General features: G+C 50.1%; 90 protein-coding genes, 1 riboswitch and 1 other annotated feature (1 of these 92 running past the window's edge). Of the genes, 24 read left to right on the top strand and 66 right to left on the bottom strand.

What is annotated here, in order from left to right; all coding sequences use genetic code 11:
* Positions 1-73, bottom strand: the beginning of a protein-coding gene (gene groES, locus AC3Y23_RS19645; protein ID WP_175373947.1) for a co-chaperone GroES. 209 nt of this gene lie to the left of the window's left edge; only the first 73 of its 282 coding nucleotides appear in the window; its start codon is at positions 71-73; the stop codon falls past the left edge of the window.
* A 324-nt stretch (positions 74-397) separates the two neighbouring features.
* Entirely contained in the window at positions 398-1,288 is an 891-nt protein-coding gene (locus AC3Y23_RS19640) for a LysR family transcriptional regulator (protein ID WP_379202083.1), read from the bottom strand.
* Between the two features lie 192 nt (positions 1,289-1,480).
* Between AC3Y23_RS19640 and AC3Y23_RS19635 the strand changes: the two genes are divergently transcribed.
* The gene (locus AC3Y23_RS19635; protein WP_379202081.1) at positions 1,481-2,743 is read left to right on the top strand and encodes an MDR family MFS transporter; all 1,263 of its coding nucleotides are present in this window, start codon (positions 1,481-1,483) and stop codon (positions 2,741-2,743) included.
* Here AC3Y23_RS19635 and tatC read toward each other — a convergent pair.
* The 4 genes from tatC to AC3Y23_RS19615 all read right to left on the bottom strand — a co-directional run bounded on the left by tatC (position 2,724) and on the right by AC3Y23_RS19615 (position 5,258).
* The gene (gene tatC / locus AC3Y23_RS19630; protein WP_379202079.1) at positions 2,724-3,494 is read right to left on the bottom strand and encodes a twin-arginine translocase subunit TatC; all 771 of its coding nucleotides are present in this window, start codon (positions 3,492-3,494) and stop codon (positions 2,724-2,726) included. The two genes, AC3Y23_RS19635 and tatC, sit on opposite strands and share 20 nt — an antisense overlap.
* Positions 3,495-3,653: 159 nt before the next feature.
* A complete protein-coding gene (locus AC3Y23_RS19625; RefSeq protein ID WP_379202077.1) occupies positions 3,654-3,896 on the bottom strand; it encodes a twin-arginine translocase TatA/TatE family subunit in 243 nt (80 codons plus the stop codon).
* 139 nt (positions 3,897-4,035) lie between these two features.
* Positions 4,036-4,521 (bottom strand): MogA/MoaB family molybdenum cofactor biosynthesis protein, encoded by a 486-nt coding sequence (locus AC3Y23_RS19620; RefSeq protein ID WP_020429419.1) that lies wholly within the window; start codon positions 4,519-4,521, stop codon positions 4,036-4,038.
* A gap of 86 nt (positions 4,522-4,607) precedes the next feature.
* Positions 4,608-5,258 carry a 5-formyltetrahydrofolate cyclo-ligase gene (locus AC3Y23_RS19615; RefSeq protein ID WP_379202075.1) on the bottom strand — a complete coding sequence of 217 codons (651 nt, stop codon included), beginning with the start codon at positions 5,256-5,258 and terminating at the stop codon, positions 4,608-4,610.
* A 278-nt stretch (positions 5,259-5,536) separates the two neighbouring features.
* On the opposite strand from AC3Y23_RS19615, the gene AC3Y23_RS19610 reads away from it, so the two are divergent.
* Positions 5,537-7,495, top strand: a complete 1,959-nt coding sequence (locus AC3Y23_RS19610; protein WP_379202073.1) for an ABC-F family ATP-binding cassette domain-containing protein — start codon at positions 5,537-5,539, stop codon at positions 7,493-7,495.
* Positions 7,496-8,053: 558 nt separating this feature from the next.
* On the opposite strand, the gene AC3Y23_RS19605 is transcribed toward AC3Y23_RS19610, so the two are convergent.
* From AC3Y23_RS19605 to AC3Y23_RS19575, 7 genes are all read right to left on the bottom strand, one after another.
* A complete protein-coding gene (locus tag AC3Y23_RS19605; RefSeq protein ID WP_379202071.1) occupies positions 8,054-9,598 on the bottom strand; it encodes a 2-isopropylmalate synthase in 1,545 nt (514 codons plus the stop codon).
* Positions 9,599-10,712: 1,114 nt separating this feature from the next.
* Positions 10,713-11,001, bottom strand: a binding site (T-box leader).
* A 420-nt stretch (positions 11,002-11,421) separates the two neighbouring features.
* A complete protein-coding gene (gene tsaD, locus AC3Y23_RS19600) occupies positions 11,422-12,471 on the bottom strand; it encodes a tRNA (adenosine(37)-N6)-threonylcarbamoyltransferase complex transferase subunit TsaD (RefSeq protein WP_379202069.1) in 1,050 nt (349 codons plus the stop codon).
* Positions 12,468-12,992, bottom strand: a complete 525-nt coding sequence (rimI, locus tag AC3Y23_RS19595; RefSeq protein ID WP_379202067.1) for a ribosomal protein S18-alanine N-acetyltransferase — start codon at positions 12,990-12,992, stop codon at positions 12,468-12,470. Before rimI ends, tsaD begins: the two co-directional genes overlap by 4 nt.
* A complete protein-coding gene (gene tsaB, locus AC3Y23_RS19590) occupies positions 12,989-13,867 on the bottom strand; it encodes a tRNA (adenosine(37)-N6)-threonylcarbamoyltransferase complex dimerization subunit type 1 TsaB (protein ID WP_379202064.1) in 879 nt (292 codons plus the stop codon). Before tsaB ends, rimI begins: the two co-directional genes overlap by 4 nt.
* A complete protein-coding gene (gene tsaE / locus AC3Y23_RS19585; protein ID WP_379202062.1) occupies positions 13,857-14,354 on the bottom strand; it encodes a tRNA (adenosine(37)-N6)-threonylcarbamoyltransferase complex ATPase subunit type 1 TsaE in 498 nt (165 codons plus the stop codon). Before tsaE ends, tsaB begins: the two co-directional genes overlap by 11 nt.
* Positions 14,355-14,828: 474 nt before the next feature.
* Complete coding sequence (locus AC3Y23_RS19580; protein ID WP_379202060.1) at positions 14,829-15,011, bottom strand: H-type small acid-soluble spore protein; 183 nt, start codon at positions 15,009-15,011, stop codon at positions 14,829-14,831.
* Between the two features lie 38 nt (positions 15,012-15,049).
* Positions 15,050-15,259 (bottom strand): hypothetical protein, encoded by a 210-nt coding sequence (locus AC3Y23_RS19575; RefSeq protein WP_379202058.1) that lies wholly within the window; start codon positions 15,257-15,259, stop codon positions 15,050-15,052.
* Between the two features lie 184 nt (positions 15,260-15,443).
* Between AC3Y23_RS19575 and ku the strand changes: the two genes are divergently transcribed.
* From ku to AC3Y23_RS19555, 4 genes are all read left to right on the top strand, one after another.
* Positions 15,444-16,514 carry a non-homologous end joining protein Ku gene (ku, locus tag AC3Y23_RS19570; RefSeq protein WP_379202056.1) on the top strand — a complete coding sequence of 357 codons (1,071 nt, stop codon included), beginning with the start codon at positions 15,444-15,446 and terminating at the stop codon, positions 16,512-16,514.
* 11 nt (positions 16,515-16,525) lie between these two features.
* The gene (locus AC3Y23_RS19565; RefSeq protein ID WP_379202054.1) at positions 16,526-17,488 is read left to right on the top strand and encodes an ATP-dependent DNA ligase; all 963 of its coding nucleotides are present in this window, start codon (positions 16,526-16,528) and stop codon (positions 17,486-17,488) included.
* A 144-nt stretch (positions 17,489-17,632) separates the two neighbouring features.
* Positions 17,633-18,517, top strand: a complete 885-nt coding sequence (gene ligD / locus AC3Y23_RS19560; protein ID WP_379202052.1) for a non-homologous end-joining DNA ligase — start codon at positions 17,633-17,635, stop codon at positions 18,515-18,517.
* A 196-nt stretch (positions 18,518-18,713) separates the two neighbouring features.
* Positions 18,714-21,050 carry an S-layer homology domain-containing protein gene (locus AC3Y23_RS19555; protein WP_379202050.1) on the top strand — a complete coding sequence of 779 codons (2,337 nt, stop codon included), beginning with the start codon at positions 18,714-18,716 and terminating at the stop codon, positions 21,048-21,050.
* A gap of 202 nt (positions 21,051-21,252) precedes the next feature.
* Here AC3Y23_RS19555 and AC3Y23_RS19550 read toward each other — a convergent pair whose 3' ends face one another.
* Together AC3Y23_RS19550 and cls are read right to left on the bottom strand one after the other, a co-directional pair.
* Positions 21,253-22,200, bottom strand: coding sequence for a YitT family protein (locus tag AC3Y23_RS19550; protein WP_379202421.1), 948 nt, complete (start codon positions 22,198-22,200; stop codon positions 21,253-21,255).
* 117 nt (positions 22,201-22,317) lie between these two features.
* Entirely contained in the window at positions 22,318-23,748 is a 1,431-nt protein-coding gene (gene cls / locus AC3Y23_RS19545; protein WP_379202048.1) for a cardiolipin synthase, read from the bottom strand.
* A 205-nt stretch (positions 23,749-23,953) separates the two neighbouring features.
* Here cls and AC3Y23_RS19540 point away from each other — a divergent pair, with 205 nt between their 5' ends.
* Positions 23,954-25,255: a M23 family metallopeptidase gene (locus tag AC3Y23_RS19540; RefSeq protein WP_379202045.1), complete on the top strand. Its 1,302-nt coding sequence runs from the start codon at positions 23,954-23,956 to the stop codon at positions 25,253-25,255.
* 39 nt (positions 25,256-25,294) lie between these two features.
* Complete coding sequence (locus AC3Y23_RS19535) at positions 25,295-25,741, top strand: bactofilin family protein (protein ID WP_379202043.1); 447 nt, start codon at positions 25,295-25,297, stop codon at positions 25,739-25,741.
* Between the two features lie 10 nt (positions 25,742-25,751).
* On the opposite strand, the gene AC3Y23_RS19530 is transcribed toward AC3Y23_RS19535, so the two are convergent.
* The 5 genes from AC3Y23_RS19530 to AC3Y23_RS19510 all read right to left on the bottom strand — a co-directional run bounded on the left by AC3Y23_RS19530 (position 25,752) and on the right by AC3Y23_RS19510 (position 35,822).
* The gene (locus tag AC3Y23_RS19530) at positions 25,752-26,540 is read right to left on the bottom strand and encodes an ABC transporter permease (protein ID WP_379202041.1); all 789 of its coding nucleotides are present in this window, start codon (positions 26,538-26,540) and stop codon (positions 25,752-25,754) included.
* Positions 26,533-27,456, bottom strand: coding sequence for an ABC transporter ATP-binding protein (locus tag AC3Y23_RS19525; protein WP_379202039.1), 924 nt, complete (start codon positions 27,454-27,456; stop codon positions 26,533-26,535). The genes AC3Y23_RS19530 and AC3Y23_RS19525 overlap by 8 nt, the downstream gene beginning before the upstream one ends.
* A gap of 198 nt (positions 27,457-27,654) precedes the next feature.
* A complete protein-coding gene (gltB, locus tag AC3Y23_RS19520) occupies positions 27,655-32,250 on the bottom strand; it encodes a glutamate synthase large subunit (protein WP_379202037.1) in 4,596 nt (1,531 codons plus the stop codon).
* Positions 32,251-32,624: 374 nt separating this feature from the next.
* Positions 32,625-34,979 (bottom strand): YhgE/Pip family protein, encoded by a 2,355-nt coding sequence (locus tag AC3Y23_RS19515; protein ID WP_379202035.1) that lies wholly within the window; start codon positions 34,977-34,979, stop codon positions 32,625-32,627.
* A gap of 267 nt (positions 34,980-35,246) precedes the next feature.
* Entirely contained in the window at positions 35,247-35,822 is a 576-nt protein-coding gene (locus AC3Y23_RS19510; RefSeq protein WP_379202032.1) for a TetR/AcrR family transcriptional regulator, read from the bottom strand.
* A 272-nt stretch (positions 35,823-36,094) separates the two neighbouring features.
* Here AC3Y23_RS19510 and AC3Y23_RS19505 point away from each other — a divergent pair, with 272 nt between their 5' ends.
* Positions 36,095-37,282, top strand: coding sequence for an MGDG synthase family glycosyltransferase (locus AC3Y23_RS19505; RefSeq protein ID WP_379202030.1), 1,188 nt, complete (start codon positions 36,095-36,097; stop codon positions 37,280-37,282).
* Positions 37,283-37,401: 119 nt separating this feature from the next.
* Here the strand turns inward: AC3Y23_RS19505 and AC3Y23_RS19500 are convergent, their stop codons facing one another.
* From AC3Y23_RS19500 to thpR, 3 genes are all read right to left on the bottom strand, one after another.
* Positions 37,402-38,085, bottom strand: a complete 684-nt coding sequence (locus tag AC3Y23_RS19500; protein ID WP_379202028.1) for a metal-dependent hydrolase — start codon at positions 38,083-38,085, stop codon at positions 37,402-37,404.
* 74 nt (positions 38,086-38,159) lie between these two features.
* Positions 38,160-39,080: a cell wall hydrolase gene (locus AC3Y23_RS19495; protein WP_379202026.1), complete on the bottom strand. Its 921-nt coding sequence runs from the start codon at positions 39,078-39,080 to the stop codon at positions 38,160-38,162.
* 82 nt (positions 39,081-39,162) lie between these two features.
* On the bottom strand, positions 39,163-39,768 hold the full coding sequence (gene thpR, locus AC3Y23_RS19490; protein WP_379202024.1) for an RNA 2',3'-cyclic phosphodiesterase: 606 nt from the start codon (positions 39,766-39,768) through the stop codon (positions 39,163-39,165).
* An 81-nt stretch (positions 39,769-39,849) separates the two neighbouring features.
* Between thpR and AC3Y23_RS19485 the strand changes: the two genes are divergently transcribed.
* Complete coding sequence (locus AC3Y23_RS19485; RefSeq protein WP_379202022.1) at positions 39,850-40,806, top strand: D-2-hydroxyacid dehydrogenase; 957 nt, start codon at positions 39,850-39,852, stop codon at positions 40,804-40,806.
* Positions 40,807-41,100: 294 nt separating this feature from the next.
* Here the strand turns inward: AC3Y23_RS19485 and AC3Y23_RS19480 are convergent, their stop codons facing one another.
* The 3 genes from AC3Y23_RS19480 to AC3Y23_RS19470 form a co-directional block, all read right to left on the bottom strand.
* Positions 41,101-42,888, bottom strand: coding sequence for a methyl-accepting chemotaxis protein (locus AC3Y23_RS19480; protein ID WP_379202020.1), 1,788 nt, complete (start codon positions 42,886-42,888; stop codon positions 41,101-41,103).
* Positions 42,889-43,011: 123 nt separating this feature from the next.
* Complete coding sequence (locus AC3Y23_RS19475) at positions 43,012-43,974, bottom strand: MsnO8 family LLM class oxidoreductase (protein WP_379202017.1); 963 nt, start codon at positions 43,972-43,974, stop codon at positions 43,012-43,014.
* Positions 43,975-44,010: 36 nt separating this feature from the next.
* Positions 44,011-45,420, bottom strand: coding sequence for a deoxyguanosinetriphosphate triphosphohydrolase family protein (locus AC3Y23_RS19470; protein ID WP_379202015.1), 1,410 nt, complete (start codon positions 45,418-45,420; stop codon positions 44,011-44,013).
* A gap of 404 nt (positions 45,421-45,824) precedes the next feature.
* On the opposite strand from AC3Y23_RS19470, the gene AC3Y23_RS19465 reads away from it, so the two are divergent.
* The 5 genes from AC3Y23_RS19465 to AC3Y23_RS19445 all read left to right on the top strand — a co-directional run bounded on the left by AC3Y23_RS19465 (position 45,825) and on the right by AC3Y23_RS19445 (position 50,372).
* On the top strand, positions 45,825-46,124 hold the full coding sequence (locus AC3Y23_RS19465; protein ID WP_379202013.1) for a hypothetical protein: 300 nt from the start codon (positions 45,825-45,827) through the stop codon (positions 46,122-46,124).
* Between the two features lie 44 nt (positions 46,125-46,168).
* Complete coding sequence (locus AC3Y23_RS19460; protein ID WP_379202011.1) at positions 46,169-46,810, top strand: class F sortase; 642 nt, start codon at positions 46,169-46,171, stop codon at positions 46,808-46,810.
* Entirely contained in the window at positions 46,810-47,940 is a 1,131-nt protein-coding gene (locus tag AC3Y23_RS19455) for an amidase domain-containing protein (RefSeq protein WP_379202009.1), read from the top strand. The genes AC3Y23_RS19460 and AC3Y23_RS19455 overlap by 1 nt, the downstream gene beginning before the upstream one ends.
* A gap of 78 nt (positions 47,941-48,018) precedes the next feature.
* A complete protein-coding gene (locus tag AC3Y23_RS19450) occupies positions 48,019-49,506 on the top strand; it encodes an oligosaccharide flippase family protein (protein WP_379202007.1) in 1,488 nt (495 codons plus the stop codon).
* A 98-nt stretch (positions 49,507-49,604) separates the two neighbouring features.
* Positions 49,605-50,372, top strand: coding sequence for a polysaccharide deacetylase family protein (locus AC3Y23_RS19445; protein ID WP_379202005.1), 768 nt, complete (start codon positions 49,605-49,607; stop codon positions 50,370-50,372).
* 93 nt (positions 50,373-50,465) lie between these two features.
* On the opposite strand, the gene nikC is transcribed toward AC3Y23_RS19445, so the two are convergent.
* The 8 genes from nikC to AC3Y23_RS19405 all read right to left on the bottom strand — a co-directional run bounded on the left by nikC (position 50,466) and on the right by AC3Y23_RS19405 (position 59,202).
* Positions 50,466-51,362 (bottom strand): nickel transporter permease, encoded by an 897-nt coding sequence (gene nikC / locus AC3Y23_RS19440; protein WP_379202003.1) that lies wholly within the window; start codon positions 51,360-51,362, stop codon positions 50,466-50,468.
* A 10-nt stretch (positions 51,363-51,372) separates the two neighbouring features.
* Positions 51,373-52,377 (bottom strand): ABC transporter permease, encoded by a 1,005-nt coding sequence (locus AC3Y23_RS19435; protein ID WP_379202001.1) that lies wholly within the window; start codon positions 52,375-52,377, stop codon positions 51,373-51,375.
* Positions 52,378-52,446: 69 nt separating this feature from the next.
* Positions 52,447-54,114 (bottom strand): ABC transporter substrate-binding protein, encoded by a 1,668-nt coding sequence (locus AC3Y23_RS19430; protein ID WP_379201999.1) that lies wholly within the window; start codon positions 54,112-54,114, stop codon positions 52,447-52,449.
* 104 nt (positions 54,115-54,218) lie between these two features.
* Positions 54,219-55,211 (bottom strand): ABC transporter ATP-binding protein, encoded by a 993-nt coding sequence (locus AC3Y23_RS19425; protein ID WP_379201997.1) that lies wholly within the window; start codon positions 55,209-55,211, stop codon positions 54,219-54,221.
* Positions 55,208-56,197 carry an ABC transporter ATP-binding protein gene (locus tag AC3Y23_RS19420; protein ID WP_379201995.1) on the bottom strand — a complete coding sequence of 330 codons (990 nt, stop codon included), beginning with the start codon at positions 56,195-56,197 and terminating at the stop codon, positions 55,208-55,210. Before AC3Y23_RS19420 ends, AC3Y23_RS19425 begins: the two co-directional genes overlap by 4 nt.
* Before the next feature lie 254 nt (positions 56,198-56,451).
* Positions 56,452-57,417: a helix-turn-helix transcriptional regulator gene (locus AC3Y23_RS19415; protein WP_379201992.1), complete on the bottom strand. Its 966-nt coding sequence runs from the start codon at positions 57,415-57,417 to the stop codon at positions 56,452-56,454.
* Between the two features lie 219 nt (positions 57,418-57,636).
* Positions 57,637-58,329, bottom strand: a complete 693-nt coding sequence (locus AC3Y23_RS19410) for a hypothetical protein (RefSeq protein ID WP_379201990.1) — start codon at positions 58,327-58,329, stop codon at positions 57,637-57,639.
* Between the two features lie 189 nt (positions 58,330-58,518).
* The gene (locus AC3Y23_RS19405; protein ID WP_379201988.1) at positions 58,519-59,202 is read right to left on the bottom strand and encodes a M50 family metallopeptidase; all 684 of its coding nucleotides are present in this window, start codon (positions 59,200-59,202) and stop codon (positions 58,519-58,521) included.
* 199 nt (positions 59,203-59,401) lie between these two features.
* Between AC3Y23_RS19405 and AC3Y23_RS19400 the strand changes: the two genes are divergently transcribed.
* Positions 59,402-59,869, top strand: a complete 468-nt coding sequence (locus AC3Y23_RS19400; RefSeq protein ID WP_379201986.1) for a coiled-coil domain-containing protein — start codon at positions 59,402-59,404, stop codon at positions 59,867-59,869.
* Between the two features lie 52 nt (positions 59,870-59,921).
* A complete protein-coding gene (locus tag AC3Y23_RS19395; RefSeq protein WP_379202419.1) occupies positions 59,922-60,626 on the top strand; it encodes an AIM24 family protein in 705 nt (234 codons plus the stop codon).
* A 52-nt stretch (positions 60,627-60,678) separates the two neighbouring features.
* Here the strand turns inward: AC3Y23_RS19395 and AC3Y23_RS19390 are convergent, their stop codons facing one another.
* The 6 genes from AC3Y23_RS19390 to AC3Y23_RS19365 all read right to left on the bottom strand — a co-directional run bounded on the left by AC3Y23_RS19390 (position 60,679) and on the right by AC3Y23_RS19365 (position 71,064).
* Entirely contained in the window at positions 60,679-61,593 is a 915-nt protein-coding gene (locus AC3Y23_RS19390; RefSeq protein WP_379201984.1) for a methyl-accepting chemotaxis protein, read from the bottom strand.
* A 22-nt stretch (positions 61,594-61,615) separates the two neighbouring features.
* Entirely contained in the window at positions 61,616-64,102 is a 2,487-nt protein-coding gene (locus AC3Y23_RS19385) for an EAL domain-containing protein (RefSeq protein ID WP_379201981.1), read from the bottom strand.
* Positions 64,103-64,228: 126 nt separating this feature from the next.
* Positions 64,229-65,368 (bottom strand): response regulator, encoded by a 1,140-nt coding sequence (locus AC3Y23_RS19380; RefSeq protein WP_379201979.1) that lies wholly within the window; start codon positions 65,366-65,368, stop codon positions 64,229-64,231.
* A complete protein-coding gene (locus tag AC3Y23_RS19375) occupies positions 65,349-68,435 on the bottom strand; it encodes a histidine kinase (protein WP_379201977.1) in 3,087 nt (1,028 codons plus the stop codon). The genes AC3Y23_RS19380 and AC3Y23_RS19375 overlap by 20 nt, the downstream gene beginning before the upstream one ends.
* A 289-nt stretch (positions 68,436-68,724) precedes the next feature.
* Positions 68,725-69,180 (bottom strand): Dps family protein, encoded by a 456-nt coding sequence (locus tag AC3Y23_RS19370; RefSeq protein WP_379201975.1) that lies wholly within the window; start codon positions 69,178-69,180, stop codon positions 68,725-68,727.
* Positions 69,181-69,591: 411 nt separating this feature from the next.
* Positions 69,592-71,064 carry a potassium/proton antiporter gene (locus tag AC3Y23_RS19365; RefSeq protein WP_379202417.1) on the bottom strand — a complete coding sequence of 491 codons (1,473 nt, stop codon included), beginning with the start codon at positions 71,062-71,064 and terminating at the stop codon, positions 69,592-69,594.
* A gap of 197 nt (positions 71,065-71,261) precedes the next feature.
* Here AC3Y23_RS19365 and AC3Y23_RS19360 point away from each other — a divergent pair, with 197 nt between their 5' ends.
* The gene (locus AC3Y23_RS19360; RefSeq protein ID WP_379201973.1) at positions 71,262-72,467 is read left to right on the top strand and encodes a GNAT family N-acetyltransferase; all 1,206 of its coding nucleotides are present in this window, start codon (positions 71,262-71,264) and stop codon (positions 72,465-72,467) included.
* A 1,012-nt stretch (positions 72,468-73,479) separates the two neighbouring features.
* On the opposite strand, the gene AC3Y23_RS19355 is transcribed toward AC3Y23_RS19360, so the two are convergent.
* From AC3Y23_RS19355 to AC3Y23_RS19255, 21 genes are all read right to left on the bottom strand, one after another.
* A complete protein-coding gene (locus AC3Y23_RS19355; protein WP_379202415.1) occupies positions 73,480-76,026 on the bottom strand; it encodes a discoidin domain-containing protein in 2,547 nt (848 codons plus the stop codon).
* Between the two features lie 183 nt (positions 76,027-76,209).
* Complete coding sequence (locus tag AC3Y23_RS19350) at positions 76,210-77,697, bottom strand: glycosyl hydrolase (RefSeq protein ID WP_379201971.1); 1,488 nt, start codon at positions 77,695-77,697, stop codon at positions 76,210-76,212.
* 175 nt (positions 77,698-77,872) lie between these two features.
* Positions 77,873-79,492, bottom strand: coding sequence for a glycosyl hydrolase (locus AC3Y23_RS19345; RefSeq protein ID WP_379201969.1), 1,620 nt, complete (start codon positions 79,490-79,492; stop codon positions 77,873-77,875).
* 10 nt (positions 79,493-79,502) lie between these two features.
* Positions 79,503-79,583, bottom strand: a riboswitch (cyclic di-GMP riboswitch).
* A 167-nt stretch (positions 79,584-79,750) separates the two neighbouring features.
* Positions 79,751-81,124, bottom strand: coding sequence for a sugar phosphate nucleotidyltransferase (locus AC3Y23_RS19340; protein WP_379201967.1), 1,374 nt, complete (start codon positions 81,122-81,124; stop codon positions 79,751-79,753).
* Between the two features lie 1,076 nt (positions 81,125-82,200).
* The gene (locus AC3Y23_RS19335; RefSeq protein ID WP_379201965.1) at positions 82,201-83,541 is read right to left on the bottom strand and encodes a UDP-glucose dehydrogenase family protein; all 1,341 of its coding nucleotides are present in this window, start codon (positions 83,539-83,541) and stop codon (positions 82,201-82,203) included.
* Positions 83,542-83,545: 4 nt separating this feature from the next.
* A complete protein-coding gene (locus AC3Y23_RS19330) occupies positions 83,546-84,646 on the bottom strand; it encodes a glycosyltransferase (RefSeq protein ID WP_379201963.1) in 1,101 nt (366 codons plus the stop codon).
* A gap of 111 nt (positions 84,647-84,757) precedes the next feature.
* Positions 84,758-85,903, bottom strand: a complete 1,146-nt coding sequence (locus AC3Y23_RS19325; protein WP_379201961.1) for a glycosyltransferase family 4 protein — start codon at positions 85,901-85,903, stop codon at positions 84,758-84,760.
* Positions 85,897-87,090, bottom strand: coding sequence for a glycosyltransferase family 4 protein (locus tag AC3Y23_RS19320; protein ID WP_379201958.1), 1,194 nt, complete (start codon positions 87,088-87,090; stop codon positions 85,897-85,899). Before AC3Y23_RS19320 ends, AC3Y23_RS19325 begins: the two co-directional genes overlap by 7 nt.
* Entirely contained in the window at positions 87,077-87,979 is a 903-nt protein-coding gene (locus tag AC3Y23_RS19315; RefSeq protein ID WP_379201956.1) for a glycosyltransferase family 2 protein, read from the bottom strand. Before AC3Y23_RS19315 ends, AC3Y23_RS19320 begins: the two co-directional genes overlap by 14 nt.
* A gap of 39 nt (positions 87,980-88,018) precedes the next feature.
* Positions 88,019-89,407 carry a lipopolysaccharide biosynthesis protein gene (locus AC3Y23_RS19310; RefSeq protein WP_379201954.1) on the bottom strand — a complete coding sequence of 463 codons (1,389 nt, stop codon included), beginning with the start codon at positions 89,405-89,407 and terminating at the stop codon, positions 88,019-88,021.
* A complete protein-coding gene (locus tag AC3Y23_RS19305; RefSeq protein ID WP_379201952.1) occupies positions 89,370-90,866 on the bottom strand; it encodes an O-antigen ligase family protein in 1,497 nt (498 codons plus the stop codon). The genes AC3Y23_RS19310 and AC3Y23_RS19305 overlap by 38 nt, the downstream gene beginning before the upstream one ends.
* A complete protein-coding gene (locus tag AC3Y23_RS19300) occupies positions 90,863-91,642 on the bottom strand; it encodes a WecB/TagA/CpsF family glycosyltransferase (protein WP_379201950.1) in 780 nt (259 codons plus the stop codon). The genes AC3Y23_RS19305 and AC3Y23_RS19300 overlap by 4 nt, the downstream gene beginning before the upstream one ends.
* A gap of 28 nt (positions 91,643-91,670) precedes the next feature.
* The gene (locus AC3Y23_RS19295; RefSeq protein WP_379201948.1) at positions 91,671-92,984 is read right to left on the bottom strand and encodes an O-antigen ligase family protein; all 1,314 of its coding nucleotides are present in this window, start codon (positions 92,982-92,984) and stop codon (positions 91,671-91,673) included.
* A 10-nt stretch (positions 92,985-92,994) separates the two neighbouring features.
* Positions 92,995-93,930 carry a glycosyltransferase gene (locus AC3Y23_RS19290; RefSeq protein WP_379201946.1) on the bottom strand — a complete coding sequence of 312 codons (936 nt, stop codon included), beginning with the start codon at positions 93,928-93,930 and terminating at the stop codon, positions 92,995-92,997.
* A gap of 25 nt (positions 93,931-93,955) precedes the next feature.
* Positions 93,956-94,648: a sugar transferase gene (locus tag AC3Y23_RS19285; RefSeq protein WP_379202413.1), complete on the bottom strand. Its 693-nt coding sequence runs from the start codon at positions 94,646-94,648 to the stop codon at positions 93,956-93,958.
* 56 nt (positions 94,649-94,704) lie between these two features.
* Complete coding sequence (galU, locus tag AC3Y23_RS19280) at positions 94,705-95,595, bottom strand: UTP--glucose-1-phosphate uridylyltransferase GalU (RefSeq protein WP_379201943.1); 891 nt, start codon at positions 95,593-95,595, stop codon at positions 94,705-94,707.
* A 42-nt stretch (positions 95,596-95,637) separates the two neighbouring features.
* Complete coding sequence (locus AC3Y23_RS19275; protein WP_379201941.1) at positions 95,638-96,279, bottom strand: CpsD/CapB family tyrosine-protein kinase; 642 nt, start codon at positions 96,277-96,279, stop codon at positions 95,638-95,640.
* Positions 96,263-97,003 (bottom strand): YveK family protein, encoded by a 741-nt coding sequence (locus AC3Y23_RS19270; RefSeq protein WP_379201939.1) that lies wholly within the window; start codon positions 97,001-97,003, stop codon positions 96,263-96,265. The genes AC3Y23_RS19275 and AC3Y23_RS19270 overlap by 17 nt, the downstream gene beginning before the upstream one ends.
* A gap of 299 nt (positions 97,004-97,302) precedes the next feature.
* Positions 97,303-97,938 carry a response regulator gene (locus AC3Y23_RS19265; RefSeq protein ID WP_379201937.1) on the bottom strand — a complete coding sequence of 212 codons (636 nt, stop codon included), beginning with the start codon at positions 97,936-97,938 and terminating at the stop codon, positions 97,303-97,305.
* A gap of 23 nt (positions 97,939-97,961) precedes the next feature.
* Positions 97,962-99,608, bottom strand: coding sequence for a sensor histidine kinase (locus tag AC3Y23_RS19260; RefSeq protein ID WP_379201935.1), 1,647 nt, complete (start codon positions 99,606-99,608; stop codon positions 97,962-97,964).
* Positions 99,609-100,239: 631 nt separating this feature from the next.
* Positions 100,240-101,094: an AraC family transcriptional regulator gene (locus AC3Y23_RS19255; RefSeq protein ID WP_379201933.1), complete on the bottom strand. Its 855-nt coding sequence runs from the start codon at positions 101,092-101,094 to the stop codon at positions 100,240-100,242.
* A gap of 84 nt (positions 101,095-101,178) precedes the next feature.
* On the opposite strand from AC3Y23_RS19255, the gene AC3Y23_RS19250 reads away from it, so the two are divergent.
* On the top strand, positions 101,179-103,107 hold the full coding sequence (locus AC3Y23_RS19250) for a beta-N-acetylhexosaminidase (protein WP_379201931.1): 1,929 nt from the start codon (positions 101,179-101,181) through the stop codon (positions 103,105-103,107).
* Between the two features lie 371 nt (positions 103,108-103,478).
* Here AC3Y23_RS19250 and AC3Y23_RS19245 read toward each other — a convergent pair whose 3' ends face one another.
* Together AC3Y23_RS19245 and AC3Y23_RS19240 are read right to left on the bottom strand one after the other, a co-directional pair.
* Entirely contained in the window at positions 103,479-104,555 is a 1,077-nt protein-coding gene (locus AC3Y23_RS19245; protein WP_379201929.1) for a Gfo/Idh/MocA family protein, read from the bottom strand.
* On the bottom strand, positions 104,548-104,886 hold the full coding sequence (locus AC3Y23_RS19240) for a hypothetical protein (RefSeq protein WP_379201927.1): 339 nt from the start codon (positions 104,884-104,886) through the stop codon (positions 104,548-104,550). Before AC3Y23_RS19240 ends, AC3Y23_RS19245 begins: the two co-directional genes overlap by 8 nt.
* A 112-nt stretch (positions 104,887-104,998) precedes the next feature.
* On the opposite strand from AC3Y23_RS19240, the gene AC3Y23_RS19235 reads away from it, so the two are divergent.
* Together AC3Y23_RS19235 and AC3Y23_RS19230 are read left to right on the top strand one after the other, a co-directional pair.
* Positions 104,999-105,943, top strand: a complete 945-nt coding sequence (locus AC3Y23_RS19235) for a hypothetical protein (RefSeq protein ID WP_379201925.1) — start codon at positions 104,999-105,001, stop codon at positions 105,941-105,943.
* A gap of 71 nt (positions 105,944-106,014) precedes the next feature.
* Complete coding sequence (locus tag AC3Y23_RS19230; protein WP_379201922.1) at positions 106,015-106,254, top strand: NHLP leader peptide family RiPP precursor; 240 nt, start codon at positions 106,015-106,017, stop codon at positions 106,252-106,254.
* Positions 106,255-106,270: 16 nt separating this feature from the next.
* Here the strand turns inward: AC3Y23_RS19230 and AC3Y23_RS19225 are convergent, their stop codons facing one another.
* Together AC3Y23_RS19225 and AC3Y23_RS19220 are read right to left on the bottom strand one after the other, a co-directional pair.
* Complete coding sequence (locus tag AC3Y23_RS19225) at positions 106,271-108,187, bottom strand: ATP-binding protein (protein ID WP_379201920.1); 1,917 nt, start codon at positions 108,185-108,187, stop codon at positions 106,271-106,273.
* Between the two features lie 114 nt (positions 108,188-108,301).
* Complete coding sequence (locus tag AC3Y23_RS19220; RefSeq protein ID WP_379201918.1) at positions 108,302-110,203, bottom strand: ATP-binding protein; 1,902 nt, start codon at positions 110,201-110,203, stop codon at positions 108,302-108,304.
* Between the two features lie 258 nt (positions 110,204-110,461).
* Here AC3Y23_RS19220 and AC3Y23_RS19215 point away from each other — a divergent pair, with 258 nt between their 5' ends.
* Positions 110,462-111,076 carry a hypothetical protein gene (locus AC3Y23_RS19215; RefSeq protein WP_379201916.1) on the top strand — a complete coding sequence of 205 codons (615 nt, stop codon included), beginning with the start codon at positions 110,462-110,464 and terminating at the stop codon, positions 111,074-111,076.
* A gap of 95 nt (positions 111,077-111,171) precedes the next feature.
* Here the strand turns inward: AC3Y23_RS19215 and AC3Y23_RS19210 are convergent, their stop codons facing one another.
* Positions 111,172-112,395 carry an MFS transporter gene (locus AC3Y23_RS19210; protein ID WP_379201913.1) on the bottom strand — a complete coding sequence of 408 codons (1,224 nt, stop codon included), beginning with the start codon at positions 112,393-112,395 and terminating at the stop codon, positions 111,172-111,174.
* A 210-nt stretch (positions 112,396-112,605) separates the two neighbouring features.
* Here AC3Y23_RS19210 and AC3Y23_RS19205 point away from each other — a divergent pair, with 210 nt between their 5' ends.
* Positions 112,606-113,313 (top strand): peptidylprolyl isomerase, encoded by a 708-nt coding sequence (locus AC3Y23_RS19205; RefSeq protein ID WP_379202411.1) that lies wholly within the window; start codon positions 112,606-112,608, stop codon positions 113,311-113,313.
* 165 nt (positions 113,314-113,478) lie between these two features.
* Entirely contained in the window at positions 113,479-115,086 is a 1,608-nt protein-coding gene (locus AC3Y23_RS19200; RefSeq protein ID WP_379201911.1) for an S-layer homology domain-containing protein, read from the top strand.
* The last annotated feature ends 257 nt before the right edge of the window (positions 115,087-115,343 follow it).

The raw sequence follows: 115,343 nt of genomic DNA, 5'->3' as shown, positions 1-115,343 counted from the left end.
CGATTCCGAAAGAAGTAGTTTCCTCCTGCTCGCTCGGTTCTACCAATACGCGTTCACCTAAAGGTTTGATCATGAAAAATAGCCTCCTTTAAAATTATGTGATTGATCTTGAAAACAGAGATTAGGAATATCGCTACAGTCTAGAGACTGCGATATTTTGAAAAATATGAATCTGGCATAGAGAATGCTCGTCATTCCATATTTTTCAGCAGCATTAGCACTCGACACTCCGCAGTGCTAACAACAATTTTTATGATACTCAACTTGAGAGCGGATTTCAAGTCCTTTTACACAAATTCGTATTTTGTTTTCGGGAAAAAATGGTTTTATACGGTTGTCCGACACATACCCCTTTACATTCTATCCAGCCATCGGAAAAATATGCCTTCCCCCGCTCTCACCCACCCGTAACAGCATCTTGTCTGTGCTTTCGGATATAATCGAGGCTTAGTCGTATGAATTCGGCAGCCAGCGGCGGGATATCGAGGTCATTCTTGACCGCCATCACCACTTCCTGCATGAGTACAGGCGCAAAAGAAACAGCCGGTAGCTTGGCACCGAGTCTGGAAATATAGAACCGAGGCAGTATGGACAAGCCCAAGCCTTCTTGTACCATCGCCTGAATCGTATTGAAATCCTTCACTTCCATCACAACATTGAAGCCGGGATGACGAGATAGCAGCAGCTTGCGCAGATCCTCGTCCTTCGGCATAAGGAAGCATTGCTCTTTGATTTGCTCGAAATCCAGAAAGGGTTCCTGCCCTAACGGATGATTCTCCGGCAAAAGCACGACCATCTCATCACGGATCAGGGGCACACTATGCCACTGCGGGTCCGGGAACATCGTTATCCCAATATCAATAATGTCACTTGCGATCCATTCGTTGATCTCCTCGGATTCTCCCTCGAAAACCACAACCTCTGCGCCAGGAAAAGACTGCTTGAACGCCTCGGACAATTCTGGCACGAACCGGCAGGCAATATCCGGCGTAGCACCAATCCGCAGCGAACCGGCCTGCATTTGCGCGGCGAGAGCCGCTTCTTCCTTCATGACCTGGGTTGTATGCAAAATAAGACGGGCATGCTTCAACATCGCCTCCCCGTTCCCGGTCAGGACAATGCCTTGACGGCTGCGGTGAAACAGCAGAATGCCCAATTCTTTCTCAAGACTCTGAATCATCTGCGATACGGCGGATTGGGTAAAGCCAAGATCTTCGGCAGCCCGGGTGAAGCTCTTCGCTTCTGCTGCGGCCGCAAATACTTGCAACTGAAGTATGGTCATCTTCATCCCTGCCGGAAGCCGACAGAAGAATCCTCCCCTCTATAGTACATCTGAACATCATGCCCAAACCAGCCATTAGTAAAAACTAATATCAACATCATCAACCTTAATTTTACTAACAAAATAGCGGCATGTATACTCCAGTTGTGCAGATCAGGAAATGCACTAGCCGAGTGAAAGAAAGCGGGGAAACACCATATGTCAGCCAAAAAAATCAACCGATTATCATTCTTTCAGTCCTATGACGGAGCAGTTTGGCTTCAGTTCACAGGCACTATTCTCAGTTCATTAACAATGTTCATGATCCGGCCCTTTCTGGTCTTATACCTGCATGACCAAATGAACGGCTCTGTGCTGCTGCCGATCCTGATTGTCGGCCTACAGCCCGTATTTGGCATCTTCGTCGGAATCGGCGGCGGGAGCCTCAGTGACCGATACGGACGCAAGCCGGTCATGGTTGCTTCACTGCTGCTGCAGACTCTATCCTTCGCGGGCTACGCCCTGGCGGACGGAATTCTCTTGTTCGCAGCCGCCTCCATCCTGAATGGGATCGGCTCCGCCCTGTTCCAGCCAGCGGCCAGCGCCCAGATCTCCGACATTGTCCAGCCGGAAAAGCGGGCAGAGGTCTACGCGCTGCTGCACATGGCGCTAAATTTCGGCGCTGCCTTCGGTCCCGCTCTTGGACTCATGCTGTTCTCCTGGAACGTGCATATCGTCTTCTGGAGCGCCGCATTGCTGCTGGCCGCCTATTCAGGGCTACTCTGGCTTCGCCTGAAGGAATCGGCACCGTCCAGGCTGCGGGGAAGCGGACATTCGACTGGGCCAACCGTGCCTTGGCTGACAGCAGCCAAACAGCCAGAGAACCGGATGATCCTCTGGCTGACACTCTGCTATCTGCCTGTCGGCTTTCTGTATGCCCAGGTGGACTCTACATTACCTTTTCACCTGCAGACTCATTTCGATAACTATAAAGCCGTACTTGCTACGATGCTAACCTTCAACGGTGTGACGGTCATCCTGCTCCAGTTGTTGGTCGCCAAAGTGACGGCACGCTTCACCGCACGCCGTATGCTCAGCATCGCCTACCTGCTCTTCACTGCAGTCGCACTGGGCTACGGCTTCGCCCCCACACTTGTCCTGCTTCTGACCGCAGAGTTTATCTTCTCTGTCGGCGAGATGCTACATGGACCTCATGCACAGAAAGCCATCGCTGAGATGGCTCCAGCAGAACAGAGAGGTTATGCCTTCGCCATCTATGGCATGGGTCCTCAAGTCTCCAGGGCGCTTGGCCCACTGTTGGGCGGCATTATCCTGGATCTCTGGAACGGCACTGCCCTGTTCGTGCTGATTGGCCTGTTTACCCTGATCATGGGGAGGATTCAGTCAAGCTTGTTACGCGATGCTGCTGCTTCAGGGAAGAATCGCTCGACAAGCACTCCCGCTAATCCTCCTGTTGCTTAACATATCGCTCCTCCAGCTCCTTATCCGCAGCCAGTTGCTTACGGTAGACAAAGGCAGAGAGGAACACGCTGAATTCATACAGAATCAGCAGCGGAATCGCTACCAGAAAGTCAGAGATGAAATCCGGCGGAGTAATCACGATCCCGATAAAGACAAGGACGAAATACGCGTAACGCCGCAGTTTACGCAGGCGCAAAGGATTCAGAATTCTGATTTTCGTCAGGAACATCACTACCAGCGGTAGCTCAAACAGCAGTGCCATCGGTAAAACGAGGCTGAACATAAACTCGAAATATTGAGCAATACCATAGGTTTCTTCCAGTCCCATATCTCTTGTGATGGAGATCGTAAACGAAAGTGCCATTGGAAACACAATAAAATAAGCGAATAATACCCCAAGAATAAAAAGAATAAATACGTAAGGCACATAACGCAGTGCCGCTTTCCGCTCCACCTCACGCAGCCCTGGGCTGACGAATGCCCATAGCTGATAGATGATAAAAGGGACGGATATGGCCAGTGATACGGCCATGGCAATCTTCATGTACATCCCGATCCCATCCCAGAAGGAGAAGGCATGCAACACGAAGCCTTGTGCCAGATCGGAACGGATCAGATATTCGTAGATCGGCTTGCCGCAGAACAATCCGCCCACCAAACCCAGAACAAAAACAATTAGCACATAAATAATCCGTTTGCGCAATTCGGTGAGATGATCTACCAACGACATCTCATCACCCTTCACAGACATGACAGACACCACCCATGACACAAAATAACCCCACAAAGCATGGAGCTCGCTGCTCTGTCACCATACTTTGTGGGGTTTTCTGATACTAATTTACAAAAAGGGGGCGCTCTCCAAAGTCACAAGTCGACTTAAGAGAAAACCCCCGCCTTAATTGTTCTATTATTCCGGCAGACGTCTGTCCTGCGGAACATTGGTCGCTGCATTCTGCGGGGCTTCCGGCGCTTGCGCTTCGCTCTTCTTAGCCGGCTCAGAATCACCGACGATATCACGTGCACCTTCCTTGAACTCGCGGAAGGTTCGTCCAACTGCCCTACCCAGTTCGGGAAGCTTATTCGGACCAAAGAGCAACAGCGCCAGTATCACCAGCAAAATAATTCCCGGAGTACCAATTCCACTAAACATTGTTCATCCTCCTTGTCATTCTGTCCGTTCATGATATCGTTTACGTCGATTTAATAATACCATAACTTATATCACACATCCATCGATTTTCTTCGAGTGATAGGGTGATATGACAAGACAATGACCCGGAAAAACAACATTACTGGCGATACTGTCCAGTCACCATCAATAATGCCTCAGGAAGCTGGTCCATAATGGCCGCCAGATTCTCATGCACACCCTTCGGCGTACCCGGCAGATTCACAATCAGCGTACGCCCGCGTATGCCGCAAATGCCGCGGAACAGCATCACTGCGCGGTTCTTCTGCATAACCGTGCTACGCATCGCCTCCGAAAGTCCTGGTACCTCCCGCTCAATGACACGCCGTGTGGCTTCTGGCGTTACATCGCGGATGGCAAGATCCGTCCCCCCAGTGGTAAGCACCAGGTCCGCCTGAAAATAATCAGTCAATTCTATTAAAGCAGCAATAATCTCATCCTGCTCGTCAGGGACAATTCGATATTCAACAATCTCCCCTCCAAGCTCTTCCTCTACCAGCTCCCGGATCACCTGGGCGCTCGTGTCTTCCCGTTCGCCCCTGGCCCCTTTATCGCTGGCCGTCAGGATTGCTGTTTTCCACGCCATAGGTTCGCCCTCCCTCTCTTATATGCTATGTATCGTTATGCAGTGCAGCGCGCTTCTAGAGCTTCTGCACTTCTTGCTGTCAGGGGTTATCCCTTGAAAAATTCTCCACTATGGCAATCCAGCACGCCATGCTCCGTAATCAGCATGTCCATAACAGCATCATGATCATCCATCGGTACTTCTTCCACGATCTGCATGCCATAGGCTAGCCCGATCCACAACGGGGTGCTCATTCCTTTATAGAGATCGCCGGCCTCCCAGGATGAACGCAGACGGTCATAGTAACCCCGTCCATATCCGAGGCGTCCGCCCCGGGTATCAAATGCCAGTCCCGGTACGAATACTGCGGCCGGGAGTTTGCGGGAGACCATAGTCTCCGCATCTTCTCCGGCCGCTATCGGCTCCATGATACCATACGTACCGACGGACAGCTCCTCCCAGGAAGTGACCTGGTGCAGTGTCATGGTTCCGCTACTGGGAACAACCCGGGGCAACATTACCTCGCACCCTGCTTCCCAAGCGCGTGTAAGTAGCGGCCTGGTGTTCAGCTCTGAACGGAAGGATACATAGGCCATAATTGAAGACAGCGTCTCAGACTCGCCCCATGCCCAGGCATGGCGGCAGACCCTAGCGGACAGCTCACTGCGCTGCCCTGGGGACAGACTGTCCCGGGCGGTAGCCTGCTGCACCCGCAGCTCGCGCTTTCTTCGCGCGAGCTCTTCATGCAAGCCCGTCATAAGCTTCCGCCTCCCTCTTCTGTCCGTCGTTTCTCCTAGTTTGTAAGATTAGTTTACCACTCTTCTCCCCGGTTCGCCAAGATAGCCCGAAGACATGGTTTTGCGTACGGGCGTTCCCCGTGTCCCGGGCCCAGTTCGTGAAACGTTCGGGTCTTCTTTCCTTCTGACAGGCTCTCGCACCGGAAACGCTTTTCATGTAAACTAAGAGGAATACGTGATTATAGCGGCTGAGGCGACAGCGCCAAGGCGTAATATGCAAGGGTGGAGGTTTCATCATTATGCTTCTTCAAGCAACAGGAATTACGAAATTATATGGAATACAAAGCGTGCTGGACGGCATCAACCTTCAGGTTAACGAAAAAGAACGGGTGGGACTGGTCGGGGTCAACGGAGCCGGGAAGTCCACTTTTCTGCAAATTCTGGCGGGTGAACTTTCTTTTGACAGCGGGCAAATTCATAAATCCAAAGAAACGACAATTGGCTATCTGGCCCAGAATAGCGGACTGCAATCGGACAAGACCATAGAGGAAGAAATGCTGGCGGTCTTCGCTCCATTAATAGAAGCTGAATCTGAACTGCGGCGGCTGGAGGAACAGATCGCGGATCCTGCGCTCGCAGAGGACCCCAAACGGTACGAGGATCTGCTGGAACGTTATTCCCGTCTGTCCGACTGGTTCAAGGACCATGGCGGCTACGAGATGAATACCCGGATTCGCAGCGTTCTACACGGTATGGGTTTCGGCGACTTCGCACCGGATACTCGTATCTCCACCTTGAGCGGCGGGCAGAAGACTCGTCTTGCATTAGCCCGGATTCTGCTTCAGGCCCCGGACCTGCTGATGCTCGATGAGCCTACCAACCATCTGGACATCGAGACATTGACCTGGCTGGAGGATTATCTTCGTGGGTATTCGGGCGGCATTCTCGTGGTTTCCCATGACCGGTATTTCCTCGACCGGCTGGTGACCACGATTGTAGAGATTGAGCGGCACCAGTCCCGGCGGTACACGGGCAATTACAGCCGTTATGTAGATATCAAGGCCGCCGAATATGAAGCTAGGCTCAAGCAATATGAGAAACAACAAGGCGAGATCGCCAAGATGGAGGAGTTCGTACAACGCAACATCGTCCGGGCCTCCACAACCAAGCGGGCTCAGAGCCGACGCAAGGCGCTGGAGAAAATGGACCGAATCGACAAACCGCTAGGCGACCTGAAAAAGGCCAACTTCGCTTTTGAGCCAGACTTCATGTCAGGAAAAGAAGTTCTACAGGTGCGGGATGTGTCGGTTGCCTTCGGTGAAGATCAGCCGCCGCTATTCCGCAATGCCTCCTTTGAACTACGCCGGGGCGAGACCGCTGCGCTAATTGGACCGAACGGGATCGGCAAGTCGACGATGCTGCAATGCCTGATGGACACACGCGAGCCTTCGGCTGGAACGGTAAACTGGGGCACCAAAGTTAAAATCGGGTACTACGATCAGGAGCAGACACGCCTAAATCCGCGAAATACGGTACTGGAAGAGCTGTGGAGTGAATACCCGATGCTGGAGGAAGCCAGAATTCGTACAATCCTCGGCAACTTCCTATTTAGCGGTGAAGATGTCCTGAAGAAAGTCTCTGCACTGAGCGGTGGGGAAAAAGCGCGGGTAGCGCTCTCCAAGCTTATGCTGCGCGGCGCTAACATGCTCATCCTGGATGAGCCGACCAACCATCTGGATCTCGTCAGCCGGGAAGTGCTGGAGTCAGCCCTGATTGATTTTGAAGGCACACTGCTGTTCATTTCCCATGACCGTTATTTCCTCAATAAAATGGCAGAGCGTGTGCTCGAGCTGCACCCGGATGGCATTGACCCGTATCTCGGCAACTACGACGATTATATTGAGAAAAAGCGGGAGCTGGAGGATATCGCCCAGGAGGCCGCTGAACAGGCTGCGCTCAAGTCTGCCACCAAAAATATCGACAAAGAGCCACCTCCCGCCGAGAAAGGCACGGCCTCTTCCTTTGAAGCGGACAAACAGGCCAAGCGCGAGGAACGTAACCGCCAGCGGCGCATCGCTGATCTGGAAGAGAGCATCGCAACATTGGAAGAAGAGATTGCTGTCATAGAGAATGAGATGACCAAGCCGGAAGTTTACCAGGATTATATGGCACTTCAGCAGCATGAAGAAGAACTGAAGGACAAGAAGGAACGATTGAGTCAATTTTTTAGCGAATGGGAAATCCTTGCTGACGAATAATGTAAATCGACTTCAAAAATATATTTTAACAGTTCCCAATTTGTTCAAATATACTTATCCACAACTCTATCCCCAGTTTTCGTGCATAACTCTTTGTTAAAATCAGCCCTTCGGGGCTTTTTTTATGGATTAAATCGCCCTTTCTGTTGTCAAGGAAATATTATCCACTGAATTATACACATTATCCACAATTTCCACAGAATGTTCCCCCTCTTTCCAGCCTGATCAAATCCATTAAAAAAAGAGCTGGTATTGCTGATTTTACGCACTTTTTACACAATTCGGCCGGAATATGTGGATAACGTTGTCCACACCTTGACAAAGGGATTTCCCCTTAATATTTCCCGTGATTTTATGGCAAAAAAGAACCCGCTATCTCTCGATCAGACAGCGGGTCTAGTCAATATAAGACAGTTAAGTATGGGCGATACCCGCCCTTCAACCGAATCCTGAAGAACTATGGAGCTGAGAATCGCGGATAAAACGGCCCCCGGCGCGATCGTAAAGCCGATTTCTAGCGGCGATCTGCCGAACAGGTTGGCCAGCGCAAATCTTTAGCTATTCCGCTTCCACACTCCGTGCAGAGAGAAGCGCCGCGTTGCAGGCTGCAATGTAGGCCAATCCGGCGGCCATTACAATATCTTGGTGAATCGCCGTACCCCTGAATTTGACGCCGCCCCATTCCACCATCACAGCGGCCTCGGCCTGAGCATTCTCACCGCTGCCCAGCGAATGCAGCTCCAGCCCGGCAAAATCAATATCTTCCGCAATTCCCTGCCCGATTGCGGCAATAATTGCTCCGAGAGGGCCATCGCCGGTGCTGGTATGGGAGGTCTCACTGCCGCTTTGCAAGTGGCGCACGGTCACGGCGGCTACACGCCGCTCTGCGCTTCCAGCGAGCACCTGTACCTCGCCCAGTTCATAGACCTGAGCCTGCTGTCCAGTGGTGCTGCTCACCATCTGCAGAAGCTGTTCGTCGCTGACAACCTTTTGCCGGTCAGCAGTCTCTTTGAACGACTCGTACAGGGCATCCAGCTCCGCCGGTTCCAGTGTAATGCCGTATTTTGCAGCTCTGTCCTTCAGTGCATGACGTCCGGAGTGCTTGCCCAGGATAATCATACTGCGTGGAATACCAAGGCGTTCCGGGTCCATGATTTCATAGGTGCTGCGATCCTTCAGCAAGCCATCCTGGTGAATGCCTGACTCATGTTGAAATGCATTTCTACCGACGACCGGCTTATTGTAAGCAATGGGAAAATGCATTGCGCTGCTGATCAGTCGTGAAGACTCATACAGTTGATCCAGGGCAATCCCCGTCTCTGCACCCAGCACATCGCCACGGGTCTCCAGCGCCATCACCAGTTCCTCCAGTGCACAGTTGCCTGTTCGCTCACCGACACCGTTGACGGTCACCTCGATCTGTGTCGCGCCTCCCTCAATGGCCGCCAGACTGTTAGCCACAGCAAGCCCCAGATCATTATGACAGTGGGCACTGTAGATAACTTTATCTCCGCCTCTTGCCCCCAGCCGCACCCGCCGGAACATTTCGCCATATTCATGCGGCAGTGCATAGCCCACCGTATCCGGCAGGTTAATAATAGATGCGCCTTCTTCAATGACAGCCTCCACCATCTCAATCAGGTCATCAATGTTCGTTCGCGCGGCGTCCATCGCCGTGAACTCCACAACATCTGTGAATTGACGGGCGTATGCCGTCATCTCACGAGCTTTTGCCACCACCTCGGGTCTGCTCATCCGCAGCTGATGCTGCAAATGGATGTCCGAGGAGGAGATAAATAAGTGAATCCGCCGCCGCTCAGCATCACGGGTTGCTTTTACAGCGGCATCAATGTCACCTTTGACCGCACGAGCAAATCCGCAAATTTCCACGTTTCGAATCTTGCGCGAAATGGTCTCTACCGCGTTAAAATCACCAGGGCTGGACACAGGGAATCCCGGCTCCATCACATCTACACCCAGTTCGGCGAGCTTGTAAGCCAGCAGTATCTTTTGCTCTGGCGTCAGGCTTGCACCAGGCGCCTGCTCACCGTCACGCAGCGTAGTATCAAAAATCTGAATTCGTTTCTTGACTGGAATAATCATGGTAAATCCCTCCTGATTTATGTGTTTGATTCGGGTTTGTTTTGGGTTCGTTCTTGGGGTTCGTTCTTTGGTTCGTTCTTTGGTTCGTTCTTTGGTTCGTTCTTTGGCTCGTTCTTTGGTTCGTTCTTTGGTTCGTTCTTCGATTTGTTCTTTGGTTCGTTCTTTGGTTCGTTTTAGATTTGTCTTGGGTTGCTTCTTGTTCCCTCTGCTAACAGACACCAGAGACGTTATTTCCTCACCACCAAACGTTCCAGAAAATAACGGACACCAGAGACGCTATGAGCAGAAATTCTGTGTAAAATCAATGGTTTGGGAGAAAATAGCGCCCCCTGAGTCCGTTACATGTTCCAGAAGCGACTTGACGGGCAAATAACGACGATAGGGTCCGTTAGCCCCCATGCATGCGTGTCAACCTTCTGAAGCAGTGGTTTTGGCAAGCACTGATGATGATGTTGAGCCTAATTTATAAGGCTACTTCTCATCAACAATCGTAGAGAATGGCGTTTCTCAATAGCCTAAGATTATCCTGTTATTTCCACAAACTTAGCGTTTACAGCTAATTAGCAGGAGGATATCCTGTTAATTTTAGTGGTGTGGCTACGGCACTTACTCTGTACTTGCTCTGTACTTGCTCTGTACTTGCTCTGTACTTGCTCTGTACTTGCTCCACACTCTCTTTCGCCCTTCTGTACACCCTCTGCGCACTCCTCTGTATGCGCTCTTCACTTGCTCCACACTCTCTTTCGCCCTTCTGTGTACCCTCTGTGAGCTCTCTGTGTACCCACTAAACTTACTTTGCACTCGCTTCGTATCCAACTATGAAAGCCGCTTTGTGCAATGTGTATCCACTATAGTCTTACTTTGGACCTACTCTGCACTGCTGGTGTACCTACTGTTTACTCACTGTACATCCTTTGTGTGCCTTCGTTATGTTCATTGCACACAGCCGCATGTCGACTTGCGGCTATGCTATTCCCACCCACTGCTGCCGGCAGCTAGATGACAGTAGGAATTCCGCTGTTTACGCGGAACTCCTACTCTCTGTGCCCTGCGGACCTGGATGCAGCTACATGCCCCATCCGGTCCGTAGGAACGCAAAAACCCGCCGTCTCATATAAGAGACGGCGGGTTTCCCCTCCGCGGTACCACTCTTGTTGGCGCACAGTCGAACAGAATCATATCATCCGCTCGCTGAATTGCACCCAGCTCCTCTTCCCGGCAGAATGCTGATGTTCATCGTCATCCTGCGGGAAGGTCCGGTAACGGGGACGAACCGTAGCGGCCTACTGTTGTTCAGCCGCTCCGCTCCCGGGCGAGCTTCAAAGATTCTGGTGACTGCGTCGCACCTTACCGCAGCTCTCTGAACACCATCGTCTTTTACTACTCCCGTTCACAGCGTATATTTTTTAGAAAAAACCATACAAAAAAGCCTGCCATCTCATTCAAGAGACGACAGGCTGTTCACCTTCGCGGTACCACTCTTGTTGATACTCCTGATATCGGCTTATCTACACCGATACTGAAATATCCACTTAACAGCCAAACAAGCCAACTGGACATGATGTCCATCACTTTGCTTGACCACCCTCTCACGGAGGTTAACCGTAACGATGTACACAAGGACCCGGCGTGCACTGCCAGACAAGACCCATATTAGGGCATCCTTTGCTTCCACCGCTCCGCTCCCGGACGAGTTCAGGTCTCCTTCGACTGCGTTGCACCATCCCGCAGCTCTCTTAACCCGGAGTTTCCTTACTGCTTCCATTCATTGCGTTTGCGTCAATTTATAATTGAACTGATTATACCCAGACGACGAACTGAAGTCAATAGGCGGGAACGGACCATTTTTCCAGCGAAAATCCAGGGTCAGCCACCATATCGAGAGGAATGCCACCCTCATGCTTCCATTTTACATAGGCAGCCGCACCGATCATCGCCGCATTGTCAGTGCAATAAACCGGAGGAGGAACGATCAGCTCGATGCCTTCTTGCTCACAGCGGGCCGTCAGCGCTTCGCGCAAGCCCTTGTTCGCAGCCACACCGCCACAGAGCAGCAATTGTTTGGCACCGTTAGCCCGAACGGCCCGAACGGATTTTTCAACCAATACCTCTACAACCGACTCCTGAAAGCCCCGAGCAATTCCGGCCACATCCGGCGTCAGACCTTTCATCTTGCTCTGGTTGACTACATTCAGCACGGCAGATTTCAATCCGCTGAAGCTGAAATCATAAGAATCCGGCTCCAGCCACACTCTAGGCAGCGGCACGACTTCTTCGGCTTCCCGAGCCAAACGATCCACATGAGGACCTCCTGGATACGGGAACCCCAACGCACGCGCTACCTTATCATAGGCTTCACCCACCGCATCGTCGCGAGTACGGCCAATAATGTTAAAACGGCCTTCCTGCTCCATATGGACCAGCTCTGTATGTCCGCCAGAAACCACCAGTGTCATGCAGGGATACTGCAATTCAGCAACGAGGCGATTGGCATAGATATGCCCGGCGATATGATGTGTGCCGATCAACGGCTTGTTCCAGGCAAGCGCCAGACTTTTGGCAGCTACCACACCTACCAGAAGCGCCCCCACCAGACCCGGACCCTGCGTGACAGCAATGGCCGTCAAGTCCTCAGGTGTTACGTTTGCGGCCGACATCGCCTCTTCGATGACCAGCGTCATTACTTCCACATGCTTACGCGAAGCAACTTCAGGCACGACCCCGCCGAAGGCCCGGTGAGTCTCGATCTGGCTAGAGATGATGTTGGATAACACCTCACAGCCATCCTTAACGACAGCCACCGAAGTCTCGTCGCAGCTTGTCTCGATTGCTAATATAATCACAGGCTGAAGTGCACCCGTTTCAGTCTTCATTTATGGTCCACGCTTCCTTCCAAAATGCTTGGCTCCTCGTATGCCGGAAGTTCGGCCCACATAATGAGCGCATCTTCACGGTTATCGGAGTAATAACCTTTGCGGGTACCCGCCGAGCGGAAGCCTTTTTTGCGGTATAAATTTTGGGCAATTTCGTTGGTTACCCTGACCTCCAGCGTAATGGCCTGCATGCCCAAAAAAGCTGCCGTTCTCATCAGCTCGTCCAGCAGGCGCTCCCCCCATTTGCGGCCCCGGTAGGCCTCCAGCAAGGCAATGTTGGTCACATGGGCCTCATCCACGATCGCCCACATTCCAGCATAGCCGATAATATGACCAGCCAGCTCCATCACCATATATTTGGCAAAATGATTGTGTGTCAGCTCGTTCCGGAAGGCTTCCTCCGTCCACGGCATTGTGAAGGCTTCCCGTTCAATCACTAGAATATCGGGGATATCCTCCACCTTCATCAGGCGAAAAACAAGACCCTCTCCCTGCCCTCTTACTGACTCCGCTTCCGTCATCGTTTATTTATGCTCCCTTCTCTGCTTAACTGCAGATTGGCTTCCGCTTCCGAAAGCTGGGTATAGTTAGGTATAATGCTGTGCAGGTCATCACTGTCTCCTTGCTCCAGCCTTGCTTCGCCGAGCAGCCCGGCCCAGCGTCCCTCCAATTCATAAGGAACTGCTTCTAAGCGTGCAGATGCGGCCTCTTGCAGCGGCCGCAGTGAATCTTCGCTGGCATGCAGCGCCGTCTCACCGACAAACCAGAGCCTGCGCGGTTTGGTGCCTGAGGCGGCAGCTTGTTCCAGCCGCTCGCCGAGCCGCAGCACCCAGTCCGCCATCAGGCGGATGGCGTCCGGTTCCAGGCGCACCGGCGCACCGCTGTCAGCAGCTGCGAACAGCGCAGTATAGGCTTGCCCGCGGCGGGCATCCAGCAGCGGGATAATCCAGTCCGGGCCATAGGTACCGGCCCCGGACTCAGCCGGAACGCCGGCAACAGCATCGCTGGCGGCGTCATCCTGCCGGTTCGCCGCAGCCTCTCCGGCGAGACCGGCCTGCCAGCCGCCCCATGCCAAGGCATGCAGGCTGGATACACCGGCCACGGGCAATTTCCAAGCCCAGGCCAGTGTCTTGGCTGCAGTCACGGCAATACGTGTTCCGGTATAAGAACCCGGCCCAACGCCGACCGATATACCGGACAGGCTGGCAAAGTCCGTTCTCGATGCCTCCATTGCCTGCTGAATGATCGGAAGCAGGTGAACGGAATGATTCCGTTCGCCAGATGCATTGATCTCATGCAGCACAGCGCCTCCTTCTGTGACGGCAACCCCCAGTGTAGCCGTCGATGTATCAAGCGCCAAAAACCGCTTGCGCGGCTCTATATTTTCATTCGTCATTCTTCTTAACCCCGTTCTGTTCCAGAGTCCGGCACCATTCATCATAAGGCTCACCGGTCCCCGTTACCGTGATGATACGTTCGTTCGGGCCAACCGTCTCCATGCATATATGCAAATGTCGCGGAGGCATCAGCTCAGTGATGATACTACTCCACTCCACCAGGCAAACCCCTTGCCCGTAGAAATATTCATCCAGACCCAGCTCGTCTGCTTCCTGAACCGATATCCGGTATACATCCATGTGGTACAGTGGCAGACGACCCGCATACTCCTTGATAATTGTAAATGTAGGGCTGTTGACGATGCCCTCTACACCCAGATGACGGGCAAAGCGTTGGGAAAAAGCTGTCTTTCCTGCTCCCAGATCGCCGTCCAGTCCGATTACGGTACCAGGTACCGATGCAGCCGCCAGAGCAGCCGCAAGCCTCTCTGTATCCTCCAGGCTGTTGGAATGGTATTTGAGCACCGATTCGACATTATTGTCCAACTTCAATACCACCTTTGAATAAGTCCGTAATCGTCAGATTACACAAGAAATCTGTCGAAGTACAATACAATTAATTATATCGGTATGATTGTTTTACCGCAACAACGGTGTCATTTTTGAGATTCGCAAGTAGAAACGGTTTTGCCGTCCTTTGAGGGACGGTATCCGTTGCAGCGAGAAATATAAGGATAATTTATAGCGTAAAACATATAAATTCATATATTTACAAAAAGGCCCCTTGCCCACAAAATGAGCAACAGGCCTGCCGCAGATGATGCTGTTAAGACAGCATTATACTATTTTTTATTATCTCGTTCTTTACTACACAGTTCGTTACTACGCAGTTCGTTACTACGCAGTTCGTTACTACGCAGTTCTTTACACGTAGCTCATTACACGCAGTTCTGTACACACAGTTCTTTACACCTAACTTTATTACACCATTCTTTTGACGCTTTTCCTTGTATAGCCCGCTTAGCGCTTCTCTTCCAGCCGTTCCACGCCTACAGTATGTGTATTGGTCGGACGTGATCCCACCTGCACGGTAGCCATGCCGTTCTCGGCATCCACGTGCTCAATCCAGACCGGCTCACCGTCCAGCAGAACCGAGATCATTTCCTTGGAAGCATAAATATCCTGTGCCCGCCTTACATCCATGTTATATCCTCCTCACTTGTGGGAAAAATTAGATCGTATTATGTTTTATTCTTTTGCTTGATAACAGCCGGAACTTCGCCAATAGTCTGCTCTGCATCCAGCTTGTCTGCTTCCACACTCTCTTCATGCTCTGGCGTGCTCGTCGTGACGGCATTCCAATCAACTACCTCTGCAGGAATGTCCTGCTCACTCAAGGCGTCGCTCCACTCGTTCCACGATTTGTCCACCATTTCCCCTCCGCCGTTCACTTCATATCACCACGCTGATTGCTGAATTCCAATATCTTGCCTGGCCTTATTTTTTCCCATCGTTCTCAAAAAATGCATCCGGCTAGAAAAACGTATCCAGCCCAATACTAAGCCAAAGCAAATCCATGCCCTTATGCGCTTATAACACTAAAAGCAACAAGATAACCGTTCAGGAGGCGATATCATGCATACCGTTTGGAAAGGAGCCATCAGCTTCGGGCTTGTACACGTTCCGGTCAAAATGTTCTCCGCTACGGAGGACAAGGACATCTCGCTGCGTTACATCCATAAAGAATGCGGCAGCCCGCTATCGTATGTGCGCAAATGCCCAGTCTGCGACAAGGAAGTCGCCTGGGAAGAGATTGGCAAGGGTTACGAGTACGAGAAAGGCAAGTTTGTCACCTTCGATAAGGAAGAGCTGGACCAACTGAACGAAGAAAGCAGCAAGAATATTACGATCCTCGATTTCGTCGATTTGACGGAGATTGACCCCATTTATTTTCAAAAAACATACTATCTCTCCCCCGATCAGGCCGGAGGTAATGCCTACCGGCTATTGATGGAGGCCATGCGCCAGACGGGCAAAATCGGCATCGCCAAAATCTCCATCCGCTCCAAGAGCAGCCTGGCAGCTATCCGGGTGCTGGAGGAATGCATTGCCATTGAAACGATTTTCTACCCGGACGAGGTGCGTCCGGCTTCCCAGGTACCCAATCTGCCAGGTGCTGGCGCCGTGAACGACAAGGAACTGGAAATGGCCAAGCTGCTGATCTCTCAGCTGTCCACGCCGTTCGACCCGTCTAAATATACAGATGATTACCGCCAGCGGATGCTGGATCTCATCTCACATAAGATCGCGGGCGAGGAGTTCCATATCGCACCTACCAAGCAGGAGAGCAATGTGATCGACCTGATGGCCGCACTGCAGGCCAGCATCGAAGCCGTCCAGCATGTGCCGACAGATCCCGGACCTTCTATGTCCGGCGCCAAGAAATCAAAGGCTGCCGGTACGGGGAAAAGAAAAACGGCAAAGACCTCTGCGGCGGAACCTGCGGTCACGCCACTTGCAGGATCTGCAACACCTGTTGTGGCTTCCCCTATGGTTACGCCTCCGGCCGGTACCGTACCATCTGTAGGAACTTCTCCTGCCGTAGCACCTGCTACTGAAGGAGCTCCCAAGGTTGGCCCCATTCCGGTCATTGCACCGACTAAGACTAAGCGCCGCAGCGCCAAGTCCAAAGAAACGATTTCTTAGGGGACCGACTGATGAAGCTGAAGCCGGTGATTCCCTTCGAGCCCATACTAGCCAAACAGCTTCCACTGGGTGACCAATGGATCGCCCAGATCAAGTGGGATGGCGTTCGCATGCTGTCCTATTACGACGGAAGCAGCACCGAACTGGTTAACAGACGTGGTAACCGCCGCACGCTCCAGTATCCCGAGCTTGCGGATGCCACTGCTTATTGCAAAGCAAGCTCCGTCATTCTGGATGGCGAAATTATCGCCCTCAGCGGCGGCAAGCCTTCTTTTCACGAAGTTATGCGGCGGGATAGTCTGAGGACAGAAGGCACGATCCAATTTGTAAAGCAGCAGGTGCCGATCATGTATATGGTCTTTGACATCCTGTACTGCAATGGCTTATGGCTGCTCGACCAGCCGCTGCATAAGAGGCAGCAGCTTCTGACTGAAATGCTGCTGCCTTATCCTCATGTGCAGAGTGTTCCAAGTTATACCGATCCGGCAGAACTGTTCAATGCCGCTCAAAAGGGCGGGCTCGAAGGCATAGTCTGTAAGGACATCAACAGTACCTACGCCCTGAGTGGCAAGGACAAGCGCTGGCAGAAGCGCAAAATCATTCAGGATCTTGTTGCGGTTGCCGGAGGAGTCACCTTCCGTGACGGAATGGTCAACGCGCTGCTACTTGGTCTGTATGACGATGAAGGCGAGCTGCATTATATTGGCCATGCAGGTGCGGGCAAGTTGACCGTGCAGGATTGGCAGGAGCTTACCCGGTACGCACATGAAGCGCCAGCTCCAAGTATGCCTTTTGCTACGCTGCCCCAGCGGAGCAAAGCAGCCTTCTGGATCATGCCGCAGCTCTGCTTTAAGATCCACTTTCTGGAGTGGAATACATCTGGAACACTCCGCCAGCCTGTCATTCAGGCCCAGGTGGATATTCCACCACAGGACTGCCTGTTAAGTCAGCGGAGTGCAGCCGCGTTGACTTAAACAGAAAAAATAAGCGTTCTTCCGGAGCTGCCGGAAGGACGCTTTTCACATGATTATGGATTGATTATGATGAACCGTGCTGAAAATATGGCGGGATGTACACAATATTGCTAACGGGAGATAAAGCCTGAGGAGGAGTCCAGCATGCCCACTGCAGTCAAAGGTTCCATCACAATAGAGGGTCAAGAAATCGCCATCACGAATCCCGATAAGCCCCTATGGCCAGAAGTCGGCATTACGAAGAAAATGTATCTGCAAAAACTTGCCGCGCTCTCACCCTATCTGCTACGTTACTGCCGGGACCGGCTGCTGACTGTCATTCGCTATCCCCATGGGGTATCCGGTATGTCTTTTTATCAGAAAAATGCGCCCGAGCCACTTCCGGACTTCGTTCACACTTATAATCAGGACAACATCTCCTATATTACTTTACAGGGTTTGCCCGAACTGATCTGGCTAGGCAATCTTGCCGCGCTCGAATTTCATCCTTCCCTGCACTACGCCGGAAGCGTGCTACCCTGTGAATGGATGATTGATCTGGACCCTTCCCGCGAGGAGGAGCCTCGCATTATGGAAGCAGCCTCAATAGTAGGTAAGGTGCTGCAATCCCTTGGTCTCACCTCAGTTCCCAAAACTTCCGGAGCAACAGGCGTTCAAATTATCGTCCCGATTACCCCGGGTGTAACCTTTGACGACCTTCGAACGGTAGGCCATTTTGTCGGACGTTTTGTGACCGAGAAGCACCCGGAGCTGTTCACCTTGGAACGGCTGAAGAAGCACCGCGGGGATAAAATTTACTTTGACTATCTTCAACATTACGGCGGCAAAACTCTTGCGGCCCCTTACACCCCCCGAGCTCGCCCGCTCGCAACCGTCTCGACACCTCTTACCTGGGAAGAAGTTGAACGAGACGTCTCGATTACCGATTATCATCTGCTTAATATCGAGGAACGGCTGCGCCAAATGGGCGACCTGATTGCCAGCGTCCCCCCACAGCCGATAGAAGCGATTGTGCAGCAGCTTTCCTAAAAAGAACAGCATCCAGTGAAGTCCTTCTTATAAGGAGGGCTTCTTTTTGTCGTGCCATTATTATTTCAGCAATAGCTCTCCTATCAGCCACTGTCCAGAATCGGTTCAGTATCAAAATGTACAATCAGTTGTGCAGATAATGTCGATGTTTTGAGAGATATGTCATATGCAATATTTCCAAGGGGGAAAGTAGTCTATGGGCAAGAAACAATCGTTAAAAAAGAAATCTGTAACTATATTATCTACCACGGTGCTGCTTGGTACTTTAGTACCTCACGCATTCGCCTCGTCATCGTATACGGACATCTCTAACTCTTACGCCAAAGATGCGATATTGGAACTAACGAACAAAGGGATTATCAATGAAACTGGGGATGGCAAATTCAATCCGACCGGGATCATCTCCAGACAAGACTTTGCGATCATTCTGGCTAAGACACTGAATCTTGATTTAACTTCTCCGCCAGCGTTAGCTACGTTTAGCGATGTCCCAAGTAATTCCTACGCCTTTAATGCCGTGGAGGCAGCTGTGAAGGCAGGACTCGTGAAAGGACTGGGCGGAGGAAACTTTGGAGCAGCGAATACGCTGACTCGTGAACAAATGGCTGTTATTTTTATGAATGCATTAGCTGTTGATATCACCGGAAAAGGCCAGAATCTAACCTTCAGCGACGCCTCCTCCATCTCAGATTGGGCCAAAGATTCTGTCGCCGCTGCCTTGGAATTGAACTTAATGAGAGGTAATTCTGACGGCTCCTTCGGACCGAAGAAAAGTGCGCTTCGTCAGGAAGTTGCTCTGGTTGCTTCTAAATTCCTCGGCGAAAAATCAAAACAAGATATAGAGAACCCAAGTCAGCCAGCCACACCGGAACCTGTACAAGGGGTCGTTATTCCACAATCCACACCAATTGCAGGGGGCTCTAACCTGACACCAACACCTGAGCCAACACCGACGCCGGTACCATCGTCGACACCAACTCCGACGCCAGAACCATCATCGACACCAACTCCGACTCCGGTACCATCATCGACACCAACTCCGACTCCGGAGCCATCTTCGACACCAATACCGACACCGGTACCAACACCGGAACCAACACCAACACCGGTTTACGAGACATCATCTGCGTTTGCACTTAGTAAAAGAATTTACAATAGTAACTTCACGGAACAGCCAAAGACATTTACCGTTAGCGACGGTGTAAATACAGCAACGATCACAGCGGATCAAAACTATGAGGACATGAGAGATTTTGTGCGCGCCTTAAATACGGCTTTGACCGAAGGTCATGTGAACGCCAAGGCAGCGGTCGTTGATTTATTTAGCTTTAAAATTGTCTCAGATGTGACGGGACCGAATGCTGTTCTTTACATTGGGGGAGAAGATGCATCCCATGCATTTAACAAAGCGGAGTATCGCGGATCAAATCTATCTGGCGTAAACGAAGCTCCAACCATTCAGGATTTACAGATTATTTCACGAGATGAGCCTACTGTGGGAGATCAACTCCTTGCTGATTTTGACTATATTGACGCAGAGAACGATGAGGTTGATTCCTTGAATTATCAATGGTATCGTTCTGAATCCCTGGAGGCTTCCGACAAGACAGCCATCTCTGGAGCCACTAATCAATATTATCGATTGACTGACGAAGATCTTGGAAGCTACATTACACTTAAGGTTACACCAATAGCCAAAACAGGAACCAAAACAGGAACCACCGCTACCAAAACACTGAATCAGATTATCAAATCAAATGTGCCAACAGTCGATATCACAAAATTTGAAGTTATTGACAATTACAATAGTGAACAGGATCAAATCAGAGGCTTGGCTGGCGCGGTTAGTGAACCGGACACTGTAGTAAAGGCTTATCGCTGGGAGGATCTTAACGAGAACGGCATCGTGGATGAAGAAGACCGCTTGGGAAGTCCGATTAATCTTGGCTTAAGTCAGTCGGACGGATCACTCCCTGCTGCCAATATCGGCGATCTGGATGCAGGGGTATATAGCTATATCCTTACCTCCACGAATGATAACGACAACGAGTCTCCGCGCGATGCGGAACATGCGTTTACGTTCACTCTGCAAAAAGGAGTTCGTCCGGCTGTACCAACATTGCCTGCAATTAATTATGGTTTCAATATTGGAACGGATTTCATACACTCCAAGTTATATCAAACCGGATCTCTTCAATCCGTAATACGCCTTGACTATTTTACGGGGGAAACTTTTTCGAATGGAATCTTGGAAGTTACAATGGAAGGACTGACGTTCACCACTAATGACTATATAGCTGTAGGCGGGTGGAGGAATATAACAGCGGAGGAAATAAGCAATGGGGGGCATACCCTGACTATTAAGAACATATCAGGCTTTAAGCAGGACGTCGCCTTCGAGCTGTATAATAAACGAATTCCGGCTGTAGGGGATTACCTTATTCGCTTTAGAGCAGATGCCGATGGCATCGGAACCCAGAAGTCCTTTTCCGAAGAACAACAAATTACATTGAAATCGGTACAACCGCTATAACAACATTTTAACAATGCAAAAAGCGCAAGCCCCAGGATGCGGTATCCTTTCAGCTTGCGCTTTTTTGTATGCCTTTAATAAAAAATGCAGAAGGTATTCTATATAAGAATACGGCACATAAAGAGGGTTCTGCCGTATTTATTGACCGATCGTTCGTAAATATACCTTCTTTCAGTGAGTTAAAGCCCGTACTCGAGCTTTGCTAGTGGATGGATTTTTTCTTGAAGCGTCCACCCTTGACATCATGGATATTACCAATCGCAACAAATGCGTCAGAATCCCAATCCTCTACAATAGCCTTCAGCTTAGCTTCTTCCAGACGAGTAATGACCACAAAGATAACCTTCTTGTTCTCGCCGGAGAATCCGCCTTCTCCATCCAGATACGTAACACCGCGCCCAAGGCGCTCTGTCAGCGCTTCTCCGATATCCCGGAATTTCTCGCTGATAATCCATACCGACTTCGACTGATCCAGACCTTCAAGTGTAATATCAATCAATTTGAATGCTATATAATAGGCAATAAGTGAGAACATTGCATTATTCCAGCCGAACACAAAGCCTGCACCCGATAGAATAAACAGGTTAAAGAACATTACAACTTCGCCTACAGAAAACGGTAGTCTCTTGGCAACCAGAATCGCCACAATTTCCGTACCATCTAGCGATCCGCCATAACGGACAACCAGCCCGACGCCAACCCCTAGAATGATACCGCCAAATACGGCAGCCAGCAGTGGATCGGAGGTAAACGGCTTAACCGGATGCAGCAACTGAGTTCCAATGGACATCAGAACTACCGCAAATAAAGTGGATAAAGCGAACGTTTTACCGATTTGCTTATAGCCGATCAACAGGAATGGAAGGTTAAGCAGCGTCAACAGAATACCGAGGGGAATATCAAAAATATGCGACAGCATGATCGAGATCCCTGTAATACCACCGTCAATCATCTGATTCGGTACAAGGAATATCTCCAGTGCAACCGACATCATCGCTGCTCCTATAGCCAGCATAACAACTCGTTGTGCAAGCTTCGCCGTTTTGATCGCTCCGGACTTTTGCGTTTTGCCTTCTTTCGTCAACAGTTCGTGACTCACATTCATAGAACTCCCCCTACAATTACAGTATAATTTTGAAACATAAGATATGAGGTTCATGGCTTACATTTCTGTTTTGTACACTTTATTATATCATAAATAAACGTTTCATAATGAATGGTTCATGTAAAAAACGTTCAAGAATTTTGTTGTTTGTCACTTTTCCTGTCATAGGAGCGGTGATAACAGCTGACAAATGCCCTCGCCCAGCTTGACAAATCTGCTTCTCTCTCTAAATTGCTCTGGATTTATAAACTCACTGTGCTTCAAATCCCGCTGAAATCCATCCGCCACCGCTGAGATAGCTTTAAGGTCTAGCAGCAATGCTGTCAGCTCAAAATTAGAGTAAAAGCTACGCATATCAAGGTTTGCGCTGCCCACGGCCGCGAGCAAATCGTCGGCCACCATGATTTTGGCATGCATGAATCCTTTGGTATAGCGGTAGAATTTCACACCTGCATCCTGCAAATTCTCCAGATAAGACAAGGATGCATAATAGACGACCCAGTTGTCTGGCTTCGCTGGGATAACTATCCTGACATCAACCCCTTTGAGCACTGCATTCTTCAACGCCCGGCAAATCGCGGGATCAGGAATGAAGTACGGCGAGGAGATCCAGATTCGACTCTTCGCAGCGCACAGGGCTCCAAAATACATCTCTTGTGACGCATCCATCTGCCCATCCGGCCCGCTTGGCACAATTTTCACCGACTCCTTTCCCACGCAAGAATGAGCAGGGAATAGACGGGGGTGACTTACCCCTTCTCCGGAGGCCAGCTTCCAGTCCTTTAGGAAGACGTATTGTATAAAATAAACGGCGTCTCCCTCCAGACGCAGTTGTGTGTCGCGCCAATAGCCTATTTTGGGATTACGGCCGAGATACTCGTCCCCCACATTCATCCCACCAGTAAAACCCACTAGTCCATCTACGATCAAAAGTTTACGGTGGTTCCGATAATTGAAGCGTCCTTCCAGCAGCGAAAGCAGTGGCGGCAAAAAGAAATGCACCTCGACACCGGCTCTACGCAGCGTCCGGATATATCTGCGGCTCAGGGCATGACTGCCCATCCCATCGCACAGCAGGCGTACCTTAACCCCTTGCCGGGCTTTACGAATCATTACATCCTGGAATCGATCCCCGATCTCATCATCACGAAAGATATAGAATTCCAGATGAATATGCTCACGGGCGCCTTCCATTGCTTCCAGCATAGAGTTGTATGCCTCCTCTGTACTGGAGAGCAGCCTGGTGGTATTACAGCCGGTAATTGGACTTTTCGACAGCCCAGCCAGCAGGGACAGCAGCTCTCTTTGCTGAGCGAACTGCGGATTTCCGCACTCCTCCAGCTTGTTGACCACACGACTTTTGCCAGAGACATGAGCGTGAATTTCAGGCTGACGGGTAATGCACTTTTGGCTCACTGAGCATTTTCTCCGGAAATCACGACCTAATGCATAATAGAAAAGCAGCCCCAGCGGGGGACAGCAGAAAGTAAGGAACATCCAGGCTACCGCCCGCTGCGGGCGCCTAAATTCAAGCAGCAGAATTACAGCCAGCTGAACAATAAAGAGAACTAGAATTATGGCAAGCACCTTCATACAGCCGACTCCCCCTCAGTAATCAGAGCGCAGCCATCGTGGCCCAAGGCTCTTCTCTTCTTTTTTTCAACAAACCATTGTCATGTTCCCGAAAGATATCGAATACATAGAGTAATAGGACAAATCGGATAGAACTGCGGAACGATCCACTGCCTGCCCGCAGCAATACAGGAGCGGCTGCCTAAAGCCGCAGGAAGGAGACGCTATGAAAAGCCAGCCAGATCGTAGCGGCATCACACTGCTCGTTGTCCGGGATGCTGGGCGTCCGGTCCGACAGCTGCAGCTATCCAGGCCGATGGCGTTGGCCCTGCCGGCTGCAGCCGCTCTATCTATCTCCAGTCTGGTCACCTCCATGCATTTTCATGCATCGAAGACCATTGCTGAACTGGAAGCAGAAGCTGCTGCGCTATCTTTGACCAATCTTCGTATGGAAATGCAGGTCGCGGACAAGGACCAGACATTGCTCCACCTGCGCAGTCAGGTCACGGATTTGTCGGAGGAGGCCGAGAATATCAGGGACCGGTTGAAGAATGTAAGTGAGCTTGAGAAGCAACTGCAATCCCTTTTGAACAAAGAGAAAACAACACCAACTGGCGCAACGCCCGCTACGACCTCGGGAAGTCGTTCCGGAACGGATAAGGAAAACTCTGCTGCTTCCACGCTGAAATCTTCCTCTACTGCGGGCCAGAAAGGTTCTGTCTCAGCTGCAATTGCTCCCACCTCCGCATCTGCATCCAAAACGACTGCCAGTACAGTCAGTACGGCAGCTACCAGTAGTCAAGAGGATTCATCCACTACTAAGGCATCCTCGGTAATTTTCGTACCGGAGCCTGCTGCATCGCCCGCTTCCCCCGCTATCCGCTTCCGGATCGGAGCCATGAGGGGCATCATTGGTGATACCGTAACTCCACAGGTAGGCGGTGAATATATCGCCGTGCATCAGAACGATCCTTTTCAGCTAATTGAGGATACTAAGGACGATTTTGAGGAAATTCACAGTATTCTGGATGAAATGCTGAGCCGGATCTCCAACACCATTCATCAAGCTAAAGAAGCTAGCACCCAAGCTGCCCAGAAGCAGGCCAAACAAGTGGAAGCCCAAAAGCAAAAACTGGATTCTGGGGTAACGTGGCCGACGCTTTCCAAAGTCATTTCCTCGAATTTCGGCTACCGCTCTGATCCGTTTAAAAGTGTGTCTGCTTTCCATGCCGGCATCGACATCGCAGCAAAAACTGGAGATCCTGTCTTTGCCGCCCTCTCCGGCGAAGTCGTCGCTGTCGACCAGCAAAGCGCCAGAGGCAAATATATTGTCGTCAAACACCCGAACGGACTGGAGACATGGTACATGCATCTTAGTGGAATGAATGTTTCTCCTGGAGAAAAAGTAATCAAAGGACAAAAAATTGGTCTGGTGGGCAGTACAGGGCGCAGCACAGGCCCCCATCTTCACTTTCAAGTGGTCAAACAGAACAACCCGGTGAATCCGCTGACATATGTAAAGCCTTAAAACTATGTACTTAGTCCATATGGAACAGGAGGAAATAAAATGTGGAAGAAACGAGGAAAAGGCACACCTTTCAAGTCCACAGATTCATTAATCGGACATGGAGGAACCCTGGAGGGAAAGGTACATTGCGACACTAATTTACGAATTGAAGGAACCTTCAGCGGGGAGATTGAGTGCAGCGGAACAGTCACCATAGGGGAACAAGGAACTGTCCGTTCCAGTATTACCGCGGAAGAGATTATCATTGCCGGAAAAGTATACGGTGATGTTACCGCGAACCGCAGGCTCATCATGACGGGCAGCGGCCAGCTGCACGGCAATATTTCAGCCGCCACGCTTAACATTATGGAGGGCAGCTTCTTGAATGGTTCGGTAGACATGAAACAGCCCGCCCCGAAGTCAGCGGGCGGGCAAGAACAGAAGGCAAAACCGGACAAGGCCGCAGCACGCGCTGCCAAAGCGCAGAATGCACGTGAAGCCGGATAATCATTGGTTCCTAGGCCGCTACATCCCGCTTGCGGAACACAATCCAAGCAATCAGCAGGAACAGCATATAATACGCAGCCAGTACGGCTACTGAGAAGCCCAGTGTGGCTCCTCCTGGACCAACATTCGATGACAGGTATACCCGCAGGTCCATATGGGTGAACAGCAGATATTTCGCCCACTGATATCTGTCCGGGTTGAAGATGATCACAATCAGATTTTTGGCAAATATAATAAACAGCGATAATCCGATAGCCAGACCGCTAGCCCGGAATACACTGGATACCATAAAGGCCAGCGTCGCGGTCAAGAACAGCTCAATATAACGGAACAGCAAATCCATAAAGGAATAGGCTCCCGGACTCCAACCGGTCAGGGAAAGCATAACGTCTCCCGTCTGAGAAGAGAACAAGTACGCAGAGCCCAGACCAAACGCAATTAACACCCCTGTACTTAGCAGGCTGAATAATATCATGGAAATATATTTGGATAGCAGTATTTTGGAACGACTCCACGGGCGAATCAATAGCAGCTTGATTGTCCCCCAGGAAAATTCGCCCGCTATGGAGTCAGAGGCCACAACAACTGTAAATATGGTATTCAGGAAAAAGGCCACACTCACTGTCATCTGGAAGGTCTCCCAAAGTCCCATGAGATGGTTCTTGTCACCGGTTGAGAAGTAGAACAACACTGGCATCAGTGCACTCATGATCGCCAAAATCAACAGCATCACCCAGGTACGCACCCTGCTATAGATTTTGATATTCTCATTATGTATGAGTCCCGAGAATTTACCCAATGCCTTCACCTCCAGTCATTTCCAAAAATTGATCCTCCAGCGAACGGGACAAGGCTCTGATCCCGTACACCTTAACCCCACCGTTGACCAACAGCTCGTTCAAGGCCGGAATTTCCTCGCGGGTCACTTCCAGTACAAGCCCCCCATCCTTCAGAATCCCCCGATCAAGCAAAGCCATAGCAGTTTCTGCATGATCCACCTCGAACAAGGTTTCCACAGCTGCTACCACTGTGTCGCCTGTGTTCTTCAGCTGTCTGACATCCACCAACCGACCGTTTTGAATAATGGCTACACTGTCACACATCAATTCCATCTCGGAGAGCAAGTGACTGGATACGAACACCGTCGTCCCCTCTTGCTGACATAACCGACGCAGATAATCCCGCAGCTCGCGAATGCCCTGAGGATCTAGTCCATTGGTCGGCTCGTCCAAAATTAGCAGCTTGGGCCGATGCAGCAGGGCCTGGGCCACACCCAACCGTTGCCGCATTCCCAAGGAATAGGTTTTCACCTTATCATGGATTCGATTATCCAATCCTACCAGCTTTATTACCTCATCAATCCGCTGCTTCGTTACGCCGCTTACCATTCTCGCGTATTGACGCAGATTCTGATATCCAGTCAGGAATTTGTACATCTCTGGATTCTCAACGATTGCACCAACATGGGCCACGGCTTCTTCAAACTGATCTTTAATACTCCGGCCGCAGATCAAAATATCGCCCCGACTGATAGAGATTAAGCCTACCATCATCCGGATTGTAGTGGTCTTACCTGCACCGTTTGGCCCCAGAAAACCGAAGATTTGGCCTGCCGGGATATCCAGTGTCAAATCGCTTACCAGCGTCTTGGAGCCGATTTTTTTAGTCACACCCTGTAGCCTGGCAACCGGTTCGGCAAGTTCCGTCGTCAGCATAGTCTCACGTCCTCTCTTGTGTTGAAACAACTATTCTTTTTATTTAACCCGTCTAGTGTACCACATAACTCATTTTTTCTAAAAAATGTAATGCGATAGAGAATTATGAAAAAAGGGATTCGGCCCCTCCTCTGCATTGCAAAGCAGGACCAAATCCCTCTATTGTTTATTCCATCATTGCAGTGACCTGCGTTCCACTTAACCGCCTACACGGGCAAGCTCACGCATGTTGGCTTCAAAAGCGGCCATCAAGGCAGCTTCCCCGGACAAGCCGGTCTGCTCCACCTTGCGAATCTGCTGCATCATCCGTTTGTAATCCTTAGGAATGACACGGACAAACTTCGGCAGACTATCATTCCACTGCTCAAGAACTCGCGTACCAATCGCACTACCTGTCAGTTCTTTATGACGGGAGATCAGACTGAACAGTTCTTCAGCTTCCTCGGCCTCTTCTACCCGTTCAAGCAGAACCATTTCCAGGTTGCAGCGCTGGATGAAGCTATTGTCTGGATCGTAGACATAGGCGATACCGCCCGACATTCCAGCCGCGAAGTTGCGTCCCGTCTCACCGAGAACAACTACGCGCCCTCCGGTCATGTATTCACAGCCATGGTCGCCTACACCTTCTACAACAACATTCGCTCCGGAGTTACGTACCGCGAAGCGTTCACCGGCGATTCCGTTGATATAGGCTTCTCCGCTAGTTGCACCGTATAATGCTGTATTCCCGATGATAATATTATCCTCGGCTGCAAAGGTAGCCTGCGGTGACGGCTTAATGATCAGCTTACCACCGGACAATCCTTTGCCGACATAGTCATTGGAGTCCCCTTCAACAGTGATCGTGATCCCCTTCGGCACGAATGCTCCCAAACTTTGACCAGCGGAACCGGTGAAGTGTAGAGAAATCGTATCGTCTGGCAGACCTGCTGCTCCGTACTTACGGGTCAGCTCACTACCCAGGATCGTACCTACCGCACGGTTAACGTTCGTAATTGGCAGGGATGCTTCTACCACGGTACCATTCTCCAGCGCTGGAGCTGCCAGTTCAAGCAGCTTGGAGACGTCGAGCGTCTCATCCAGGCCATGGTTCTGATACTGACTGCGGTAGCGGGTGCTGCCTTCCGGAAGCTCTGGCGAATGCAGCAGACTGCTCAGGTCAACGCCCTTCTTCTTCCAGTGGTACGAAGCCTTCACAGCATCGAGACAATCGGTGCGTCCGACCATCTCTTCAATGGTACGGAAGCCGAGCTCAGCCATGATTTCACGTAGATCCTGGGCCACGAAATTCATGAAGTTAACCACATGATGTGGGTCTCCTGTGAAATTCTTGCGCAGATCAGGGTTCTGGGTGGCTACACCCACCGGACAAGTGTCCATTTGGCATACACGCATCATGATACAGCCAACAGCCACCAGAGGTGCTGTCGAGAAGCCATACTCTTCTGCACCGAGCAATACCGCTACAGCAAGGTCACGTCCGCTAAGCATTTTGCCGTCCGTCTCCAGCACTACACGGTCTCGCAGATTGTTGAGAATCAGCGTTTGGTGCGTTTCCGCAAGACCCAGCTCCCATGGGAGACCGGCATGACGGATTGAGTTCATCGGCGATGCGCCTGTTCCGCCATCATAACCGCTGACCAGAATGATATCGGCACGGCCCTTGGCTACTCCGGCCGCAATCGTCCCTACGCCTACTTCGGACACCAGCTTCACGTTAATACTTGCACGTGGATTGGCATTCTTCAGATCGTAGATCAGCTCTGCCAAATCCTCAATGGAGTATATGTCATGGTGAGGCGGCGGTGAGATCAAGCCTACGCCTGCTGTGGAACCACGAACCTCAGCAACCCAAGGATATACCTTGCGTCCCGGAAGCTGTCCGCCTTCGCCCGGCTTCGCGCCTTGCGCCATCTTGATCTGAATCTCATCGGCATTCACCAGATAGTTAGAAGTAACCCCGAACCGTCCTGACGCGACCTGCTTAATCGCACTGCGGCGGGAATCGCCGTTGCTGTCAGGAATGAAACGTGCCGGGTCTTCACCGCCCTCACCGGTGTTGCTCTTACCACCAATGCGGTTCATCGCGATCGCCAAAGTCTCATGCGCTTCCTTACTGATCGAACCGAAGGACATCGCACCGGTCTTGAAGCGTTTCATGATCGATTCTACAGATTCGACCTCTTCCAGCGGAACCGGTTCATAAGGAGATTTGAATTCCAGCAGTGACCGGAGGGTCAAATGCTTCTCACTCTCGCCTTGAACAAGCGCGGCATATTTCTTGTACATGTTATAGTCGCCACTACGCACTGAGTGCTGAAGAAGGTGAATGGTCTGCGGGTTGAACAAATGCTCTTCTCCGTCACTGCGCCATTGGTAGTCGCCGCCAGAATCCAGCACTTTGTCATTGCCGTCCTTCTCGGTGAAGGCACGGTTATGATGGGCCAGCGCTTCCGCTGCCACTTCCTCAAGACCGATCCCACCAATGCGGGAAGGCGTCCAGGTGAAGTAACGATCCACGAAGTCAGAATTCAGACCGACAGCTTCAAAGATTTGTGCGCCGCGATAGGATTGAATGGTCGAAATCCCCATCTTGGATAGTATTTTAACTACGCTCTTCGTCGCAGCTTTGATATAGTTCTTCACGGCTTTGGCATGCGAGATGCCGCGTAGCAAGCCTTGGCTGATCATATCATCCAGACTCTCGAATGCCAGATAAGGGTTCACCGCACTGACGCCATAACCGAGCAGCAGTGCATAATGGTGCACTTCGCGCGGTTCGCCGGATTCCAGCAGGATGCTAACCTTGGTCCGAGTGCCTTGGCGGATCAGATGGTGGTGCAGACTGGACACGGCCAAGAGGGCCGGAATAGCCGCGTTTTCACGGTCTACGCCGCGGTCAGACAGAATAAGAATGTTATGGCCTTTGGCAATGACCCGGTCAGCTGCCTCGGACAAACGGTCCAGGGCGACACGCATCCCTTCAGCACCCAGCTCAGCCGGGAACAAGGTAGGAATGGTCATCGACTTGAAACCGGCTCGACGGACATGGCGGAGCTTGGCGAAGTCTTCATTGGACAGAATCGGCGTCTCCAAGGAGATTTGCCGACAGCTTTCCGGTTCAGGCTTCAGCAAGTTGCGCTCAGGACCGATGGTTGTCGTCGTGGAAGTGACTAATTCTTCGCGAATCGCATCAATCGGCGGATTCGTTACCTGGGCAAACATCTGCTTGAAGTAATTGTACAGACGCTGTGGACGATCGGATAACACCGCAAGCGGAGCATCGTAGCCCATAGACGTAACAGCTTCTGCGCCGGTGGACGCCATTGGCTCAAGCACCTTACGAAGATCCTCAAACGTATAACCGAACGACTGCTGCAATTGCTGTACATTGTCATGCTTCGGATTAGGCAGCTCAGGCGCATCCGGAAGCTCATCAAGGCTAATCAGATGCTCATCCAGCCATGCACGATAAGGGCGTTCGGAGACGATGGCTGCTTTCACTTCCTCATCGGAAATGATGCGGCCTTCCTTCGTATCCACGAGCAGCATGCGGCCTGGCTTCAAACGGTCCTTGTATAGCACGTTCTCTGCTGGGATATCCAGTACACCCGCTTCAGAAGACAGGATGATCTTATCGTCTTTTGTAACGTAGTAACGCGCAGGACGCAATCCATTACGGTCAAGCATGGCACCGATCTGCACACCGTCAGTGAAGCCCATTGCTGCCGGTCCGTCCCAAGGCTCCATCAGGGTGCTATGGTATTGATAGAATGCTTTCTTCTCCTCATCCATGCTGTCATGATTGCTCCAAGGCTCAGGTACCATCATCATGGCTACCTGCGGCAGGGAGCGTCCGCTCAGGTACAGGAATTCGAAGGTGTTATCGAACATCCCTGTATCGGAACCATCCGGATTGATAACCGGCTTGATCTTGTCGAGGGATTCGCCGAACACTTCACTCTTGAACAGCGATTGGCGGGCATGCATCCAGTTCACATTGCCGCGCAGCGTGTTAATCTCGCCGTTATGAATCATGAAGCGATACGGGTGAGCACGTTCCCAGCTCGGGAACGTATTGGTGCTGAAGCGGGAGTGAAGCAGCGCGATGGCCGATTCCAGCTTCTCATCCTGCAGATCAAGATAGAATTGTCCCACCTGCTCTGTAGTCAACATTCCTTTATAAACGATCTTGCGACAAGATAAGCTTGGCAGATAGAAGGATTCTCCCTCTTCTGCACCGCTGTACCGGATAGCCAGCTCGGCTCGTCTGCGGATGACATACAACTTCCGCTCGAAGGCCAGCTCATCGGATACCGCTGCGGAGCGTCCGATAAAGACCTGGCGCACATAAGGCTTAGCAGCCTTGGCCGTCTTGCCCAGCATCTCGTCAAACGTAGGTACGTCGCGATAGCCGAGCACCTCTTGTCCTTCTTCGGCAATAATCTGACTTAAGAGGGCCTCATGGCGGCTTCTGATCTCCTCGTTATGAGACAAAAAGATCATACCCACGCCATAATGGCCTTGCTCAGGTAGTTCAAAGCCAAGCTTCTTGGCTTCGCCTACAAAGAAACGATGCGGGATTTGCAGCATGATGCCGGCTCCGTCACCGGAGTTCGGCTCGCTTCCCTGGCCTCCCCGGTGCTCCATATTGATGAGCATGGTCAAGGCATTGCTTACGATTTCATGGGACGGTACGCCTTTAATATGGGCAACAAATCCCATGCCGCAAGCATCTTTTTCGAACTGGGGATCATACAGGCCCTGTTTGCGGGGCAGTTCAGTGTGTCTCATCTTACGCAACCTTTCTATAATAAATTGGGGCGGAATCTCGAGAAAATTTGTCCTATTAAAACCTTAATAATTGTTCAACGCGGATTAGGTTTTACTAGTGTATCACTGGGGTTTATGCTGGGCAAATTACAGTTTTTTATGATGTTGATTAACTATAGTTTTTGCTGTACAGCTTTACTTAACCAAAGATTTATTTGCATTTCCATGTAGAGTAATACATATTATTTGCATTATTTTTTTTGCACTAAAAATTGTTTCATTAATTTTCCTAACTTCACCTCTTTTTTAACGAAAACTGTCATTGCTAAAGACACAAGAAGCGCTCCACATGGGAGCGCTTCTTGGTGTATAGACCAAACTAAACAGCCTATCGATTAAATTGTTATTGCTTTTTCGTTCTTCAAAAGAGCCTCTTGATCACGGCCGCGCGTCATGAAGTAAGCGAGGGTAAGGACCATGAAGACCACGCCATAGATAGCAAGTCTTCCCATATCTCCCCACATTGCGCTGTAATCTCCGGTAGAGATCACTGCCTTTAATCCAGCGACACTGTAAGTCATTGGCAATAGCGGGTTAAAGAACTGCATCCAGTCTGGAATCAATTCCAGCGGGAAGGTACCAGCGCTTGTTGTCAATTGGAAGATCAGAATGACAATGACAATGAAACGGCCCGGGTTAGCCAGCCAGGTTACAATCGCCTGGATGATCATCATGTAGGCAAGACTTGTGACGAAAGTGAACAGATAGAACAGAGGTACACTCTGTACTTCCAGACCCAGACCATACAGGACAATCATAGCCGCCAGCATCGACTGAAGCAGACTCATCATCGAGAATGTCAGTGTGCGGCTGATAAAGCGGTTGAACCGGGTAGCTTCTGCAACCTCCGATTCACGTGTAGGAATAACCAGTGTGCAGATCAATGCCCCTACGAAAAGGCCCAGCGACAGGAAGTATGGTGCAAAACCTGTACCGTAGTTAGGTACTTTATTGATTGCATGATCTTCGATAACAACAGGCTCAGCAAACATTTGAACCATAGCATCTGTCTTGTTCACTGCACTTGTCTTCTCGGCAGCTTCATCGAGTTTGGTAGCCAGTTCATTGGAACCGGATTTCAGATCAGCCATCCCGTTCTTAAGTTCTCCGGCACCGTCTGCCAGCTTCTTGGAACCATCTGCTACAGCGTTGATGCCGTTACCCAGCTCGCCAACCCCGTTCAGGAGCTTCGAAGTACCTGCGCCCAGCGCTTTGCCGCCATCAGCCAGCTTGCTGCCGCCTGCTGCTGCTTCACTCAGCTTCTCGCCGAACTGCTTCATACCAGCGGTCAGCTTGTCGCCGCCTGCTGCCAGCGCAGAAGCGCCTTGCGCCAGCTTCTGCTGTCCTTGCAGCAGCTGTGTGCTACCTGCGTTCAGCTGCTGTGCACCATCATGCAGTTGGCCTACGCCGCCTGCAAGCTGCTGCGAGCCTGCGTTTAGCTGTGCCGCACCTTGGGCCAGCTGTTCTTGGCCGCTATGCAGCGCTGTCGCGCCTTGAGCAAGCTGCTGCTGGCTTTGCTGCAGCTGCTCGCTGCCGTCAGCTACCGCTTTGCTGGCAGCCAGTAGCTTTTGCACCGCTGGGCTTGCTGCCAGCTGTGGATTCGACTGGGCCAGCTGCTGCAGGCCGTCAGATACTGCTTTTGCGCCTTCAGTTACTTTGGCGCTACCTTCTGCGGAAGCCTTCAGACCGGCTTCCAACTGCGCACTGCCATCTTTAGAGGAGTTCAATCCTGCCTGCAGCTTGCTGCTGCCGTCAACCAGGGATTGTGCGCCTGCTTGCAGCTTGCTAGTACCGTCTACAGCAGCCTTTGTTCCTTCTTGCAGCTTCGCTGTACCGGTAACGGCCTGCTGAAGGCCGCCGCTGAGTTGCTTGCTACCGGACGAGCTTTGGTTCAAGCCGTCTTGCAGCTGCTTCTGTGCAGCGGACAACTGCTGCAATCCACTAGCCAATGTGCTGGTACCTGATTCCAGGGCAGCTGCACCAGTGTTCAGATCAGTAACACCTTTAGTTAGGGGCTCTACGCCATCTTTCAATTTGCCTGTGCCATCAGTCAGCACAAGCAGGTTTTCTTTTAACTTCAGCGCGCCGTCATCCAGCTTGCCTGCGCCATCAGCAATCTTGCCTGCGCCCTCTCCTGCGTCGCCAAGACCGCTGGAGATTTCAGTGATTTTATCAAATACAGATTCGGTATAGGCCTCAGTAATCTTTGCCGATATTTTCGACTTGATTTCCTTTACAGCGGTTCCCCCGATTTGTCCAGCCAGGAAGTTGTAGCCTTCGTTCGGCTCAAAAATAATTTTGGCTGGCTGTGGGTCCTTATCCAGCAAAGTTGTTGCCTTTTCGGAGAAGTCCTCAGGTACGATAATGGACATATAGTAAGTGCTGTCCTTGAGTCCGGCATCTGCCTCTTCACGACTGACAAATTTCCAATTGAAGCCATCGGTCTTTTTAAGCTCCTCGACCAGATCACTACCAGCTGTTAATTCTTTGCCCTCGTAATTAGCGCCCTTGTCTTGATTCACTACGGCGACCGGCAACTCATTCATCTTGCCGTACGGGTCCCAGAATGCCTTCAGGAACAATCCGCTATACATCACCGGAATGAAGAGGACAACTATGATGGGGATCAGCACTTTAGGATTTCTAAGCGCCGCACCAAGGTCCTTGGTAAACACGGATAATGATTTCATTCTGGTTCTCTCCTTTTGATCATATGCTCTTTTTAAGTGTGTTTTTAATTATGCTTTATAAATGCTGTACATGTGAAACATTACTGTAACACCAAGTGACTGTTTTCCCCATTCGGTCAATCAAAGCCATAAAAAAAGCACCATCTTGGTGTTCTTGCAAAAAAGCAGGAAACCTTTTTATAAATTTGTGGCCAAACTAAGGTATAAAGAAGTAAATGGTAGGGAAAGCAATTATGAGGAACGCTATCCCTATGCTGATCCTAAACATTATTGTGCCAGCCCTTCAGCGAGAAACAAACGAAAGTAGTCCTTGATTTGCTCTTTGTCCAAAGGTGTGTGCGTTTTGTTCAGTTCGGCAGTCAGCACAATGTACAGCCTGAACATTACTACCGATACGATCTTCGGGTCGCAGGGCTTGATCTCCCCCTGTCGGATCGCGAGTTCCACCTCCCGTTCAATATATTCTAGTACTACACTCTCGATCTTATCGAGTCCTTCTTGAGCCTGCGGTGTTCCGAATTCGCGATTTTCCTGGGAAAGCTTGATGAATAGCTCGTGTTCGCTTCGAAATTCCAACAAGGCATCCAGCACGCGGTGCAGGTTATCAAAGAAGGGCTTATCGCGCCTGATCTCCCGCTCAGCAATCACCTTCATCTCAGTCATCATGTCGACCAGAATCTCATCAAACAGCTGCTCCTTGTTCGTAAAAAAGGTGTAGATGGTTCCTTTGCCGACATTCGCTATCTTGGCCACCTGATCCATCGTGGTCGCTTTATAACCGAATAACGAAAATGATTTGGTCGCGGCCTGAAGCACCTGCTGCCTTCGATCTACCACAGCCACCCGTACACATCCCTTCTCAAGAAATAATGGTTACCATTGAACTTCTGACCACTTTACTAATCCGGTCAATTGGTCATTTCCTACTTTAGCACTTTGCCCATATATTTGCAATACCTTGGAGCCAAACTTTTTATTTTTTTAATTTATTGCAGTGTTTTAACTTTCTATTTACGTCTTATTTGTATAATGTGAAAAGAGTTAGGATTTGCCACGTATATAGTATAGATCGATTGCCGCAATTCTACTCATGAAGGAAAGTAGCAGGTGAATTTATGCGAAAGAAAAGAGTATTGCTGTTTTCGGAAGGCTTCGGAACGGGCCATACAGGGGCAGCCTATGCTCTGGCCGAAGGAATAAAGCTGCTGAATCCGGATGTACAATGCCGGGTAATCGAGCTGGGCAAGTTTCTCAACCCCACGGTCGCTCCTTGGATTCTTTCCGCTTATCGAAGAACCGTCAGCAGCCAGCCCAAACTGGTCGGCATGATGTATAAGACCCAATACAACAAATCACTGAACCGGTTGACCAAACTAGCGCTTCACCGGATTTTTTATACTCACGCTGCACAGGTCATTGAGCAGCTCAAGCCTGACCTGATTATCTGTACCCACCCTATTCCGGCTGCCGTCATCTCCCGCCTGAAGCGACAGGGTCTTAATGTGCCACTCTATACATTGATTACAGATTATGACGCACATGGAAGCTGGGTGAATGACGAGGTGGACCGCTATCTGGTGTCCACTGCCCGCGTTGAGGCCATTCTTACTGGACGGGGTATTCCTGCCGAGTATGTGACCGTGACCGGCATTCCGGTACACCCCAAGTTCTGGGAGAGATCGAACAAGACCCTGCTTCGCAAAGAACTAGGTCTCGCCGATATCCCCACCGTATTGATCATGGGCGGCGGCTGGGGTCTAATGTTCGGCAAAGATGTCATGGCCTCGCTCACCTCACGGATGAACGAGATTCAGCTGCTCTTCTGCATGGGGAGCAATGACAAGCTCGTGTCCAAAATGCAAGGCGATCCATTGCTGAGTCATCCCAATATCAAGATTATCGGCTACAGCAAGGAGATCAACAAATTAATGGACGCGTCTGATCTGCTGATCACCAAGCCTGGCGGCATGACCTGCACGGAAGGCCAAGCCAAAGGTATCCCTATGCTGTTCTACAAGGCAATTCCTGGTCAGGAGGAGAAGAACTGCCAATATTTCGTGGAGCTTGGATTGGCCGAGGTACTGAACGCCAAAGTCGTGGACAAATGGTTCACAAGGCTGCTTCGGGAGAGAGCCTCACTGGAAGAGCAACGGAAGCGCCGACTGGCTCCTGATCGACATCAGCCCCGCCACTGCGCAGCCACGGTCCTGGAGATGCTAGGCAAGCCGGCAACTGGTCTGTCCGAGAATCGAGGAACGCGATCACAGTCTCGAGGCGAGGAAGCTGTTCTGCTGACGCCTTGAGCGGAAGTGACATCTGTCTGCTTCACTTAGCTGACTCGCGTATTCATAGAAACAACAAGAGGGTGCTCGGCAAGCCATTGGCTGCCGGCACCCTCTTGTTGCCTGTGCAGAAGCTGAATTTATATTTCGACACTCTCCCCCGGTTTAAGCGGAAATCCTGTGATCCCTTCCTGGCGCAGTCGATTGCAGAAATCGTCGCCGTCCTGAGCAATGGCTGGGAACGTGTTGTAATGAAGCGGAATGACCTTATCCGCCCGCAGCCAGCGAGCAGCCAGCAACGCATCATCGGGACCCATAGTTAGCATGTCTCCAATGGGCAATGCAGCCAAATTGATATCATTCCGCTCCCCAATCAGGCGCATATCACCAAAGAGTGCGGTATCCCCGGAATGAAACAGCGTCTTGCCGTCAGTGGTAAGCAGGATTCCTGCCGGTTCACCACCGTATATCCATGAATCCCCCTCTGCAATTGAGGAAGAATGAAAAGCCTGTGTGTATTTGACAGTAAACCCGCCATACGTATGACTGCCGCCAATGTTCATATGCTTGACCTCTGCTCCCTTGGAACGGCAGTACTCGGCCAGTTCATATACAGCAAAAATAGGGCATTGATTACGCGCAGCAATTTCCAGCGCATCGCCGAAATGGTCTGAATGGGCATGGGTAAGCAAAACCGCATCTACCGTAATTTCATCGGGAGCGATACCAGAGTTCGGGTTCCCTGACAGAAAGGGATCAAAGATGACTTTGCAGCTTTCAGACTCTACCAGCAGGGCTGAGTGTCCATAATAGGTGATTTTCATGACAGCTGTTCTACCTCCATGTTCATAATAGGTTACTTACCCTATAATGAGCCGAGGTTCCCCAAAAAATCAAATTATTTATAAAAAGTATGATTGCCGATGGTTTTGGCATACTTCTGCGTATGATGTACCGTCAAATCCTGCGCAAGTTTTAGCGACAAAAAGAAATAGGTGTCGTCTGTAACCTCCTTGACTCCCGATAGTGCGGCGTTAACAGCCTTGATACAATCCTCATTAGGCTTCACGCGATTAAGACGACCGTTCGCCACTGGACTGAACTGTCTCTTCTGATAGATTACATTATGCATCGTGTCGGGGAAATTAGCTGACCGTAGCCGGTTCAGAACAACGTTGGCAACTGCCACTTTGCCCTTGTACGGTTCGCCTTCCGCCTCTGCCATGACGATTTTTTGCAGCAGAAGCAGGTCTTCTCCGGAAACTGCGTAGCGCCAGGTTGCTTTGTCTTTCTGTTCCTGGCTTAATAGCTCCGTCCGAGAGAAGTACAATATGATGGGGGGATGTTGCTGAGTTGCCGCGACCTTTTTGACTTCGGTCTGACTCCCCTTTGATGCTGTTGCCTTTTTGGGCAGCTTCTGTTGAACCGCTGGTGTGACTACCGGTATAGCTGCAGCCTTGGTTTTGACGGCGGCTACCTTGACCTCAGCAGTTTTAACCGTGTCTGCGGCGGCAATGGTCTGTCGGTTCAACCACTCAGCCTTCTGTTGAAGACTCCAGTCCGGCTTAGGTTGAATCACAGCACTGTTGATCACCGGATGTATCTTACTTTGTATCGGTATCCTCGTATGGCTAGAATCCGTTGTCTTTGGTGCCAGCTCCAACGCCGAGGTAACTGGGGGCGCACTCAGCTTGCCCTGGACTTTGGTTAACTTCCCTTCTGTCGTTGGTTCGGAATGCAGCAAGTTTATCGCTGAGAAACTCACCAGTATCACGCCAATAAGCAGCGCAATATAGCGATTTTGTTTATAAATAACCATAATTCTCCTCCTATATCACGGCACATTCCTATTCTATGTAACCGAAAATGGAAGATTTGAAAACTGTCCTTTGTCGAATTTTTTAGAAAAATGTCATGTTTTCAACATTTTCATACATAGGAATGGCACACATTCTGGTAGCATACAACACAAGGCCATCTACCGTCCAGTGTCGAATTGAGGACAAATGTTCTCGTTTTTGCCGTAAAACCTCCGAAAATTCGACAAATTCGGCCTTATAAGGGACGTCACCGCGATATTTCCGGGATAGCGTCAAATGTGGCTTATAAGGTCTGTCTTCTGCCACAAAACCTAAGGGCCGTGTAGCCGTAGTTATCGCACTCTGCAGAGCATAAAGTTTCTCCAGTTCACCGCCCAGACCGGCCCACAAGACACGAGGTGAGGCCGGGTGGCCAAAGGTATCAAAGCCCTCCAGAGAAAGCTCAAAGGGGGCCGTGGAGGCCGCCACTTTTTTAAGAACAGCAATCAAGGCCGGGATGTCCTCCTTCGCTGTATCCCCCAGAAATTGCAACGTAACATGATAATCTTCCGGGTGTGTCCATTTGGCAAATGACATTTCAGCAGCCAGCGACTGGCATAGGTCTCCAAGAGCTTCACGAATCGCTGGGGGCACAGGAACTGCAACGAACAGACGCTCTTTATGGTAACTTTCCTTTTCATTCTTCATGGTCATTTCACCTTTCGCAGCAGATTTGTTATCCTTAAAAATATCTATTCGCACAACCATACATAACGGGAGGGAACCAACATGTCTAAATCCATTGTATGTCTTCAGCCCCTTACACCGAGCCAGCAGGCAAAAATCAGAGAAGCCGCTCCGGGGTATGCGCTTGAATTGGGAAGTGCCAAAGAACCCGATCTTCAGCAGCTCGCGGGCGCAGAGATCATTATCGGCTGGGCCAAAGGAATCGGAGAGGCGCTGCTAGAGAGAGAATCACAGCTGCGCTGGGTACAGAGCTGGTCTGCCGGCATTGATAAAATGCCGCTGCAACGCCTGCAAGAACAGGGTATCCTTCTAACCACCGCTAGTGGTGTACATGCCGAATCTATCGCAGCCGTAATCTTCGGCTTTATATTGAGCTTCACCCGAAATCTGCACAAGGCTGTGCTTAACCAGAGCAAGCGTGAGTGGCATTCCTACGGAGATGAGACCGAAATATCCGGCAAGACGGCTGTCATCTTTGGTACCGGAGCCATCGGCGGAGAAACGGCGCGGATCGCCAAAGCTTTCCGCATGAAGACCATTGGTGTCAGCCGCACAGGCAAACAGGCAGCGGAGTTTGATGAGGTCTTCCAGACCAGCCAATGGAAGGACGCGGTTAGCCAAGGCGATTTTGTGATCAACACACTACCGCTTACAGACGATACTCATCATTTTTTCAACGCTACCGTCTTCTCAGCGTTCAAGGAGGGCTCCTATTATATCAATATCGGCCGCGGAGGCACCACACATACCGGCGATTTGATCGACGCGTTACAATCAGGTCATATCCGCGGTGCCGGATTGGATGTATTCGAGACCGAACCTCTGCCGCAGGATCATCCGTTATGGGGAATGGAGCAGGTGATCATCACACCTCATTCAGCCGGAAACACGGATCGCTATACCGACCGGCTCGTTGATATTATTACTCAGAATCTGAGATCCTATATCGCTACAGGTTCACCGTCTCTCAATTTAGTTGACTATAGTCAACAATATTAAGTCTACACCCTCAATAAGCCCCTGCACTGCTCTTTACAAATTTCGTAAAGGGTGCGGAGGCTTTTTTTATAATGCTGTATAAGCCGAACAAAAGAAAAGTAACGAAAAGCGAGGAGGATCGAAGGGGGAAGTTTGGAACTGTAGGAGCGATAGCGACCGCCTTTGTCTCCGGATTTCAACCGCAAACAGCGGTTCAATAAAAAGAAATCTGGAGACAACAGCGGCCGGAAGTCCAAACATTCCACTGTAGTGACGATCGAGCCTTACGTCCGATCTTAAGCTCGTCTTATATAATTACGCTTGAAATCTGGAGACAGACTCCTCCAATTCACTAGATAAGGATTTCAGATATTCGACACCGGCAGCGACCTCACTTGTAGCGCTTACCTGCTGCTGGGCTGAAGCCGAAGTCTCCTCCACCGCAGCGGCCGATTCCTGTGACAATGCCGAGATGTGCTGGCTGAATTCATGCATCGTCTCACTAGACTGCTTCATCCGCTTCAGATCATTGCCTACTTCCTCCATCGTTTCAACCATTACCTGAACCGAATGAGTAATGTCCGACAGCGCAGCCCCAGTCTCCACAATCTGCACATTACCTTCCTCGGTCTTCACAACCCCGTCCTGCAAATATCTCACTACTTCCTTAGAGTCATGTTGAATCCCCTTCGTAATGCCGGTAATCTCCGTTACCGTCCGCTGTACCTCCTCAGACAGCTTACGCACCTCTGTGGCTACCACGGCAAAGCCGCGTCCGCTGTCACCAGCTCTTGCTGCTTCAATGGCTGCATTTATGGCCAGTAGATGAGTCTGCTCAGCGATACCGCGGATCGAACCCACGAGCCTAAAAATCCCCTCATTTTTCTTATTGAGCTCTTCCAGGGTGGCCATGGACTGCAATACTGCTTCTGTGATCTGCTTCATATATGTAACAGAGCTTTCCATTAGAACTTTGCCGCGTTCGCCTTTATGTTGTACTTCCAGTGAATATAGTCCCAATTCATGGCTTTTCCCAGTAAAATCGTCAATTAGCTTATTCAGGTTCTCCATCGCCATGGAAGCATCCACTACGGCTTCAGACTGACTGCCGGAAGCTGTCGCGAGCTCTTCCATCGTAATAGCAATCTGCATGCCTCCCTCTTTTGTCTCGGTGATGGAACGAACCAGTGTCTCACTTTCATCACCAATGATCTGCGATACACTACGGATTCTTTTAACAATTTCAAGTAGCGCATGATTCATTTCATTCACTGTACTCGCCAGCATCCCGATTTCGTCCTCACTACTAATCAGAGTATCCTCGGCCAGCAAATCTCCGGTAGCAATCCGTTTCAGATGCACCGTTACTTTCTTCAGTGGGGCAATCATCGACCGGTTGATGACCAGATTGATGATCCCGATCACTACAAGCACAAGCAGCATGGTTATGATCGTCACGATAACGGAGACCTGGAATATATTCACTGAAACCTTGTCCTTGGCGTTACCTTCTTCTATGCTGTGGTTGACAAGAGCGTCCATATCCTTCTGCATGTTATTAAAAGCGGAAATGCCCTTTCGAGAGACTTCCAGCGCTAACTGGTCATCGTTCCCCTGACTTAGTTTCAGAACCTGATCGTTGATCATCATGTACTCCGTCCATTTATTGCGCAAGGACTCAAAGTGCTTGGTCTGCTCCTCATCTTGCAGCCTATTCTGATAGCTCTTCATAGCAGCAGATACTTTACGGATGAAAACGTCACGTTCCTCCTCTAGTTTGCTCATCTCTGTGTCGTCAGAGCTTTGAATATGCTGCAAGGTAAGCGACATAATATGCTCCGTATAATAATTGATGCTATGAATCTCATTTAATTCGGGGATCAGCCCCCTAATGATTTCACTACTGTTTGTCTGCATCCGGTTCATTTGAAAGAGAGAAAGCACCCCGCTAATCACCACCAGCAGTGCCAGAGCTACATAAGCCGAGGTGAATTTAAAGCTGATGCTTCGTTTGCCCCTGGATATGACTGTTTTGAGTTTGCCTGCGGGCAAGCGGCGCGTCGAGGTTTTAATGTTATCCTTGAAATCTGAAGCATTGTTCATACCCTTGAGCCCCCTCATCTTTTTTCAACATTTTACATTGCGTTTACAATTCTTTCTTTTCATTTCAAAAATGACGAAAAAAAACGCCCCTTCCTATATTTTCGGCAGGTGGCGCGTATTAATTTATATGATTTTGCCCTGGGGTAATACACTTTCTGCAAGCAGGCGATAAGAAGCTCGCCGCTTCTCATAGTCCTTCAGCGGTGTGAAAATCAGCAGGTCTCCAGTGTTGCACCGATGGGCTAACCGCTGTAGTTCTTCCCTTAGCTGCTGCGGTGTTCCGCATAGCAATGGCGGCCCTGGCTTGTCTTCGCCAGAGCCAGTTCCCTTGTCTCCCGGTTCCGTACGATCTGGCCAGTTGCTCTCTTCGGCCAGTAGCGCAGCTTCCTCCGCACTGCTGGCGCATATCACGGCCACCGCAACCATCGTACGCGGCTCTGGTACGAGTAGCGAAGGTTCGAAATTCCCCCGATACTGTTCCAAAATCGGCTCAGCTTCTTTCTCACTCATGTAGCTGCCAAAGACATAGCCCGTTCCAAACCGTGCAGCATATTCCGCGCTGCGCACACCTGTACCGAGCAACCACGGCACAGGAGGTACGGCCGGCAGCGGCCGGGCGCTGACGGGCTGCCCTTCATAGGCATAACCATCTTGAAGCAATTCCATGACGGCCCTGATCGTATCGGGCAGCTCAGCCACGGCTTTCAGGAAATTTCCGCTCAGCGCCATCGATGCATGCGGCGGACCACCTGGTGCCCGGCCGAGGCCAAGCTCAATTCTGCCCGGACACAACGCTGACAGCAGATGGAACGATTCCACCACCTTAAGTGGGCTATAATGTGGCAGCAGCAACGCGCCGGAGCCAAGCTGGATCCGGGAGGTCAATGCACCAATATGACCTAGCAGCACCTCGGGCGATGGGCAGGCCAACCCCTGAATATCATGATGCTCTGCTACCCAATAGCGATGATAGCCCCAGGCTTCTGCTGATCGGGCCAGCAGCAGAGTTTCTTGCAGCGCTGTTTCCGCGCTGATCCCAGATAAGCGCGGGGCCAAATCAAGCACGCCAAGCCGCAGTGGTTCCATAGCTGCCTCTCCTTTCAAATACTCGGTTTCCTCTCCCTAATCAAGATCGTAAATCGATCCGACCTTGAGACCGTACAGTTCGTTATATATTTTCTCGGCAAAGGCATCTGTCATGCCAGCGATATAATCAATAACCATATGCTCCCAGGTCCAGATCGGCTTTGCCTGCCGCTGATCCTTCTCAAAGCGCTGTAACCAATCGGAAGGGATAATAGCTTTGGAGGTGTCCGGGTCCAGAAAGGCCCCCCATAGACGGCGAAGAATCCATTCACTTCTTTTCTGAAGCCGCTGCACCCGTAAATCGCGAATCATAGTGACCCATGCGAAGCTTTTCAGGACACTGACCGTACGCAGCATATCCGTATCCTCCTGCCCCTCTTTAATGAAGGTAACCTTCTTCCAGTCTCCATCGTCGATCACGCCAAGACTGGCCACAAAGGTGCTGACCCAGTAGGCCTTCACTTCCCGGCGGGTTCTCGAATAATCATTCTCGCAGGTCGGCAGCTTCTCTTTCCAGACACGAAGGAATGCACTGAGGACCTCCTCCACTTTAGCCCGGATTTTCTCCGTTTCCCAGCCCTGCCAGAAAAAATCCTCCAGCGTAGTGATCTTCTCGACAATCAGCTTCTGGATATAGTCATCATGCATGAAGTGTTCATGTACTTCGATCTTCCCAGCCTTGATGCCATCCTCCAGATCATGTGCAGAGTAAGCTATATCGTCGCAGAGATCCATAAGCTGGGCTTCCAGCGTTTTCTTGCCGGCCGGAATTCCCCAATCACTGCGGATCTCAGAAATATATTCCCATTCATGCAAGTACAAGCCCTTCTTCAAGATTGTACCGGGAAAAGGATATTTGTTGATCCCGAGCAGTACAGCATCAGAGAGATTTAAACCGTCGATGTTCTCCCGCTTCTCGAGGAACATAATCAGGCGGAAGTTATGGGCATTTCCTTCAAAATGCTCATAACGCTGCTTCATTTCATCCTGAATAAACAGCTTCTCCGCAGGATCGGCACCAGCCAGACGGGCTGCTTCATTCGTTTTATTCTCAATCAACTGCTCCAGAATGCTGTCCAGTACCTCTTCTCCTTTATGTCCAAAGGGCGGATGGCCAAAATCATGGGCAATCGCCGCACATTCCACTACCTCGGGATCAATTACCAGACCAGGATTGTCGGCCTGTCCGGTCGCCACCTCCGGATAGGATCGCAGCAGACTTCTAGCTGCCTCGCGAGCAATCTGAGCGACCTCCAGTGAATGAGTCAGGCGTGTGCGGTAATAATCACCCGTGCCTGCGCCGAAGACTTGAGATTTACCTTGGAGTCTGCGAAATGTCGGCGAATGAATCAGGCGGGAATAATCTCGTTCATAAGCAGCACGCGACGTCTCCAGGCGTGTAATCTCCGGATACTGCCGGTGTTCTCTTTTGCCAATCAGTGTCATGTTCCCCACCCTATCCTGAAATCTTTATTTAGTAATTTATTATAGAACATATTGCCCTGAACTTTCACCTATATAGGACGAACAAAAGAAAGTAACAAGAAGCGAGAAGGAACGAAGGGGAAGGTTTGGAACTGTAGGAGCGAAGCGTTCGCCTTTGTCGCCAGATTTCAACCGCTAAAAGCGGGTTTATAAAAAAAAAAATCTGGCGACAACAGCGACCGGAAGTCCAAACATTCACCGCAGTGGCGACGGAGCCTTTACTTTCGAGTTCGTCTTATATATTGAAATTCCGGACTTCAAATTTAGGAATTAACAACTGGAAACAATTTAACAATCTAATAACTATGCGAATTGGAGATATTACTTTGCAGGGGAAAAAAACATTTTGAGGAGGAAATACTTTTATGAAGAAATTAGCTGTTGCCGCCATTTCTGCCTGCTTATTGATGTCCGCTGTATCAGCTGCTAGTGCAGCTCCGGTTGAACCGACGAAACACGAGAAGAAAGTACACACTCAAGCCAAGCACAAAGCTAAAGCACACCATAAAGCTCATGCCAAAGGGACACATGCTAAGAGCCTAAAAGCCAAAAGTCTGGAACACAAAACTTTAAAAGCCAAGAGCCTGAAAACCAAGAGCATCAAGGCCAAAGCCACTAAATTGCCGAAAACAGGCTTCGGCGGCGCGAGCGAACAAACTGAGTAAGGAGGACGAAAGGGGGAGGAATACTCCCTCTTTCTCTTATAAACATGAAAAAATGGATTCTTGCCTTAATGCTCACCAGCATCGCCTTTTATGGCTGTGGTTGCGGAGCAACAACACCGTCACCTGCACCTAAAGAGAATCTCCATTCAGAATCAAAGCCGAATACAACCGTAATTGATACTAAAGTTGAACCTACCCAGAAACCGATACCGATCCATTCCGCTCCTGTGCTGCCTGAGAAACCATTTATGCCGACCCGACTTTCCATTCCTGCGATTGGAGTCACCACAGAAATAGAACCGGTAGCTGCATTGCCAAACGGGCAAATGGGCGTACCGGAGTCAACCGAACTGGTTGGCATTTCTTATCCAGGCATCCTTCCAGGCTCAAAGGGTAATGTGGTATTGGATGGACATGTGGACAGCTATACCGGTCCTGCCGTTTTTTTCAATTTAAAAAAATTAAAACCGGGCGACAGCATTGTTGTCTCGAATAACGTACACAAGCTTACTTATACCGTTGAGTCTGTTGAAATATACCCAACCAATGAGGCTCCATTAGAACGAATATTCGGGGATACCACGGAACACAGGTTAACCCTTATAACCTGCACAGGGAAATATAGCAGAAAGAAAAAAGAACATGAGAAACGGCTGGTCGTTTTTACGAAGCAGAAAGGTGAGTGATGATCGTGCTTAAAAAAACCAGTATTCTGTCCCTCATCCTTATCCTTTTTGCATCCTTTTCGTTGCCCGCTACTACGGTGAATGCAGAAGACAACAAACGAAATCAAGAGATAGATACCGCATTAAAGCAGATCTTCGCTGATCGCGCACAGACCTTGATCGACCAGCAAACACAGCGGCTAAAGGGCTTTTACCTGACGGAACAGACGTTAAGTAAGAATGCCTTTCATAACGAGAGCAATCGAACGGCTTATGTTAATGCATGGGCTGCGAAGAGGTCTGTTAAGCTGGTCAAAGCCAACAGCGGCATTCGGATTATCCGCAGGAATATTACTCAAGACACAGCTAAGGTGTCCCTTGTGCAATCACTCAAGCTCAGCTATGTGTATTTAAATGAAGTGATTCCGCCACAGTCCTTTGGCATCGGGACACGTCATTTTATGACCCTGAAGAAAATCAATGGAAGTTGGAAAATCGCCCGCGAATGGTACTTGGACCCGCTGGACGAGAATCCGGATAAGATTGCCGACAGTCCGGACGGATTGGCCCCCTCTGTTAAACCGACAGCAACAGTATCGGGTAAAAGTCGTCGTTACAATCGTTCACGCGCCATAGCCTATGCCGATAAATATGCAGGAACCGCATGGGGAGCTGGCAATCAGCATCGGTACAACCGCAAATATCTCGACTACACAGGTAAGGGGGGCGACTGCACTAACTTTGCCTCTCAAGTGGTTGGTGATCCTGAGGAAGGTGGCGGACTGGCGATGAAGTCGGGCTGGCGATACTTCTATCAGACCGGTGGCACTCAGACCTGGGTGCAGACCGATGCCTTCCGCAATTTCCTGCTGCGCTCCGGCTATGGCACTATGGTCTCCAAGGGTACCTATAAGGAAGTAGTAGCCCCTTCCAGAAAATATGCCAATGGCGCTATCTCCCAACTGCAGGCCGGCGACCTGATCGGCTATATTCTTCACCATAATGATACGGATCATTTTTCGGTCATTACAGGCTTTGATGAATATGGGTATCCACTGGTGAACTCCCATACAGCAGACCGTTACCGTGTTCCTTTCGACCTTGGGTGGGACAAAAACACTAAATATGAGCTGATTCATATCAGAGATTAAGCTTGTCAGCATAACGCCATTTCAATGTCATACAATTAAAGATCACGACATTGAATACGTTACGCTGGAGGTAGCGCTGTGCCCCATCTATTCAAGCAATCTGCCATTCGGGCAGCCGCCATGGTTGCGGTCAAGATATTCGGGCTGGCGGGACGGATCATCCTCACCAGAATTGCCGGCGCAGAAGGAATCGGGCTGTATCAGATTGCCTACTCCTTCTACGGCTTTATATTGATGTTGGCTGGAGGACTGCCCACGGCGCTTGCTCTGGAAACCGCCAGAAAACCCGCACAGGGCTGGCAGCTTCTAAAGATTATCTCTGTGCTCCTGATGTTTGGAGGCGGAGCCGTTAGCTTGGCCGTATTCCGGTACTCGCCATTCCTTTCTACGCTACTTGGTAATCCTGGTCTGGAGCATGCACTGCACAGTCTGGCCCCTGCCCTGTTTGCTGCTCCTTTGCTGGGACTGCTGCGAGGTTATCTGCAGGGACTTGGACGCATCGGCATAATTGCTATATCAGAAGTAACGGAGCAAGCTTTCCGTGTAACCTGCATGGTGCTGATCACAGCACAACTACTGCCGCTCGGCATGGGCCAGGCCGTAGGTGGAGGATTATATGGCACCTTTCTTGGCGCATTTATCTCATTTTCGCTGCTAACCATATATCTTTCTTTGGATACCCATTCCCCGCGCCCGCAAGGCCGCTCCGAAGTATTGCCCGTTACGCTATTCTTCAAAACTTCGCTGGTTATATCGGTGACGCGCATGTTCATTCCGGCTTCGGAATTTATTGACGCTCTGCTGGTTCCGAGTCGTCTGCTCGCAGCAGGCTATAGCACTTCCGAAGCAACGGCCATGTATGGCGTTATTTACGGGATGGCGGCTATTGTCGTCTATTCCCCTTCGCTCATAACAGGTGCACTGAGTCACACATTGACGGTACGGATCGCAGCAGAATGGCAGCAGGGCACTTTGGAAAAATTCAATCGCCTGGCAAGTCTGGCCTTGAAGATTTCCTGGTTGTGGGGAATCGCCTCCGGGCTGTTCCTGTTTATTCATGCCGACAAGCTTTCCATGCTCATCTTTAATACAACAGCAGCGACTATACCAATCAAATACTTGGCATCCATCCCGCTTCTGGTAGGTTTCCGCGAACTGACCACTAGCATTCTATGGGCACAAGATGTCAAGAAGGCTCCCTTCTGGGGTCTGCTCTCAGGACTGGCCTGCTCCACTTTCGCTCAATATATGCTCGTAGGCATTCCCGGCTTTGGCTATGCTGGAGCGGCAATTGCCATTATATCCATGGAACTTGTGTCTTCACTCTGGAACCTGAAAGCTCTGCATATCCACTGGGGAAGGCTTCACCGGACCCTGCTTTTGATGCTGTGTGACATCGGCTTTTTGTTCATGACTGCTGCCGGGTTATCACGTTGTCGACCGCTTTTGCAAGGGCTATTTTCTGAACTATGGGTCTTCCTGCTGGAGAGCAGCTTATTCTTTCTCGCCTCCGGTCTATATATTTATCTGCGTTGTTTTTACAGTGGCAAGTTCAGACGTTCCTGATTCCGCACAGTTTTTCCCAGTATGCCCTCCCTCTGCATATTTCCTCCTGCCAAAGGTGCATTCTATATAACTGAACCTAAGAAAAAGGGGGGGCATCCATGAAAAGAGCGTATAGGGTCATTTCGGCTGCATTAGCCCTGCTGCTCTGCTGTACGCCATCTACACTGGCCAGCCCGATAGTCAAGAACCGCTACTATTTTGAGAAACGGGGCGACATGATCTGGGAGGTACATACCAGTCAAAAGGTGATAGCCCTCACCTTCGATGACGGTCCGGATCCGGTAGAGACCGAGCTGATTCTGGATTTGCTGAAGCAGTACAATGCCAAGTGTACTTTTTTTGTAATTGGAAAACGAATTGCCGCTTATCCCGATATCGCCCGGCGGGTGGTTGCCGAGGGTCATGAACTGGCTAACCATACTTATAATCACGTGTATTTCAAGCGGCCGATCTCCCAAAAGCAGGTACACGAGGAATTGGAGCAAACGGAACAAGAAATCATCAAGATATCGGGGAAACGGAGTAACCTGTTTCGTCCGCCTGGAGGCATGTACGACGAGACTCTGATTAATGTGTCTAACCAGATGGGGCTCAAGCCCATCCTCTGGTCCTGGCATCAGGATACCCGTGACTGGAACAGACCTGGTGTTTATGCCATCTCGTCCAAGGTGATCCGCAATGCCCATAATGGAGATATTGTGCTTTTTCACGACCATGTCCATGGAAAATCCCAGACTCGGCAGGCGCTTAAGATCATTCTTCCAGAGCTGGAAAAGCAGGGTTACCGGTTCGTCACCGTCTCCGAATTGATCAAGCTCTCTGACACACAGCAAGCAGGTAAGCAGCAGGTTGGGCGAAATCCCTGATGGATAATAAAAAACCTTCTATTATAATAGGAAGCTTAATTTGAAAAAAATTAGCCCTTTCGGCATTGAGCGCCGAAAGGGCTAGCTTCATGGTTATTTTTTCATTCTAGGGTCCAGCACATCACGTAGGCCATCACCTATCAAGTTGAAGCCCAGCACGGTCAGCATAATGGACAGACCCGGGAAGATAACCGTCCACGGCGCTTTCTGAATAAACTGCCGAGAGTCGGAAAGCATCTTCCCCCACTCCGGATCAGGCGGCTGGGCGCCAAGGCCCAGGAACCCAAGTGCAGCGGCTTCGATAATCGCATGTGCGATACCGAGTGTACCCTGCACGATAATCGGTGTTAGACTGTTCGGCAAGATGTGGATGATCAGGATGCGGCTGTCCCTCATACCTATCGCCCGGGCCGCGGTGATATACTCTTCCGATTTTAGGCTGAGCACCTTGGCTCTCACCAATCTCCCATAGGTCGGGATGTTAACGATGGCAATAGCATATAACGCATTTTGCAAAGAGGGACCCAAAATCGCCACAATAGCAATAGCGAGCAAAATACTCGGAAACGCCAGCAGAATATCAAACATACGGGAAATCAACATATCGATCCATTTGCCGTAGAACCCTGCCAGCACCCCCAGGATGGTTCCGGCAATCATGGAGCCAATGACAGAGAAAAAACCAACCCATAAGGAAATCCGTGCTCCATAAATCACCCGAGTGAACAGATCTCGTCCAAGATCGTCGGTGCCGAGCCAATGCTGGGCTGACGGTGGCTTCAGACGGTTAACCAGTTCCTGCGCCTTGTAGTCATAGGGTGCAATCCACGGCGCCAGCAGCGCAATCATTACGAAGATTAGGATGATACCCAGTCCCAGCATCGCCGTCTTGTTCTTACGAAAGGCCCGCCACGCATCGCGCCAGGGGCCAAAAGCCTCTTTAGCAGGAACATTATTATGAGACGTTGCATGGATAGTTGGCTGTGACATAGATTCACCCTCACTTGTAATTAATGCGCGGATCAATAACGGCGTATAGCAGATCCACCAACAGATTAATGATTACAAAAATAAAAGCAATCACCAGAATCCCTGTCTGGATCACAGGATAGTCACGTGAACTGATAGCTTCAAAGATGTAACGCCCTACACCCGGCCAGGCAAAAATGGTCTCGGTGAGCACCGCACCGCCTAGCAGGGCGCCTGTCTGCAAGCCGATTACGGTCAGTACAGGAATAAGCGCATTCTTCAGCGCATGCTTGTACACTACCAGAAACTGCGATAAGCCCTTCGCTTTGGCTGTGCGGATATAATCGGAATTCATGACCTCGAGCATGCTGGAACGGGTCATCCGGGCAATAATCGCCATCGGAATCGTTCCGAGTGCCATACTCGGCAGGATCAAATGCTTAATGACGGTCCATAGCTGATCCCAGCGTCCTGCCAGGATCGTATCAATCACATAGAGATTGGTGATGCTGGTCACCGGATCGCGCTGGTCCATCCGCCCAATGGAGGGAAGCCAGTGGAGCTTCAGGGCGAATATCAATTGTTCCATGAGCCCGAGCCAGAAGATCGGCATGGAGACCCCGATGAGCGCAATAATCATGGCGCTATAATCAAACCACGAGTTCTGTCGCCAGGCACTAAGAATACCCGCATTCACGCCCACGAAGGTCGCAAACAGCATACTGGCTGCCGTTAATTCCAGTGTTGCTGCAAGATAGGGCAAAATCTCCTTGGCAATCGGCATTTTAGTACGGATGGAGGTACCGAAATCCCCCTTCACCAAATCTCCCATGTAATTCAGATATTGCTGCAGCCAAGGCTTATCGAGACCGAGTTGATCGCGCAGCGCCTGCTTGGACTCTTCTGTAGCCTTTTGGCCGAGAATCGTCTCGGCCGGATCACCAGGAATGGCATGAATAATAGAGAAGACAATAATCGTCATCCCAATTAATACAGGAATCAAAACCATGATTCTTTTTAATAAGTAGGCATTCAAAGTCGGCTCACCTTCCAAAGGTGTAATGGTACCCTAAAGGCAGTCAAAACCATGCACAGTTTAATACGGCTATTCAAAGTACACTTCGCTGTAATATTCCGTACCTGTCGGACCTGGTACGAAGCCCTTCAGATTAGCTTTGCCGGCCAGAAGCGGCTTCGTGTGTACCAATGGAACCCACGGGGCATCAGCTTTAATAATTTCCTGTGCCTTCTTATATAAGTCAGAGCGCTTGCCCTGATCCGTTTCCTTCTGAGCGCTGGTTAGCAGGGTATGCAGCTCTTCATTAACATAGAAGGTCCGGTTATTACTTGGAATCGCGTCCTTATCGAGCAAAGTGTAGATAAAGTTATCCGGGTCGCCATTGTCTCCGGTCCAGCCGAGCATATAAATATCATCCTTCTCGCCCGCCTTAGTATCATCCAGATACGTAGCCCATTCCGGAGATTCAATCACAGTTTTCACACCAATTTTCTCCCAATCAGCCTGAATGGCTTCTGCCACCTTCTTACCATCAGGCATATAAGGACGAGGCACAGGCATCGCGTACAAGGTTACAGGATCAGGCAGACCATTTGGATACCCAGCTTCTGCAAGAAGCGCCTTGGCTTTGTCCAGATCAAATTCATAATCCTTCACACTGTCGTTGTAGCCCCACAGTGAAGGCGGCAACGGATTCACGGCCGGCTGGGCCTGACCAGAGAAGAATGCATCAATAATGGCTTGTTTGTTCACTGCATGATTCAGCGCTTGTCTAACTTTTACATTGTCAAACGGCTTCTTCTTGAAGTTAAAGCCTAAGTAAGAAACGTTAAACGGTGGACGCTCAATTTTTTGCAGGTTACTATTGCTCTCAAGTGTGGACAGGTCATCCGGACTGAGGTCTTCCATCAGGTCAATCTCGCCGTTCTGCAAGGCTGTGAACCGGGCCGAGTTGTCCGGGATGGAACGCACGATAACTTTGTTCAGCTTCGGCAATCCCGATTTCCAATAGGCGGCATTCTTCTCCAGTGTGATAGAATCATTGCGTTTCCATTCCTTGAAGACGAACGGCCCCGTGCCAACCGGCTCATTCTTGAAGTTTGCCTTCTTCTCCTTGATTGCTGTAGGACTAGCAATCCCAAAGGAGGTCATCGCGATGTTCTGCAGGAAAGGCGCCTGCGGCTGGTTCAGAATAATTTGCACCGTGCCTTCATCCACGGCTTTGACTTCCTTAATAACACGGCTACCGTCTGGACCGAACATAGAATCATAATAATCGAACGAGTCGCCTTCGAATTTGAATTCACTCTTCGGATCATTCCAGCGTTCGAAGTTAAACACGACAGCCTCGGCGTTAAAGTCGGTGCCGTCATGGAACTTCACCCCAGGATGCAACTTGAATGTGTAGGTCAAACCATCAGGAGTCACTTCCCAACTGTCGGCAAGGGATGCCTGCACTTCGGAAGTACCGGGCTTATATTCCAGCAAAGAGTCGAATACCTGATGGGAGATCTTCAGGGACTCGCCATCAGTGACAATCGCCGGATCAAGCGCAGCAGAATCTCCGCCCCGTCCCAGGATTAACGTATCCTGAACCTCTTTGGGCTTGTCCGTTGCTTCTATCGGAGCATTGGTTGCCGCTGCGTTGCCTCCAGTGTTACCATCCTTGCCCGCATTGTTGCTGCCTCCGCAGCCGCTTAGCGTGAATGCCAGGCTAAGCGTTAAGACCAGTACAAGATTACCCCATTTTTTCATCTCATCGAAAACTCCCTTCTGCTAGTGAAAGTATTAAAGCGTTTATATAGAGCTGTGCCAAAGCGCAGCCATAAACCGATATCTATGCTTTCTAAGCTGTCAGATTAAGCGAGCTGTGAATGGGTTGTTCTGTCATGCAAATGACAGGCGGTAAAATGGGCGGTGTCCGTCTCTAGCAGCGGTGGCCGTTCCTTGCGGCAGACCTCCATCACATGAGGACAACGGGTATGAAAAGAGCAGCCAACCGGCGCATTCGCCGGGCTTGGCACCTCGCCCTGGAGAATGATTCGCTCTTTGCGGATATCAGGATCAGGTTCGGGAACTGCAGATAACAAAGCCTGGGTGTAAGGATGCTGAGGGTGGGAGTATAACGAGTGCTTGTCCGTGATTTCAATGATTCTGCCCAGATACATTACGGCAACCCGGTCGCAGATATGCTTGACGACACTAAGGTCATGGGCGATAAAGAGGTACGTCAATCCAAATTCACGTTGTAAATCCTGCATGAGATTAATGACCTGTGACTGTATGGATACATCGAGCGCGGAGACCGGCTCATCGGCCACAATCAGCTTGGGCTGAAGGGCAAGCGCCCGAGCAATACCGATGCGCTGTCGTTGTCCGCCCGAGAACTGATGCGGATACCGCTGCAAATGGCTCTTCGTAAGTCCCACCACATCGGCAAGCCTGTCCACGGCAGCACGGCGCTCCCGGGCATTACCCGTACGATGCACAATCATGGGCTCCTCCAGAATTCGCTGTACAGTGTGACGAGGATCAAGTGAAGAGAAGGGGTCCTGGAACACCATCTGCATCTCGCGGCGTTGCTTGCGTAGTTCTTCTGCAGAGAGCTTTGTAATGTCCCGTCCTTCAAAAAGAACCTCACCCGCCGTCGGCTCCATGAGCCGCAGTAGCGACCTGCCTGCGGTCGATTTGCCGCAGCCACTCTCCCCCACGAGTCCGAATGTCTCTCCACTGCGGATCGTGAAGGAGATATCATCGACCGCCTTCACGAATCCCACTGTCGAATTAAGAAATCCTTTTTGCACCGGATAATACTTCTTCAGTCCTTTGACCTCCAGCAGATTTTCGCTCATACCGCATCCTCCTGACTTCTTTCATGCAGCCAACAGCGGCAGCTATGCTGTTCCTCCTGCAGTGTGAGCTGCGGAAGGGACTGAAAACAGATCTCCATGGCCTCCGGACATCGCGGTGCGAAGCGGCAGCCCTGCATATCTGTGCTGAGTACAGGCACATTTCCTGGAATGGAGTACAGACGCTCACGAGTCTCGTCCATTCTCGGTACGGATTGTATCAGACCACGGGTATAGGGGTGCATCGGGTGTTTAAAAATATCGTGCACGCTGCCCTCCTCCACTACCTTACCTGCATACATAACGGCCACACGATGGCACATCTCTGCGACTACACCCAAATCATGGGTGATCATCATCACAGCCGTTCCCTGCTCTTCATTCAGCCTACGGATCAAGTCCAGTATCTGGGCCTGGATCGTCACATCAAGCGCCGTAGTAGGCTCATCGGCAATCAACAGCTCCGGATTGCAGGAGATTGACATGGCGATCATGACTCTTTGGCGCATACCGCCCGACAATTGATGGGGATATTCGTCAATAATGGACTCCGGTCTCGGAATGCCGACATTACGCAGCATATCAATGGCATGATCCCGTGCTTGTTTCTTGGACATTCCCCGGTGCAGACGTACAGTCTCAATGATTTGCTGACCGACAGTAAACAGTGGATTAAGCGAGGTCATCGGTTCCTGAAAGATCATCGAAACCGCATCTCCGCGGATCTTGCGCATCTCTTTTTCCTTGAGTGTTACCAGATCCTGGCCTTTCAGAAAGATCCGGCCTTCTACAATCCTGCCAGGAGGATTGGGTACCAATCTCAGCACAGACAGCGAGGTCACGCTTTTGCCGCAGCCGGATTCCCCTACTACACCCAGCACCTCGCCAGGATTAATGTAAAGATCAACGCCGTCGACAGCCGGAATTTCACCTCGATCGGTAAAAAAGTGGGTATGCAGATTCTCAATTTTTAAAATGGGCTCAGACAAAGAATAATACCTCTCTTCTGTTTAAAAATTGAACAAAGGTCAAATGAAGGTGTGCAAAACTAAGGAGGTTGGGAAGCTAGGGTAATTGTAGTTAACACTTTGTGGAAGTATAGAGCCTTATGAGGTTATTTATTCTAATTAATGTATAACATTACTATATAAATCCAAGGTGTACAAGAAAAAATTTATGATATAAACTAACCTTATAAAATTAGTCAGAATACAACTTATGCAAAAAAAGAAAAAAGACTGCGCTATTTATACAGCGACAGCCCTTTTTCCAATTGATGCCGCATAACTTCACGGTAATACGAAGGTTCCACGATTTCCGCTTCTTCCTCAAAACTGAGAATCCAGCGGACAAACGTAAATTCCTGATCCACTGACACTTTGAAATGAAAAAAGCGATTTTCATGATCCACCTTGGCGGGCTTCAGCAACATCCCCTCTCTCTTGATCCGCTCCATGGACCATTCGGAAAACTTAATTTTAAAATCCACCTGCAAGCTATCCTTGTCCAGCGCCCATTTATGTTTCATAAAAGCCTGCAAATCAAAATCGTCTTTGGTAAATCCGTATTTGAGCGGTTTAACATTAGAGAGCCCATTGATATAAAAGGTACGCATTACGCCAAAACGATGACAATAACCAATTAAATAAAATCGATTTTCCAGCAGGATAAGATAATAGGGATCAATATCGATCCCCTTCTCTTCGAGCGAATTCTCACTATAATCGGCTTGTATACTTTTCTGCTTCAGCATGGCGACGAACAACTCAATCAAAAAAGCAGGCGAATCCGGCGACAAGCCGCCTCTTTCCATCCAGGCAGCCCCCACTTCCCTTCCAACGCTCTCCAACTTCTCTTCCTTTTCCGTTCTATGCTTATATTCAGCCGCCATTACTTTCTCATAGGCACTCTCAAAGGCCGGAGGCAATAGCGGTTTGATATCATCCATAAGGTTGCGAAGCTGGCCAAATGCCATCGCTTCATCGTCTGACCAGTCCAGGGGGTACAGCGCAAAATTCCCGATAAAGGCATATCCCTTCCCATGACCCAAGTGCGTGATCGGAATATGCATAGCACTGAGGGCATCCATATCCCGGTAAATCGTCCTTTCACTGTTGCCGCATCGTTCGGCTAACTCCCGGGCCAGAATGCCCGGTTTGGCCTGAACCAGCGTAATAATACGCATCAGCCGGATTAATCGGTCTGTCATATTCAGTTCTCCTTGATTCATGGTAAAATAGACCCATTATTTTTAAATTAATTAGTCGTATATATCTAAAAACCAAGGAAGTAATTACCGAGATTAGGAAAATATAATGGAACTATTTTACTATTTTACCGCAATTATATATCACATTCCCGGTTTTCTGTTCTTGCAAACATGATAATTAAGGCTATTTATGTATAGGTTGTTTTTCGTGTATATGCATTATCTATGTCTTGTCTCGACCATTTTTTCCTTAGGCTGCAGTTCTCTGTCACTCTGTTTGTACAGTGCTTCCGCTTCCTTGAGCAGAGACAAGTCTCCGGATCTGGCGGACAACAGCAGCAAATTATCGGCATGACGGCGAAGGCGCTCTGCAGCCTCGATAAACTGCCCCTTGTCCTTTAGAAGAGTGATTTCATCAAGCACGGTCGGGAATTTCAACAATTCCAGGTGTTTCTCTACATGAAAGCAGACGGTGTCTCTGGCTACAGCTGTGTGACGACTATAATCCAGGCTTAGTTTTTGCAAAGGCAATTCACGGATTCGCCCTCCTGGCGGTTGTTTATAAAACCACTGCACCCATAGGGCATCATGTCTACCAGCCGGCATGGCGGTTGTGGAAAATTCAAGTGCCAGATACTTGTGCTGTCCGCAAAAAATATTCCCCAAGTTCAGCAGCAGTGAGCGTCCTTCTCCTGCTTCTGCCTTGCATCCATGGCATGTGCTGAGATTCAGGTAGGGTTCAAGCCATATTCGCAGTTCGATGTCACGTGCGGCTATTTTATGGCTTCGTTTTCGAAGTTGATCTATCTTTACAATACCTCTCCACTCCACCAGCAAAACAATATTATGGGTCCCGCCTGCAAAAATATGTTCTTGACTCCAAGTAAATATCGGCTGAATACTTGCTTGCATATTTCCACCTCTTTCTTTTTCTGGTTCTTCTATTAATGTACCAATAATGGCGGACAACTCCTTGTCATGGAATATATGTTCGCGTTATAAAATCGACAAAAAAAGAGCCAACTCCGTCAAAAAGACAGGTTGCCCCTTAAAGGTTAACTCTCACATGTCGATATATGTAGAAAAATATACATCCTGCCGCTATCCTCTTCTGCCTGTTCGCACCTGCTGGGCTTTAAAGAAAAATTCCAGGGCCCATTTCGCACACAACAGGGAGAACATAAAGAACAACGCCGCCCAGAAAAACGCTGGGACTCCCGTCAGCCGTGCCAAGTTGCTGGCATCACCGGCTCGGGAAGGTGACGTCACCGATGCGGTGACCAGATAGAGTGTCCCGGTTACAGATTCCTCCAGCGTAAGAAAGGCCAATAATAGATAGTAATACTTGCTGACCTTATCCCAGAAGAATAGCATAACGATGTTCAAGGCGATAAATCCACCCAGCCACAACATTCCGAAACTGCTCCGGACATACAAAAGCAGCATAATTAGCGCTACGCTAGTGGTCAGTCCCAGACCCCAGCTTATCCTTCCTTTTCCATAGAGAAAGAACAGCAGCAGCGCAAACAAAGACGCCAGCGGGTACCCCGCCAATGCTACTCCAATCGCCCGGCCTCCCGCCTGGATAGCCGAATAGGTTACTCCACTATGATCCGCATACAGCTCAATGCGCAGCACCTTACCCGATAAGAGCAGCGTGACCAGCGCATGGCCGAATTCGTGAATCATCGTGTCCAGATTACGGAACAAGGACGAGAACGGAATGAACCGTGTCAAAAAGGCCGATCCGGCCAGGAATAGCAGTGTCTTCACCCATTTATTCATCATGCACCTCCTCTTCCCGTCCACAGTATACGATAAACCCGGTCCGTTCTCAATGAAGGATACATAACCAGGAAACGGTTATCCTCACTATGCGTATTATCGTTTAGCACCTTTGCCTGCCCTTGCTACAAGCTGTCGAACACTGTAAAGCTATGGTAAAATAAAAGGAGAACTAGCCTATTTAGGTGGTGATGCAACAATGAGAAAAAAGTTAACACACTCAGGATTTAAACTGTTATGCTCAGCCCTGCTGTTGCTCGGAATATTCGCATGTCTTCCGGCTCCTTCGGCGCAGGCTAATTATTTCAGCGATCTATATAACGGATTCCAGAAGTTCTCCGAGCTTCCTGGAGAGGTCAACAAGTTGCAAGAAAGCTACCGCCAGACGGTGGAAGAGCTTGAGCGGACCAAGAGCGAACTCGACAAAGCCAAGGATCAGCTGGGTGATACCGTATCACAGAATGCTGCCCTCCAGGAGCAGAACCGCCAGCTCAGCCAGATGGTCGATGAGTTAAGAGATGACCGCCAGGCGCGCGAAAACAACTTCAACCGAATTAAGGTTACTATCATTACAGGGCTAGGCCTGATCTTGGGCTATTTCCTGCTGATCCGGTTAGTCCGCCTAGGTATGCGTAGTCGCTCCAGAAGAAGTGACCGCCTCCGGTAAAACAGGAATGGAGAGCATATAGATAATGACACAGAAAAAGGGGGCAGGCTGGATGAATATTGACGTTCAGGATGAAGGCAACAATACCAGTGGACAAGCCCTGTCCTTCTCCGTTGGTGAGAATGAAATGGTGCATGTGCTGCATCCGCAGCAGATTATCGCTTATCAAGGGCCTTCGTCAGGCCGGGCGGACCGCCTAATGGATGTAAAAGGGATCTATCGCAAGCGCAAGCTGATCCGTTCCGATATGTCCGGCCCCTGCCGCTTCGTGGCGGCACTGCCCCCAGGCTACCGGGTCAAGACACTCGAGCTTACGGGTAATAATGATCTGCTCTACGATTTCAGACATCTCTTCTACTACAGCGAAGGCATAACTATGCAGACTCGCGTGCTCAGTATGAAGAACATGTTGATTACACGCGACATTGTTAAGATCAAATTCTCCGGCAAAGGAAGCATCGGCATTCTCACGGAAGGCACGGTATGCGAAGTCGAGCTGCACCCTTACGAGCCTCTGTATGTAGACGCGGGCAGCATTATTGCTTACCCTGAGAACGCCAAGCTGGAGCTTACCGTATACGGCAATCATCTCGCCAGCCAACATATGAGCTACCACTGGAAAATGACGGGCCATGGCCCTGTTTTATTTCAGGCTGGAACCCAAAACCGGCGTTTCGAACGGGACAACAACGATGACGGAATTATTAAGCGCTTTTTACGGGAAGCCCTGCCATTCGGAGGCGTCTTTATTAAGTAGTCAGGGAGTTGGGGCAATTCATATGCAATTGTGCAGAGCGGGTCGTGATTCTTTAGACCATATGAGTCACATCACCCGCCTTGGCATCCAACTGCCGCGCAGAGGACAGAATGTTGCTAAACTCATTCATGGCAACCTCAATCTGCTGCTGACTTAAGCTCACGTAGTGCTGTACCTCCGTCGTCCCTTTGGAGATTTTTATTATTTCCCGCGCAATCCCCTCAACACTATCCCTGATCTCACTGATGGACTCGTGGGCCCTATTCGACAGTTTCCTCACTTCCTTAGCAACTACATCGAAGCCCCGGCCGTATTCTCCGGCATGTGCGGCTTCAATAGCGGCATTCAGTGACAGCAACTGTGTTTGGGAGGCAATGTCACGAATCGTCTGCGCCACCCCCTGTATGGATTGTGCTTGTGCCTGCAAACCTGCCAGTGTTGCTATATTATTGGCGGATACGCCAGCAATCACAGAGATACTGTCTAGCAGTTCCTGATTGCGTTCAATCCCCTGTTCGGCACGAGCATTCAGACTAGTGGACATCTGCTTCAGCTCCTCTACAACCGTGGAGATATGATTTTGACGGTTCGTAATATTGGTCGCAATCTTGCATACTCCCAACATGTGCTCGCCAGCATCATCATAGATTGGCATGTACGTGGCCTCCAGCCATATAGGATGACCTTTGGCATCTCTACGTTCAATCTTGTCCTGAAAGCTTGTACCACTCATGATGCTATCCCAGAATTGTTCATAAGCAAGACTTTCCGTGAATTCGGGAAAGCACAATTCCCGGTGTAGCATACCTTGCATTTCTTCTGGTGTATATCCCATCGTCTTCGCGAAAATTTCATTCACATACGTGACCCGGCGCTGCAGATCGAATCGAATCATCGCCAGATTAAGTTCCAGCGCCTTGATTACATTGGTATCCTTGATTGGATCCTTCAGATGTTCTATGCTCATCTTCAACCTCTTCCTCCATACCTCAAGACAAAATGGTTTGTTGGTCTCTGCGCTGCTCCATAAATTCAGACCCTTCACGGCGAGGAACGAAAAACTGTTGCTCCACATCGTCAGCCGACAAAGGGCGGCTGTAAAAATACCCCTGAACTTCATTGCAATTCTGTGCGGTCAGTATGTCCAATTGTGCTCTGGTCTCTATCCCCTCTGCAATTACGTCCATATTTAACTGTCTAGCCATCGTAATGATCGTGGAGACAATCGCTTTGTCATTTGAATTCACAGCCAAATCCTGAATGAAGGAACGGTCGATCTTCACCTTATGAATCGGGAACATTTTCAGATAGCTGAATGAACTGTAGCCTGTACCGAAATCATCCAGACTGATCCGAATGCCATATTCGGTCAGCTGATTAAGAATATCGAAAGATACCTTCGCATCCATCATCATACTCTCCGTAATCTCCAGTTCAAGATATTGAGGCAGAAGCCCTGTATCCAACAAAATGCGCTTGATCTGTTCTACCAGATTAGGTTGATGGAACTGCTGGGAGGACAGGTTAACCGCGATCGGCACCATCGGCCCACCAGCTTGATGCCATTCATACATTTGGCGACAAGCTTCATACAGCACCTGATTCCCCAGCTCCACAATCAAACCCGTTTCTTCAGCCAGCGAAATAAATGCATCGGGTGGCAATAACCCGCGCACCGGATGATTCCATCTTACCAATGCCTCTATGCCGATCATGTGGACATCACCTGTCCGAATCTGCGGCTGATAGTGCAGCACAAGTTCTTTGCGCTCCAGCGCTTTTCTCAGATCGGCTTCCAGTTCGATCCGTTCCTGTAGAACGGCGTACAATTCGGTTGAATAAAACTGATGGCCGTTTTTGCCGTTCTTCTTGACTTCATACATCGCTGTATCTGCATTCTTCAACAGCTGTACGACATCTTGACCATGGTCCGGGAAGATAGCAATTCCAATACTAGCCGTGACGTAAAATTCATTATCCTTCAAATAGTAAGGTTGTCCGATCTCCTGAATGATCTCATCGGCCAAATCAGCAGCATTCTCCACATCCGCATCCGGATAAAACAATACCGCGAATTCATCTCCTCCCATGCGCGCCAGCATCACCTGCCCACTATCCACGATTTGAAGAATCCGGCTGCTTACTTCCTGCAAGAAGAGATCACCGTAGATATGACCCAGTGAATCATTGATCATCTTGAACCGGTCAATGTCCATAACCATCACGGCGAAGGGTTGCTGATTCTGACTTCGGGCTTTTATCATCTCTGATAAGGTCTGATTGAACTGACGACGGTTAGGCAGACCTGTCAGTTCATCATGGAACGCGAGATGACGATGCTTCTCCTCAGCCCGCTTCTCTTCAGTAATATCGCGCAGAATAATGTAGTTGCCCACTACCTGCTCATCCACAAAGACAGGGGCCAGTACTACACTGACATGAATTCTGCCCTGACTGCCATGCCTCAGAACGGTCTCATAACGTATAGCTTCTCCATCAATCGTTCGCAGAAAGAACTCCTTCATACGCCCCTGCTCCTCTTCGACAACCAAAGGCAGGAGCGATGCTACGGGACTGCATCTGAATTCCTTTTCCCGAATGCCGGTTATCCGCGCGGCCGCAGGATTGATACCGATAATCTGCCGATGCAGGTCGATTGAAATGATGCCGTCCTGATTGTGCTCATAGAGCGACCTGTACCACTTCTCATTCTCCTGCTTCTCTAAGGCCTGTTTGGAAAAGAGTCTCGAGATGTACAACCCGATCAACGACAAGCCTAGCGTAAACAGAGTCCCGGCAGCGATGATATAGCCTAACTTTTTCTGGTCCAGGATCTGGCTTAGAGGCGCTAGCATTCGTTCCGTAGAGGTCCCTGGCTCAAAATGGGCTGCCAACATCCCGGTATAATGCATTCCAGCAATCGCCGCCCCCATGATCAAAGCACTGCCAATTTTCTTGATATAACCACTGCGTGTACCCTGCTGAACAAAATATAAGGATAGCCATAATGCAGTAATGGACGCCACAAACGCAATCAATATAGACAGAGCTACATAACCGATGTCATAAGAGATATTGACTTGCATGGCATACATGCCTATATAATGCATGGCTGAAATTCCGAATGCGAATAATGAGGCCCCCCCGAGCAATTGGCCCCTGGATAGCTTATGCCTGCTCAGAACTAACAAAGCCACAAACGATGCCACAATCCCCACTACTACTGAAAGAAGCACGACCAACAGGTCATAATACACAGGGAACGGTAGATTCATAGACATCATGCCGACAAAATGCATGGACCAAATCCCCATCCCCATCACAATGGAGCCGAAAAATTTCCACAGCCACCGCCTTCGTCCCTTAGTATTGTTTATCCGCCCAGCCAAGTCCAAGACATTGAATGAAGCGGCCACGGCAATCAGATAGGAAATGATCACCAGCATATAATCGTGCGAACTGTGAATATGATTCATCATTAGGCCTCTTTTTTCTTAATAATTACGAATATTATAAGTGATCGATTTGAAAGATTTCTGAAATTGTATCATGTCAAATAGACCCGCTTGCCCAGCAAGCGGATCTAGAGCTTGATGTATACACTATTTCGTGTCTGCACTTCCTGGACCTTCCTCTTTCCACGCCTCAAACCATCGCTGCACCTTCGGATGTGGCACCATATCCATATCTCTGCGCAGCATCCGAGCCAGCAATTCATATTGGTATTCAACCGAACGCCGCTCCCCCATTACGTTGTAGAGCTGCATCAATTCGAAGTAAATGCTCTCTTCATTCGGCAGCACCCGTTGGACTTTAAGATACAGGGCTACTGCTTCCTCATTCTGCTGTGTATCCATATAGTAACCTGCCAGCAGACGGATGTGCCGGACCCAGAGGACACGCAATCTTGTCCGCTCCATCTCAGCCCATTCAAAAGCATACTCACCGAAGTAGTCTCCCTTGTACAGCGAAGCAATCTGCAAGTGCGTAGCCAGTGTGAATTCATTCAGAGCAGGCGCCACGGCCAATTGTTTTTCCCAAGTCTCAATATCCACTACAGCGCCGTTCAGCTCAAGCATATATCCTTCCTCCAGATTGGAAATCTGGATATTGATATACTCAGCCTGCAACTGTTTGCGAATCTGATATATGGCCGTATAGAGCTGGGTTACACCGCGCTTCCACTCGACCCCCGGCCACAACCGCTCCAGCAGCACTTCCTTTCGAACAGGCTTACCTCTATTTTGAAGCAAAAAACAGAACAGCTCCTGGGCCCTGAATGTCTTCCAGCGCACAGCCGCCTTAGGCTGCCCGGCTTGTTCAAATTTCAAACAACCGAAGCAATGAATTTTAAATACCGGGTCTGTTGCAGGTACTGTACCGGTTGCGGCAGAGTTCAGCCGCGAAATCGTCTTGGCCAGTCGCTCGGTCTGGAGCGGCTTCAAGAGATAATCCAAAGAGTTCAGCTCAAAGGCTTTGACTGCATAATCATCGAAAACCGTGACAAAAACAATGTGTGTATTCGGAAGCTGCTGCAAAATATGCTCGGCCAGTTCAATTCCGCTCATCTCGGGCATCTCAATATCCAGAAAAACGACCTCAGGTTGTTCCTGGAGAATATGCTTTAATGCCTGTTTCGGGCTTCTGAACGTTCCGATAACCTCAATTTCACTTAAATGCTGCAGTTCCTCCGCCAAATGTGTCAGAGCAAGGGGTTCATCATCAATCAATATGGCTCTCATGGATACCCACCTTTTCGACCGGAAGTCGGATTTGAATTTCTGTGCCCTTATCAAGCTCGCTGTGGATGAGAAGACCGTATCCGAACAGCTGCTTGAGTCTACGATCGATGTTGCGGATGCCAATGCCTCCTTCTCTGGAGGCCGTGTCCAGTATATTCGCCACCGTTTCCGGGGTCATCCCTACCCCATCATCCTTGATGGAGATCCAAATGTACTCAGTGTCACCACTGACCACAATCCCGAGCGTCCCGCCCTCAGCCCGGCGCATGATTCCATGCCGCACTGCGTTCTCCACAAGCGGCTGAATCGTCAACGGTGGAATCCGGAATTGGGTGGAGGTGAGAAGCTCGATCTCGAAATTCAGCCAATCCTCAAAACGGACCTTTTCAATATGAAGATAGGATTGTACAAGCTTCAGCTCCCGTTCAAAAGGCGTCAGCGGCTGTGAACTGTCAAACCGGAAACTTTCCCGCAAATAATGACCCAATTCGGCCAACAACTGATTCATTTGCTCTGGTCTACGTTTACTCAGTGCAGCGATAGAATTTAGAGTATTGAACAGAAAATGCGGCTTGATCTGCGCCTGTAGGAAGCCCAGCTCCATCCGGATTCGTTCAGTCACCGAGCGTTTCATCTGCACAAGAGTGCGAACACGTACACGCAGCTCGGAAGCCTCAATCGGTTTTTTCAAAAAATCATTGGCCCCAGCCAGACCCGCTTCTATCGCTTGATCCGCATGTCCCGGGGAAGTCAGCAGGAGAATCGGCAGTTCGAACAAGGTATACTGCTCACGAATGGCGCGGCATATCCTTGCCCCCGAGGTGCCTGGCAATGTGCGGTTCACGATCACGAGATCTATCTTGGATAACTCGTGGATTCGATCCCTCAACTGCTCGGGTGTTCTGATTACGGTAATCTCATGCTGATCCTGAGCAAGGATAGCCTGAACAATTCTCAAATTCAGCACATCATCATCGATCACAAGAATGTTGCCTTCAGAGAAATCCATATCGCTATCCCGATTCTGCTTATGTACAGCCCAGGGGCTATCCATCAAAACGATGTCGTTCTTAGAATGAAGCTTAGGCAACCCTGAGACTAACGTATCAACTTCATGCCTCCCCACCGACGGAAACGTGACAATAAACGAGATTTCTCGTTCAAATTCCGTAACAACCCTTGACGTCCCCTGATGCAAATCAACGAGTCTTTTGATCAGGAACAGACCGAGTCCGTCATTGCTCTGCATGAATTTGGAATCCGCCACCTGGCTCCATATCTCCCTGACCAAGGATTGCTGTACAGTGGTGATGCCTTTGCCATACAGTTGAATGCGAATTTCAGTAAAATCCTCGTAGGAAATCCCATCAACGGTAATGGCGCCCTCCATCATAAGCTTGATTCCCTGCTGAAGAAATCCCGTCAAAATCTGATACAGCCGCTGCTCATCCGCAATCATCGGAGACATCGTCTTCTCAATACGATTGGTCATCATAATCGAATCGTTATAGATCATATAGCGGGTACGCTCAATAACCTCATCCATAACTGCGTACAAATCCACTGGACGAAGATGTAGTCTGATCTCCTGCTCCTGCAGGCGAGAGAAATCCAGCAGATCATCAACCAGCCGCCGCATCGTCCACCCTACTGATGTCACGAGCTGCAAATCTGCCCGTTGTTCTGGGGTCAGTCCCTCATCCGAATGCAATCTGGCGTCTGTGATACTAATGACCGCATTTAACGGTATCTTCATCTGTTCCGATACGCTCGCAGTGAATTCATTCTTTATCCGTTCCATCCGTTTGATCTCAGAGGTCAGCATTTTCAGCTTGTGATAAGCTACCAAAAATTGATGCATAAACATCAGTACGAAAAAGCTCGTGAACAGGAGAACCTGCAGGAAATACCAGAGGCCCATATGATTAAGTCCAACCTGCATCAGCATGTTAGAAAAACAATGCGCAGCAAATAGAAAAAACGATAAAAATTGATAAATACTATATCGGTCTCCATGCTTCATCGCGCGCAAAAGAACAATGAGCACATATCCAAACACAGCTGTCCCCTCCAAAATTAACACCGGAGTAAACCGGGTTAATATAGATAACGGAGAGCCCAGCATGAGGCCAATAAGGATGATATTAAAAACAATGATTCCACGCTTAACCCACTTACATGTCCGCATAGTCTCCTGCCTGCACACGAACATAAACATCCAAAAGGTGACGCTAAGCATAGACAGCCAATAAAGGATCACAATCAGGCGGAATGAAATTGCTGGCCAAATCGTAAATATCCATCTTGTCCCTTGGAACAAGGCAGGGAAAATCAGGCTTAGGAAAAACAGAGAAATATAGATCCAACCATTCTTCGGGGCTTGAAAGTGCATAAACCCAAAGAAAAAACTTAGAAAACCAAAGATAACAACTATGCCAAATTCCAAAGCGGCGTCACGCTGCCCCCCCTTGTACAGGGAATCCACCGTCCCGATCTGAATGGGTAGAACAATTCCCCCACTGGATGCAAAATCATAGTTAGCCACCTGTACATACAAATCAAGAATGCCACCCTTATATTCAGTACGTGATATGTATGGTTTGACTCCGGGCCTGTAGTCTTTGCTATCTGCAGATACACTGCCCTGTGAGCCAACCTCCCGTCCATCTATGAACAAACGGTGAGATGTGCGAATAAGTGGAACCCGAAAGCCAATCTCATTCGCTTCCTCTTTCAGTAGGACCTGCAGGCGATATGTTCCATATCCTAATGCGTTCTTGTGAAAAATAGGTTCGATGGCATTTCTCCAGTTGCCAGGCACCTGAATGAAACGCATTGTGGAGCCACTCGTCTCTTCCTCCGCTCCGGTTAGGAGTTGTTCAGGGTAGAACATCCACTCCCCCAGCAGAGCGGTGCTCCCACTGTTCATACTTTTTCCTGAGCGCAAATCCAGTACGCCCTGTCGGGCCTTGGGCTGACCTGTGGATTGGAGATAAGACAGGGCTGTCAGCCCAATAAACACCGCAACAACAATCACTATAAACCATATATATTTTGTACGACTCAATAGGCTAACCCCATCTAGTAAAATATGTTTATCGTATGTTTGCGTACTTATGAAGGTATCGTAACACAAATGAAGGGCCTGTTCATTAATAGGCTGAACCAAATACACTGCGACGGCTCTCAAAGCCCTGTCCAGATTAGGTTTATTACCAATAAATTAACTTCTATAACTTTATTGTAGTAGTCATCGACAATTATATTATTCACCTGGACGCAGCAAAAAGGCGCCCATGCGCATGAACCTGCGCAGGGCGCTTACTTGTTAATATAGGATTACAGCATTAGCAGGCTTAACCAAGATAAGCGTTCAGCATCCAGACATGCTTCTCTACACTGCTTCTGATGCCAATCAGCAGGTCCGCTGTAGGCTGGTCACCAAGTTCTTCCGCAGCGCTAATCGCTTCCTTGGTCTCTTCGGCGATGGAAGTAAAGTCCTTGACTAGCCCAGCTACCATATCATGAGCACTCTCGCCGCCACGTGCTTCTTTCAATCCGGAGAGGGCCAGGTATTGCTTCATCGTCGAGGCAGGTTGTCCACCAATGGACAACAAGCGTTCCGCCAATTCATCCACATATCCGCCAGCTTCATTGTAGAATTCCTCAAATTTCTCATGCAGGGTAAAAAACTGTGGTCCGCTCACATACCAATGATAATGATGCAGCTTCACTCCGAGCAATGTCCAGTTGGCGGTCTGACGGTTCAACGCAGCTTGCAGTTCCGTTTGATTCTTCAATTGTGTACTCATTAATAAAACCTCCCAAAATCATTTATTATATTTAGACTCGTTCTAAATCTATATTTAATTTAACACATCTTTAACACTTTTGCAATCTATTCTCCCAATCAGACCAAACGTAGCATAACTACCTGTCCAACGCATATTATTTGCGTCACACTAAAGAAAAATTCTTCCATTTTCAAAGTAAACTGGGAGAAAGCTACTTAGTAAGGTTGTCACTCTGGAGAAGGTTTAGACTTTCGGAAGCTATTGTCTCCAGATTTCTTTAACTTGTATCGCTTATTCACAGATAAATCCGGAGGGCTTACGCTTCCGATACGGTCCTGCCTGTGAACTGCTTTTTTGCGGTCACTATCGCTCCTTCAGTTCCAAACTTGATCTTTATTCCGTTCCCCTTATATTACAATTTTGTTCAGTCTATACCGTACGCTCCCCTGCCGCCCTTCTTGGACCACACCGGAAAAGGGCCCGCATCTCCTCCCGCTTGGCCTTCGGACTCAGCACATACACCGTATCTCCAGGTTGGATCGTCGTGCTGCCATGTGGAGTCACGATGTTCTTGTCACGGATAATCGCCGTAAACAGAATATCCTCCGGTAGCCCCATATCGGCGATCTGCTTGCCGGCAATCGGCATCAGCGGGTTGATCCCAATATGATTGAACTCGCAATCCGTTCTTCCTAAGGCCACCAGTTCCATAAGCGACGGCTGTGTGTTATCGTCCTGTCCGATCAGCTTTAACCGTGAGGCCAGCGGAGAAATCGTTGTCCCCTGGATGACCGCTGAGGTCAGCACAACGAAAAAGACGACATTGAAAAACTGACGGCCATGGTCAAGGCCAGCCAGCAGCGGATAGGTAGCGAGCACAATGGGGACAGCCCCGCGAAGACCCGCCCAGGAGATCAGCGTCTTCTCCCGCAAGGAGAACTTGGCGAACATCAGGCTAAGGAATACCCCGATGGGCCGGGCAACAAGCATCAGAATGACGGACAGCAGGAGACCCTGCCAGGCGATAGCCGACAAATCCTGCGGGAATACGAGCAACCCCAGCAGAATAAACATGGCGATCTGCATCATCCAGGCAAACCCGTGATTGAAATTCATAATGGTCCGGTGATACACCAGCTCGGAGTTGCCCAAGGTGAGACCCATGACATAAACAGCCAGCAGACCACTGCTATGCGTCAATGCCGCGACTCCATACGTAAGTACAGCGAAGCCGATGGCCAGCACCGGATAGAGCCCGGAGGAGTCCAGGTTAATCACATTGATGAGATAGATGGCCAGCCTACCGAGCAGAATCCCTAGCAGCAGACCCAGCCCCATTTCCCATATAAAAGAGAAGATCAGGCTCCACCACGCCCCACTCGGATGCTGAATCCAATCAATCAGTGTGACCGTCAGGAATACGGCCATGGGATCATTGCTGCCTGATTCTGCTTCCAGCGTAGAGGTTAGACGTTTGTCGATATTTTTGCCGCCAAGTACGGAAAAAACAGCGGCTGCATCCGTGGAACCTACAATGGCTCCGAACAGCAGGCTTTCCGGCCAGGGAACATCAAGGACAAATCTGGCAAATACGCCGACTACACCGGTAGTCACCAACACCCCAATTGTGGATAACGACAGGGCCGGCCAGATCACTGGCCGAATATCCTTCAGATTCGTCTGCATGCCGCCCTCGAACAGTATGACAACCAAGGCAAAAATACCGGCCACCTGCGTCAGTGACGCATTGTTGAAATAAATGAAATGGCTCAGGACCATTCCAGCGGCAATAAAAAGCACCAGCGCTGGCATGCCGAAGCGGGAGGAGAACTTGGTAGACAGCACCCCAACCAGCAGCAGCGCTGCCAGTAACATAATAACTTGATCCGCCAGATGACTCATCGTGATCTTCACACCCTTTCTATATCGGGGTAACGCCGCACGGCTGCGGCCGTATCCTTCCATTATTACCCGAATTCCCGTCTACCTAAGACACTTGGTAGTATGGACAAGACTGGATATTAAATCTCACTGTCCTTATACTTTAATTATTAAAATTGTTCCGACTACTTCATTTCATACCGGGGGGCAAACTATAAATGCAACTAAGATTAATCAGAAATAACGAGCTGGATCAAGCCGCTGCACTGGCAGACGACATTTTTCGAAATGAAGGTGACCTCTCCATGAAGCAGCTCTTCCCGGCGATTTTCCAGCCGGGAACCAGCCATTCTTATGGTGCTTTTACCAGTGACGGGACACTGGCGGCGTTTATGGGACTTGTCCCCTCTGTCATTCAGACCGAGGAAATCCTGCTGGAGGTCTTCTCCATCGGGGCGGTGTGCACTGCCCCGGCTTATCGGGGAGTCGGCTTGGCCGGACAGCTACTCAAGCTGTGCCAGGCCCATGCGGCCAGAGCGGGAGCGTCGTTGATCTTCGTGTCCGGCGACCGCTCGCTGTATGAACGGGCAGGCTGCGTACCCTTCGGCGCAGCCGTGCATGCCGAGTTGACCCAGAACTCGGCACAGGCCCTTGCCGCTGCGGCTGGAGACGCTTGGAGTCTGCGGCCGATGCAGCCGGGCGACCTGCTCGCGGTCAACCGGCTGCTCCTGTCCCGGCAGGCCGGACATGTCCACAGTCCGGCCGAGCTGGGTCTGCTGCTGGGGGCCGCGGCGTACGCGGGGGTGCTGGGCTTGCCCCAGCGCACCCTCGTCGCGGAACGTGACGGCAGCATTGAGGGCTTCGCCGCCGTTGCGGTGCAGCCAGCGGCGGGCGATGACGCCGGAGCCGGGCGGCCGGCGGCGGGCGATGACGCCGGGGCTGGGCAGCCAGCGGCGGGCGATGACGCCGGGGCTGGGCAGCCAGCGGCGGGCGATGGCGCCGGAGCTGGGCGGCCGGCGGCAGAGAGTGACGCGCCGAACCAGGGGACGGCGCTGGAATGGGCCGGGCGGCCGGAAGCGGTAGCTGCGCTACTGGCCAAGGCCGCCCTCTGCACCGGCACCAGCACGTTGCAGGTGCCGGTGCCATGGCAGGAGCGCAGCCTGCTGTCGCTGCTGCGCGATGCCCGCGCCGCCATGACGAGCGGCGCGAACAGCGGCACGGTCTGCATCGCTGACCGTGAGGCCTTGCTGCGGCAGACCGAGGCGTTCCGGACAAGCCGGAACATTGACCTCTCCGCCGCAACAGATGACCGTGAGCTGATCTCGCTGCTCTTCGATCCCGCCAGCCCGCTTGCCCCGGCCGGAACTCCGGAAGGGGACGCTACGCTGCCCCTGCCTTACATGGCCGGGCTGAACTTTATTTAATCCGGGACAAGGGTCGCCGACCCCATTGTCCCTTCAATCATTCCACCGTGCTAAATGCAGCACGGTGAGAAATGAATAAGCCTCCGACCCGCTTAATCTACGGGTGGAGGCTTTTTAATAATATATAAAACGCATTTAAAAACACAATGTCATTTCGGAAATAGACATCGGCATCTAAATAACACGCTCTGTTATCCTAAGATATAAAATGAGCCCTTGATTTACAAGAATTCCATTCCTTCAGGTGGCAATTACACCGACAAGACCGCTTTACTCCATAGGGCATGGGAATAGCGGGAATGATTCCTGTTATATTGATTAAATCCTCTTCTTTTTTAAGAACAACTGGAAAAACTCAGACTGTTGAGAAAGTAGTTGTTTTGAGAAAATCCATAATTAAACCCTTGATTAATGAACCTATCTCGAAATCAGGACTTGCTTCTTGTTCCATCTGGTAACGGACCCTAGAGACGCTATTTCCTAACACCTGACCATTCCAAAAAATAACGGACTCCATAGACGTTATGAGCAGAAATCCTGTGTAAAATCCACGGTTTGGAAGGAAATAGCGGCACCTGAGTCCGTTACATGTTCCAGAAGCTGCTTGATGTGCAAATAACGACGATAGGGTCCGTTAGCCCCCATGCATAAGTTTCAACCTTCTGAAGCAGTGGTTTTGGCAAGCACTGATGATGAATTTGAGCCTGATTTATAAGGCTATTTCTCGCCAACAATCGTAGAGAATGGTGTTTCTCGACAGTCTAAAAAACTCCCGTTAAATACCTTTTATCTATGCAATGACGGAGAAAAGAGGCTTTTTAACGGGAGAAATTCTCTTTGTTTATTACAAATAAGGTTAAATAAAATAATTAAAGGTATATTTCCCTGTTAATAAAGCCCCACTTATTCTCGAACGTAATCCCTCAAGTTACACCCTTGTATATCAAGAGTTTCCCCTATCCAGGATGTTAGACTTTTAAGTTCGTACTATATAGAATAATTTCACGTTGCTTTAATCTCTCGAATAAATCTGCAGCTCGTGAATCGACCAGTAATTGCCGCCGCTCCCTGTCTGCAAAATCTTCACATAGCGCGCCCGGGTCGGAGCAAAAGTAATAGTGGTTGCTTCCGTTCTGCCTTTCCCCGAAGCAATCCTGCTCCAGCCCACCCCATCTTCCGAGACATAGATTTCATAACCTCTAGGGTAATCATAGGCAGACAAGGTGTTGTCAAGATCCATCCTCTCAATCCTGTGAGCCTCGCCCAGATCCACCTGATAATACTCACCCGAGACTTGATGTTTGCCGGTGTCCCAGCGGGTTCGGCGATCGCCGTCAAAAGCGCTGCGTGGATTAGAAGTCTCGCCACTTGCGTTGGAGGAGGCCTGCCATCCACTACGATCCAGCGGCACCAATCCGGTAGCTGTGATCTGTACGGGTTCCGACATTACCGTGGAGCCGGTGGCACGTACCCTATAGGTATAGAGGGTACCCTCACGTAATTTAACATCCTTATACTGTGTGCTCTGAACACCGGAAGCGATGACCTGAAGCGCACCACCAGAGCCTTCGCCCCGCAGCACTTCATAGCTTGCACCCGGCGCTTCCAGCCAGTTCAGCTGAACGGCCGGGCCTTTGAGCGCAGCAGCCTTCAGTTTCTGTGGCGCTGACATTTTCACCTCGGCTGAGGGCTGTAAAATATATTGCACACCCTCCCCAGGCGCCAGTGTCTCCTTGAAGGACAGCACTGGAGAAGCTTGTTTCCCCGTTACATAACTACGTGCTTCTTCATAGGTATTTCCGTTGCCGAACCGCTCTCCCTCATAGACCTCCGCCTTCGGCATGGTTACATTCACGGACACCGTCTGCACCGTGTTCTCGAAATTCACCAGGTTCACCAGCACCTTGTTCGAGGTCGCTCCGCTGCCGGCAAGCGGGTCCAGTGTGGAAGTATCCACGGCACGGACATAGACAAGCTTGTCAGCCAGAGCTGCTTTATTCGTAACTTCATAGGTCAATGGAGCCCCATGGGTGGCATAGGCCAGACTCAGGCGACGCATGATGCTGACCCGGGAATCCTCATTATTTTTCGTATAATAAATCTCCGTCTTGGCGGGGTCATGCTCCTCAAGATTAAATCCGTATTTGAACAGGCTGAAATCCTTGAAAAACGCAGCATGCTGGATGAACATATCCGCATAACCGATATGCGCCCGCATAATCCGGTCGAATACGGCAGCCGTCCGCTCGGTTGCACCATACTGGTAGGCATCCACATGACTATCCGAGGTGCCAAATTCGGTGGTCAGCATTTTTTTGGCCAGACCGTCTGCAGCCCCACCAAAGGTTTTCAAATTTTCCGTAAAGCTGCCGCCGTTGCTGAAAATATAAGAATCTCCATAAGAATGTCCATTCGTCAGATCCGTTACTTGTTCCAGCTCCAGCCGCTGCTCGGGATCACGCTCCCACCCATCCGGGTCTCCGCACTCACGTACGCCCCCCTTCTGATTACCGCAGGAATTCTGCTGGTACTCCGGCCAATAGGCCCAGCCTGGGGCTACCGTCTTCAGATACGGCGCAATCTCTTTCCCCTTGGTATTCAGCCAATGGGCGACAGCCAGGTTAACAGCCTTGGAACGGTTGAACAGCCCCGGCTCGTTGTCGACTTCATAGTATTGAAAATACGGGCTATACTTGCGGAAATAATCCGTCAATTTCTTGGCCGCCTCATCAGATAGGGAACCATCGTCCTTCAGCTTGATGTCGCCGGTGTATAAATAGAGGGCAACTGCCTGCATGTTATAATCCTTGAGCACCTTGTAGTACTCTTCCATGTTGGAGCAGGACCGACCAACGTCGCTGGCGCAGCTGGCACGCATAATATTGCCGCTGTAGGCCACCCCGAGCCACTTCATAACATAAGGCAGATGCGCAACTGCACCCTCGTCAAAATAAAAATGCTTATTGTTCACCATCGTTCCGGTAAGGGTATAGCTGCCGTGAATCGGTTCTTTGATCGGCTCGTTTAGCGACTCCAGACTAAGATCATCCCAAGTCCACCAGTTGAACTTATCCTCGGCACTGGAAGAATACAGTCCTCGGGTCACCTGAAGCTTCAGCTCATTGCTCCCGACCTGCAGCTGCTCCTTCGGGATGTACAGTTCATAGGTTTTGCGAAAATTGTATTGATCTTCCGCTCCCGCGACACCGGCAATCTGGATAATACCCGATAACTCCCGATTGGAAAACACACTCATCTGCGGTACAGATTTATAGGCATCCAGGATACTGACGCGAAACAAGACCCCGTTCACCGGGATCTTGTCCAGTTGGTAGTTAATGCTAAGTTCAGGCTCTGTCGTCCCGTCCAGACCGGAAGGGATGCTTTTAAGCAACGTTGACTTCACTACGGGAGAAGCCACTTGAAACACCTTTTGGGCATCGGATGAACCGCTGACGGCAAATTCACGTGCTGAACCGTCATGCTGGCCAAATCTCCAGATTAAGGTACCGTGGGGAATAACAGGACCCGTATCATTGGCTGCGGTAAGCTTCGACATATCTACCTCCACTTCACCGCTGCGTGTACCGTCCTTTCCAAATACAGAGACAGACAATAGAAACAAGACTGTCAAGGCAGTAAATTTTAGTGTGGCAAGTAAAGGTTTGCGGGCTGATCTTATTATGCTCATTCCCTTGTCCTCGCTTTCTTAAGGTGATTTGCCCTGAAAGCTCTGCTTCCATTATGGTAAGAACAATGCATTCTGCGGTACAACGGCTTCTTTCAGGTGCGGTCCCGCCCACTTCAGAGAGATGCTGGCATCTCCGCGATTCTCATAATACTCCACCTTAATATCATATAAAGTATCTTTTCGCAGCTTCATGCTGCCGGTCCGATCCATTCCACTCCGGTTCTCCCAGCTGTCTATGATCAGCTTGCCGCCAACCCAAAGTCTGACTCCATCGTCTGCGGACACCGAGAAGGTGTAGTCTCCACTGGATGGTGGTTTGATTTTCCCTTTCCAGCGCACAGAAAAGGTATCGACGCCAATACCTGCCGCCGGAGAGCCCCCATGCCAATTAAAATCAATCAGACTGTCATGACGGATAAGCGCCGGTTTTCCCATCAACTCTGCGTTGTTAAAGTACTCTCCAGTCAGACCGTTTGTCGCAGTGATCGCCTCGGACACTGAGGCAACGCCTACCGTACGTATATAGTCACCTCTTGATACCGTATACGGACTACCCATAAAGCTTTGAATCTGCTGGGCACTGTTGTTTCCAGTCAGCATTTTGCCCCAGGTCATCATATATACCCAGCGGCTTTGGGTCTTGGCTAGAACCTCAGGGTCCGGCAGCTCGCCGCTTTCACCGATGCCGATCGGCTTGCTTCCAGCAAGCTCTAGCAGACCATCGTAGTAGGCTTGCTTATAGTCATTATTATAAATATCGGCCGCAAGCACATCGACGGTGTCGCTGCCTGGATAATACTCGCTGTAAGGGCCAGCAGTTGGACCCGGCGCGTTCGGATTCCATACCCACAATAGATTATCCAGCTTGTGGATATGGGTAAAGCGGTCGTAAACCAGATTCCATAGCGCGGCAAAATTGCTTTTGTCCCCCCACCAGAACCAGTCTCCATTCATTTCGTGATAAGGCCGCCAAAGAACGGGTACCCCGGCATCCCTCAATTTCCCCAGATACACAGCAATATCGTCTAGCTCTGCAATCAGGCTGTTGTATTGAGAAGTACCCGGGGTAACGTAGGCGTTGAACTGCTCTTGGCTTAGCTTCATGGAAACATTAGACCATATCGGGGAAGTTCCCGGCAGGTTCTGATGAAAGGTCATAGCGACAATGCCGCCCCCTTCATACCACTTGATGGCGCTGTCCACTACAGCCTGACGCTGCTTAGCAATCGTCTTCGGTGACTGATGGTTTAGAGCTCCTAATTCATAGCCATGCAGCAAAGCATATTTTCCACTGGCCGACTTCAGTTTATTATTGAATTCATCTGGGTTTTCCAGATAATCATGTTGCCCAGAGATGATTCCCTGTCCGCTAAGCTCCGTCAAATATTGCAGCAATCGGGAGGCCTCTGGCGAAGCCGAAGGATTAACCGGGTCTATTGCCGCTTTGTCCTTGGGATTATCCCAGGAGAGCAGGAGAGACAGTAGTAGAAGAACCGGAAACAAGGTCGTAAGCAGCCGATAATTACAGGATGGCTTCATGTGTCATCTTCCTTTCAGTAGTCAGGCTCCCGGTCCGGTAGAACCAAGCTGATCTCCGTCAAGGACAATTGTCTTCTTATCCCGGGAGCCTATAGTTCAGTAGCCCTGCCAAAGAGCAGGGCTACCGATCGGCTGAAAAGAATCTCATTGCTGTGATCCGTTAAATGCGTAAGGACTAGATAACGTAGTTCTCAGTTCCGTCCACGCTCGCGAACAATGCGCTGGTCGGAACGGCTTCCTTCACCTGACTAGGGCTTGCCCACATCAGGCGCACTCGGGCATCACCCAGATTCTCGTAATACTCCACTTTGATATCATACAGCTCCCCGGCATTCAGGGCGATGCTCCCCTGATGCTCAGTCCCGCTTTGATTATTCCAGCTGTCAATGATCGGCAGCCCGTTGATCCACACCCGAATGCCATCATCGGATTCAGTGTAGATCTGATAATTCTCGCTATACAGCGGTTTGATTTTCCCCGTCCAACGGATAGAGAAATTATCAACACCCAGCAAGGCTACATCCGGTGAACCCTGCCTCCAGTTATAATCAATCGCTGCATCATTCCGGGTAAGAACCGCCGTACCGGAAAGCTGCATATTGTTGAAGTATTCCCCCGTTAACCCATTCGCCATCGTATGCTTTCCCCCTGTTCCAGTATTCCCTGTTGGTGCAGCAGGAGGTTTCGGTGTGTTTGATGGCGTAACAGCGGGTACTGGAGGAGCCGGTGGTGGCGTAGGTGCCGGTACCGCTCCAGCCGCAAATTTGTCTCTGGTTACCGTGTAGCTGTTGTTCATAAAACCTTTAATATCATCAGTGTGGTTATTATCGTATAGCATTTTTCCCCAGGTCATCATAAAGGTCCATTTGCTCTGGGTCTCTCTCAGCTTGGCTACGTCTGGCATTTCCCCGTTCTCTCCGATACCGATCGGCTTCCCGGCCGCCAGCGCCAGCAGACTGTCGTAATGGCTTTGTTTATAATCGTTCTCATATATATCTGCAGCGAGAATGTCTACTTTATCCGCACCCGGATAGGTCAGAGCATACGGATCCGCCCAGGCATTCGGGGCATTCGGACTCCATACCCACAGCAGATTATTCAATTTATGAACGTTAACAAAACGGTCATACATAATATTCCAAAGTGCAGCGAAATTATTTTTCTTTCCCCACCAGAACCAATCTCCATTCATTTCATGGTACGGCCGCCATAATACAGGTACCCCTGCATCACGTAAGCTTTTCAAAGGTATCGCCACTTTATCCAGTTCGGCAATCAGGTTGTTGTACTGTACCGTCCCTGGTGTAACGTACTTATTGAATTCCGCTTGGCTGAGACTTCTGGAGACATTGGACCAATCATAGCTGGTTCCCGGTAGGCTCTGATGGAAGGTCATGGCGACTACTCCGCCGCTTTTGCTCCAACTGATGGCGCTGTTCACTACATTCTGACGATACCAGGCAACCTGGCTCTCATTCTGCCCGCTGATAGCGCCCATCTCGTAACCGTGCAGTGCGGCATATTTACCGCTGGTATCTTGCAGCTTGAGATTGAACTCATCGGGACTCTCCAGGTAGTCATGCTGCCCTGCAATAATTCCTTTACCGGATAAAGAGTACATGTAGTTAAGTAATTTTACAGCTTCGGGCGAGGCAGCGGGATTCACCGGAGTACCGGAGCCTGCAGCTCCTGCCATAGACGGAACGATTCCCACGCTCAGTGGAAGGGTCGTCAGAAACAGAGCAACGGACAGGAGTGCGCGCAACAAACGATACTTACGGTAAGCTTTCAACATACATCTCCCTTTCGGTAGCCAGGCTGCCATTCTTGCGAAAGGCCCTATAGCTTTGCGTCCCTATCTTTCGATAGGTTTGCCGTTTTCGTTATTGAAGGATCTATCCCTCTTACCGTAAATATCGACGCTATTTAATTATTTTTTAGTGCATTTATGAAAAAAATATCATTTTTGAGTCTTTATACCTGTTTTAAAAGCTTCGCATTTGGTTAAATAGATAGTTTGTTCTACTAAATTCCCCTACGCTCGAATCCGGTCCTAGGAAATAAACTGATGCAGCTCAATATCATCCCAATTCAGGGTGATACGGATATTATCTTCCTCTACCAGTTCAGAGCCTGTCTGCACTTCAATAAACTCCACGTCCGTTAAAGCCAGAATGGCATGCTTGGTGCCTTCCGGAATGCGAACCACATCGCCCGCCTTTACGTTATACATTTTCTCATTCAAAACAATGCTGGCTTCCCCGCTGATAATGGTCCAGACCTCACTGCGCTTGCGGTGCAACTGATAGCTGATATTCTTCCCTTGTGAGATGCAAATCCGTTTCGTCAGCACCTCATTGCCTTCTTCATATTTCACATAGTCAATGACACGATAATGACCCCAGCGACGTTCCTCGTACATTGGGCGCTGATCAAACGACTTCAGCACTTCTTTGATCCGTGGGCTTTCCGCTTTATGGGTTACGAGAATTCCGTCGGGACTGGCAGCGATAATTAGATCTTTTGCACCAATGACCGTAATCGGAATATCCAGTTCATTCACGAGGCAGGTGCCTTCGGAATCAGCCGTAACAACCCCTTTGCCGACATGATTGCTGCTCATCTCTTCCGTCAATGTATTCCACGTGCCCAGGTCCTTCCAGAATCCATCATACGGCTGCACAACAATCCGTTCTTCCTTCTCTACCACTTCGTAGTCAAAACTGATGGAGGACAGCAGTTTATACTGCTTCTGCAGTTCCTCATAGTTGAGAGGCAGCCCTTTACGCTGCAAAATATCCAGCAAATAGCCAAGACGGAAAGCAAACACACCACAGTTCCACAGCGCATTGCGACTGATCAGCTTCTCCGCCTGCACGCGATCCGGCTTCTCCTGAAAATGGCTTACCTGCATAAAGCCGCTCGCCGCAGGCTCATCGGAGGTCGGGATGATATATCCGTATTTCTCCGAAGCATGCTCAGGCACCACACCCATCAGCGCCAGATTAGCGCCGCTCTCCTCCATCGTATGTTCAAGCTGGGCTACCGTTTCAAAGAAAGCAGCCTCAACATAAGGGTCCACTGGCAAAATAGCCACCGTCTCGGCAGGCGACACGCCAGCCACGGTATATAAATAGGCTGCTGTCAGCGCAATAGCCGGGAAGGTATCGCGGCGCTCCGGCTCAACGATAATCGGCACATGGCCTCCCAATTGGCTCTGAATCATTTCTACCTGTCCACGGCCTGTAGCCAGATAAGACGAATCTGCGAGTCCAGTCTCTTCGAGCTGCCTCCACACCCGCTGCACCATCGATTCCGGCTCACCTTGCGGGCTTTCCAGTACCTTCAGAAATTGCTTCGAACGTGAATCATTGGACAATGGCCAGAGCCTCTTCCCTGAGCCGCCTGATAAAAGTACCAGTTTCATAAGTGAACCCTCCTCATTCATATGGTAAAACGTAGCCATCCCTTGCTTGCTATATATGCGATATAGAAGGCCAATTGGGCTTCTATAAAGTAATCCCGGTAAAACAGACTCCAGCACATCAATCACTTAAAGCGAGCCTGCATGATGAATCTCTCAACGCCAAGATCGGTCTAATCCTCCCTTCCTGTCACCTGTATTCCATAAGCGAATAAACAGGGGAAGTTCACAAGGAGTGTTAGGATAAACATATTGGCGGGTAAAATTAATAGATAGTGATGATTTGGACGTACTTGCTAGTGCTAATCGGATAAAGTGTCGTTTGGTCATACTTGCTAGTGCTAATTGGATAAAGTGTCATTCGGTCGTACCTACTAGCGTTATTCGGACAAAGTGTCATTTAGTCGTTCTGGCTAGGTCCATTCAAACATAGTTTTTCGCTATTAAAATTCAAACAGAAGAGCAGGCGTGGTTTTGGTGAAGTTAGGACTTTAGAGCACAACTCTGCCTGCCCCCTCCCTTCCTCCGTCTTTTTTACTGTGAAGAAAGGTTCCTTCAATTAAGTGCATTTTTGTATCTTGTATTCCTCTAAAATAGGCAAATAAGGGAATTAAGAGCATTTTTGTACCTTATTTTTTAAAAAATCACTCCAAAAGGGCTATTTCGGAATATTTAAGGTACAAAATTGCCTTTAATTACTTCTAACTCTTAGCTACAGAATATTTAGAGTACAAAAATGCCTTTAATTGCACTTCGGGAATGATAAGTATGAGCTCTCACTAGCGGTTCTCCTGTACATCAGCTAATCACGAACTGCCTCTAGCGGGTCTCCTGTACATCAGCTAATAACGAACTGCCTCTAGCGGGTCTCCTGTGCATCAGCTAATACGAGCCCTCACCAGTGTTTACCCTGCATCCGCCGATATGAGCGCATACTAGAGTTCCGCCCTATGCGTCAGCCTCATCGACTCTAGGACTGCACTAGCCTAGCTAGTGCAGTCACACAGTCTCGCCACTTTAGCATAGCTAGCGCAGCCCCCTGCCTTACCAAACCGGCCAAGCTGGCGTAGCTCCTTAGCTTATACCGCGCCAGCGACGCTTGGCGAGTAGCCGCTCAAGCCGCCCATCTGGGGACGGCCTACGGAGTGGTACTCCAGGCCGGTACCTTCGATTTGCTCCTTGGAGTAGACATTGCGGCCATCGATCAGGACCTGGCGGCGCATGCTTTCCGCCAGTCGATGCAGATCGATATCCTTGAACACACTCCAGTCTGTCAGGAGGCAGATTGCATCGCTACCTGTCGCTACTTCCTCCGGCAGTCCGCACCAGCGGAGCTGCGGATGATCGTACTGCTGCCGGAAGTTGTCGGCGGCAATCGGATCATACAGCTTCACGGTAGCCCCCTCGGCTACCAGTGCTTCCACGATCTCTCGCGCCGGAGCCTCGCGGACGTCATCGGTGTTAGGCTTAAAGGCCAGCCCCCACACGCCGATGACAGCCCCACGCAGGCTACCAAGCGATTCATGCAGCTTAGAGATGATCATGAACCGCTGCCCTTTGTTGACTTCGACAACGGATTCCAGCAGCTTGAATTCATAATCAACGTTGCCGGCGATTTGGATCAAGGCATTGGTATCCTTAGGGAAGCAGGAACCACCATAGCCGATACCAGCTTGCAGGAAGGAAGAGCCGATTCTGCGGTCCATACCCATGCCTTGCGCGACTTCAGTGACGTCGGCGCCCACTTTTTCGCAAATATTAGCGATCTCATTAATAAAGGAGATTTTCGTTGCCAGAAAAGCGTTGGATGCATATTTGATCATTTCCGCACTACGGATATCCGTCACGAAAATGTTATCCGTAAAGCCTTGGTGCAGCTCGCGCATAAGCGGCTCCAGCGCAGCATTATCCAGGCCGATAATGATCCGGTCCGGGTGCAGGGTATCCTGGATCGCCGAGCCCTCGCGCAGAAATTCAGGCGCAGACACAACATCGAACGGATGCCGCGTATGCGTAGAGATGATCTGACGGATTTTCTCGTTCGTTCCCACCGGTACAGTCGATTTGGTCATGATGATTTTATAGCCTTCCATCGCCTGACCAATCTCTGCGGCGGCCCCTTCGATATAACGAAGGTCGGCTTCCCCTCCTGGCAAGGAAGGTGTTCCTACAGCAAGGATGACAATATCGGAGCGGCGCACCGAATCCCGGAGATCTGCGGAGAAGGACAGTCTGCCCTCCTGCGTGTTCATCTCGATCAGCGCTTCGATGCCCGGCTCGTAGATCGGGGATTCCAGTTGGTTCAGCTTGCCTATTTTCTCCGCATCCTTATCCACGCAGATGACTTGATTTCCATTGAGTGCAAAGCAAACGCCAGACACGAGGCCTACATAACCGGTGCCGATTACTGCCAGCTTCATACAATCATCCTCCTTTTAGAAAATTGACATATGCCTGTTCCACATACTGCTTGAACCGGGTCATAAACGCCTGCTCATCGAATTTCTGGGCATGACCGATAATCCCGTCGATGTTCCAGGCATGGTCCTCCACCTCGCCTATGGCTTCCAGCAGATCCTCGACCTCTTGATGGCGGAAGAAAACGCCGTTGACATAAGGAACAATCGTATCCAGCGCTCCTCCAGCCTGATAGGCAATAACTGGTCTTCCCGCAGCATTCGCCTCCAGCGGCGTAATCCCGAAATCCTCTTCCCCAGGAAAAACGAACGCGCGGCACTGTGCCATCAGCCCGGTAACCTCTTCATCCGCGAGCCGTCCCAGGAAGGACACATTGTCCTTCGCCATGCCTTCCAGACGCTTGCGGTCCGGCCCGTCGCCAACAATATACAGCTTCAGTCCGTTCCGGTTGAAGGCTTCCACTGCCAAATCAATTCGCTTATAGGACACCAGCCGGGAGACGATCAGGTAATAATCTCCGATAGCATCCGAGCTTGAGAAGCGGGACGTATTGATCGGTGGAAAAATCACATCCGCTTCGCGGTGGTAATAATTCTGAATCCGTGTCTTTACAACGGAGGAATTGGCGACGAATTGATTTACATTTTTGGAGGTCCGCTGATCCCAGGTCTTGAGCTGTTCCATATACACCTTGAGCAGCTTCTTGAACAGATTGGAATTGGACTCCCGTTCCATGTAAGTATCGTAATCCCAGGCGAACCGCATAGGCGTGTGGCAGTAGCACAGGTGGAATGTCGCCTTCGGCACCTCAATGCTTTTCATAAAAGCACTGCTGGAGCTTACAACGATATCGAATTCACTGAAGTCCAAATCGCGAACAGCGATAGGATACAGCGGCAGCACATTTTTGAAATTGCTTTTCACGCCCGGGATTTTCTGCAGCCAGGAAGCTCGGATGTCGGCATCTTTGAGGTTATCAGTCAGACGGCTTCCATTAAAAACCGTGGTGTATATCGGAGCTTGCGGATACATCTGGTGGAACACCTCCACCACGCGTTCCGCTCCCCCCATCTGAATCAGGTAATCGTGCGCTATCGCAATTTTCATGTGAATCATCCTCAAAGTTTTATGGAGCATCATGATCAGAAAGTCAGCTCATCATCAAATTGTCAGCTTCATGGGTTCGCTCCGGTCAAAGCCGAAGATTGATCAGGGGTGTCAGGTGCCTGCGACTAGACCTTTGTAGTAATCTACAATATCCTTCACCGTGTTCTCGATCACAAAATGCTCCTTCACACGCTTCATGCCGTGTTCCGCCATCACTCGTCTTTCATCCGGATGATTCAGCATCCAGGTAATGGCCTCGGCCAGAACGACCGGATCTCCGGGCTGAATTAACAACCCCGTCTGACCTGGAACTACGATCTCCACCGGACCGCCTTCATTGGAGGCAATTACCGGCAGGCCTGCTGCCATGCCTTCGACAATAACTTGGCCGAATGGCTCAGGGGTCACCGAGGTGTGAATCAATAAATCCGCTTTGGCCATGAGGCCCTGAATATCCTCTACATGACCTAACAGGCTCACATTGGACAGCTTCTCGCGCTCGATGGTCGTAATCAGCTCATTCTTATATTCCGCTTCACCGAACAGCGCATCGCCCGCCAGCCAGAACTTCACCCGCTCGTCGTGTTTGAACGCCTTCGCAGCTTCTAGCACAATGTGCTGACCTTTCCAGTGCGCCAGCCGACCAACCAGCAGAACATTGAAATCCTTGACATCCTTGCGACCGATTCCGATCCCGCTGCCGATGGCTTTGGCAAAGGCCGAGTAGACCACCAGCGTCTTCTTCGATTTCGGCAACTCCAAAGCGCTGAGGGTGGAGTGAGAGTTCGCGATAACGCCGTTCGGGAGCAGACGTGACAGCAACCGGATGGCTTTGGCAACCACTGGCTTCAAATATGGAGTACCGATATGATCACGGATATGCCAGATCAGCGGGATTTTCGCCTTCTTGGCGGCGATGGCTCCATACAGTGCCGACTTCAGCGAATTGGTATGCACGCAGTCCACCTTCTCCTGCTTCAGGATCGGTGCCAGCTTGCGTCCATAAGTCAACAGACCCAGCGCGGCGGCCGGAGCACCCAGATTCACTGCATTGCGGCCCCTTGTACGAATGCTCTCATCGAGCGGAATTATCCGCACATCAATTCCCTTTTCCCGCAGCCGATCGGCCAAGGTTCCTTCTTCCGCCAGAATCACCAGCGGCTCAATCTGTCCACCGATATTCGTAAGGATGTTGAACAGCGCGACTTCACCACCGCTCCACTTGGCGGTATGGTCGATGTAAGCAACTTTTAGCATCCTGCTGCCACATCCTTTTCGATCGCTTGCTGGAAGATGGATTCAACCTCATCCGCCACATGCTCCCACGTGTATTTCTCTAGCGCATGTTCCCGGCACTCCTCCCGGCTCGGGAGCAGCTTGCGATTCCCCAGCATGTGGATGATGCCTTCCGCCATATGCTCACTGGACGGACTCTTGAACAGCAGCTCTGGCCGGAAGCCCTGCAGAATTTCCCGATTGCCGCCGATCGGGGTCGCCATGACCGGTAGTCCGGTGGCCAGCGCCTCGACGGTGATCAGACCGAAGCCCTCCAGCGCCTGCGAGGGCACCACGAACATATCGGCAGCTTGGTAATAGGCAGCCAGGTCCTGATCGGGAATATAGCCAAGCAGACGAACCTTGTTGTTCAGTCCATAGTCAGCTATTTTCTCTTCCAGCTCTCCGCGCAGCGGCCCCTTGCCGCCGATCAGCAGTATTGCGTTCGGAAAGCGCGCCGAGACCTGCTTCCAGGCATCCAGCAGCTGCAGCAGCCCCATCCGGTTCACCAGCCTGCGCACGGTAAGCACCGTAGTAGCACCCTCCGGCAGGTTCAGCGCCCGGCGGATCGCCAGCTTATTGGTCGGCGGATGGAATCGCTCCACATTGGCTGCTCCGGGGATGATGACGATTTTATGAAGCGGAACCCCGTGCAGTTCATGCAGAATGTCACGGAACGTCTCGCTCAGCACGATGAATTTATCTGCGAGCTTATAGGCTTTGCGTTCGATGGATTTGGCGAGTGTCGTTTTGACCCGGTGCTTGATGCCCCGGCCTTCGATCTTCATCTCTTCATTCCACGGACCGTGGAAGGTCATGATTACCGGAATGCCGCGTTTCTTCGCCTCAATTGCTGGACCGAGACCATAGGGTGCAAAATGGGAGTACAGCACATCCACTCTTCCGCTGCCGCTACCCATCAGTTCCGCTGCCTTGCGTTGGAATGCATCCCTACGCTTCCATATACTGTCCTTGGGATCACCGGCATTGTGAATAATGAGCTGACCCTCAACCTGCGGTGTTTCCTGACTGCATATCAGGGCATGCACCCGGTTGCGAGAGGAGAGCTGCTCACAGATGGATTTGAAGTACGTATTAAGTCCACCAGGCTGTAATGACGGCCAGCTAAGGCCTGTTGTCATAATGTTCAATCCGTCATTGTACGGCATAACTTCTCTCCCCCTTCTTATCTTTCTCTGCCTGGGTCTGAGCCTGAATCTGCGCCTGGACCTCGACCAGTGTTTGATTCTGTGCCAGCTCATTATGCTTTGCCAGCTTTTTTGCGTTCTTTAATTCGTAATGCTTGAAGGCAACCATGAATTCATACATCACCCAAAATACGGATACGGCGAAACCCGCCATTCCCTTCTTGAACAGTCCATGTATAAAATATTTCTGCAGAAAACGCGCCGGAGGTCTCAGCAGCAAATGGCTGATCCGAAACGGCTTGCCGCTGTCATGGGCGCTTTGCGCCTCAAGGTCGGTATACTTGTTGAACCGGGCCACATGGTCATTAATGCTGCGGAAGCCCTGATGCCACAAAGTTCCTTTTAAGCGGACGGTATCCTTCTCGGACACATCCGGCATTTCATGGACCAGGCTGTTGCGGATGCCATATTGTGTGCGATTGTATAGCCGCACCAAGCGCTCCCCGCGATCTAGCCATCGACCCAGGAAATCCCCGATGCGGTATAACGAATAGGCCACGCCGGGATCGGATAACCCGGGCTTGCGTTCAAGAATATCGGCAGCCAGTTCGTCGCTGACCACTTCATCGGTATCAATAAGAAAGACCCAGTCATGGACGGCGCGTTCCACTCCGAATTCTCTTTGCTTCGCGTATCCGGGCCATGGATTAACGAACACCCGGCAATTCAGGCTCTCGGCAAGCCCTACTGTTCCGTCTTTGCTGCCTCCGTCGATGACTACAACCTCGTCGGCAAAAAGTCTGCAGGACAGAATGGCCTTGGATATGCGAGTTTCGTCGTCCTGAGCGATAATGACAGCCGAAATCGGGTAACTGCCCGGTCTGCCAAGCACGCTTGTCACTGAATCCATGGGGGGGTTCCTCCTTCTATTACTTAAGTTCTCTTGCCCTTAACTTTGGGCATCCGCAGGTTTCTTGCGAATGTAGGAATTCATCGTCGTCTTCATCCAGCGGATATCCTGCCTATTAATCAGCAGCCGCGGAATCTTGACCTTCAGGCTGTAGCGGATATTCAGAATGATGAAGCCAAACCGCAATACAGCCGACGAAAGCATTGCCGCACCGGCACCGAACAATCCGAACCGCGGCACCAGGATGAACAGCAGGGGAATCACCAGCGCCAAACCTACGCCTTGAAGAATGGAAACGAATTTCGGTTTGCCCAGCGCCATGAACGCCTGTGCAAGAATCAGAATGCCACCGCTGAGCGTAACTTCCAACAGCAGCAAGCGGAACACGGTTAGCGCTGTATTGAAGTCCTTGCCGTACAATAGCGGAATCACGATCGGGGCTACAAGCATCAAGAACAGCGACGCCAAAAGGGTGAACGTTGTGCTGATGCGGAAGGCCCTGAATGTCAGCGCGATAGCTTCATCCTTGGACAGCTCGGATGCTTTGGGGAACAGCACGATCGTAATCGAGGTCGAGAAGAAATTAACCATTCTCGACAGGCTGACCGCCACCGCATACAACCCCAGATCTGCTGGTCGCAGCAGACCAGCAATGATAATTTGGTCAATATAGTACGAGAACTGACCCAGCAGATCGTTACCGTATGAACCCATCCCATAGGTGAACAATCGCTTGAAGTTCAGGTAAGCATCTCTCATCTTCACCTTGTAGGCACGAAGCAGCGAGATCGTAATAAAGATGTAGATCGGTACAGCCGGCAACAGATAAGCCGCTGCTGTAGTAAAGGGACTGATGGTATCCGTGAAGATCAGAATTCCGATCATCACCAGGGTGAGCAGTGGAACCAGATACCGCATCCAGTTGAAGCGCTTATAGTCGCCTCTGAACTGGAACGTCGCATTGTTGATCTGCGAGATCACAATCAGTGGACACAGAAGCATGGACCATTGTGCGAAATGGACTACTTCCGGGCTGAAGGATTTCAGCCAGTAGGGCAGCACCACAACACCAACCACTGTTGCAGCTGCGCCAAAACAAAGTCCGATCAGCAGTGACATTCGGTACAGGATGCCAGCATCTTCCGGGTTCTTCTTGGCATTGTAGATCAATGCCGATGGAATGCCGAAGCTCATGCTGAACGCGAGAAATTGCGACCAGTTCACCATCGCAGTCTGCTCCCCGCGGCCTGACGGGCCAAGATAGCGGGCGGTTAGTACACCCGTCAGCATGTTCAGCACCAGGATCAGAATGCTGACGAACATGGTTTTCACAGCAGCCGAGCTATTGTCATTGCTCTTGATGAACTGCCGGACGGAGGACCATATCGAGCTAGTCGGAAGTGATTTTGCGTTCAATTGCTGCTGCATGTGGTGCTCCCTTCTTTCTGCTCTCTATCATCTCTTTGCCGCTGAGGCCAAGGCCAATCAGCATCCAGATCAGGTATCCCTTGAGTCCTGGGAACCCGTTATCAGACATCAGCGAGGCGATGGCTCCCATCCAAGCCGCCAGGGACAGCCGGGCGTACGGTTGCAGGCTGTCCCTGCTGGCCACCCTGGCAATAATCTGCTTCAGTACCGCTCCTAGTGCCCAGAAGAAAAACAGTCCACCCAATGCACCAAAGGTCAGCAGCAAGGCAATAAAGCCGTTGTCCATGTTGCCGTACTCACCTAGCTCACCGCCATTGCCGATCTTCGTTCCTTGCCCTACACTGCCGATTCCCTGCCCTACCGGATTAGAAGCAACCATTGGAACCATACGCTGCCAGAGGTCAAGGCGCTCATTATAGGAATGGTCTTCCTGAACAGAGCCTAGGGTCTCCATCCGTGCCACCAGCCCTTCTGCACCGGGAAGCTTGGGAACAATCCAGAAGAGCGCTGCGGCGACGAAGATTAGCTGGAGCAAGGTCTTCCATTTCCCCTTGGAAGGAGAAGATGCAATGTAGACGAGTAGCATGACCAGCAGAACCAGCCAGGCTGCACGGACCAATGTCGTCAGTAGGCATACTACGACGAGCATGACGCCGACCCAGCGGAATGTTCCCTGCCAGCGTTTCTCCAGGATCATCGGCACCAGTGCGAAGACGAGAAAAGCTGCAGCCGGACCGGGAGAATTCAGTGTGGAGAAAACCCTGATTTCCAGCGGAACCGGAAACCCGATCGAGATCATCTCGGCGTGATTCATCCAGAAGGCATCCCATGGCGGAACTACCAAATACTGCACGATCCCGTAAATCGAGACCAGGACAGCTATATTCGCGTAGTCGTACAACAGTCGGTCGATGTCCTTAGCGGTGAAACGCATGACTGCAAAGTAAGGAATCAGCATCAGCGGGATCAGGTAGTTGGCCAGATCATAGACTGAACCCATACCGTTCTTCGCGAGTCCAATCAAGGTTCCGTAAATCAGCGCGGTTCCGAACAGGAGAATGATCCGTGCGGATGGCTTGCGAATCTTGTGAACCTCCCGCAATACCGGAATGGCCAGTGTCGCCCCTGTCAGCAGCGGGGCCAGACTTAGCAGGGATACGGAGTTATACACACCTTCCGACCAGTCAGAGATCCGCCGCAGCTCCGGGGCGACTGCCCAGATTAGCAGCGTGTAGGCTAATAGCAGACGTGGCTTCAACAGTGCCAGGAGGAAGGCCGGGAATAATATGCCCGCCAGAATCGCTCCCTGCAAGCTGCTGGTGGGACTCAGCTTGGCACTGGCAAAGCCAATGACCAGTGGAAGCACAAGGCAGATAGCAGCTAGTGCCCAGGTGTTCCCGGCCGTCTTTAAGGTCGCCAGTGAAGGCAGGATTAGGCTATTCTCATTCCGGCTCATCATGTTTGTCTCCCCCTGCCTCCCTTAACCTTACCTCGCTTCCGCAGCTCCTTAAGGAGCAGGACCAAAAACTGTGCATCATCGACCAGATATCTTTTCCACAGCCGCCTTGGCTCCTGGCTCAGACGCCAGAACCATTCAAGGCCCGTGCGCTGCATAAAGCTGGGTGCCCGTTTCACCGAACCGGAGAGAAAATCGAAGGTTGCACCCACACCGATCGAGATCGGTGCCTGATAAGAGGTGTAATGGCGATAGATCCACTTTTCCTGCTTGGGTGCGCCTACCCCGACGAACACAATATCCGGGCGGCTCTCGGTCAGCATTCTCACAATTCGCTCATTCTCTTCCTCGTTATGCTCAAAGCCATAGGAAGGAGAGTAAGAACCGACAATATTCATGCCAGGATAAGCCGCCTTCAGGTTACGGATCGCTTTCTCCGGCACACCTTCGGCAGAGCCGAGCAGGAACAGCCGGTATTTCCGCTGCTCAAAGGCATTGCCCAGCCGACTGAACAAATCTGCGCCCGACACCTTCTGCTTAAGCGGCTTGCCGAGCATTTTCGAAGCCCAGATAAGCGGCATTCCATCTGCTACCACCGCACCCGCCTCTGAGTACACATTCTGAAATTCCTTGTCCTTGCGCAGCTTGATCACATGATCGACATTGCAGGTCAGGATGTAGGATTGACTCCGTTCCTGGATCGTCTTGTCAATGTAATCGAGCAGATCCATGAAATCATAATTATCAAAATTGACATCGAACATATTTACTTGATTCATCGTATCACTTCTTTTTGTGGGGATCGGCCTACCGTGAAGATCGATACAGGCAGTTCAGGTACCAACAGAACGGGATAATGAATTGGACCGTCGACAGCGTGTTGTCGGAGAACGAATAGATCAGAAACGCTGCAATAAAAAACACATAGTACGGTTTGACCGGCGGTGCCAAAGCTCTGTAAACCAGAAGAAATACAGCCAATAAGGAGAGCATCAACAGGCTGACGCCGATATACCCGCCATCAAAATAAAACCGGATGTACTCGTTGTGAGGAACGACAAAGCCTTTGTACAAAGAACCGTCATTCGCCACTGTCACTGCTCCCAGTCCTCTTCCTGCCCAAGGGGAATCCTCCGCCTTGTTCAGAAAATAGGTCCAGGCCTCTGTCCGCCCTGACAGATCCACTCCTGTCTCCGTCGTCCGTTCAAAAGAACGCTTCTTGAGATTGTCGAGCTGCATATATACAGCGGCAAAGATCAGGAGGAACGAACAGAGCAGCGGAATCAGGTACAGGGTTTTCCCTTTCAAATATTGCTTCAGAATATCGTAGAAGTAGTAAAGGACCATAAGGCCCAGGGCCAGAATCGGCCCCCGTGTTCCTGTTCCGATCAGAATGAAGAAGTTCAGACCTAGCAGGGTGTAAAAGAACTTGGCACGCTGCGGACAGCGTTTGATCTCAATAAACGGGATGGCGACTCCCAGAAAGGCCAACATCGCCAGATGCGAAGGAATGTTGGCACCCTGCACCCGCACCGCTCCTGTGAATTCAACATCAAAGAAGGAATGTAGATGTGCAGCTTGCAGCAGCGCTCCGGCCAGCAAGCTGACCAGCGGCAGCAGGCAAATGATACGAATCTGCTGCTCGGCGACTTCCTTTTTCCAGTTGATCAATAGAAACACAAAGGGAAGCGACAGACCGATAAACGCCTTGACAGCGATGGATGAGGTCATCTGCGGCAACCAGATCGAGAACCCGAAGGTAATGAACACCAGTGCGAGTAAGGCCCATAAGGGCTGACTCAGCTTGAAGCGCAGACCATTCACCAGAATACACGGCACTAGCAAAGCCAGAATGGCCAGCTTGTAGAGCGACAGAATCTCTATCCCGAACAGGCTACCCTCATACAGAAAGTTGACAGAGATTGCTGTTGTCAGCAGTACAAAATAGCTGATCCATTCCGGACGCGCGATCGAGATTCCCAGCAGAATAATCAGCAGTACAACTGCGGCTGCAAGCACCGGCTGGTAGATTACCACTGTTCCCAAAAGCAGGGCGGAGATGAGATAGAGCATCCCATACGGCACAGCGCCTGCTTTGAAGCCCCATCCAAAATTAGTCATGTCCTTCCCCTCACCCCGCTGCGGATTCTCTCTTCCGATTCCAGATCATGTGCAGGGTTCCCCGGATGCTCTCCAGTCTGCACTTGTTCAAAAGTCGTCTTCCCCGGCCCCGGGAAAGAACCGAATCCACCATGATGTACAGCACTTTCGCGGCTGTTGTTCCCAGCAGAACCACCCGGTCCTTCAAGCTTTCGCTTTTCATCGCATTGGAAATGCCCTGGCTATAATAGCGTTTCAGAATCCAGTCCTCGGTCAAACGACTCTTCGGCACAAAATGGTCCACCGCCATGTCCGGATGGTACAGGATCTTATGCCTTTGACGCTGAATTTGCCCGAACAACCAGGTCTCCTCACCGGACAACAGGGATTCACCCTTGCGGCCCAGATCCAGTGGAAACAGACTGATATCAAAGACTGTCTTACGCATAGCCATATTGGCTCCGCAGGGATGCAGGCGGCCCGGATACTCCTTCATCCTGTTGCCGAGATCGACAATGGTGTAAGGTAGCTCGAACGGCTTGATTAGCCAGTCCGGCCGGTCTGTCTCGAAGATCGGAGCAATTTTACCTCCCATGGCCATTACTTCCGGCCGTTCCTCAAAGGTGGATACAATCGTTGTAATCCACGCCCGGCATGGAATAGCATCATCGTCCAGAAAAGCAATGAGGGAGGATTTGGAGGCCAGTATTCCTGTATTTCGAGCAGCTGACAACCCTTGCATCGGTTCGAAAATGTAGCGAATATCCATCTCTGTCCTGTAATCTTCGATAAACGTCCTGACCAGGGACGCCGTATCATCCTTTGAGCGGTTATCCACCACGATGATCTCTGCTTGCTCCAGATTCTCCAGCGGTACCAGAGAATGGAGGGTCTTGATCAGTAGAGCAGCCCGGTTATATGTGCAAATGATGATGGAAATCTTGGGAGCGACTCCGTGTTTACGCATCGGCATTCACCTAATTTCCACAAGATTAATAAGCGTCTTTGGACCCCAGTAGCATGAGGCCGGTCTTCAAGATAATTTTCAAATCCAGCATCGTGCTGCGGATATGAATATAAGTCAAATCAAGCTGCACCATCTCGTCGAAGCCGACACTGTTGCGGGCATTGACTTGCCAGTAACCTGTGCAGCCCGGTGTGACGGTAAGGCGCTGTTTGTCATATTCCGTATACTGCGCCACTTCTTCCGGGAGCGGCGGACGGGGACCTACCAGGCTCATATGGCCTAGCAGCACGTTCCACAGCTGCGGCAGTTCATCGATGCTCGTCTTGCGCAGGAATCTTCCTGTCCGTGTGATCCGCGGATCGTTCTTGATCTTGAACATCGCTCCGCTTACCTCGTTATAGGCCAGCAGTTTCTCCTTCAACTCCTCGGCGTTAGATACCATGGATCTGAATTTGTACATTGGAAACTGCTTTTCGTGCTTGCCTACACGGTACTGCCGGAAGAATACTTTCCCCTTGGGGTCTTCCAGCTTGATCATAGCAGCCACTACCAGGAACAGCGGCAGCAAGACGAGAAGGCCAAGGGCAGAACCGACGATATCGATCACCCGTTTCATAACCAGATAGGAATCGGAATCTTTCGCTTCCTCCTTGGCATGCAGCATGTAAAGTTTCGGCAGGACGTAGTCATAGTCTTCCGGCAGTTTTTGCATGCTCAACACTCCTCATGTTCAGAATTTTGTTAGCTCCGCCGGATCATTCCGGCGGGTTCGGCTTATCCTGTCAGGGTGGTCTGTCCGGCTTTGCTAAGCCATTCCGCCATGGCATCCATCACGGGGTAGCGCAGATCCTCGTTTTGTAGCGCGAATTCCAAGGTAGTCAATATATACCCAAGCCGTTCGCCAACATCATATCTTGTACCGTCGAAGTTATACGCGTACACGCGCTCACTCTGGTTCAGCTTCTGAATGGCATCCGTCAATTGAATCTCGCCACCAGCACCTGTTTCCTGCAGATCCAGGTACTTGAAAATCTTCGGTGTAAACACGTAACGACCCATAATCGCCAGATTAGAAGGGGCGGTGCCCAGCGGTGGCTTCTCTACAAAGTTGTTCACCCGATACAGCTGCCCATCCTGGAAATCAGGCTCGATAATCCCGTAGCGGCTCGTTAATTCTTCCGCAATTTCCTGCACGCCGATTACCGAATTCTGCGTCTCTTCATACTGGTCAATCAGTTGCTTCAAACATGGAGTTCTGCCAGTGACAATATCATCGCCTAGCATTACACCAAAGGGCTCGTCACCAATGAAACGTCTGGCACACCACACCGCATGGCCCAGGCCCTTCGGTTCCTTTTGGCGGATATAATGTATCTCCACCTTGGCAGAACGCTGAACCTCCTTCAGCAGCTCCAGCTTACCGTCCTCCAGCAGGCGGGACTCCAGTTCAAATGCATTGTCAAAATGATCTTCAATGGCTCTCTTCCCTTTACCGGTAACAATGATGATGTCCTCAATGCCGGAGGCAATGGCTTCCTCCACGATGTACTGAATCGTGGGCTTATTAATAATGGGAAGCATCTCCTTAGGCATGGCCTTCGTGGCAGGAAGAAAGCGCGTACCCAGACCTGCTGCAGGGATAATTACTTTTTTCACCTTTTTCATCGCACTCTACCTCCTAAAAGTTTGGATAGCCTGAATGTATCGTTATTTACTCTGGTTCATGGTAATACCGAGAATCTTGGAGCCAGTCTGCTCCAGCAGCGCCTTCAACTTGCGTAATGAATCACGCTTGGTCTTTCCATACTTGGCGACAAGGATCACTCCATCTGCCTGGGGTGCCAGAATGCGGGCGTCACTGTACGCAACGGCTGGGGGCGAATCTACCAGAATGAGATCATGACTGTCTTTTAGCACCTTCAGCAATGCGGCCAGCTTATCACTGCCCAACAGATCTGGTGGACTAACTACGGCGTACCCTGCCGGGATGACAGTAAGATTATCGAGCTTCCCCAGAACAGGAATCTCATCCGCTTCCTTCAGCCCATCGAGATAAGCCGCGAGCCCTTCGCCGCCGTCTACCCCGAATACGGTATGAAGTCCCGGATTTCGTAGATTACAGTCGACCACTGCCACTTTCTTGCCATCCTGCACAAAGGATACCGCGAGGTTCGACAGAATTGTTGTCTTGCCTTCGCCCCTCTCTGCCGAGGTAAAGAGCAGCACTTGGCCACCGTTTTGGTGCAGTAATCCAAGCTGTCGGATATAGGTGCGTAGTGAACGGAATGATTCCGAAATATGTGAAGAAGGATTAACGTCTGCAATCAAACTGCTATTTAGCGGCAGCATAGGTGCCCTCCCCTACTTTCTCATTGACGCCGACACCCTTGGTCAGATCGCGCTTGCGAATGGCCGGGATGCTGGCGATGACCGGAAGACCAATCTCAATCTCTGCTTCCTTCTCCGAGCGGAGCGTGCTGTTCAGCGTCTCCATAAGGAGAATGATGCCGAGCGCTGCCATGAGCGAAACGACAAAGCTGATGACAATATTCATCAGGAATCCTGCATTCGCTGCAATTGGCTTGTTGGCCGGATCAGCTGGTGTCAGAAGCGTCACATTATCCAGCTTCATCAGTGATGGCAGGCTGTGGATGAAGGTCTGCGACACAGCATTTACGATGCCGGCAGCTTTGGTGTAGTTCTCATCCTCCACACTGAGATTAATCACCTGGCTTTTGTCCGATGATTTGATCTCCAGCTTCTTTCTCAGCTTCTCTTGCGTCAGGCCGAATTCAGGATGGTCCGCCACAACCTCCTTCAGGATCGTTGGAGATTTGATGATCTCCTTGTAGCTCTCGATGAGATTGAGACTGAAGTTCAACTCGTTGAGATTGCTACCTGCGGGCACATTTGCAATGTTGTTAACAAGCAACTGTCCGGAGGCGGAGTAGACGGGTACAACGAAGTTCTTGCTAACGTAGAGTGTTGTGGCACAGGAGATCAATACAAATACCGTAATCAGCCATAACCTTTTCTTGATCAAGTGAATATAGTCCAGAATCGTCTTTTCCACAGTAACCCTCCTTCCGCATAAAATGCTTTGAAAGCATCCATGAAATTTTCAGTTAACTTACTTTTATTCTACCGATCACTTCTTGTCCCCACATGGGCCATATCTTTACTTTCCGCTTCACTTTCGGATAAGGTTGTATACACCTTTAGAGGGGGGAGTGGTATACTTTAGTGCCATATCGCTAAAATAAACCACTGTTCAGAAATTGTTCAGCTTATGATGCTACGCTTTGTAGGCATAAAAAAAACACGGACCCGGTGTCCGTGTTCTTCTAGCAATCCCGCCTGAAGCGGGATGCCTTAATCATATGACATTTCGAATTTCGTCAATCCAACCGCATTGGCAAACAGCGCCGCCTGTGTACGGTCGGCAACCTGCAGCTTCGCCAGGATTTGGCTGACGTGCTTCTTCACTGTAAATTCACTGATAAAGAGCCTTGAGGCAATCTCCCGGTTGCAGGCCCCCTGCCCAAGCTCAATCAGTACTTCCTTCTCCTTCGGCGTCAGCTCGTCGGTCGGGCTGCTGCTCGTCATCCGCATCTTGTCCTCCATCAGCCCGGGATCGTAATACTTCCTCCCCTTATGTACCAACTGGATGGCGAATAGCAATTCCTCCGGCAGTGCTTCCTTCAGCACATACCCGTCGACGAGCACCTCCTCTGCCTTAAGAAAGTCTTCCCTGCTTGCAGACGAGGTCAGTAAAATAAATTTGCTGGTAATCCCGCGAGTACGTGCCGCCTTAATCACATCCAGTCCCGACTCATCGGCCAGCTTCAGATCGATCAGCACAAGATCCGGCTGCGTCTCCTCAATCACGAGCAGCGCTTCTTGGCCATTTGTAGCCTCGCCTGCAAACTGCACATTAGGCTGCATCGAAATGACCGCTGCCAATCCTCTTCTCACCAAGGGGTGATCATCTACAATGACGATTTTCACTCAAACGACCTCCTGCCTAAAATTCATGCATTTTTCAGTTCCGCCACGCCGACAGGTATCAGGATCAATATTTTGGTACCTGTATTCCTACTGCTTGATAATTGAAAATCGCCGCCTAGCGACTGGGTTAGATACTGCATATTTTTCATGCCGAGTCCGCCAGTGCTCTCTTCGGATTCTGTAAATAGCAGAGCTGTATCGAATCCGATCCCATTATCAGAAATGGCCAATCTGATCCATTTGGGCTTCAGAGACAGTTCCACCTCCACTCGGCTTGCCGTCCCATGACGGATGGCATTGCCTGTAGCTTCCGAGATAATTCGGAACAACGCCTTATGGTAAGGGTAAGGAAGACTGAAGTCGTCCCCCGTTATTTTAAGTTCAATTTCCACATCATTCAACCTGGATAAGCTTTTTAGGTGCGAACGAACCATACCCAGCCAAGTAGGCCCACCGCTTTTCTTGGAACTGAGACTGTAGATGGTCATTCGCAGCTCCTTGGCCACCTTGGTGGCTGATTCATGAATCAGGTCTATCTGCTCCTCCAGTTGATAATCGGGCAGCTTCCTCCAGGTCTGCTTCAGAGAATGCGTCGCGTAGACGATGCCGAATAGGCTTTGCGACACACTGTCATGCATCTCGTCGGCAATTCGATTCTGTTCATTCGTGATAATTAGCCGGTTCTCGATGACGCCCAGTTCATGGCGCTCCAGAATGATTGCACTCAGCTCCGACAGGAACATCAGCTGCTGAATATACCATCTTCGCCCTTCCAGACCCTCCGCAAATTCCAGCTTCACGCCGATCATGCCTACAAATCGGGTACTCATGCGGACAGGCATCAGCAGAAAATCACCCAGTCCGGGCAGACTCTTGAATACAGGATCACGCTGCAGCCGCCACTCATGTTCATGCTTCTCTAGTTCTGAGAAGAGAAACAACTCATCCTCCTGATGCCACCCCGTCTGCCGACTCTCCGGCGCAGGCTCCCCGCTTTTTTTAGCAAACCAGAACAACGCCTTATCCAGCTTCGTCAGCTTCACCACATAGTCCGTAATCACCTGGCCAATATTCATAAAATCATGCTGGCTAGAAGTCTCAACGATATGGTATAGCGACTTGATTTGTTCGAGCGTTTCTTTGGTCCTAGCGTTGGCTTCCTCTCGCTGACGTTTGATTCGGGCTACCATTTGCATTACGATAAGCGTAAGTACTAGTGCCAGAAAGAGATTTCCGTTCTCAAGAACGGCTGATGCGAAAGACTTATTCGCAGAATTGAGAAAAAGGTAACAAAAAGCAATAACTATGCCGATATAACTAAGAAGCAGGCTCCAGCCAAAATATAAGGACAATGATCCTGCAGCAATGAGTACGGGATTAAGTACATAGAGCCTAAAAGGGCTATCATAGCCCCCGGTAAGTAAAGTAAGCAGAATAATCAGTGCCATCTCCGCGCTCACAGCCAGCATTAGAATCCGCGGTCTGTTTCGAAGCCTTCGGTAGCCCATCACGAAGCCTTGGGCCAAAATAAATAACAGAATGATGATAAGGGATTTGTATAATACGGAAGGCCCCGCCGGTTTAAAAAGAAACATCAATGACGTGAGCGACAATGAGAAGCATCGGTAAAAGGCAATCATTTTGTCTTCCGCAGTTGATTTAATATTCATTCCCACCACCCTGTTCCCCAGTTTTGTGGAAAATGCCAGCTATATTTGTGCTTTGTTAAAAGCATCATACATGAGAAAAATCACAATAACAAGTTGACAGCATTAATGTTAGCGTTTACATAACAAATAAATAACATGAAAACGCCCCTCTTTTCTGGTGGATAAGCTATTTATAGCTAAATATCGAAAAGAAAGCGAATTCAATGTGAAGAATATGTCAGATTCCCATCAGAAACAGCCCACCCACTTTGTGGATAGGCTGTTTTAAGCTTATTTTCAATCATTTCCCAAAAATATTACTTACCATCTGACTGTTATTCCGATGATTTGGAACAGCATCATACGAATTAGAGGAATCACATATACAAATCTGATAACGCTGTCCCTCCACAATATGATATCCCGTGGAAAGAATACGCAGTGATGATGCTCTGGTGTCTACACTATGGAGATTGTGACAACGGATGCAGTAAAATTCCCTCATGACCTTCATCTCCGCTAATAGTACGTAAGCACTAAAGTGAACTCACTTATATAAAACAAACAGTAACATTGTTCTATAAAAAAAGTCAACAATAAACTGCAATTTACGACAAAGCTCAGAGGAACAAACGGAATTAATGTCGTTTTATCAGACATTTTTACGACATAACAGTGGTGAAATGCCCATGTACTTTTTAAATAACCGGGAAAAATAAAACGGATCGCTATAATGCAGCAGCCCGGCTATCTCCTTCACCTGAAGTGAGGTATTGAGTAGCAGATGCTTCGCTTCGGCCATCTTCAGTCTGTGGATATATTCCTGCAGTGGATACCCACTGCTGCGGCGAACCAGGCGGCGCAACGTAGACATAGAGATGTGGTGCTTCGCGGCAATTTGGTTCAAGTCCATCGTGCCATAGACACAGAAATTTAGGTCCTCCCTGATCTGGGGCATAGGGTCAATCTGGGATGGCCGATTTTTTTCTTCTATTATATATGAACACTCCAAAAGCATCCGTTCGAGACCCAACGCTGCCCGATCGGCGTCCTCCGGCGCGCCCCCTTCCATCTGTCCAAGTACAGTTTCGAAAACCTCCTGCAGTCCCTTGACGCCCTCCGCCTGGAAGACAATACCTCCCGCAATAAGACCTGACTCCAGCCATTCGGCAATACGTGTCCCGCTAAAGTTGATATAGTATTCATCCCAACTCCCGCCCGGAGCGGGGCCGAAGTTGTAGGTACATCCCGGCCTAAAGAAAAACAGACTGCCTTCGCGTACCTGCTGCGCCTTGCCTCCGTTCTCCATATAAGTTCCGCTGCCGGAGACAATATACACAATCGCCCATAGCTCGAATACAACCTCTGAACGAAACAGCGTTCTTCCCGGCAAATGACCCACCTGCCCAACCCGAATAGGCTTCAGCTTCAACCGGGAAGCATCGACCTTGGGATCGATGATGACAATTGGGTAAGGGCTGATCGTATAATCCATGAGCTTGGGCATCGTATGCATTCCTTCCTTGGTTTTCTGGTGTTATCGTAAAAGGGAAGATGATCATATTCTACATGAATTAGAGGTGGCTATGCTATGACTGAATTTGTCTCCCTACAGCTTCTTCCCCATCCCAAGTCCCTGAACGTGTCCGAAGGGACCTATGTCCTTCCGGCCAACGGTCGAATCGTTATTACTGATCCCACACCAACCGGGATTCTGCCAGCTGCGCGTAAACTTCAGCTGTTGATTACACAATCCTTGAATTTCGAGTTGGCTTTGTCCATTGGCACCCGGTCGACGGTTCAACCGTCCTTCGTATTCAACTATGATCCTGCTCTCCCCCCACAGGCATATGAGATTCATTCCGGAGTAACTGGTGTCAATGTGACTTACAGCTCTCCGCAGGGAGCTTTCTATGCCGTAGCAACATTGAAACAAATTGTGAAGCAGACCGGAAGAAGCTTTCCGTTCCTTTCGATCCGGGATGAACCGGACTTTGGCGCACGGGGGCTCATGATTGATATCAGCCGGAACAAAATTCCGAAACTTGATACCCTGTTCAAGATCGTGGATCTGATGGCAGATCTGAAGCTTAATGAATTGCAGCTATATATAGAAGGCGCGCCTTATGCCTACGAGTCTTTCCCTCAGGTCTGGGAGCTGGAAACTCCAATCAGTGGCGAAGAAATTCTCCAGTTGGATGCCTACTGCAAGGAGCGTTATATCGAGCTTGTGCCTAATCAGAACAGCTTCGGGCATATGGAGGGTTGGCTGACTCGGCCGGAGTTCAATCACCTGGCTGAGATCCCGGAAGGCTTCTCACTACCTGAGAGCATGTACTACAGTGAATTTTATCCAAATGGATTGCCTATGCATCCTGGAACCTTCAATACGGAAGACCCTGAAGTATTAGAGCTGCTGGAGAAAATGTACGACGATCTGCTCCCCTACTTCAGCTCATCCAAATTCAATGTAGGCTGCGACGAAACCTACGAGCTCGGGCTTGGCAAAAGCAAGGCTTTGGCGGAGGAGCAAGGCAAGGGGACGTTGTACCTCTCTTTCCTGCAAAAGATTCAGGAACTGGTGGAAGCCCGCGGCAAAACCATGCAGTTCTGGGGTGATATTATTATTCAGCATCCCGAATTAATCCCACATCTGCCGAAGAATATCATCGCTATGGAATGGGGCTACAGTGCGGAGCATCCATTTGAAGCAGATACACTGAAATTCCGGGAGGCAGGCATTCCCTTCTATGTCTGTCCAGGAACAAGCTCCTGGAACTCTCTCACCGGGCGTACCGACAACATGCTGGCGAACTTGCGTAATGCCGCTGTTCACGGCAAAGCCAATGGCGCTATCGGCTATCTCATTACAGATTGGGGCGATCATGGACATTGGCAGCAGCTTCCGGTCAGCTATGCTGGATTTGTCTACGGTGCAGCAGTTGCCTGGAGTGTTGACGATAATCTGGAAGCACATGTTGCGGAATATCTGAATCAATTCCTCTTTGCGGACCAATCCGCAAGTATTGGACAGCTCCTGCTAGATCTCGGCAACTACTATACGCTGGAAGCAACCTATCACGGCAATGATTCTGAATTGTCCATGCTGCTGCGCAGCGATTTGGAAAATCTACGGATTATCGGGAAGCTTACTGCTAAGCATTTCGACAAGCTGGAAAGCTATGCTGGAGAGCTCACAGCACGGATCGAAGGACTGGCGCTCCAGTCCGAGGATGCTGAGCTCGTGCTGCGGGAGCTGCGCAGCGGGGTACACTTCATAAGCCATGCGGTGCAGCTCGGTAGACTGAAGCTCCAGCTGGCAGCGGGCCGGGATCAAGTGGACCGCGGCCTGCTCGCCGCGCAGATCCATGATCTGGATCTGCTGCTCCACGAGTACCGGTTGCTCTGGACGGAGCGCAACCGGCCGGGCGGCTTGGCGCTAAGCACCGCCAAGCTGGTCCGCCTGCGCGGCCAGTACGCAGCGCTGGCCGCAGACCTTGCGGAGACGGCACAAGTGTAGCCGTGCCGCATGCCACAAGCTGTGCCTGAAGCTTCGGCACAGCCATACAAAAAAGCAGGCCAGCCTCCCGTGTTCGGAGGCTGGCCTGCTTGTGCAGCTGCAAAGCTATCTTGCTGCGCAGATGCGCTTTTGTACCGCTGCACAGCACCATCTGCCTCTACTTTCAGCAGATGCGCTTTCGTTCCGCTACACAGCGCCATCTGCCTCTACTTTCAGCAGATGCGCTTTCGTTCCGCTACACAGCGCCATCTGCTTCTACTTTCAGCAGATGCGCTTTCGTTCCACTGCATAGCGCCATCTGCCTCAGCTTTCAGCAGATAGCTTGCTTCATAGACTGCCGCAGCGCACGGCAGTCAAACTGCAGCTCAGCCTTACAATGCCCAAGGCTGAGTTACAGAGGTCACAGCTGTGCCCGTGGCGACAGCCTGATCCAGCAGCAGGGACAAGTAATGATCCTGGCTGCCTTCGGCCAGGCTGTAGAAGGACGGGCCGCCCCGCACATAGTCGGCCATCCGGGCTAGGCTCTCCGCAATCGCGATCTCATCATCCGTGAGCCGGGCCGGGATAAAGGAATTGCGGTACAGCCATTCTCCGTCTGCCGCAATTCCTTTAAGATAAAAGCCTTCCAGGTTCCCGTTATGTCCGGCATCGATGCGGCGCAAATTGGTATATAGCGGGTTGTCAAAGCTCTCCAGCCAAGCAACTTCATGATTGACGATCTCCCCGCGGTCACCACGTACAAGCATCCGGTTACTGCGGATCCAGGAGAAATATTGCTCGCCTGTGAAATCGAACACGCCCAGCTTGTTCCCGAAATCGAAGAAGGCGATCTTCTGGTCCGCTTCCACCGTCTCTTCCGCTGCCGGAGGGCCGCTACGTTGCGGTCCGTTGATAATCGGAGAACGGAATTCCCGGCCGCTGATGGTGACATTCTGAAAATCTATGCCCAGCAGCTGCCGCATCAGACTAATGCCATGATACCCATGTGCGGCAGAGACCTGAGCCTGACTGATCTCCCCAAGCCGGCCGGAGCGGGCCAGTGCAATTCTGGCTGCATGCATCGGCTGGAACAGATATTGCTCCGCAACCTGGATTTTGGCCGCAGCCCCGCCTACCATCTCCCAAAGTTCGATCAATCCTTCCAGATCTGTCGCAGGCGGTGTTTCCGTTAGCACAGGAATCTGTGCCGCAGCAAGTCTTCCTATAAATGACGGAGCAACCTCCCGGCTCAGAGAAACTACCGCGAAGGAATATCCTCCTGCCGCGATGAACTGCTCTAAATCTGTATATACAGTAACACCCCAATCCTTGCTCAAAGCCTCAGCCTTATCCTGATTACGGACATACATGGCTCCGACCGAGAAATGTTCCGGTAGCGCTTTCGCAATTCTTAAAAAAAACTCAGCTCGCCAGCCGCCGCCAACCAATCCAAATACAACCTTATCCATGTTCCCCACCTCTTCCTTTATTCTCTGTTCCGTTACGCCGCTGCATGAGATATTCCCAGCGCAGCTCTTCGTATTGATTTTCAAGCATTACCCTTTCCTTGCGCTCCACTGCTTCACGCTTTTCGGCCTCTTCCCCACCCTCATCATCTTCTTCAATCCTCCAGAGATCGGTGAAGAGATAATCCCGAATCTCTACAATTTTACCGTCCTGGCGGCCTCCCCTCCAGAACAATCCTGCGGAGGAACGCCATAGGGTTCGTCCATCGGGTGTCATGGCTTTCTGGCCAATCCGGATATTCATTAGCATTTGCCCGAAAGTATACCATTCCATGGTCCTAGTGTCTCCTAAATTAAGATTGAAATCACCATAACAGAAAGCTATAATCAGGACAAACGTCCCATTTTATTACATAATATTTAAATTTATTACAGGGGGTGTGCCTATGGACTGGCTTTATGCTTATGAAGATGAGCTTCGCATGGTATTTGAGGACAGCAAGCGTACCATCTCTGCATTTCCAGAGCCGCTACAAGGACAGGGCATGTCCTACCTTGACCATTTTAACGTATTTACTGCCGGGAGTCACAAGAACTATATCTGTTATCTACTGCCCTTCTGGCTGCGGGATGGCTACGGTCTACCAGTAGAGGTTACCCGCCAGATGTCACGGGGCAATGTGTTCCTCATGCTCTACTTTTTTATTCAGGATGACCTGATGGACAGTCATGAATTCTCCGCTCGTTTGAATTTGCCGCTAGCCAATTTATTCTATGTGGAATTCCTCAACATTTACCGACACCTTTTCCCAACAGATTCCCCTTTCTGGTCGTTTTTTAGCCGCTATATTTCCGAATGGGCCGACAGTGTCAGCAATGAACGCACAGGTGATTACTTCAACAACAATCGGGTAAAAATCTCCCATAAAGCCAGTCCGCTCAAGCTCTCCAGCACCGCCGCCCTGCTTCTGACCGGTCATGATGAGATCGTGCCTGCATCCGAGGCGATGATCGATGATGTATTGTTCACCCTGCAAATGCTGGATGACTACGAGGATTGGGAAGAAGATTGGACAACTGGCAGCTATAACTGCCTGCTCGCCCTCGCGCATAGGCACCGATCAGATGCACAGAACGAGCTCACCCTCGGGGAGGTCAGGAACTTCATTTTTACGACAGGGGGAATGGAGATCTTCGCTAATATCGCAAGGGCTACCGACGACAGACTTTCAGCCTATGCGCTGAATGCTCCTCATCTTTATGCCTTTCATCAATTGTTATCTGAAAGTTTAGACCAGATTTCTGCCGCAATCGAGGAGGAAAAACGCCTTTTGCAGGGCGGAGGACTCTCATACTGGATCTCCAAAAATATGACAGATATGCATAAATAGTCATAGAATTAGAGTAGGCCCTATGCTATACTGGTGAGGAAAATATAACCATTTTGGGAAGGGTGATTATTTTGTCAGAAGCTATTCTTAGAAGTCAAGTGATTCAAAAGGCATGGGAAGATCCGGGTTTCAAACAAAGACTGCTTAGCGATCCAAAATCAGCTATCCAAGAAGCTCTCGGCATCATCATCCCTGACAGCGTTACTTTAAAGGCAGTAGAGGAAGATTCCAATGAATTTTATCTGGTCATTCCTCCAAATCCGGCTTCCGGTGCCTTAAAGACCGACGTTAAACCACTTGGTTCCTGGTAATTCACCAAGATCAACTTCATAAGGAGTGGGAAGCATCCGGACGTTCTGCCAGCGGCAGTGTCGTAATGGATACGGTTCCCGCTCCTTTTTTGCTAGAGAACACAATGTCCCCCTGCATGGCCTCAATAATACGAAAGGTTACCATCAGCCCAAGTCCAGTTCCCTTCGTCTTGTTAGAGAAATACGGCTCTCCCAACCGGCTCAGCACCTCAGACTCCATTCCCTCCCCATTGTCCTTTATATGAATGTGCACCTGGTTTCCTTCTCCGTATGCCATGATCTCGATGTGACCATCTTCACCCATAGCCTCGATACTGTTCTTGATAATATTGATAAAGGCCTGCTTGAATTTAGAGGAATTCCCCTTCACCCACAGCTCACCATCGACGTTCAGATCCATCTTCCCGTTACTCAAATGGCATAGAGGCAGCATGATGCTCTCGATATGTTGAAATTCCTCGTTCAGATTCAGTACGCTGACCTGTTCGAATTCCGGCTTTGCAAAGGTCAGAAAATCAGTAATGATATTGGAGGCCCGGTCCAGCTCACTGATAGCCATCGTCAAATATTTCTTCTCGGACCCGTGCGATTTCCCGTTAAGTAGCTGGAGAAATCCTCTTGTTACCTGAAGTGGATTGCGCACCTCATGTGCCACAGAAGCTGCCAGCTCACTGATGATTCCCAGTTTCTCCGAACGCTGCAGCTCATTGTTGAACAACTCTAGCTCCTGCGAATATTTGATTACCATTTGGTGATTCAGCATCAGCCGATAACCCAGAATGACAATCAGAGACAGAATAAATACGACTAACGCCCACTTCCAATAAACTAAGTCATAGTCTCCCCTTTGGACATAATACCAGATCAGTTCAACTACCCCGGTAAGCGCCGCTGTACCGAAACCAATGGCAAAAATAATAGCTTCTTTATTACCCTTGGCCGAATAGATGATGACACAGGCAATGAGCAGGATAAACTGAGTAATGAGAATAAGTCCAACAATATCTGTGGAGATAAAATAATAGAACTTCACAAAGCGATTCCCGGATAGCTCATTGATCACAAGCCAAGCCAGGCAGAATAGAGAGTAGACGACCTGAAATTTGCGAAACCGCCGGATTATAGCATACTTGCCACTTCCGAAGATTCTCTCAAACAGGAAGGTCAGCGAAGGAAGCAGTGATAGGAGAGCCACATCCAGCATAATGATACTTACATTACCGAGATAGCTGTAAAAGGTATAGATAAACGGAGAATAGGTAATAGATAGCACACCTGTGGAGGAAATTACGATGGCCAGGGCCACGATCGTTGAGAAATACGTCCGGTTCAGATAAAACGCACATACAAATAGAACCATTGCTACAAAAATAAAAGCGCTGCCCAAAATAACATCCAGCAGTCCGTTCTTGACATAATTGTCGATCAGTTCGCTGTGTTCAGCAATGATCACTTTATTCTTGATGCCAATTCGGTCCTGCAGCGTCTCCGTCCATATATATAACATCTTCCCGCTGTCTCCACTGCTTAGCGGTAGTAGCAACGAATAGTTGTCCTTGATAAACGAGCGGTCTCCTTCAAAAATAAGCCGGTTATCCACGAACACCTTGACATGCAATGCATACAGAGTGTCAATGTAGATCGCAGGCGAGGTAAAATGCAGCTCCGGGATGATCATACGGCTCCAGGCAACGGAAGTACCCGGCGGCTTCTCCATCCTGTTTTGACTACCATCCACGGTTTTCCAGTGTTGGCTATCTGTGATTTCCGAAGGTACTTCTGTCCCTGGGTTTGGTGCACCCGCTCCACTTTCCCATTTCATCTGCCACTTGGTAATCTCATACGGTGCTCCAGAATTTGCCGCAGATGCCAGCAGAGAACTGCTGATCATCAGAAGCAGGCAAAGTGCTGCTGTTATATGAAGACTTTTCACAAAGACTCGCATTCAAGCACCTCGCGGGAAATAATGAGAAACTCATTTTTGTTCTTATTTCTATTTCGCGTAAGCGGCCGCCCAATCCTTTAAATATGGAATAAAAAAATACAATTATTCCGGTCCGGCCGCTGGAAATTTAATAATCACTTCTGTGCCCTCGCCCTTCTTGCTCTTGAATTCCAGAGTTCCCTGCATCGCCTCAACAATACGGAACGTTACCATAAGCCCAAGTCCCGTCCCCTTGGTCTTGTTAGAGTAGTATGGCTCGCCCAGGCGGGTCAGTTCATTGACCTTCATCCCTTCCCCATTATCCTTCACACTGATCAAGATTTGATTTCCTGATCTCCAAGCCGTGATGACAATCATTCCGTTCTCGCGCAAAGCTTCAATGCTGTTCTTGATGATATTGATAAAGGCTTGCTTGAATTTAGAAGAACTACCCAGCACAGGGAGACAAGGCTCCAGCTTCAGCTCAATTTCCCCTCCCTGCATGTGGGCGAGTGGAAGCAGAATACCCGACACATGCCTGAGCTCAGCGGAAACATCAAGCTGGACTACCGTCTCCATGCTCGGCTTCGCGAAAGTGAGGAAATCCGTAATAATCAGCGAGGCACGGTCCAGCTCTGCCACCGCCATTTGCAGATATTCTTTCTCTTTCTTACCGGAGCGTTCCCCTAGAATCTGCAGGAAGCCTCTGGTCACCTGCAGCGGGTTACGCACCTCATGTGCCACCGATGCAGCCAATTCGCTAATAATCTCCATTTTCTCGGAACGCTGTAAATCGTTGTTGAATTTCTCCAGCTCACGTGAATACTCCACCGCTTGCTCATGGTTTCTGGCGAACCCTCTGCCCAGAATCACGATCAGCGAGATGATGAATACCACTAGCCCCCATTTCCACCAGTAGAAATGATATCTCTCATTCGTGGCAAAGAATATGAGCAGCTCTGTCAATGAAAGCAGGGCAAAGACGGCGAACCCTGTAGTGAAAATGATGGCATCCGAATTGCCGCGATACGCATAAATCACCGCCAGGGTCAGTAAAAAGACAAACTGAACAATCATCAGGATTCCGACAACACTAACCGTCATGAACCGATAGATCCCATCCAAGCGAAAAGATGTGGCTGCATTCAATATCCAAAGTGACAGACTGAACAAAGAGTACCCGATCTGAAATTTCCGGAAGGGAACAATGAATCTGTTCTGGTTGCCCTCGAATATCCGCTCAAAGTAGAGTGTAAATGTCGGAAGCAGCGTAAATAAAGCCAGATCAAACAACAGCTCTGTCAGCCGACTCTGGCTGCCAAGCACAGTTGGCAAGAGTGGTGAATACACCACAACTAGAATTCCGCAGGATAAAATAATCAGCACGAGCAAAAAAGCGCTGGAGAAAGGCTCCTTCTTGAGAAACAGAGCACACACGATCAAAACGGACGCGATGAAGATAAGCGCCGTACCAACGACAATATCCATAAAGTCCTGTTTGACATAGTAATCCAGCAGTTTTCCATAGTTGCCGACCAGAATATGGCCCTCAATTCCGAGCCCTTTGCTGCCCCCTCCACTGCTCCACAAATATAGCTGCCCACCGGAGGTTTCTCCACTCAGGGGAATCAGAATTTTGTTCCCGCTAAAGTTATTTTTTCCTTGCAATTCATAGACAAGTTTATTATCGAGGAAAGCCTTAATTTCCTCTCCGAACACTTTATCAATTAGTAGTGCTGAATTCTCCGTCAGCTGTGGGACGGTCACCCGTAACCATGCCGCATGGATTCCCTCCGGGGCCGTTGGCCTTGGCGTTTGTTCGATAACTTCTATCCATTCATCGCCCCTGGATGCCGCTGCTTTCATAGCATCAGGTGCAGTTGTATTCTCCCATTTCAGTTCCCAACTAGGCAAAGCTTTGCCTGATGGGCTACCCCATTCCAGGGCGATCCCGATAGGAACGATGGCCGTAATCAGCAACAGCACAAGAACCACCGCCGCTGTCTTTTGTAGTGACAACTTCATCTCGGCACCTCTGTAAGTCGATAGTTGTATGTATAGCTCGTATTCTTCTTAATTTCGACAGCCTTCGAGCTATCCCTCCCTCTGCCTGCAAATAACCTCGAAATTAAACGATTTTACCCCTAATCCGGTTAATCGTAGGCCAGAATGAATATATTATGGATGGAGCTGTCCACCTGTCGGATCACGATTCACACCCTCATGGTAGGGTAAAAAATATACATTGGTATCTCAAACCATGTTAAGGGAGCTGAAAATGGTATGGGCAACGAATTCAATAAGACAGAAGCCGACTTCGCCTACGAGCGATATCGTATAAGCCGTGATACCTATCCAGAAGAAGACATTCCTACAGACGTTATTCGTCCTGTTGGAACTATAACCACGCGGAACAACAACGGAGAGTCTACCCCTAAAGATCGGGTGGCGCTGGAATCGGCGCTTGCCACCCACAGCCGCATCGGGTCCATCCCCGTTGACTTTGATGGGATCGTCGACGAAGGAGCAGACCCCGTATTGGTCGGGGATGAATATTTGGCCGCGGATATTGGCCTGAACGTTCCTGAGTCGGAACTTCCCCAAAGAGTAAGTCGGGAGCGCCAGATTATAGCCTCTCCAGCACCAGAGCGGGATGATCTGCTGGAATCCGACGCTGTGCAGGCGGCCAGCGCTGCGGGCTTGACCGGAACAACCATTGATTATGCCCATGAGAACAAGGCTTCAGCGGAGATCGACTACGATGAAGAGGAACCGCTGCAAGACATCCCGGACGCAGATGATCTGGAAGCGGGAACACCTATCGATCCTGTCTCTCCCTCTCTCGATGCCATGCCTGGCATCGATGTATTGAATGGTTCACAGGGAGAAGAAGACTAAGCATTCTTATCTCCATGAAAACCAAACGCCGCCAGACTCCCTGTCTAGGCGGCGTTTATAGGATAGGCAACCTATTTCCATCACACTTCATCTAATTATTGCGGTGAAGCGGAAGTTCGCGGGTGATGAGCCTTCGACAGCTTAGCCTCCAGTCTACGTGATTTCACTAACAGCGCTGCGCCCAGTAGCATCAGCCCATTAATAACGAATACCCAGCGAATCGGAATAAGTCCGCCTAGTAGACCACCAACAATCGGCCCTGCCATCGTCGCCAGCTGCGAAGCAGACTGGTTCAGTCCGAACGCCCGGCCACGGAAGGAAGACTCCGTCACCTGTACAATCATGGCGTTAATGGAAGGCAGCACTCCAGCGTAGAATAAGCCGTAGGCAAAGCGCAGCAGGGCAAATTCTACATAACCCGAGACGAAAAACTGCAGGATATTGCCGATTCCGCCGCCAATCAGGCCGATGAACAGGATCGTCCCGAAGCCCTTGCGGCTGCCAATCCGTCCCCACTGTGGCGCCATCAGCACGGTGGCAATCCCGACCGCGGAGAAGACAATTCCGGAGCTGAGAGACGCATGGCTCTTGGATACGCCCATGCCGAGCAGATAGATCGGGATGAGTGGTTCCAGAATCATCACGGAGAAGGTGCTGATTCCTCCTAGGATCAGAAGGGTGATAAACAGCTGGTTGCTCCTCGCTTCCCTGATATCGTCCCGCACATGGGATCTTGGGGCAGAGCGGTCAATGCTCCGCTCATGAGCAAAAAAGGTGGCCGTCAGCGCCGAGACCAGAACCATCACTGCTGAGAACAAGAATGCACTACGGTTCCCGGAGTAATAACTGACCACACCACCGATCAGCGGCCCGATGATGCTACCAGTCGCCCCTGCTGTAGACATGATACTGAGTGCATACCCCGTCCGCTCTTCAGGCGTATTGGTCGCAACCATGGCGATGGCCGCTGGAATGAACCCCGCTAGCAGCCCCTGAAGGATACGCACAAGCAGAAAAACGTATGGATCATGGACAAAATAATTAATCAGATACAACGCGGCCAAACTGAATCCTGAACGAATCAGCATCGGCTTGCGACCGTATTTGTCGGCCAAAGAACCCCAGTACGGTGCGATCAGAGCACTGGCCAGAAATGTAATGCCAAAACTGAGACCAGACCAAATCTCCAAATGATTACTTACGCCAAGCTCATCGGATAGAAAAATAGAGAGGAACGGAATCGAGATCGAATATGCCGTACTACAAAAGAAAACTCCTACCCAAAGCACGACCAGGTTCCGCTTCCATGAAAAGTTCATCCGGTACACGTCCTTTCAGCTTTTTCCTTGGAAGCATCCTACTATTGTAAACCTCTTTGCAACAGGTGCCAATCCCCAGCCTGGGACAAGCATTTTTTTGCATGCAGCGGGACAAAGAGGTTATGATAGGCTAAGACAATGATTATTCAAACTAAAGGAGAGAACGAACAGGTGAAGTTGACAAGAAAGAATCCCGCTATCCTTCTGGTAATGCTATCTTTGCTGTTGATTGTTGTATCCGGTTGCGGCTCGAAGCCAGCAGGCAATAATAGTGGCAGCGCTTCTGGTAATCAAACGGGGAATCAAGCCAGCAATACATCGCAGGAAACAGCAGCTCCACAGGAAACCAGCACTCCGCAGAACAATGCCGAGGGCAGCGGGCTTCCCTCCGACACGGCGAGCCATCCTGTAGTCACCATCGAAATGGCTGACGGCGGCATCATCAAAGCCGAGCTGTACCCTGAGGTTGCTCCCAACACCGTCAACAATTTTATCTCCCTGATCCAAAAGGGCTTTTATGACGGAACCATCTTCCACCGGGTCATTCCCGGCTTTATGATTCAGGGTGGCGACCCTGACGGCACCGGTATGGGCGGACCTGGTTACAGCATCGCTGGAGAATTCTCCGGCAACGGGTTTAATAACAACCTGCTGCATACGGAAGGTACCTTGTCGATGGCAAGATCGCAAGACCCGAATTCCGCAGGCTCCCAGTTCTTCATCATGACAGCTGATGCTCCACATCTTGATGGAAGCTATGCTGCATTCGGCAAGGTCACAGAAGGTCTTGAAGTGGTAGATGCCATCGTGAATCTGCCCCGCGACAGCTCTGATCGGCCAGAACATCCACCAGTCATGAAGAAGGTTACGATCGATACCCTTGGTGTCACGTATCCAGAACCACAGAAAGTACAGTAGTAATCTTTTAATCTACAACATACCCGGCAGTTCGTTAGCGGTAAATTACCGTGAGCGCTGCCGGGTTTCTTCGTTATGGGACATGTAATCTACCAATATCTCATCAATGAATAACGATTCAATCTTTGATACAATTTTAGAATTGATATCAATAGGGGGAATCTCGTGAAGAGCATATTCAGTAGATTCATACTTGCAGCCGTCGTTATCATTTACGCAATAAGCTCCTGGAGCCAGCCTATGTTGGCCGATAAACTGCCACCTTTTGATGATATAAGTACCAGCTATGCCAAAGATGAAATTATCGATTTATATAATAAAAAGATTATTACAGGCACCTCGCTAACAAGCTTCTCACCGGCAAAATCTATTACTAGAGCCGAATTTATAACGATACTGGAACGTTTGCTAAAGCTTGATCCCGTGGCCAGTCCAGTAACATCCTTCACAGATGTAGCGAAGAACGCATGGTATTACGGCTCTATTCAAACAGCTGTCCAGCTGAACCTGGCTACTGGAACCTCAGCCACTACCTTTACCCCCAACCAAGCAGTAACCAGACAAGAGGCCGCTGTATGGATGGCAAGAGCCTTGAAACAAACCAATGGGAATTCTAGTAATCTATCAGCCTATAAGGACAGTAATCATATCGCTACCTGGGCTAGCAGTTCTGTTGCCGCCGTTAGTAAGCTAGGATTAATGAAAGGCGATGACACCGGATATTTCCGACCTACGGAAGCCATAACCCGGCAGGAAGCCGCTGTACTGATTTATCGGGTGTTGCAAAATAAAAACTGGGCTGCAGCACTTGAGCATGCACCAAATGAAGGAATCGTCATCGGTTGGCAGTATGGAACTACCGCAGAATATGAGCGTGATATTTTGAGATCCAATGTGAACACCTTGTCGCCGCGTTGGTATTTTGTAGGGAAGACTGGTGTCGTATCGGATTTAACGGAAACACCGCTGATTTCATGGGCAAAAAGTAATCATAAAAAGATTTGGGCAATGGTCGGTAATCGCTCCGATCAAGAAGCTACACATCAAATGTTGTCCAACACGAACTCCAGAAATACAGCCATTACGCAGCTAGTAGCTATGGTGAGTAAATATGGGCTGGATGGGCTTAATATTGATTTTGAAAATGTAGACGGTGCTGATCGGAAGTATTTTACCGATTTCATTACGCTATTGGCAGAGAAGCTGCATGCCGTAGGGGCTACGTTATCTATAGATGTATCGCCTGATCTTGGAACCGATTGGACCGAGGTATTCGATTATGCTGCGCTTGGCAAACAAGCCGATTATATTGTCATAATGGGGTACGATGAGCATTACGAAAGCAGTCTCTATCCAGGTTCTAATGCTTCGCTTCCCTATATTACAAATGCAGTAGATACTCTACTGAAGGTCGTTTCTAGCAAAAAGGTCATATTGGCGATGCCCTTCTATAATCGGGACTGGACGCTTCAGCAAAATGGAACGGTATCTTCATCACAATATATTACGTTTCCTGAGCAAAATCAGCGGATCAGCACCTATTCCATGCGACCGGTGTGGAATGATGTCTTGGGTCAATATGTTGCCAGCTATACAATAAACGCGATCAAACACACGATTTGGCTGGAAGACGGGCGGTCTCTAACTGCCAAGTACCAAGTTGTTGTTAATAAAAAATTAGCCGGTGTTGCCTATTGGTATATCGGCGGGGAAAGTGCAGATATTTGGACGAGCCTGCGGAATGCAGAGAAATATTATGGTTATGCCTTCTAAAGGTACGAATCCAGAGGGTGGTAGCTGAACTAAGTCGCTACAGGGCGAGGCTTCTTTCGACCACTGTTAAGACCTGATGTCTGGTGAGTTCGAAGTGTAATTAACGACATTTTTGTACCCTAAATCGTCTGCAGCTACGGGTTTGTGGAAATTAAGGACAATATTGCAATTAGAATAAATAGTGGACACCCGTTAACGGACAGACCGATAATGAAATCAGTGGAGGTGTGTTCACTTGGGAGAACAAAGACAACGAT

The sequence above is a fragment of the Paenibacillus sp. MAHUQ-45 genome, assembly GCF_058133325.1.
The sequence above is the reverse complement of the archived record's forward strand: the minus strand, read 5'-3'. Positions and strand labels throughout refer to the sequence as shown.

Excerpts from the sequence above, each read along its gene's own strand:
- AC3Y23_RS19640 (WP_379202083.1), bottom strand. The coding sequence starts at position 1,288 with ATGAAGATGACCATACTTCAGTTGCAAGTATTTGCGGCCGCAGCAGAA.
- AC3Y23_RS19635 (WP_379202081.1), top strand. The coding sequence starts at position 1,481 with ATGTCAGCCAAAAAAATCAACCGATTATCATTCTTTCAGTCCTATGAC.
- tatC (WP_379202079.1), bottom strand. The coding sequence starts at position 3,494 with ATGTCTGTGAAGGGTGATGAGATGTCGTTGGTAGATCATCTCACCGAA.
- AC3Y23_RS19625 (WP_379202077.1), bottom strand. The coding sequence starts at position 3,896 with ATGTTTAGTGGAATTGGTACTCCGGGAATTATTTTGCTGGTGATACTG.
- AC3Y23_RS19620 (WP_020429419.1), bottom strand. The coding sequence starts at position 4,521 with ATGGCGTGGAAAACAGCAATCCTGACGGCCAGCGATAAAGGGGCCAGG.
- AC3Y23_RS19615 (WP_379202075.1), bottom strand. The coding sequence starts at position 5,258 with ATGACGGGCTTGCATGAAGAGCTCGCGCGAAGAAAGCGCGAGCTGCGG.
- AC3Y23_RS19610 (WP_379202073.1), top strand. The coding sequence starts at position 5,537 with ATGCTTCTTCAAGCAACAGGAATTACGAAATTATATGGAATACAAAGC.
- AC3Y23_RS19605 (WP_379202071.1), bottom strand. The coding sequence starts at position 9,598 with ATGATTATTCCAGTCAAGAAACGAATTCAGATTTTTGATACTACGCTG.
- tsaD (WP_379202069.1), bottom strand. The coding sequence starts at position 12,471 with ATGAAGACTGAAACGGGTGCACTTCAGCCTGTGATTATATTAGCAATC.
- rimI (WP_379202067.1), bottom strand. The coding sequence starts at position 12,992 with ATGACGGAAGCGGAGTCAGTAAGAGGGCAGGGAGAGGGTCTTGTTTTT.
- tsaB (WP_379202064.1), bottom strand. The coding sequence starts at position 13,867 with ATGACGAATGAAAATATAGAGCCGCGCAAGCGGTTTTTGGCGCTTGAT.
- AC3Y23_RS19580 (WP_379202060.1), bottom strand. The coding sequence starts at position 15,011 with ATGGATGTAAGGCGGGCACAGGATATTTATGCTTCCAAGGAAATGATC.
- ku (WP_379202056.1), top strand. The coding sequence starts at position 15,444 with ATGCATACCGTTTGGAAAGGAGCCATCAGCTTCGGGCTTGTACACGTT.
- AC3Y23_RS19565 (WP_379202054.1), top strand. The coding sequence starts at position 16,526 with ATGAAGCTGAAGCCGGTGATTCCCTTCGAGCCCATACTAGCCAAACAG.
- ligD (WP_379202052.1), top strand. The coding sequence starts at position 17,633 with ATGCCCACTGCAGTCAAAGGTTCCATCACAATAGAGGGTCAAGAAATC.
- AC3Y23_RS19555 (WP_379202050.1), top strand. The coding sequence starts at position 18,714 with ATGGGCAAGAAACAATCGTTAAAAAAGAAATCTGTAACTATATTATCT.
- cls (WP_379202048.1), bottom strand. The coding sequence starts at position 23,748 with ATGAAGGTGCTTGCCATAATTCTAGTTCTCTTTATTGTTCAGCTGGCT.
- AC3Y23_RS19540 (WP_379202045.1), top strand. The coding sequence starts at position 23,954 with ATGAAAAGCCAGCCAGATCGTAGCGGCATCACACTGCTCGTTGTCCGG.
- AC3Y23_RS19535 (WP_379202043.1), top strand. The coding sequence starts at position 25,295 with ATGTGGAAGAAACGAGGAAAAGGCACACCTTTCAAGTCCACAGATTCA.
- AC3Y23_RS19525 (WP_379202039.1), bottom strand. The coding sequence starts at position 27,456 with ATGCTGACGACGGAACTTGCCGAACCGGTTGCCAGGCTACAGGGTGTG.
- gltB (WP_379202037.1), bottom strand. The coding sequence starts at position 32,250 with ATGAGACACACTGAACTGCCCCGCAAACAGGGCCTGTATGATCCCCAG.
- AC3Y23_RS19515 (WP_379202035.1), bottom strand. The coding sequence starts at position 34,979 with ATGAAATCATTATCCGTGTTTACCAAGGACCTTGGTGCGGCGCTTAGA.
- AC3Y23_RS19505 (WP_379202030.1), top strand. The coding sequence starts at position 36,095 with ATGCGAAAGAAAAGAGTATTGCTGTTTTCGGAAGGCTTCGGAACGGGC.
- AC3Y23_RS19500 (WP_379202028.1), bottom strand. The coding sequence starts at position 38,085 with ATGAAAATCACCTATTATGGACACTCAGCCCTGCTGGTAGAGTCTGAA.
- AC3Y23_RS19495 (WP_379202026.1), bottom strand. The coding sequence starts at position 39,080 with ATGGTTATTTATAAACAAAATCGCTATATTGCGCTGCTTATTGGCGTG.
- thpR (WP_379202024.1), bottom strand. The coding sequence starts at position 39,768 with ATGAAGAATGAAAAGGAAAGTTACCATAAAGAGCGTCTGTTCGTTGCA.
- AC3Y23_RS19485 (WP_379202022.1), top strand. The coding sequence starts at position 39,850 with ATGTCTAAATCCATTGTATGTCTTCAGCCCCTTACACCGAGCCAGCAG.
- AC3Y23_RS19480 (WP_379202020.1), bottom strand. The coding sequence starts at position 42,888 with ATGAACAATGCTTCAGATTTCAAGGATAACATTAAAACCTCGACGCGC.
- AC3Y23_RS19475 (WP_379202017.1), bottom strand. The coding sequence starts at position 43,974 with ATGGAACCACTGCGGCTTGGCGTGCTTGATTTGGCCCCGCGCTTATCT.
- AC3Y23_RS19470 (WP_379202015.1), bottom strand. The coding sequence starts at position 45,420 with ATGACACTGATTGGCAAAAGAGAACACCGGCAGTATCCGGAGATTACA.
- AC3Y23_RS19465 (WP_379202013.1), top strand. The coding sequence starts at position 45,825 with ATGAAGAAATTAGCTGTTGCCGCCATTTCTGCCTGCTTATTGATGTCC.
- AC3Y23_RS19460 (WP_379202011.1), top strand. The coding sequence starts at position 46,169 with ATGAAAAAATGGATTCTTGCCTTAATGCTCACCAGCATCGCCTTTTAT.
- AC3Y23_RS19455 (WP_379202009.1), top strand. The coding sequence starts at position 46,810 with ATGATCGTGCTTAAAAAAACCAGTATTCTGTCCCTCATCCTTATCCTT.
- AC3Y23_RS19445 (WP_379202005.1), top strand. The coding sequence starts at position 49,605 with ATGAAAAGAGCGTATAGGGTCATTTCGGCTGCATTAGCCCTGCTGCTC.
- nikC (WP_379202003.1), bottom strand. The coding sequence starts at position 51,362 with ATGTCACAGCCAACTATCCATGCAACGTCTCATAATAATGTTCCTGCT.
- AC3Y23_RS19430 (WP_379201999.1), bottom strand. The coding sequence starts at position 54,114 with ATGAAAAAATGGGGTAATCTTGTACTGGTCTTAACGCTTAGCCTGGCA.
- AC3Y23_RS19425 (WP_379201997.1), bottom strand. The coding sequence starts at position 55,211 with ATGAGCGAAAATCTGCTGGAGGTCAAAGGACTGAAGAAGTATTATCCG.
- AC3Y23_RS19415 (WP_379201992.1), bottom strand. The coding sequence starts at position 57,417 with ATGACAGACCGATTAATCCGGCTGATGCGTATTATTACGCTGGTTCAG.
- AC3Y23_RS19410 (WP_379201990.1), bottom strand. The coding sequence starts at position 58,329 with ATGCAAGCAAGTATTCAGCCGATATTTACTTGGAGTCAAGAACATATT.
- AC3Y23_RS19405 (WP_379201988.1), bottom strand. The coding sequence starts at position 59,202 with ATGAATAAATGGGTGAAGACACTGCTATTCCTGGCCGGATCGGCCTTT.
- AC3Y23_RS19400 (WP_379201986.1), top strand. The coding sequence starts at position 59,402 with ATGAGAAAAAAGTTAACACACTCAGGATTTAAACTGTTATGCTCAGCC.
- AC3Y23_RS19395 (WP_379202419.1), top strand. The coding sequence starts at position 59,922 with ATGAATATTGACGTTCAGGATGAAGGCAACAATACCAGTGGACAAGCC.
- AC3Y23_RS19390 (WP_379201984.1), bottom strand. The coding sequence starts at position 61,593 with ATGAGCATAGAACATCTGAAGGATCCAATCAAGGATACCAATGTAATC.
- AC3Y23_RS19385 (WP_379201981.1), bottom strand. The coding sequence starts at position 64,102 with ATGAATCATATTCACAGTTCGCACGATTATATGCTGGTGATCATTTCC.
- AC3Y23_RS19380 (WP_379201979.1), bottom strand. The coding sequence starts at position 65,368 with ATGAGAGCCATATTGATTGATGATGAACCCCTTGCTCTGACACATTTG.
- AC3Y23_RS19370 (WP_379201975.1), bottom strand. The coding sequence starts at position 69,180 with ATGAGTACACAATTGAAGAATCAAACGGAACTGCAAGCTGCGTTGAAC.
- AC3Y23_RS19365 (WP_379202417.1), bottom strand. The coding sequence starts at position 71,064 with ATGAGTCATCTGGCGGATCAAGTTATTATGTTACTGGCAGCGCTGCTG.
- AC3Y23_RS19360 (WP_379201973.1), top strand. The coding sequence starts at position 71,262 with ATGCAACTAAGATTAATCAGAAATAACGAGCTGGATCAAGCCGCTGCA.
- AC3Y23_RS19355 (WP_379202415.1), bottom strand. The coding sequence starts at position 76,026 with ATGTCGAAGCTTACCGCAGCCAATGATACGGGTCCTGTTATTCCCCAC.
- AC3Y23_RS19350 (WP_379201971.1), bottom strand. The coding sequence starts at position 77,697 with ATGAAGCCATCCTGTAATTATCGGCTGCTTACGACCTTGTTTCCGGTT.
- AC3Y23_RS19345 (WP_379201969.1), bottom strand. The coding sequence starts at position 79,492 with ATGTTGAAAGCTTACCGTAAGTATCGTTTGTTGCGCGCACTCCTGTCC.
- AC3Y23_RS19340 (WP_379201967.1), bottom strand. The coding sequence starts at position 81,124 with ATGAAACTGGTACTTTTATCAGGCGGCTCAGGGAAGAGGCTCTGGCCA.
- AC3Y23_RS19335 (WP_379201965.1), bottom strand. The coding sequence starts at position 83,541 with ATGAAGCTGGCAGTAATCGGCACCGGTTATGTAGGCCTCGTGTCTGGC.
- AC3Y23_RS19330 (WP_379201963.1), bottom strand. The coding sequence starts at position 84,646 with ATGAAAATTGCGATAGCGCACGATTACCTGATTCAGATGGGGGGAGCG.
- AC3Y23_RS19325 (WP_379201961.1), bottom strand. The coding sequence starts at position 85,903 with ATGCTAAAAGTTGCTTACATCGACCATACCGCCAAGTGGAGCGGTGGT.
- AC3Y23_RS19320 (WP_379201958.1), bottom strand. The coding sequence starts at position 87,090 with ATGCCGTACAATGACGGATTGAACATTATGACAACAGGCCTTAGCTGG.
- AC3Y23_RS19315 (WP_379201956.1), bottom strand. The coding sequence starts at position 87,979 with ATGGATTCAGTGACAAGCGTGCTTGGCAGACCGGGCAGTTACCCGATT.
- AC3Y23_RS19310 (WP_379201954.1), bottom strand. The coding sequence starts at position 89,407 with ATGCAGCAGCAATTGAACGCAAAATCACTTCCGACTAGCTCGATATGG.
- AC3Y23_RS19305 (WP_379201952.1), bottom strand. The coding sequence starts at position 90,866 with ATGATGAGCCGGAATGAGAATAGCCTAATCCTGCCTTCACTGGCGACC.
- AC3Y23_RS19300 (WP_379201950.1), bottom strand. The coding sequence starts at position 91,642 with ATGAATCAAGTAAATATGTTCGATGTCAATTTTGATAATTATGATTTC.
- AC3Y23_RS19295 (WP_379201948.1), bottom strand. The coding sequence starts at position 92,984 with ATGACTAATTTTGGATGGGGCTTCAAAGCAGGCGCTGTGCCGTATGGG.
- AC3Y23_RS19290 (WP_379201946.1), bottom strand. The coding sequence starts at position 93,930 with ATGCGTAAACACGGAGTCGCTCCCAAGATTTCCATCATCATTTGCACA.
- galU (WP_379201943.1), bottom strand. The coding sequence starts at position 95,595 with ATGAAAAAGGTGAAAAAAGTAATTATCCCTGCAGCAGGTCTGGGTACG.
- AC3Y23_RS19275 (WP_379201941.1), bottom strand. The coding sequence starts at position 96,279 with ATGCTGCCGCTAAATAGCAGTTTGATTGCAGACGTTAATCCTTCTTCA.
- AC3Y23_RS19260 (WP_379201935.1), bottom strand. The coding sequence starts at position 99,608 with ATGAATATTAAATCAACTGCGGAAGACAAAATGATTGCCTTTTACCGA.
- AC3Y23_RS19255 (WP_379201933.1), bottom strand. The coding sequence starts at position 101,094 with ATGCCCAAGCTCATGGATTATACGATCAGCCCTTACCCAATTGTCATC.
- AC3Y23_RS19250 (WP_379201931.1), top strand. The coding sequence starts at position 101,179 with ATGACTGAATTTGTCTCCCTACAGCTTCTTCCCCATCCCAAGTCCCTG.
- AC3Y23_RS19245 (WP_379201929.1), bottom strand. The coding sequence starts at position 104,555 with ATGGATAAGGTTGTATTTGGATTGGTTGGCGGCGGCTGGCGAGCTGAG.
- AC3Y23_RS19240 (WP_379201927.1), bottom strand. The coding sequence starts at position 104,886 with ATGGAATGGTATACTTTCGGGCAAATGCTAATGAATATCCGGATTGGC.
- AC3Y23_RS19235 (WP_379201925.1), top strand. The coding sequence starts at position 104,999 with ATGGACTGGCTTTATGCTTATGAAGATGAGCTTCGCATGGTATTTGAG.
- AC3Y23_RS19220 (WP_379201918.1), bottom strand. The coding sequence starts at position 110,203 with ATGAAGTTGTCACTACAAAAGACAGCGGCGGTGGTTCTTGTGCTGTTG.
- AC3Y23_RS19215 (WP_379201916.1), top strand. The coding sequence starts at position 110,462 with ATGGGCAACGAATTCAATAAGACAGAAGCCGACTTCGCCTACGAGCGA.
- AC3Y23_RS19210 (WP_379201913.1), bottom strand. The coding sequence starts at position 112,395 with ATGAACTTTTCATGGAAGCGGAACCTGGTCGTGCTTTGGGTAGGAGTT.
- AC3Y23_RS19205 (WP_379202411.1), top strand. The coding sequence starts at position 112,606 with ATGCTATCTTTGCTGTTGATTGTTGTATCCGGTTGCGGCTCGAAGCCA.